The sequence below is a fragment of the Bacillus sp. TH13 genome, from assembly GCF_016651175.1.
GTDB lineage: Bacteria > Bacillota > Bacilli > Bacillales > Bacillaceae_G > Bacillus_A > Bacillus_A thuringiensis_S.
The window spans coordinates 1-113,117 of record NZ_JAEKEJ010000021.1; the positions used below are offsets into that span (position 1 = coordinate 1).

Here is a 113,117-nt window from a genome sequence, read left to right on the forward strand (position 1 = left end):
TCTATATAGCAATCTTCAAGTTCACTTTTAAATGTAAGCAATTGACTACTCTCTTCTTCAGAAAGTACATTAGCTAAAAAAGCAACATGAACACTTTCTCCTTCTAACAATGAATGAACTTCATACGGACATTGTTTAATAATATTTATAAATTCATCATGTGTTCTTAGCATGACTGGAACATCGAAATCAAATTCTTTTTTTATTTCAGATTGTATTCGGTCCTTTAGAAAGTTTATACCTTCCTCAGATTCGAACACAATATTACCACTTTGTATATATGTTTTCACTTGTTTTAAGCCTATTGATTCAAACACTCGTTTTAAATCAGCCATTTTGATTACTTTATGGCCACCGACATTGATTCCTCTTAGTAATGCAATATAAAGTGTCATATTATTCCCCCCACAGTAAAATGAACTTATCAATTGAATCGATTTTCCCACTCATATTTCTCGGATATTTGTTTTAATTCTTCTAACATATCATGAATAGATAATACCTCAAATAAAATAATAGATTCACTTGAAAAATGATGATGATAATGATTTGGTTTATAATCTTTCAAATCATTTTTATAACTCCAAAATTGCTTGTCTAATTCAGCAATAAGTTTAAAATGTTCCTCATCAATTTCATTACAACGGTTTCTTAATATAGCAATTATAGAATGAATTGTCCGTTGTAATATTTCTCTTTCACTTTGTGACCAGTCACAAGTCTCAATTGACACTCGAGCTAAATTATCTATATGGTAAATGATTTGCTGTAATATATGAAGTCGCTTCTGCATCGTTAAAAAGCTTCTCATTTCCTTTTTTGTATGTTGATGATATTTCCAATCTTTCTGCTCATATTGAACAAATTGTATTGCCTTATGCAATAATAAAGTCAATTTAGATAGATCCTGAGCTGTCTCCTTTTTCATACCTTTTCCTGTAAGTAATGCAGTAATCCATTCTTCCATAATATTTGCTGTTTTAGCAAATAGATCCTCTGTACATCCAAAAATCGTTTTAGTGTAGTGTGGTGGGAAAATGAAAAAATTCACTAAAGTAGATACTATAATACCAGTAGATGTAGTAGCTAAACGAATTAAAAATGCAGTAAAATAATGATCTGCCGTAATTGGAATCATAGCTACAGCAGTTAAAGTTGCTACTAATGTTCCCGCATGTAACCTTAGTTTTTGACATGTAACAATCGTAAACATCGCAGCTAATGCATAAGAAATTGCTTGATGTCCTAGGAAAAATGTGAAAGTCATGGCATATGCCGATCCAATTGTTGAGGCCGGAAAGCGAATAAGCCCTTTTTTTATTGAGTCTGTTGCAGTTGGTTCAATTGTAACAATTGCTGTTATTACAGCAAAAATAGTTGGGATGTTAAAAAATTCACAAACTAACACTGTAAGAAAAACTGCAATCCCAGTTTTAATCACTCTTCCCCCAACAATATTCCATTGTCTATCTTGATTCATTTTTTATATCCTTCATTTCTGTTTCATTTTATATACATATATTATATATTGTTAAAATAAAAAAACCTACTACATGAATATTCAAGAGTAAGTTTTCTATCTCATTATTTCATTATAGGTAAATGCATTATTATTTGTTGGCCCATTGGTCCCATTCTTCTAAAACCTTTATCTTGGAAGCTGACTTTTGCATACAAATTTTGTGCAGGAATATTTCTTTCATTCACAGCAAGTACAACTTCATTTTTTATTGGAAAATAACATTTTACAAACTCTTCTAATAATAACAATGACTTTTTAGCGTATCCCCTTTTTTGTCTATTGTGATTAATAGAAAATGATGTTAAAAGTAAAGCATTCTCATTATCCGTGAACTCCTTTACTCTATCTCCCGTTTGCAATGCGAAAAGACCCACCGGTACCCCATTGTAATCTAAAATAACAATCACATTTTTTGTACGATCACTTTTTGCTTTCTCCAGTAATGCGCTTGGATCTGATGTAAACTGAACTTGTTCACTTGGTAAAGTAAATGTTTGTATAGCTTCTTTATATTTCTCCTTATACGGAACTAATTGAATTTCCCCTGTGTGTATGTTCATGCTAAACTCTCCCATTTTTTTACTTATTAACTTATACCTTGCTGTGCTTTTGAATGCACTCTTCCATCTAAAAAGGTAATTTCAACAAATGAATTTGGAGCGTTTCCTTTCCAAGCAAAAATTTGTTTAATTTGTGTAGAATGCTCTACCCCTTCTTCTATAAGTAAATCCCCTTCAAAACCAATTAAATCTTTTACTTCTGTATAAGTCATTCCTTCATTTATGTTCGAGAAATGATTTATATTGATAGACGCTTTCTGTTGCTTTTCCATCACAGTAGAAGAAGTTGCTGTTTGATTTTTCACTTCTTTTCTTTGTTCACACGCTGTCATACTGAAACCTAAGCAAAAACTAAACAATATACATGCGCTTTTTTCATCATAACAGTTGTCCCTCCCATCATAATTAAACCATATATTCCCTTGAAAATAAACTGAATATTTAATATTATATTCAAAAACCTCGTACAATTAAGTACGAGGCTAATTTCATTTATTCAAATGATTATTTGATTGATCATCCTGTTCTTTTCTTAGCTTTTGTTCTTCATCTTTTGGTAATTGTTTATCATTATCTTTAATTGGATTCGTTTCTCTATTTTCAATCATATCATTTGGAACTTGTGGCATTACTCGGCCCACAATAGCCGCTAATTCATCTAGTATACCTTCACCTGTTTTTCCTTTTTTAATTTGCTTTCCAATTTGTTTGAGGCGTTCATACGTATCAACATCTGCTACAACGACTGCATTAGCACCGTCAGGATCATTTTTTAAACTTTCTGCAACAGAGTATTTAATTGATTCAACTCGAGTTCGATCAAGTTTTGCTTTTACGTCTATACCTACAATTGCATATTTGCCGACTACTACGGCTGTCGCATCATTCACACCTGGCACACTTGCAGCTAAAGATGCTAAATGATCTGCTGCTTTTTCATTTGGCTTATTTGATTTATTCGTATAATTAACATTTTTCATTGAAACATTTTTTTGTTCCGGCTTTTCGTTTGGATTGTCTTTTTTTCCAATACTGCATCCAGTTATAACGAAGCAAAGCATCAATATATATATTAGAGTTTTCATCATTTTCACCACTTCACTATTAAGGTTTAATCATAAATTTTTTCAACAGCTTGCATTTTCTTTACCTTTTCCTCGGCCCCGCTATTAGCATTAATGAATATTTGGTACGTATCTTTTCCTAAAGTGCCTACAAATTCATAGCAAAGTACTTCATTATGCAAATCATTGACTACTACAGCTTTACGTTCTTCCATGACTTTTACATCCGGATTGATTTTCTTTCTTGCTTCTGCTGCAGTTAGCTTTGCCGATGGAACTGTTCGCTTTTGATGTGACGCTAAATATTCTTTTGCGGAGAACCCAACGATAGAACCATCATCTAAAGCAATTTTCATTTGAATTGCTTCTGGATAAATTCGTACTCCATTTTCATTTACTACATACGTAAATACACCAACATTATCATATTGAGAACTATCATAAAGCTCCATATTATTAAACTTATGGTCCTTTAAAAATTTCAAACCTTTACTACCTGCATCGTTTAAACTAACTTTCTGTTCTTTAATTTCGCGGTTATTCATAACCCAAATCGGATATCCGCCTTTTCCGGTAATATCCATATAGAACTCATTGTTCGTTGCTTCATCTTTAATTTTCACACTATAGAAGGATTCTTTCGCACCTTTTCCGCTTTTCTCAACATCTACTTTTTCATTTCCTTTTAAATTCAAAAACGATTTTGCAATTTTCGCCGCTTCATCTTTAGAAATTGCCTTTCCTTTCGCTTCAAATCCACCTTTTTTATTTTTTTGCGCACTTGTAAAGGTCGGTCCGAAGTTTGTAGAAGAATATGATGTTACGTTTTTCTCTACAGTTTTCAATCCATCAATAATTGTGTTATCTGCTGGATCGCGATTTGATGCAAGTGCCATTTCTACATCCATCCAGCGTAAATTATTTTTCAAAACAAGATGTTGTACTTTTCTTAGTTCATCTTGTATATTTCCTGCATTTGAATATAAAGTTTGCAACGTTTTATATTCTTGCTCATTTAACGGCTCTTTTTCTAAATCACGAATGGCTGCACGGTAACTAAAATCACCGATATTCGCTAAAAATTCTTCCGTTTTATTAAATGGCATTAATGTTAAAGGAAGTTGCCCTACATCTGAGCGAGCTTCAGATGTTAAACGCCATACATCCGCTAATGCAGGTGATAAAGATGATCGTGAATTCATCGCAAGTGTTGTGCCAATTTTATCGTGTAATAAATCGACTTCGTATGCTAAATCATGGAATGCACGTTGATAGCTATTTTCCGCTCGAATTAAAACCGCATTTTTCTCTTGGTGCTCTTTATAGCCCCAGTATCCTGTTCCTACTACGCCAACTGTTAATAATACAATGATAATACCTCGTAACATTGTCCCACCTCCGCTCTATTTACAGAAAATATGTTTACCGATTTTTTTAATTTGTGGACGAGTCCATATCCATTTACTAGTCGCAGTATCTGGATTGAAATAATATAAAGCATTTCCTGTTGGATCCCATCCGTTAATCGCATCTAAAACTGCTTTTTTTGCTGTTTCATTTGGCGTTAAATATATTTGTCCATCGGCTACCGCTGTAAATGCTCTAGGCTCAAAGATTACACCTGAAACGGTATTTGGAAATGATGCACTTGTAACACGATTTAAAATAACAGCAGCTACTGCAACTTGTCCTAAATACGGTTCACCACGTGATTCCCCGTATACTGCGTTTGCCATGAGTTGAATGTCATTTTGCGAATAACCATTCGGAACATTTGTCCCTTTATTTTGAGATGGTTTATTTTTTTGTGCAGTACTACCACTATTTCCTTTATTGGCAGTGGACTTGTCATACTTCGTTGCCTTCACGAGCATTTGCTTCGTTTTAGCTCCAGCTAAACCATCAACGGGTAATCCGAATTTCTCTTGAAAATTCCGAAGTGCCCAATATGTACCCCATCCGAAAACACCATCCACTTTTCCCGTATAAAATCCGTTATATTTCAAACGAGATTGCAGTTCAATGACATCTTCGCCAGATGCTCCTCTTTGAATGACTTGATTAGAAAAAGCTTCTACATTCTTTAGTTGTATACTACTGACCATTAAAGACAGTCCTATGAACGCAAGTAAAACTGCTATTTTAAAAATAGCTTTTTGGCGCATAATTTTCCCTCCTTAATTACGGAAATGATTTCTTGGTTATGTTTTGTAAAAGCCTCGCTTTTATGTAAAGAAGACAAAAAAATCCAAACTAATATCGTTGAAAAAATATGTAAACAATATAAAAAAAGGATAAAAGGAGTTCATCATGAAGAAATTGTTAAAACGTGTCGCACTCGTCATTCTGTTCCTAACAACATGTTCAAATATATATACAGGCTCATCAATTGTTCATGCGCAGCCGCCGTATGCCAAATGGGGTAAACTTGCCGTAGAAAAGACGAAAGAACAATACCCAAAAGCAGAAATTATTGACTATCTACATATAGGTAGAAAACCCAAAACAGTTCAAATAACTGTTGAAAAATTTAAATTGTGGTTACGTGAAGATGGAAAAGAATATGGTGTTTTTGTTGATGTAGAATTTGAAACGAAGACGGAGAAATTTATAAAGTTGTCGTTTCAGAAGACGAGTAGATAAAGTGAAACTTTAATCAGTGGGGGTTTTGTTCATCTCCCACTGATTATTAGCCCTCACCAATCGGACTTTTACGGGATAAAGTGAACCCCACTGTTAAAAACAGAAACAGTGGGGGTTCTTGCATTTCTAAAATTCTTTCCTAAAATTTCGATTCCCTAAAAATCTTACCAATATACAAATAGCACCAATTACAACAGCTATCCCTATACTATATAAAAGGACTCTACCATATCCTCCTATTCTCGGATCTAAAAAAGGATATGGATACCAATTTACGATTGCACCACGTAATAAGCTATATACAACGTAAAAAAACGGGAATAAGAGCCAACTTGCAGCTTGTTTCCAGGTGATTTTCTTATTTGGTGGATTTAAAATCCAATCTAAAAGCATGGTAATTGGCATGATATAATGCAGCACCGTATTTACCCATGGTATTGCAGTTTGAAGTGATTCTTCTAATCCTCTTAATAGTAAAAAATAAATCAGTCCTGTCGTAAGTATATATACCGTTGCCGCACCACGAAGTATACTAAACTGCTCTGATCGACCAAATGTAGCTGTTCCGATACTGCTTAAAAGGAGAATACATGCAACTAAAATGTTACTTTCGATCGTAAAGAAACTAAAAAAGTTAACTGGATTGAACGGTTTCGCTTGTGCCCTGATTATGAATTGCGTAATAATGGCGCTACATGCTAGAAGACTTAAACATAATCTAAATAAAGATAAAGTTTTTTCATCCCTCATACATTCCCTCCTTTTCTTATATATAATTGGAATTTCCCTGTACATGCTCAATAAATAATTTTAATGGAACGAGCCCACGTTTTGGCATATGACTACTTATAACAGCTATTACTTCTAACTGAGGAATGATAACGATGTATTGTCCGCCGTATCCCATAGCGAAATATATACAATACGGTATGTGAAATCTTTCGTTATGTAATACCCACCAGTGATATCCATATGCGCCGACATGTTCATATGTTTCAAATTGCACCCTGCTTGACTCTTCTAACCATTTCGCTGATACAATTTCTTCCCCATTACAATATCCATTTTGTAAACATAATTTTCCTAATTTTAATAAATCGGTAGATTTCATTTTCATACCGAAGCCACCGACATATACACCCTGCGGATCTTGTTGCCATTCGTATTCGTTAATTTCTAATGGATCAAATAAATATTTCTTTGCAAACCGCTCTGTCGACATTCCAGTAGCTTCTTGAATAATATAGCTCAGTAAATGAGAAGAACCTGAATTATAATTCATTTTTGTAGCAGGTTTTTCAATTATTGGCTTTTCTAATATGTACTGTACCCAGTTCTCTGATTCTACAAATACATTTGGGAATACTACTCCATTCCCAAACTCTTTCCAATCCTCACCAGTAGTCATTGTTAATAAGTGATAAAGCGTCAAATCATGTTTTTCCCCAGGTACATTTTCAATCCACTCTGTAATCGGTGTATGTATATCATTTATATAGCCCTTATCAATTGCAATACCAATTAATAAAGATACGATACTTTTTGTAATCGAATTTATTTTATATAAGTTATTTGCACATTTAGGTGTTTTATAATACTCAGTTGTTAATTCCCCTTTTTGATAAACAAGAAATGTATTCACTTTTTTCTTTTCGAATTTATTTTCTAGTTGCTTGAAATCCAAAAACTTTACCTCCATTTAAATAGTTACTCCATTTATTATATCTTGTTACTTCATTTTAAACATAATTGTGCTCAAATAAAAATAAACCTGTCAGCCATAATGAACTGACAGGTTTATTTTTATAATTTCGTACGAATATTCCAAAGCTCTGGGAAGAATTGTTGATCAAGTACTCGTTTTAAATAAGAAACACCGGAGGATCCACCTGTCCCCATTTTATGTCCAATAATTCTTTCTACTGTTTTCATATGACGGAAACGCCATTGTTGTAGCCAGTCTTCAATATCAATCAATTTTTCAGCAAGCTGATATAAATTCCAATATTTTTTCACATCCGCATACACTTCTAACCACGCCGCTTCTACTGTTGCATCTTCTTCATAAGGCTGCGTAATATCACGGTTTAACACATCTTTATGAATAGGGAATCCTTCTTTTACTAATGCTTGAATCGCGACATCATATAGACTTGGTGCATGTAGCGCTTTATGAAGCCGTGCATGTAATTCTGGATCCTTTTCATAAATTTTTAATGCGTGCGGCGTTTTATAGCCAAGTGCATACTCAATCATACGATATTGATACGATTGAAAACCTGAAGCTTGACCGAGTGAATCACGAAACTCAATATATTCTGATGGTGTTAATGTCGCAAGAATATCCCAAGATTGAATAATTTGAGACTGAATTTTTGATACACGTGCTAACATTTTAAAAGCTGATTGTAATTTATCTTGTTTAATAGATTCAATCGCCGCATTTAGCTCATGTAAAATGAGCTTCATCCAAAGCTCACTTGCTTGGTGGATAACGATAAATAACATTTCATCATGATGGTCCGATAATCTTTTTTGAGAAGACAGTAAACTATCTAATTGTAAATACTCCCCATACGTCATATTCTCTTTAAAATCCGTATGAATCCCTTTTTCCATAATTACTTTTTCATTTTCTTTCATATTAGCCAAACGCCCCTTTTATATAATTCTACTTATATTGGTCTAATAACGGCTCGAACTGGACTTCCATCTGCATCAGTTAATGCAAGTGGTAATGCAATAAGTTCATAATCACCGTCTGCTACATGATCTAGTACGACATTTTCTAAAATATGAATTCCATGTTTAAATAATTGATGATGCGCTGCTAATTCTTTATCATCTAGCGGATCAACTGATGGTACATCTACTCCGATTAAACAAATACCTTTCTCTGAAAGAAACGACGCTATGTCTGCACGTAAATGAGGGATCACCTCTGGAAATTCTTCAGCTTTTCCATGTGAAGATGTACGTAATAATAATCGTTCTACACCTTCTAAATGAAAGCTTTCTAATTCCTTTTTCCCGATGCTTTCAAGATTAGAAACGTCAATAATCCGTGCTGGGCCAACATAAACTTGAACATCTAAATCCAATACTTTCTTTCCATCATTATCAAAATGAAATGGTGCATCAATATGAGTGCCTGTATGAATACTCATCGTTAACTTTCCGACATTTACTGAGCCACTTTCTTCTTTTGACCATGAAACTTCATACGAGAACGGTGTGTCTCCTGGCCACGTTGCAATATTATTATTTAGCGGTTGTGAAATATCAATCCACTCTGATGTTTTCATATCTATGCCACAACCTCTCGCTTATTTTCAAACTGCTTATACTCTTCATTTTTCATAATTTTCTTTAATATTTGTACAGATTTCCACACTTCTTCGTATGTGTTATATAAAGCGACCGGCGCAAGTCTCACCCCATTTGGCGCTCTAAAATCTGGAATTACTCCATTTGCTTTTAGTGCTTTACATATACGTGCTGCTTCTGCATGCTCTAAATAAATGTGCCCGCCTCGTTTTTCATCCTCTAATGGATTTCCAATTGTAAATTCGAAATCTTTTAATTCATGTCCAATTAAATTCAGCATGTATCTCGTAATATGTAAAGATTTCTCACGTAAACGTTCAATACCAGCATCTTTGAAAATTTCAAGTGAACCAATTAATGGTGCTGTACTTAATACGTGCGGTGTACCAATTTGATAAGCACCTGCATGATCAGCAGCTGTTAATGTATGCTCCATATCAAACTGTTTATCTTTTCTAGAACTAAACCATCCAGACAATCCTGGCAGTCTATTAAAATGTTTACTATTTACATAAAGGCCTGCAACACTACCCGGTCCTGCATTTAAATATTTATAATTGCACCAAACAGCAAAATCGACATCCCAATCTTTGAAATGATGCGGAATAGATCCTATTGAATGGCATAAATCAAATCCAATGTGAATGCCGCGTTTATGAGCTTCCGTTGTTAAAAGTTTCATATCAAGAATTTGACCACTTCTATATAAAACAGAAGGTAATAAAATTAAAGCAATATCATCTTCCATCGCATAAATAATATCTTCTTCAGAAAGTGTTCTACCATCTCGGCTTTTCACTCTTACTAAATGCTCCTCTGGATCTAATCCTTTTAAACGAATTTGACTTTGAAGTGCATAAATATCTGACGGGAAAGTTAATTCATCCGCAAGTATTTTTGTACGTATTCCTTTTGGTTCGTAAAACGTCGCAATAACTTGGTGTATATTTGTAGTTGTAGAACCGGTTACAATAGTTTCTTCCGGTAAAGCACCAATAAGAGGGGCTGTAAGTTTACCTAATTTCTCTGAAAGGAAAAACCACGGGTGCTCACCTTCTGTCCAGCCGTCAATGCCATACTCTTTCCACGAATCTAGCAACGTAAGTAATGATTTCTCTGCTCTTTTTGAAAGTAGTCCTAATGAGTTTCCATCTAAATATATCGTTCCTTCTTTTTTATAGAATTCAGTTTGAAAATCTTTCAGTTCATCATGTTTATCACATTCAAGCGCATATTCATAATTCGGTTGAAATGGTTCTTTATACATGGTGTCACCTTCTCTTAATTTTCTTTTTATTCTAACTAATTGAAATATATCACCTCAATTGATACGACGTCAATGATATTATGTCAGTTGACTTTATATATGAATTTCTTTTACAATACAGTTATATTTTCAGATATTTCAGTATAAAGAGGTGATTCTTTGAAAAACAGTACCCTTTCATCAAGAAAACACCGCTCCTTAGAAACGAAGAAAAAACTATTACACTCTGGTTACACTATTTTTATAAATAACGGATTTCAAAAAACGACAATTACACAAATTATTAAACATGCAGAAACCGGTTACGGAACAGCATATGTATACTTTAAAAACAAAGATGATCTCCTCACCGTTTTAATGGAAGATGTTATGAATCAATTTTATGATATTGCCAAGCGCTCCTTTTTGCCTCAAACGAAGGAAGAAGCACATAAAATGATTCAAAATCAAGTTAGAGCATTTCTACAACTAGCAAAGAAAGAACGAGCTATTTTACAAGTTGTAGAAGAAGCAACCGGATTATCAAAAGAGATACGTCAAAAATGGGACGAGATACGGGAACGCTTCATAAACAATATTACGCAGGATATTACATACTCTCAAGAAAGTGGATTAGCACAGCCTGAATTAAATAAAGAAATTGTAGCACGTGCTTGGTTCGCAATGAATGAGATGTTTCTTTGGGCAATTGTGAAAAATGATAAAAAATTTGAGTTAGAAGAGATAGTACATACATTGACGGAGATGTATACGACGGGGTTATATAAATAGCACACCTGCAATAAATACGGTGTGCTATTTTACAACTATAAAAATATTTTATCTGGGTATGGCAATGCTAAAAGAGGCTTTTCAGATAAAGGGAAATATTTTAGTTTTAACGATTCATCATCTATCGATTTCAACTCGCCACCGCTAATTTCACACTCAAATACAATAACAATATATTCTACTTTATCGCCATTTGCATATGTATAACGAAACTCTTCCCCTCCAAATACGCCTTTTTGTTTTTTCACTTGTACTTTCAATCCTGTTTCTTCCCATACTTCCCGAATTACTGCTTCTTCTGGAGTTTCCCCAAGTTCAATTGCTCCAGCTGGCAAACTCCAGTATTCTCCACCAGGATATTGAAATAAGATTTTCCCTTGCTCATTTTTAATAACAGCAGCTACACTCGGTATTAGAATTAGTTCATGGCCTAATTGCTCACGGATTTTTTTATAATATAGCGACATCGACATATAATTCTCTCCCACTCCAATAATAAACAACTGTATTTTCTGACACCTATTGTATAATAATACCAATAACAATTTCTATATAGAAAGGATAAGAAAATGACCCAAGTACAACTAGTAAATAGCTTTCTATCATTTTTAGGTACGACAAAACAGCCTACTAGCTTAAAGTTTTTAAATGAGCTTATTAAAGCTCATCAAGAAAAAATAAAATGGGAAACCCTTACTAAAATAATTGACTGGGAAAAGGGTAATGAAACAGGTAATTATTTTCCTTCCATTGAGACATACATAAACCGTATTACAACAAAAGGTCTCGGGGGTACTTGTTGGACGCACTCAATTGGATTTCATTGGTTATTATCAAATCTTGGTTTTAATGTTCATTATATGTATATGGATCCCGGACATTTATGCTTACGAGTTAACTTAGACCAACCTTATTATGTTGATGTTGGTTATTGTGCACCTTTATTTCAAGTTTATCCACTTTACGAATCATTTCAAGTAAGTAACGTAAGAGAAACTTTTACTTATCAAGTATCAAATAAGGAAATTCATATTACTAGAGATCCTGGTCCAACAAAAACCTTAATTACAGAACCGATACAATTAACAAGTATGAAAAAACAAATTATAAAATCTAATGATTGGCGTACATCTCCTGTATTAAAAAAGATTCAGATTTTCGGTTATGTTGACAGTGTCCCAACTTCCATTAATGGGAATGTATTAAAGCAATATTTCGCAGATGAGAAAATGGAACATATCCTTAGCACTTCTGAACTTACTTATTGGATAACAAAAAAGTTTTGTATTGATAAAGAAATATATGAAAGAGCTATTGAGATTTTCACTAAAAAATCTTCAAATATTGAAAGTGGTACCCAATAGATTGAGTACCACTTTTACTTTACATGCTTTTCATTAGCGTACTTTTTCTTCAGTCATCCTACTCACAATTCCAACAATAAATTTATATTCAACCCTTCTCTTCTTATCTTTCTTAAAACCCTCTTTCGTATCAAAAATAAAACAAGTTTTCCGAAACCAAATACGTACGTATAAAGACTCAAAATAAATAGGTTTTATAATACCTCGTTCTTCAAATTCAGTCCCATCTTTATTTTCAGTTTCCGTTCGAACAAACCACCTATTCCCGATTCCAATTTCAATGTACTTCACACACTAACCTCCATTAGGAAATTTCCCTTCTAACAATTCTATTATTTCCCCGGTAAGCGCACATTCCGACAGAACATGAGCCCACAAAGAAAAAGTAGATTGCAAAAATCTACTTTATAACTTATATTTTTGCATTCGTTTATAAAATGTACTACGGGGTACATTTAATAGTTTTGCAGCTAACGAAACATTTCCATTTGTCTTTTGTAATGCTTCAATCATGCTATCACGCTGTATTTTTTTACGAAAATTCAATGTATGTTCTGTTTTATTTTCAACTTGTAACTCAAGTTGTTGTTGATTTCCCCTCATTGTTTGCAGCAAAAAAGCGACTTGTTTTTCGCATATTTCCCGTCCTTGCGACAAAATGTAAATGCGTTCTAATACATTTACTAGTTCCCGAATATTTCCGGGCCATGTATGTTGTAAAAATTGATTGTATATACTCTTTGGAAATACAACATTCCAATTCTTCCGTTCGTAAAAGTGTTGTATAAAATATGGGATATCCTCTTTTCTTTCTATTAACGATGGAACATATAACGGATAAACGTGCAAACGATAATATAAATCTTGACGGAATTTCCCTTCTTCTACTAACCGTAGTAAATCTTTATGTGTGGCAGTAATAATACGAATATTTACTGGTACCAATTTTGAACTCCCAATTGGAGTTATTGTGCGTTCTTGTAAAACACGCAATAATGCTACTTGCATCTCTGGTGGTACTTCACCAATTTCATCTAAAAATAATGTTCCTCCGTTTGCTTGTTCAAATTTCCCTTTATATCCTTGACGTCGCGCACCTGTAAATGCACCTTCAGCATAACCGAACAATTCACTTTCCATTAATTCTTTAGGCAAAGAACCGCAGTTAACAGCTATAAAGGGCCCGTCTTTTCTTGGACTATTTTCATGAATCGCTCTCGCGACATATTCCTTTCCTACTCCTGTCTCACCACATACATACACACTAGCATCAGTCGGTGAAACAATCTTAATTTCTTCTAGTGTGTGTTGAAATGCTCTGCTTGTCCCGGTAACTCCTGGAAAAGTAATCCCTTTTATAAATGTGAGAGCAGAATATGTATTCATTTGTTTGTTTTCCTTTAAATACATACATTTCCCGATCATTCTTTCATTACTATATACTGGTATTTCTAATTTAGTTTCCAATCCATGGTGCATTAACTCTTCAAGTTTCATTCTTGACCAATTATTTATTCGTTCACGAACGCTCTTACTCGCAGAAACGATAACATCACGATGATTACAAATAACTACTTGTTCATCACTATCAATGACATCTAAAAAACGATGGATTAAGTGTAATTCATTTTGATGAACTCTTATGCTACATTCACGTTCAATCGCATGTGCCATTGAAGTTACCATACCGAGCATATATGGATGCGAAAATTCAATTGGACATGAGAAATTTAGAACACCAATTAATTTCCCGTCATCGTTATGAATGGGAGCGGCCGCACAACTCCAGCTATGAGATACCACGGAATAATGTTCAGTACCACTTATCATAATAGCTTCTTCAATTTCTAGCGCTGTTCCAATTGCATTTGTGCCAACAGCTGATTCCGTCCATTTTACACCTTCAATAAAATTAATATGTTTCGCTCGCTTTAACGTTTGTTTATTTCCACTTAACGATAGAACATAACCATCTGGATCGATTAATAATGCCATCATTTGTAGTTCATCAATGGTTTTTCTCATATTTTGTATTTGAGGTAATGCTATATCAAGAAAAATTTCACTCTTTTTCTTTTGTTCTTGAAAAACATTAGAAGACAAAATTTTCTGACCTTTATTCATATAAGGATTCACATTTGCTTGTCTACATCGATGCCATGACTCTGAAATTCTTTCGTTTATACGGTTCGAATCAAAGACTCCTTCATCAATAAACTTTTTCCATGTATGTAAGTAAAACGGTGAAGCTAACATTGTATCATCTCCCTTTTAATTGTTTTGGAGATTTATAAAACATACTTCTATTATAAAACTGAATAAAAGCGTTTTCAATACAACTAGAAAGATGACACAAATATGTTAATAATTTGAATATATTAATGCGCGTCTTTATTCTTTTTTAGTAGCACCATATTTTGTATAATGGACGCAAAGAAAATACATAACCAAAACCACTTTTGTGGATTACCATTTATAAAGAAAACAATCACGGCTATTACAAATAAAATAGCCGCTGATAAACTAATATATAATTTCGTTCTGACCTGCATTAGTCTTCGCTCCTATTATTTTACAGTACATACTAACTCTTCATTTTTCATCTCTACTATGTACTTCTGTAAAACATATTCTCTTCCGCCATGTTTTTCATACCAATCATGTATTCTTTTTACATGAATCTCGTCACTTCTAATTTTCGATTCAATTTCTTTATACCGTTCAAAACTATCATATTTCCATATGGCGAATACTTCAGACGTACCATTCTTATTACCTTTCATCCAGCGTCCTATTAGCCTAGAGCCATACTTTAATTGATTAGGTAAGTTCGTGTTATTGAAATGATCATTAAATACTTCTATGAATTCATTTCTCACTACATAGTACTTCCTTCTGTAAAACATTCCTCTTCACCTCTTTTATGAAAAGTATCAGTAGATCTTCCCATCACTACTGTATTATAATACTTTCCATCCGATAGTCTTTTGTCATTTTTCAAAATGCCTTCTACTTCAAAACCTAATTTTTTATAAAGATGAATAGCTTTCTCGTTTGTCTCTAATACTTGTAATGATATCTTTTTTACCTCATTTTCGTCAGCCCATTTAATAGATTGTTGTAATAGGCTCTTACCCATTCTATATCCCCAAAACTCTTTTAAAATACAAACGCCAAACTCCACTTTATGAGATAATCTCTTGAAATTTGATCCTTCACACCTTGAAAATCCAACGATTCGATTGTGCACTTCTACAACTAAAAAGAGATTTTTCGTCTCTTCACTATCTGTTTTTATTATTTTTTGAAATCCTATATCATCTATAAATCCCTCTCCAGCATCTCTATCCATATTTTCAGTTTCTCCATCAATCTGAACTCTAATTTTCGATAACTGCTCAGCATCTTTCTCAGCTGCAGAACGAATTGTATAAGTTAATCCATTTATATGAAACTCTTGCTCTTTTACAATCATGTCAAACTCCTTTCAAATGAATATAATGGCGCTATTACAACTTGTTTACCTTGTTTCTCAAAGTCCTGAACAGTTTCTTTACTAGCCTCTTCGTCAGTTATAATAATTTCAATTTCTTTTAGAGACTCTCCTCTTATAAAACAATCTATTCCAAGTTTATTATGCGGAACTAAACAAATATTTCTTCTAGCAATTTCACTTACTCTTTTACTAAAATAAGCAACTTCAGGTGTTGCAGTACTAATACCTTGTAATGAAATGCCTCCACCTGTAGAGAAATAAAGATCAATAGAAAATCTACTTATCAATTCAGAGGCAAGTGTATCAGTAATATTTCCTGAAGGTTTTACTTTTCCGCCAATTAAATACGTATCAATATTCTTATATTCTCGTAGATAACCAGCTATTTCTATAGAATTCGTAATAACCGTAAATGATACTTCCGGTAAATATTTCAGCATCGCATTATGAACGGAAGCCCCACCAATAAAAATTGAATTACCTTCTTGTATATAAGATACCGCAACTCTTGCAATTGTGTCCTCATATATTGAGCTATCACTATAACATTTAGCTGGTTCCGCAGCTAAGTTTCTCACTCGCGTAAGTTCAATTGCACCTCCGTGTGTTCTTTGTAATAAACCATCCTTTTCCATAATAGACAAATCTCTTCTTATAGAATCAATAGACATATCAAATCTTTCCGCAAGATCCTTTGCGATTACTCTTCCATCTGTACTAAGTAGTTCTAAAATTTTCTCTCGACGTTCTTCAGTAAACATGTTATCACCACCGTTATTGAAGATTCAGAAATTTGAACTTTATGTTAATTATATGCACGTTTCTTCCGTTTCACAATATTTTCAATCCTTTTTCTTCCGTCTTTATGCAGGTTTTCTCTCTTTTTCTATTTTGTTAACTTTACATAAAATAAATGCACATTTGCATATTCTACTAAAAGACTTCTATTTATTTCCTTATTCATGTAAAATTATTCCTATGTTTTACTTTTTAATACAGAAAGGGATTACTATGAAATCATTAATCAAAACGACATGTACAGCATTATTATTTACAGGAATATTAACAGGATGTAATAGCAATACTACACCAAAACAAGAAAAGAGCGCTCTCGAAAAGAATGCAATGCACTATGGAGAAATAGTTAAAAACGAATACTATAGAGCGACAGTTGAAAATGCAAAGTTCGAAAAAATAGACGAAGAGCGGCGCCTTACTACTCGTGTTATGATTAATAATGTTCGAGACGATGGACAAACTATTGATCTTTCGGAAATAAAATATTTCATACAAGATGAAAAAACTGGTCAGAAATATGAAGGTGAAGCCCATCCGATAGGTGACGAGCACTATAAAAATGTTCCACACGAATTCTCTTTAACTACTGACGTTGTATTTGAACTGAAAACTTCACCAAAAGATTTAAATAATATGTATTTATACATAGATAGCAAAGCTGCGCCGTTAACAAATACATATTGGAAGCTTGATAATTTAGTATCTAAATAGAAAGACCAGTCTTATACGACTGGTCTTTTTACATTCATACATTTAACTTTCATTAACACTTATATTAATTTTCTAATAACAACTTGAATAACATCAGCTAAACCAGTGTGCCCTTTCCCTTCAACTCGCTCTTGTTCTCCATTAAAGAAATGAATTACCTTATGTTCTTCACACCAAGTAAGGATATCAATTGGATCATACAGCATATCAACATCTTTTGGTCCACCAGTACCATAGTTTATTTGTTTTTTTGAGTAAACTTCAAACATAATTAATCCACCAGGCTTTATCGTTTGTATCATTTTATCTAATATCATTTTTTTATGATCATCATGAAAATGTCCAAATACCATAATTGCTGCATCATATTCATTTTCTGGCAAACTATCAGCTAATAAATCTACTTTTTTTGTATGCACGTTTACGTTATGCTTCTCTGCCAATTTTTTTGTCTTTTCTAATCCATCTTCTGAATAATCAATAGCTGTTACTTCGTTCCCTTGTCTTGCTAGAAATACAGCATTTCTACCTTCTCCCTCTGCGAAAGCTATTACTTTATTGTGATTTACTAAACGAAATCCTTGTTCTTTAATAAATGTATTAGGTTCTTCCCCGTAAAAATATTCATCTAATTTATATCGATCATTCCAAAAGTTATTCATCATCTTCTCTCCTTCTTCATATTATTTTCTAACTACAATTAAAGACATTAAAGAGTCTTTTTATCCTTAATTAATTTAAAAATAAAAGCAGATTAAAAATCCACTTTTATTTTTTTCGCAAGATCTACGATTTTTTGATTTCTTAACTCTTCTTCCATTTTCTCTTCTGCTGCGAGCATTGCCTCATTAATTAAACATCCAGGTTTGTCATGTAAACAACAGTCAAACAATGATGTTTTACCTTCAATTGCATGTATAATATTTAAAAATGAAATATCTTCCCAATTCTTACTAAGCGAGTAACCGCCCTTTGGACCAGATGATGAATGTATCATCCCTTCCTTCGTCAACTTAGTTAGTATTTTAGACAAGTACGTTGGTGAAACATTTTGCATTTCTGCTAATTGGTGAACACTAACTAACTTATTTGGTGTAGCCTTTGCCAGAAAAAGCATTGTATGAAGAGCATAATTTGTAGCTTTAGAATATTTCATAGTACAGCCCCTATTGTAGACTTCATGTATCTACAATAACTTTATTTTTTTATTATGTCAAACGTTTATAATACTCCATACAACATTATTTCTTCACAAATAATACATCTGCTGCGCAAATCGTCACTTCTCTAAATGGACAGTCAAATAAAACACCTAGTTCAAAACCATCTTCAGTAAGAGCTATTTCATGATATAGCCACCAAGCACTTTCAAAGTTTTCCGGCATAGAACACTTTGTTACTCCTATAAAGTGAAACTTTAATCAGTGGGGGTTTTGTTCATCTCCCACTGATTATTAGTTGAACCAATCGGGCTTTTACGGGCAGTTGATCCCCACCTAACTTCTTTGCTTTCGCTGCATTTTGAGGTGGGTGTCTTACTGCCCGTTAATGCGGGATAAAAGTTACTTCAAGTTTATCAAATTCACTAAAAGTACCACTGCAATCTAATACAATAGACAAAGTATCTTCTGATTTTCTCTTTACTACTTTAATCACACTATCATGTAGTGATGTCTCATGTAGCTGAGCGACATTTGACGGAAGTTTTTTCTCAATGGAATTAAAATATTCTACGTATGATTGATCTAATTGTGCCATTCTTTTCTCATAATCTATTGTCCACTCTTGCATAAGTTTTTTCAGTTCACCTGAGGGGTATTCTGAATTAATTGTGATGTTTTGTATAATTGAGTATATCGATTCAGGAAGGAATTTTAATAAATCTATTTTCCTTTCCTCTATTTCTTCCCTTAAACTTTGTATATCTATTTCCGACCATTCTTTTATAGACCCTATAAAACTTACAAATTCTAAAACTTGCATTTTTTTATACCAATCTCTTGTGAAATATTCCAATAACACCTCTCCTAAAATATCTTTACATCCAGTAAAAACAATACATCCACTTATTATATCATTCCAATAACCATTTTTTCTAAAGAAATAATGTAAAACTATAAATATTCTGCCTATTTTTTCTAAAACTTCAGAATATTTACAAAAATATAAAATTAGAATACATTTTAGCTGTACAAGATTCACCTGTACAAAAATTCAAACAAAAAGGGATGGTTATATGTTGAAGAAATTAGTAGCAGGGACATTAGTAGCGGGTTTTGCATTAACTGGAGGACTAGGTGCGGTAAGTGCTGAGGAAAAAAGTAACACAATTAAGTCATTTGATTATTTAAAAGTGGATGAACAAAATGTTAATTCATTTGCAAAATTAAGTGATCATGATAAGAAAGATATCCAAATTACTATGGTATTACCTAAGCAAAATGAAAATGGAGATTGGCTAGCTTATGGTTTTACTAGCCGCGAAACATTGGATGCGTATATTGCAAAGGATAAAAAAGCAATTAAAAATAATATTAATCCTTTAGGTAGCGGTGCTGGTAGTACTGATTTTTATGAACATAAAGATAAAGGTGGTCAATATATTTACTGGAGCAGTGGCTTTAAAAACTTACCATCTAGCTGGAATGACAGAATTTCTTCTGTAAGTACAGCGTCGCCTTCTGCAAGTTATTCAACAACACTTTGGGAACACACTTCAACATAAGGATATGGAAAAGGCGTTTTATTTAAACACGCTGATTGGTACGGTAAAACTGCTAATTTAGCTGCTGATTGGAACGATATTACTTCAGCGATTGAAGTTAAAAAATAATAATATATTCCATTGCTAATAAAAAATCAAACCACTATTCTCTTATTTATTTAGAGAATAGTGGTTTATTATATTTCCATCTAAGCATGTACAGCATATCCTACCGCTTGCATTAACGCTTCATGAATAGCCTCAGATAAAGTTGGATGCGCCGCAATATAATCTCTCATTATATCCGCGGTAACTTCTGTATGAATCATTACGGTTCCTTGACCAATAAGTTCAGTTGCATGAGGACCGATAATAGAAATCCCTACAATTTCTTGGTATTTAGGTTCCACAATGACTTTTACTTTACCCGCTTGTTCTCCTAAAATAAGAGCTTTTCCATTCGCTGTAAAAGGGAATTCTCCGATGAGAATATCACCATATTGTTCTCTTGCACCTTTTTCACTTAACCCGACACTAGCTATTTCTGGAGTTGTGTATATACAATGGGGCACAGCATGATAATTTACTTTCACGTCTTCTCCGCTTGCGTGTAATGCTGCTGTCGTTCCTTCATGGAAGGCAACGTGAGCAAGCTGAATTCCACCTATCACATCACCAGCTGCGTAAATATGCGATACGTTCGTTTGCATATGTTCATTCACAGCGATCCCTTTATTTGAAAACTGAACTCCTGCCTTTTCTAATCCTAATTGTTGTACTCGTGGTTTTCTTCCTACAGAAACAAGAACAAATTCTGGAGTTACTTCGTGAGTAATTCCCTCGTATTCAAATGAAGCTTGCTTCTTATAGTTATTTAATCCTTTTAAAACTGCTCCCGTAAAAATTTCCACACCATCTTTTTCTAATTTTCCTCTTAAAATATTCGCGATATCTTCATCTTCACCAGGTAGTAATTGCGGTGCCATCTCAACTATCGATACTTTTGTGCCAAGTCTACTATAAATACTTGCAAACTCGCATCCTATTACACCACCGCCAACGATTAACAATGAAGATGGTACACTCTCAAGAGACATTGCATGGCTACTAAGTTTTTAAAAGAGACCAAAAAAGAAGCCGTCACTCCTTAGGAGCTTCAGCCTCTTCTTCCTTATCTTTTATTGCGTTTTCTCTGACTATACTTATGAGCACCTTCGCAAAGGTCTCGCAATCTAGAGTCCCTACAGTTTCCACGATCATTCGAATAACCCCATCTCATGTTGAACTTTAAAGTCGGTGACAAACTCCCAAGCTTTGCGATTTTTAATATCGCTGACTATGCTTCTGCGGACACCATACAAGTTTCCTATCTCCTCTTGAGTCATATCTGAAGCCCAAGCTAAATAGAAAATATTCTCAACCTCAATAGGTTTAAGCTTCACATTCCCTAAGCCGTGAATCTGAGCATGTCGTTGGTTCTCCTCTTTAGTCACCCATTCAAGATTCCATACGGAGTTATTCTTCTTGTTACCATCTCGGTGATTTACTTCAGGTTTATTCTCTAAGTTAGGGAGAAACACGGAAGCTATTAATCTATGAAGATACAACGTTACAGCATGTCCATCAGAGTCTCTCTTGAGCTTAATCTTCATGTATCCTGTGTAAGGATGCTGCGTAGCTTTTAAGTACTTCTTAGATCGCTTACTCCAGACTCTCCCGCTAGATGAGACTATATAGCTTGAGAAATCTCCAAGGGTGCTCCACTTTTCAAATTTATTCCTTGAGAGACCTAAAGAGTTGTTCTCCTTGAAAGTTTTGGCTTCTTTGAAGTGCTTATGGAGGGCCTTTCCTGCTGCTTCGGGTGTAACGCTATTCATATTAGCATCCCTCTCTTTCGAAGAACTCTTCAGTTCGGCTTTCTTGTTCTTTCCAGCGTAACTCTTGAGCTTCCATCAAAGTATTTGGGCATTCAGCCACTTTTATGTTGTTGATATACAGTAAAGCTTTCTTGATAGGTCTGTAATTCGCTTTAGGGTATATGTCCTTGTTAGGCATCTCTATACGGTTGACTATTCCCTTCTTAGGAGTTAATTTACCTTTAATCATTTTCCACCCTACAGAGTTCCAGCTCACCAGCTTATCCCACGTCCATAAAGATTTATGAATCTCTCGGACTCTCTCAATAGTTGGCGTTGGGGCCTTGTCCTCTTTCCAGAATGACTTCTGCTGAGAAACCTCTTTTAAGTATCTTCCCTTTTGAGAGTGTCTATTACGTAATACTTGACGGTATCTTATTTTTCTTACCATAATGAAAATCCTCCTCAAATGTTTTGCCTTACGTGGGTATATACATTTGAGTTTTGGAATCTCCACATTTTCTCTTAAAAGAATTATCAAAGAAGCCGTCAGCTTCAAAGAAGTAAACCTTCAGAGTTCTAATCTAAATAGTGTATAATTACGGTTGAGATTAGGAGCTTCAGAGGTTGGATGCTTCAGAGGTTGAGCCGCAAGTTGTTTTCTGGAAAAATTTCTGGAAAGAATCGCCTTCGGGTGTAGAGGAAAATACTTATAAGTTGGTTCCCCACCAGCCTTGGTCTGATTTTTAAAGGTGCCCCCACTCCTTCGAGCCCTTGTCAAGAAAATTTGTGATGAATCGCACATTCAGTAGACATAATAAAGGTTATAGGAAGTCATCAAAGATAAATCCCTTTGCATCAAGGCTCCGTTGACTTCTTTGTTGTTTCTCAATCTCATAAGCGAATGCATAAACGCTATTGTCGGGTCAATCATCAAAGATATGGGCTCATGAGCGACTCTCTTATGCATCACCGTGAATACTGTATGCACAATAGCCCTCACTCTCTTATGTATAGATACTTATATGTCTCACTCACTGGTACTCTACAGAGGTTAATCTCAAGAGCTAAGAGCCACCCTCTCAGCTTTCTACATCTCCCAGATTTAGCCTCTAGGCCTAGCATCTAAGCTTATCTACTAGGATTTAGCCCTCAGATTTAGCCTCTCAATCTAGCATATTCTACTAGGCTTTAGTTCCACACTTTTAGGGTATTACTTTAGAGATGTAGCATTCTAATCTACAAAAGATTAACCATACTAGGGTACTGATTTCTAGGCTGTATCTCCTGTGATAAATACCGTAGCTACTAGGCTTCATAGGTGAAATAAATGAATCAGCCTAGCATTCTCACTCCTAAGCTTCTGATACTCCTGTGACAAATGACACCGTAGATTCTACATCTTCAAAGTGGATAGCTTTAAGAGTAGGGATATCACTGGAAAATAATGTATATACTTTAAGTGTGATTCTTCTAAGAGTAAAACAAAAAGAGCCAAGCTTCTGAGCCTGACTCTCTGTAGTCAATCTATTAAGTTATAATCTTAAGGGCAATTACTCTATCATGCCTTGCTTCTGACAGATAGATACTTTCTTCTGAAGCTTTAAATATTCTTCCGAGTTCTTTCTATTGTTATTACCTTCATTGATCGCTTTAGTCATCATCTTGTTTTCAGCATCTACAGTATCACAATCCTCTTGAGTTAAAGCTTTCACGGTAGAACCTTGAGAGGCAGCATTTAAGTCTTTATCCATTGATTTTACTCTATTGTTAGAAGCTTGACGTTCTTTAAGGTTTTCCATAGTTTGACGGTCTTTCTCCTCTTTAGCTTTCCGTTTCTCTTCTCTTTCGACTTCCTTATTAGCGTCTCTTTCAGCTTTCTCTTTTTGCTTCTCAACCTGACGAGCTTCAGCCTTTTCACGGTTATGGTCCATTAAAGCCGTACATCCTTTAAAAGCTGAAAAGATTATCAGTAAGATTATACCTAAATTGATTAAAGCTTTATGCCTCTTGAAGAAGCTTTTATCTTTAATGTTGTTACCATCTTTAATGTCGTTGCCGTCCTTGCCTAGATTTACGCTCACTTGATCACTCCTAGTTTATTTTATCTTTTTAGATTTATTCTTCTAGCTTTCTATGTATTCTTTCCCTTTAATGAGTCAAACTGAAAAGACTTTCATACTAGAATTGTAATATATAAGAAGAATGCACACAAGAGCATGTCTATATAGAAAAAGAGCCCTATTTTAGGCTCCCGATTATATCGAAGTTAAGATTGAGTTTTTTAATAATATCATAGCAATCTCCGCATATGAACACTCTGGGAGAATCTTTCAATTTAGAAAGATCACCTTCACAGTTTAAACATAACATATCAGCGTCTCTCCTTATTGTTATTTGTGAACCATGACACATTAGTTATTCTTGTTAGCTCATATCTACATTGTAGACATACATGAGGCTGTTTACCTACGTGACAACTTCTCCAACACCCTAGGCAGGTCACACTCACTATTTTCCCTCCAATAGCTCTAATCTCTCTAGATGCTTTTCAAGTAATTCGTCATAATTGACTATATCGAAAGAGACAACATCTTCTAAATTGACTTTAGTATCTTCAAAGTACATTACTAGCTCTTCTTCAATTTCGTTCATTAATCTATTAGCAAGAGCATCTGGGTTTATCTTAAACTGACTAATTCGAACATCCTTAGAATTACCATCTCTAAAGTGTAAATTAATTTCGGCTATATCTTTTTTTGAAATGCATATTAGTTTTCCTCCTTAGATTTCACAAACGGTGCTAGTATGCAAATACCTACGAAGCAGATCGCTACAACTCCTATGACATGAAGGATATACTTCATTACCAAAAGGAAGATCAATACAGCTAAGCTCCCTACAATAGGAGACAACAAGATTGCTTTCCAAGGTTTCATATCAGCTTCCCTCCCCAGCTCTACTCATAAGCTTACTTCCAAGCATCTTCCCTGTAGAGCTGATCTCTTTGCTCCATCGAGGATTAAACTCCTGAGCTAGAGCCGACATGCTTACAATAAACTCACCGTAGGCTATCTCACCTTTTTCGTAAGCTTTAATGAGTTTCTTTCTATCCCTAAAGTACTCTCTTTTGTTCATGAAGTTACCTCCTCAGTTCTTATTTATCCCTTCAATGAAACCAATTGTTTTCCCTAAAAAGAAGAAGATGAGAGCTACTAAGATGTAGCTCATAGTTTCAACTCCTCTACTTTGACAACCTTATCCATAGGTAAAGCTACATCGTTAAAGATTACCCATTTAAAGTGACCATTCGTGTTCATAAAATCCATAAAGCTTTTATAACCTGAAATGTTTTTAACTACTACAGGTTCACCACTGTTGGTATGAAACTTTAAGTTTAATGTCTTCATAGGCCCAACTCCTCTCTGATTTCTCCTTCGTTGTAACCTCTTACTATCCGTCCAGACTCAAACTCGAAAGTCGGAGTGGACATGCTATTAAGATGTGCTTCTAAGTAATACGTAGGGTCATGGATAACTCCTTTAAAGTCTTTGAACACATAAGAGTCATCTTCAATGTTAATCTCCTCAATGTCTACATCTACTGGCAAGAAGGATAGTTGCTGTTTAGCAATCTTACAAGTTGGACATACCGTTTTGGTGAACATTTTTACCTTGATCGTCATTTTAAGAAATCCACCTTTCCGGTTTTAACTCTTAAGTCATGATTTTCCTCTAAAATAAGTGCAACCTGTTCAGTTAATTGGTTTAATGTCAAGAAACTCTTTTCGGTTACTTCTTTAATGACTTCTCCTTCATGACTGATAAATCTCACCGTATACTCAGTAGGTTTAAGTTGCGCCATTCTCATTTTAGCCATCCTACTGAACCTCCTTAATTTCTAGCTTGCCTAGTGGCGAGTTTTCCTCAATAGCTTTTAAAACTGATAAAATTAACTCTTTCTCGTAATCTGTTTCATTCTTAATAGTGATAATCATTTTAGTTTTCCTCCTTATAAGCTAAATATAATAAGATTAAAGCTATTGGAGACTGGATCACCAAATCTCCCCAAGTAATTCCGTGTAAGAAAGTTAATACTCCCATTGCAAACAATAGAACATTCCAAGGCATATCACATTTCCTCCTCTGTAGTTTCCCATAATCCTGATTCGTCACATAATTTATAGAGCCCAATACCCATTAGAGCTAGCAAGTTAGAAAACAACACTGAGAAGAGTAGCTCACTAGGTGTGTCTATAAAGTAGATCGTTGCTCCAAAGCTAACCGCTAGCATTAATGAGTAGATAAGTCTCATCAGTTTAACTCCTTAGTTTCTACATTGTTTTCGATATCTTGAATGATTAACTCGTAAGCTCTCCCTGAAGAGAGCTCTCCGACCTCGACTTGTTCTAAGACATCCATAATGAAGTTGGTCACATCAATTCAACTCCTCCGTATTTGGATTTATAAAGCTTATAAATTGCCCGTCAAAGATGTATTCTTGATTTTCCTTATTTCTTACAAGGAAAAGACCATGCCTCCAAGCATTCTTATAGGATACATAACTCGGAGGCAGCCAACAAAGTACTTCCACCGGTTCTCCCTCCTCGAAAGACATACTGTCAAGTTCTCCTCCGTCTCTATCGAATTCTTGAATGTGTAAGTACTCGTAAGTGATCCAAGCTTTTAAATTAGTATCTTTCATGAGTTTATCGCTCCCTTTTCATCGTATCTATCAAGCATATAATCTACTTCTGAGGTAATCTCATTAGCCTCTTTCTCGGAGTAAGGAGAGGCTTTTAAGTTCATCACCACTCCGAGAATTCCAGCGATCAAGTAATCTTTCTGATTGGCTTCTAAGTTGCTTATTCGTATTAATCTCTCTGTATCGACACTACTCACCGTAGACCATCTCCTTTGCTTTCTCTTCTGAAAATCCATCAACAATGAGACCTTTGACGGTTACTTCAAGTTGCTTCTCATAAGCTAATTTGTCTAGTTGACTGTACACCTTATGAGTGAGTTCTACATGCTTTCGAGCTTTCTCTTCTGAGATGTTTCCTTTGTAGATGCTCAATCTGTTACCTCTTCATAAGAGACTTTTACTAAGCATGTATGACTATCTAGTTCACCTTCGAGATCCTTGAAGTGTACTCTCATTAGGTTCCCTACTTTTGTGAACTTGAATTCACCTTCATGTTTATCTTCAATGGTTACACGGCTACCCTCACGTAACTCCTTTAAAGTTTTCTTAAGCTCATAATCAGTATAGAAGTAAGTCACACTAAAGGGTGCTTTATCTACTCCGACATACTCTAAAGTATCCTCTTTATAATGTTTACTGTAACCGATACGTATTTCACCTTTAGGCTTCACCTCTGGAGCTCTATCCTTCTTCTGAGCTGAAGCTTCAGTGCTAAATCCCTCAGGGAACCGTTTCTCAAGCTTCTCTCTATTGTGCTTTGCAATATCTTCTAAGGTAAATCCAAACTCTTGAGCCATTGCTGATACGTAGAAGAGAACATCTGAGAGTTCATCCTTAACATCACCAGTGTCAATCTCACCGTTATCAGGGATAGCAAAATCAGGAGTGAATCCTCTTCCGTGGTATACTCCTTTCTTGATCAGATCAGCAACCTCACCAGCTTCACCTGTTAAGCCAAGAGCAGCATTTGAGACAGCATCTTTGAAGTCTTGTTTCTTCCAAGTACGGTTAACTGATAAGTCGAAATCATCAAAGGTAAAGATCGGCTTTGGAGCTACTCCCATCTGTTTCAGTCTACTCTCATGAGAGTCTTCCATCTCCTTAATAGCATGAGCGTTAATGATTCCCTGTACAGCTACATGCGCGAAGTTTGCAGACTCTTGTTGCACAGATAACTCTTGAGCGGCTGAGAGGTTTTGCTCTTTAGGTTCATGCACTACGACGTCGACAACTCTGTGTAGTATATCTGTAGGGATATACCCTTTAGCTTCTTCTTCACTATAATAACGTCCCCAATAACAGTAGAGATTTTCACCTTCAGTGTGAGTATATACACCCCATTTTTCTTTTCCGTCCACAAATGAGATGTAACTAATAAGCTGGCCGTAAGGCTTTGTAGGTAACAACTTTTTAGGTTTACTCTCTTTAGGCTCCCAATCGAATCCGATCTTTAAAGAATCTGTTTTGTTTTTCATTTTAGCTTCCTCCTTAGTTTTTAATTCCTTTAAAGTTTCTTCTCTACAGTCACCGCAATAGGTGTAACTTATATGTCCACCATCTATATGAGTAACTTCACATCCACAAGGCTTACACTCTATTAAACTCATCAGCCCCACAACCCTTTCTCGTCCATCTTTTTAGCTATTCCTTTTGAGATAAACAGTAGAGCCAATCCGCATGGCACTAGATACATTAAGGTTTCAGCTATTACGTTCATCGTGTTTCCCTCCCGAGTTTACTTTGTGGGCTTTCCCTTCAACTACAACTATCATGTCAGCCTGATCTTCTAGGAGCATCTCCATAGCTAGATCTTGAGAGTACTGACCTCCGTAGGCTTGTAGTACTGAAATGGCTGACTCTAGAGACACATAGACTTTACTCATTTTGAAGCCTCCTTTAAGTTGTGCATGTAAGTCTCTAAAGTGAACTCCATCGACTGTTCTTCAGTGAATCCCTCCTCGATGAAAGCAGTTTTAAGCAGCATCATCATTTCAGCCGTTTGCTTAAAAGCAAAAATCATTTCGTTTAACTTTTTCTGATTGATATCGTTTAGTAAATCCTCGAATGGATTGCTCATATTATTTATCCTCCTTAGATAGCTGACAAAAACACTCAGGCTCATAATTCTCACATCCGCAAAACTTACATCTAGGTACGTCATTTAAGATATCCTCGGATGAATACTCTTCAGTCAAACACCACGTACCAGCTCGACCATCCTTCGGGCAAACCCACCGAGCGTGATCTACTAAGCCGTCTCTCTTCAGCTCTGTCATGATCCTACTGATTTCTAGACTAGGCATGGTCTCTAAGTGAATCTCATAGAGTTCCTTTACCTTGACAGGTTGCCCTTGATTCTCTAAAGACGTTAAGACCCATGTTTTGGCATATGAGAGGGAGCTTCTGTACCTCCACTTAAGGTCTATATCTGTGTCAGCTTTGAATCTTCGAAGAATCTCGAAGTGTGGCTTATGGAATCTATTACCTTTCGTGTATGAGACAAATCCATGAAAGTCTAATACGTCGAACTTATTTCTTACGGAGGCAACATTTCTAGGATGCATATCTAACTCACTAGCAATCTCTTCGGCTGTAAGCTCTCCTTTGTCTCCGACAAGCTTCTGAATAGCCGCAAAGACTAGTGCTGTATGAATGCTTCCTGTGATTTTTACTACTTCAGTGCTAAACTCAATGGTTTTAGAATCTTTCAAGCTATATTTCATTAGGGTTTCCTCCTATAATCTTCTTCGCTTCGCTTCGATATCGTTAAGGCAGTCTAGTAAGTTATCAATCTGGGATTGTAAATCTTCTAAGCTTCCGTCATTGTAGACATCGAAGTCAGCTTTTACTTCGTAAGGTATATCCTGGTTGTCAGGATTTTCACCTTTAGCAAGTTGAGCTTTACGGCGTTCCTCTTCAGGGCGATGGACTCTTACAATGTGAAAACCATTCTCTTGACACCATTTCTCCTCGTGAGGTTGTCTCAAATCAGTTATGACGAAGTTATCTATGACGTCTATATCCTCTAAAAGTGTCATCTCATGTTCTACCCAATCAATCCAGATTCGATTGTATAAACTAACAAGCGGCTGAGAGAAAGCTATCATGTCCTCTCTATCTTTAGAGAGATATTTCTTTTCAGGAAACTTCTTAAAATATGCTTCTTTCATGCGGTCCCCAAATGCTAATCTATGGAAATCTCCTCCAAGCATTGAAGCTACAGTGTCTTTACCTGATCGAGGTTCTCCGCAAAGTGCTATTTTCATCTATCTAGACCTCCTAAGTATCTAAGTCTTTTAATGTTTCTCATCACACATCCTAATAAGTATTTCTTTCCATCTTGGCGATAGACTAGACAGCTTCTCTTCTCATATGACCAGAATATTTTCCTTAAAGGTGCAATTCTCACTTGCTCACCTCCAGAAGGATGTCTACGAAGTATCTGTCGAGTCCGAACATTACGGTTACGTTGGCTTCTCCTCCAAAGTCTTCCTCTAACGTGCAAGACCAATCTGGGTAACTCTCCCCGTTATACGCTTGAGGGTATCCATCCTCTCCGATTATGATTACTCTATATTCTTTATCCTTCTCTACAGGAAACATTAAAAATCCTTTTGACATAGTTCCGTTCTCGGTAGCTTTACTTTCTTCACCAAGTACTTTCTTTAAAGCTGTTTTCAGCCCACGTTCTGTCTTATAAGTTTTTGCCACTTAAGTTCCTCCTCAGTGATTTGTTTTGCCTTACGTGGGTATATACAAAGGGAATCCGGAAGCTCCACACTTTTATGAAAAAAAAATAAAAAAAAAGAAACCGCCAGAGGATTATTCCCCTATCGGTTTCTTTTTGCTTCTTTGATTAACTTGTAAGCGACCCTGAAAGGGTAAGTGATTAAATCTACAATGAATGCGAACACAATCGCGACTAATGTAAAGATTATCATCCCTAAAGGTATCAAAATAGGTGATAGTACCACCACTAAAAAGATAATTGCCAGTATGATTAATACGTTTAACATTTAAAATCAATCCCTTCTTTTTTGAAATGCGTAATGATTACCGCTGTAGAGTCACACTCATTATCGTTGTACATGATACGGTCAACACCTTTGAGTTTCTTTTTCACACTGGAGTAATATATTGGATTGAACATTGAGATAATCTCATCAATGACAGGTTTCTTTCTAAGGTATTTGCTCCAAGTGTCCGTACCTTTAATGGTCTTGTCCACTCCTCCGTATCCCGTGACTTCTTTCTTTATAGTTGACGGCGGATAAGCATAAATCTCTAAAGGCTCTTTTCCCCACCATGATTGACAGCACTCTTCGACAACCCCAGTAGCTTTACTTACAAGGGAAACGGAGCGGAACTTATCCATATCAGCTCCCTGGCCTTCCTTGATAAACACCTGAGGGTTAAACTTGTCGAGGATTTCATATAGAGAATATCTAATAATCTTTAAGCGCTCGCCGTCTGTAAAGGTAATCTTTTTAGCTCCCGTACCTTGAGAGGCGACCGTCTTGATATGCCCTACCCATACAAGAGAAAGACGACCTGTGAAGTCGTCCCTGTCAAGTACGGTCACTCCAGTTTCTGAAGCGGAGATATCTAAGCCTATATAGCGTGTACTCACTCCACGGTCACCCACTTGACAGTCACTACTTCACGCTTCTCCACTTTATAGACATCGAACTCTTGGTAGTCAGATTCATACCCGTAATCCTCATAGCCGTAACGGATAAGTGTAATGAATACCATGATGTGATTCCCTTTACTGTCTTTTAAGTAGTACGTTAAATTCTTAAAGTTATCATCCATGTCCTCCTCTTCTTCTACAAGTGAGAAGGTTGTCCCGCCAAGCTCAATCTCTTCGTTCGTATATAAACTATAATGTTCTTCTTTAGTTAACTTTCTCATCTATTTCCCCTCCTAAGATATCTTTATACAATCCTTTATGCTCAATCATGTAAGCCTCAATCTCATCATAAGACTCTCGAGCTGACTTCTTCTCGAAAGCAGAGTACTTACCGTTTTCAATAGATAGAAGCTGATTAGTTAAATACGCGAAATCTTCTCTAGTCATATCACCTAAGATTGTTCTCTTATAAGAGTTGAAGTTCCACTTTAATAGATTCAACTTAGGCTTCTCTTCTGAGTTTTGTAGCTCCCATAAATACTTTAAGTACTTAACATGTTCGGCTTTCTCTTCAGGGGAAATATAAATCCCAAAGATTCGTAAATCAGGATATTTCTGTTTATCCTCTTCAGTCATGTTCCAACCCTTCTTAGCGCAATTCTGATAAACAAATAAGTAATAATCTAAGTCGTACATCAGAGCATAAGTCTTAGCTTGTCGGACATGCTTAGGATCTTCACCTTTCATAGAGTAGCCGCCTGTCGAGGCATAGCTTGTCTGTTTGGATTTAACTTCGAAGCCTATATCTGGACGGAGAATTCCGTTAGGGTGCCTATAAGTCAAGATCCCATCACAAGTACCATGTACAGGAACGCCTTCAATAATCTTAGTAGCGCGAGTGAATTCTTCGAAGGCAGGGTAATGCTTTACATCTCTAGTGAATCCATAACTTCTCTCCAAACGCTTGAAGTGAAAGTCAAAATCAAAAGCTCCCTTTCGAGAATGCCACTCAGCAGATAGTACTTGCTTTTGCCACATATCTCCTACGACTGTCCCGATAGCTTGCCATCTCGTGTGGCGGTCATCTTGACGGGGTTTCCCCTTTAATGAGTCCTCATCAGATTCATGACCGTTAAGCTGGTACCATAAAGCTAACTCATCAGAGCCGATCATGGAAGGACGGAGCCATTTACCTTCAGGCGGTTCCTCTACAGCATTATTCTTTAAGATGTCATAGAAGCATTCATGCCAATAAAGCATAGTCTCGTCAGACTCTTCTAAGTTAAGAGACTGGAAATATCTCATTTGAGATTCAAACTTAGAAGCTAACTGACGGGCGAAGGCTCGCTCTGAAGCGTAATCTTCCCCGTCTTTTTGATGTAATGAAGCTGACCCTTTGATGATTGTCATTCAGTTTCCTCCAACTCTAAGGTTAATATGTTAGATACTACATAAGTAACAGACGATTTACCGTTAGGACTGGTTATTACAAAGTTCTCATCTCTAAGTATGCAATCCCGTAAGTTAATGTAATTCGTATTAGAAATTCCCCTCTGAGCGCCACCCACGAAAGTAATCTTTACAGTGTCGTTATTCACTTAAATTCCTCCCTTAAGTTTTTCTCTTACATGGGTATATACAACTGAAATGCTTGATCTCCACATCTTCAGAGTTTATTTATTTATTTATTTATTTATTTATTCCAGTTTCTTTCATTCCAAAGTTTTACATACTCTTCAGGACTCTCAATAAAGCCTGATCCTTTAGCGCTTGTCTTGAACGGGATCATATCCTTCCAGTTCTTCCCGATGGCAATATCTGTCTTGACTTCTACATTCACAAGAGTCACCGTCTGAGTCATAATCTTCTCAATCATGTCGTGTTCCTCTTGAGTGATATCCTCGGGGACGTAGAATAGAATCTCATCATGTATTAAACTAAGTAGATAAAACTCTCTTCCTTGAGACCTTTTATGTTTACACCATTTGTCCATCTCTATCATGACTAATTTACTCTGTTCAGCAGCGCCTCCTTGAATGACAGCATTTACGGCTCTACGGTGAATACTTGAGATGATGCTTGTACGATTCCAATCTGGTAAGGCAGCGAACGGAGTATCCACGCCATTAAAGTTTAAAACCTTCGGGAGCGGTAATCTTCTTTTGTTGCCGAACAGAGTTTCCACGTAGCCTTTCTCAATAGCATGTCTCTGAGTTTTCTTCATCCAAGGTTCAATAGCAGGGAAACGACTTAAGAAGTCCCGAATAGCTTTATTCCCTACTGACGTAGCGTATTTCTTATAAGCTTTATCATCTAAGCCTTGAGCTTTAGGATCATCTGTTGAGTTGATAATCATGATGCCAAGCTCAATAGGTGAGATCCCGTAAGTAACGGCTAATACGATTACTTTTGCGATGCTTCTCCAGACTGATCCATCAAGACATTCCTCATAAGGAACATTAAAGGTCATAGATCCTACTAAGCTATAGAAGTCAATCCCTTTGTTCCACCCATCTATCATGACTTGGTCTTGACAGATATGACCTAGTATGCGGTTCTCTTGACCTGAGAAGTCAGCACCTAAGATGAGCATTCCTTCCGGCGCTTCAAACATCTGACGAGCATTAGGCTCTATCTGTTGAGCATTGAAATTCTTTGAAGAGAATCTACCTGTCACGGTTCCTCTTTGGAAGAAATTCGAATGCCATCTTCCAGTGATTTCTTTTCGCAGCTTCGGTAACGCAGAGATAAAATCTTTGTAGAGTTTGTGCTTCTTCCTCCAAGCTAAAAAATCTTTAATGATAGGCTCATAGACTGATAAAGTCTTTAGAGTCTTTTTGTCAGTCCCGTAAGCTGTCCAGGGTTTACTTCCTAAATGTTTATGGAAGCCTAAATCTCTATAGAAAACTTCACAGAGTTGCTTTGGAGATGAGAAGTTTAGCTCATTACCGAACACCTCACGGAGTTTTTCTTCAAGCTCGGTGATTTCTTTAAGGAGAGATTCACTTTGCTTTTTAGAGTTGTCTTCATTGATGATAAAACCTAAGCGTTCCATATCATTGATGATGGTTATCAAAGGTTGTTCCATACGGTCGTAATTCTTCTTGATCTTCTTCGTAGATGCGTCTCTCTCGAAGCACATCTCTTGGAAGTCGTAAAGCTCGACTGTTATCTTAGGGTCGTTACATCCGTAATAGCGAGCATACTTTAAAGGTGTTCCCTCGAAGCCGCCTTTTCCAAAGAGCTCATCGTACTTATCAGACGGTTTCTTGAGCCACTTTGTAGCTAAATCTTTTAACTTGAAAGATGGTTCATTCTCATTAAGCATGTGCATACGAATCATTGTGTCGTGCCATACTCCGGTGATTGGGAGCTTATCGTTCTTACTCATGTGAATATCGAAGCCTGCGTTGTGGGCTATCTTGACGTGTACTTTCTCTAAGATTTCATCTATTACAGGAAGTACGATTTCCTCATATACTTGCTCAGGGATGTGCTCACCTGTCTCCTTATTTACGTGGCGGATAGGGATATAATACGATTCATCAGCCATAGGGAAGTAGATACAGAAGCCGACAATCTTGTCTTTGTAGACATCTACCCCAGTAGTCTCTGTGTCATACCCTATACGAGTCTCTTTCTTCGCTAACTCGCAAATCCTATTGAGTAAGATCTCATTCTCCTGAGTTATCATAATGTAATTATCTGGACAGTTAGCTTCGAGCTCGTCCAATCTATTTTGTCTTTCAACTTCTAAGATTGATTTATAAAGTCTCATTGCTTCAGCTTTTGTGAATGTCTTCTCATAAGTCTCACGACCTAAAGTGCCATTCTCCATGTGCTTGTAGACAGCATCCAGCTTCTCGAGATCAGCCTTAGAGTTTTTCATTTGATAGATTTTCTCCCAAGCTAACTCCATAGGGAGAATCTCTTTAGCTTTCTTAGCCTTAGCGATTTTATTACGCACCATTTCTTCACGTTTCTGGTCAGCTAGTGCTCCCGTGTATAATTGCATTCCTGATTGTTCACCTAGTTTCAATCCCATAAGTTAACTCCTCCTTTGTCAGGCTTCTTTCGCCTTCGAGGGTATATACAATAAGAATCTCTAAGTTCCACATTGAGGGAATAAAAAAAAAGAGACCCCGTCAAGGACTCCTTAAAAGTTGTTTATTATTTCTCTCATCTCTTCAGTTGTAAGACCGTAAGAATATGCTTTCTCTACGGCATCCATGAAGTCATCTCTGAGGTTATTCTTTCGTCTCGCTATCTCCTTTGTTAGTTCCTCTATAGAGTACTGACTTAAGTGTTTAGCTTCTTTATCATTCATTAGTGGTCCCCTCCTTTCAGGTTAAAGGCTTTTAAGTTACATATCCCCCAAGTCATAATTACTGAATTGATTCAATTGAGCTTTCACTTCTTCGATCTGTGGTTCTCTCACATATCCAATAGCTGGCAAGTACACACCTTCGAAGGTTGTATCTTCTCCACCTTGACGTCCTTTGTTTAGAGAAATTTGGAAGCGACCGTCGCAGGTGTCCAACCCAATGAGTAAGAAAGCATCTTCGAGGAGAGCTGTCGTCTTTTTAACTTCGGAGCGTTCCGGAACTCGAAGATATCTATCTCCTTCATCATTCTTGTCGTCTCTGACTTCATCAGCTTGTGTAATTGCAAATATAATTGTGTCGGTGCTACCAGCAACTCTATTGAGCTTTTGACTTGTAGCTGTAGCGGCTCCTCCTGTCGTATTATCTTTGTTGCGTTCGTAGTCAAGGAGATAGAATGGGTCAACAATAACAATATCAGCGTTCGTGTTGAGAATATCCGACTCAAGCGCATCAACTGTACGGTCAGTGAAATCTCGGTCTGTTTTACCACGTATGATAATTCTTCCTGTAATGTGTTCGTTGAGAGTTCGAAGGAAATCTCTGAAGCTCTCTTCATCGTCTTCGGATAGTTTACCGTTGATAAGCTCGTTACTTTTGAAACCAGCAAGATATTCAGCTCCTTGGATTTTCTGATTTATAAGTTTTTCATTAGCTGAGATGATTGAATACGCTCGAGCAAGCCACTCAAATTTACTCATCTCCATAGACCAAACTAGTAAGGTAGCTCCTTCAAACTGAGCCATATGGATTCCCTCTTTAGTGGTAATAAAAGATTTCCCTCTACCTGATCGAGCATACCAAGTGTACATATTTCCTGTGATGTAATTCCCGATAGCTTTCTTCATAGACTCAAAGGAACTCCCAAAAGATCGGTTACTCTTTCCAGCTTTTCTCTCATCGTACTCGGCAAGGAAATCATCGAAGTCAGCTACCAAGTCTGTCCCAACTTTTGTGCTGTAACTATTTTCAGAGACTAATCTTTTGAGCTTCTCTGTTGTGCTATTAATCCACTCTTCAGGAGCTACTTTCCCCCAATCAGGTAGCGCTTCTTTAGTTAAGTAATTCTCAGCGTCAGCTTGGAGCTTCTTCTCTTTCAGTCGCTTAGAGATATAATCAAAAGAGTCGGTCACATCCGTATGGAAGTTAAACTCAGGGATACTACTAATGACGGCTGTAAAGCTTGGAGCTTCTCCGTATTCTAAATTGTAAGAAGTTATAAAGTCGTAAGCTTTCTGTTCCGTTTCAGTTTGAAAATCTGTACGTTTGATGCTGTGTTTCTTTAAAGCTTCCACGTTATTTTCTTCGATGATCTTACTTAAAAGAACCTCTCCACTGATTATGCTCATTGTTTTATCCTCCTAATAGCTATATCTGAAACCCATGTCTTACCTCGCCATATAGATGAGATAGCTCCTCCACTTACTCCGTATCTTCCTCCTACTTCCCTAGTAGATAACCCCTTACCTTTAAGAAGATAAATCTCGTAAGCTGTATCTCCTGTAAGTTTGGCGTGAGGGTTATCAGCTCCTATTTTTAAAGGTGGAGAATTTAACCCTAGGCGGTAAGCATGGGCTAGGTTCTCCGATATGGTATTCCATTCCAAATTATCAACACAGTTATTTAATTTATCTCCATCTATGTGATTTACTTGAGGTTTATTTTCAGGATTAGGGATAAACGCTTTAGCGACTAACCTATGTACTGACTCTTGTTTGTAAACCCTCTTACCTTGAGTAAGTGTGACGAACTTATACCCATTGCTCATAGAAGATTGTTTTAAGAATCGCTTTCGTTTTGTATCGTAGACCTCTCCATTTCGGTTTACTTTGTATCTAGGACATTGTTCCACGTTTACTAGTTCCGTAAAATTCGTATTCAACACAAAACCTCCTAGTTCTATCAAAGATTCTTCTTCCGTATACTCCTTCAAGAGAATCAATTGGTATATTTGAAGTATAAATGCTAGTTAAATTTTCAACTGTCCTATAGTTAATTAATTCGTAGATATCCCCACCAAACGCCTCAGAGATATCTCTTAGCCCCATTTCATCGAAAACCACTAATCTAGATTTCTTGGCTAGCCTAATCATCCTGTAATACTCCCTAGCGGCAGCCTCAGCTTCCTCTCTTGGGACGTTGCCTCTATTGAATTTTAAATACAGATGGTGTAGTTTAGGCATTTCCAGGAAGAACACTGGAGTGACGAATCCTGAAGGATCATCTTTTAAGATTGATCGGATATAACTGTAAGCCAAGAACTCATTCAAGATTGCGCTTGCGGTTTCAGTCTTTCCCGTTCCAGTCTCTAGGCTCCAGAAGTATAAATCCTTCAAGCGTGTTTCCTTTGTGTTACGAATCTCGTTGTAAGCTTTCTTGAAAGTTTTGATATAGCTTTTGAGATCCCCATAGACGTGAGGCTGAGAAGTCTCTGATCTTGAAGTGTTTAACATTGTAGCTCTATACTCTGAAGGGACGAGAGCATCTCCTTGTTTGCCTCCTCTTCCGTTTAATCCTTGAACTTGAATGAATGCCGGACAAGCTGACTTGCAAGTTGCAGCTTTTGAGCATCCACCTCTTAAGATGCAGTGATTCATTCTGAAGAGCCTCCTTTGAATACTGTTAAACGGAAATCACAATGTAAATCCACGCAGATAATCAATTGAGAGTTCTCAACCGTGAACATTGTTACAGAGTCCTTACACTTAGGACATTTACTTGACAGCATTTTAGGCTCACTTACGTTTACTGTTACATCTTTAAAGTTCATTAGAATAGCCCCACTTTCGTTTCGAATTTATCTGAATCCTTCTCTAAAGCTTGTCTCTTTAAAGCCTCTTCTCGTTCTTTCTTCTCGGCTATCTCCTTCAGTATTGGCGGAAGGGTTCTTTCTTTGAGATACGTAACCATAAAGCCAAACGATAGAGTCGGATACTCTTTAGTTGCTTTGTATTGGGTAAAACATCTATGGATGAAAATCTTTAGCACTTCCACCCCGTAAGTTTTCTTGAACTGACTAATCATGCCGTTCTCTACTTGCATGCTATTGCACGTGTAAGGAACTTTAAATTTAATTAGGCTCAGCTCATTCATGTAAGAGCGAGCTGTTGTGCTGTTCCACTTCTCAAGAGGGCACTTCCTCCAATCCTTTCGGATTTCAGTCTTCCCTTTAGTGGTTAAACTCTTAAACTCTTCCAAAGATATTTCACACATTTCAGTAACCTCCTTGACGGCTATTTAGCGACCTTAGTCGCAAGATCTTATATCTCTTAAATAGCTTTAAAGATTAAAAGACTTTAAAGAATAAATCTTGTACTCACTATCGTTCGTACTAATAGCTTTTAATCTTTTATGTTTTTAATCTCTAAAGGAATATACAAACCTAAACGACTTTCTCCACAGATTACTTCAAAATAATTTTAAAAAGATTCACCTGAGCAAGTTCCTTCCTTATATGGCAGCTATCAAAAACTTTATCTCTAATAAAACTATTAAGTTTCTCATCTAATCCTGTGGAGATTACCTTTGGTAACTGTATATACCCATGTAAGGCAAACGAGATGGACAGTCACTTGCTAGTTTAACTAGAGTGCTCAACTTCCCTTACGAGATTAAAACTGAAAAGGATGATTATTAATGGCAATCGTTAAAGGTACTGACGCGTTAAAACCTGTGGAGAAAGACAACAATGAGGATAATACAGAGGATCGAATTTTACGATATATCAAAGCTGATGAAGAGATTAAAGTTCGTTTATTAGGTGATCAAGAATTCGCTCGAGTTACTGCTTATGACATATACCCTTTAACTGGAACTATCGGAATCCCCGAAGTCAAAGACCATTTCGAAGAAGGGAAGAAAATCTTATTCAAAGAAGCTGACAGACTTAAGAAAGAACTGGGCGTAGATAACAAACGCAAAGAAATGAACGACATCCAATTTAAAGCTGCTAAGAAATCAGAACTTAAACCTTGGGTTGACGCTCTGACAGAAGCTTATCGTTTAGAGAAGGGAATCAAATTCTTATTCGCCTTCATTGATGCAGAATCAGGTAAGCCCTTCTTAATGCAAGCTTCCGAGAATGCTGCTCCAGTCATTCAAAAGACTATTGCAGAGTCTCAAGAACAGAAGGACATCATGTTGTTCAAGCTTACTAAGTCCAAAGGAGGATTTACGGTAGCACCTGACATGACTTCTTTCGGTAAGCTGACTCCTGAGCAAACAGCGATCATTGAAGATACTAAAGACTTCGAAGCCCCTATTGAGTTATTCGGAGAGGCTCACATTAAGCCCACTGAAAAATATCAACTAGAAGTTCTAAAAAAGATGAACGAATCTGAGGGGAAATCTAAAGGGCTATTCACAGAGTACTTAGCTGCTAACACAATCGCTGGAGATACTACTTCAACGACAGAAAACTATACTAATGTCCGTGAGCCGTTAGACATTCAAGACGAGGATCTTCCTTTCTAGGGAGGTTCTCGGTAGATAAAAACTTTGAGGAGGAAAACTAATATGTTAACAACATTGACAGAAAACCAAGTAGTAGATTTTGAGGGTAATCTTCATGTAGTCGTTAAGGATTTACCTCAACGCCAGTTAGTCCTGAAGCCAATCTCTGAAGAATATGAGTGGGGTGATGTCTTCGAAGATTCTAATGGATATAAAGTGTTTATCGCTCAATACGCTTTCGGAGTAGGGAACTATTTCTCATTAACTACCGGCAACAGACACCTTGAGGGTAACCAAGGCTCTAAAGAAGAAGTCGTCCAGACTTTACTCCGTCAAGGTTACACAAAAGTAGGTCACTTACGTGATTTATATAAGCCTTTAAGTATCTAGTGAGTAACTTTAAGCTTTCCTCCTCGGAGGTTGCTGTTGAAGACAGGTTAAAATTCTGAGGAGGAATCTATTATGAGTGAAACAGTAAAGTACCAGCAAATGAGTTACAAACAATTAAGTATCTATGACTTTCTACCAGAAGAAAAGTCCCAAGAGGTTCAGCCTTCCGAGTCTGTTCCCCAAGTGGATGAAGCCCAAGATGAGAGTATCTATTACGTGTTAGATAGCAAAGGAAACACTAGAGAGTTCTCACCAAGTAGTGACCTAGATACTAGAGCTTCCAACACTCTAGACATTGAAACTTATGAGACTATCGTAGAAGAGTGCGAAGAAGCATTTCAATCTACGGAGGATACTGACAAGACATTAGGCTCACGCCAGTGCGAGACTCTGTTCTCTGTAGGTGATTTAATAACAGTTAGAAAAGCTGAAGATGTTTACCCGAAAGGTGTAAGCTATGAAGGTTATGGAGTTTGTACTCCTGAGGATTACTACCACTTGAAAGAATTCGAAACCCAACAAGGGTTAGTAACTTTTTATGATGGTAAATCTTATAAATGTAAAATGTTTAAAAGTAACAAGCTTGTAGGGTTTTACCCTAACGAGTTAAAATAACTAGTTTGTTTTCGTTGACACAGAGGAAAGACTCTGAAGTATTACCTACGGGGTGCGACGAATCATAAGGAGTCGGTAAATGATGCTAACACAATCGAAACATAACAGCCCTAATCTTAAAACTATTTAGCCGAGAGGCAAATATGATACTGAACGATCTAGAAAGAGTAAGCAAGAAAGCTACCTCTAAGGGTAGCCTTGAACGGTTCTCGCATTACAAACAGCTAAGGAGTTCTAAAACTAAGCAGTGACGTTAAGTCACATAAAGTATTCTACATCGACTCGGCCACACACTGAGTGAATACTGTTTCAGAATGACTGAAGGAATAGACTTCCGTCTTATGTAAGCTATGACGTGATAAGCTTACGATGTCGAGAGGAAACTCAAATAAACCCGCTCGTAAGGTGAGAGCGTATTTCCTGCAAGCCGAATCTACTATAGTGAGGTGAACGGGAAAGCCTTCTTTCAATCTAGAGCTTGATAGAGTAGGAACTTGATAGCTCGACTTTTTTTAATACTGACAGCCGGAAAGACGGCACACAAGACTATATGTTTTGACCCTTTGGAGTTGATCACTCTGGAGGGTCTTTTTTTTACGCTTAAAAGTTTATCAGCTCAAAGTTTTTTTATATTTTTTAAAAAACTTTGAGCACATTGTGGAGATTCTGAAAGTGGTTTGTATATACCCACAAGAAGGAAAAACTAAGGAGCTGAAATTTATGAAAACTGTTAAGAGAGATTTCTTCAAAGCTAAACCTAGAGGGGTGAATCAGGTTAGATTCCTGAGAGAGTATTCCCTTACGCAGTTAATTAAAAGATGTCAAGCAATGGAGAGTCATTACGACTACGCAGAACCTATCTATAAAGTTTTACCCATCTTCCCTGCCGGAGATGTCGTGCAAGATCAAATCTATTACGAATGCAAGATGGTCTTCCGAGGTGACCTCTCATGACTCTCGTTTGGGTAAGAGATCAAAAGCTTGACATTGACTTAACAGGAGAACTTTCAGGATTCACCTTTGAGCAAGAACGCTGGACCGAGGACAAACTTACATGCGCCTCCCCTTTCAGATACGACCAGCATCCGAGCTTCTTTGTCAACTTAGAGAACTTACCCGAAAAAGAGATTGCGGGAACTTGGAAGGATTCAGGCTCAGGAGAAACTGGCAGCTTTCTAAAGCTATTAAGCCACCTTCGAGGAGAAGATCCTGAGGAGACTTTCTATTACTTAATGGAGATGTACGCTCCTAAGGCCTACTCCGAAGCAATTGATCTTACGAGATTCTTAGAAATCAAGAAAGAGTTCAAGCCTCTTGAGTGCAGCTTAGAAGCCGAGTATTCCTATCTCTTAAGTCGTAGTATCTCTAAGGCAACTCAAGACTTACTAGATGTCAGAGGCTCTGGAGATAAGGTTGCTTTCTTGTGGAAGAACCCTCGAGGGGAGATTCAAGCCATTAAGTATAGGTTAACTAACTCAAAAGTCTTCTATTACGAGAAAAACGGACAAAGACTTAACACATTACTTTATGGAATCGACCAAGTTTACAATCATAAATGTCGAACGATTGCCATCACAGAGGCTGAGATTGACGCTCTGTCTTGGTGGGAACACGGTCGAGGGGCTGTAGCACTCGGTGGATCTTCCATCTCAAAAAGACAAGTAGACCTCTTAAAGCAGAGTGGTGTCGAGAACATAATTATTTCGACAGATTCAGACAAGACAGGACAAAAACTGGCAAGGATTATTACAAAAATGTTACACCCCTATTTCAATCTTTTTAAGGTGAGATGGGCTGGAAAAATCAAGGACGTAAATGAGTACATCCGAGAGTTTTCTAGGACTCCTCCCTAATTAAAATATCAAGATTTTGAAATAACCTGAAAAGAATTACTTTTTAGAATCATTACAATTTAGTTACTCTAAAGACTTAACATATGTCTCATGTTAAGTTTATGTCAGGCAAACAAAGCACCACATTCTTCCAAGATGTACGGACAAGCTTTAAAGCCTATAAAACTATTGAAAAGGTGGAAACTAAAATGACTAAAACTATGAAAACTAATGTTAAGGAAATCAACGTAGCTGAAGCATCTTGCACTGAGAAAGAAATCTGGGTAGATATTAAAGGCTACGAAGGTTTATATCAAGTAAGCAGCATTGGAAGAGTTAAGAGCCTTGAGAGAGTTACCGTGATTAATGGGAAAGATTACACCGTTACAGAAAAGATTCTTAAAATAAAGGAAACAAATACTGGCGGATACATAGTGACTCTTTCTAAGGATAGTACCCTAAAATCATTCACTCTTAAACAACTAATCTCTCAAGCTTTTCTAGGTAATAAAACTACCTTCCGTGCGAGCCTTGATATGCGTGACAATAGTATTAACAATCTTAAAATCAAAAATGATAACCCGAAAGGTCTTAAAGGAAAGAAAATCACGAAAGATATGTTAAGTGAATTAAGTTTACAGGATTACATCGGTGAGGCAGTACTAATCACGGTAGATGTCGTAGCTAAGCAGCATAGAATGGACCGCATGTTTAACTTAGATGACCTTAGAAGCGCTCTAGTGGTACAAGCTATGGAGATTGTTCAAAAGTTCGACCCTGAAAAGTGTGTAGACGGATGGGCTACTTTAGGGCAGTACCTTTACAGAGTTCTCCAAGGTCGTGCTATTAACTTTAAGAAGGCGGCTTTTAAGCTCAACGGGCATACTGCGGTGCTCGATCATCTCGCTGAAGATACAATCTACAACGGGGATGAGAACCCTGTGGATAACGCATCCTTAAAGTATCAAGGTTCTGAAGATTCGGGATACTCTGAAGTATTGGGTACTGATATGATGACCGTTTTATCTGATGAGCTCTCCCCTTTCCAGTTGGATATTCTTAAGGGCCGTCTTGAGGGGCAATCAGACTCTGAGATTGGTAGAGCTTTAGGGGTTCACTCTATGAAAGTTTACCGTGAGATGAAGAAGGTTCAGGCTATTGCGATTGAGCTAGGATTCTTAAATTAGAATAAACAGATTAACTTATAGGTATTATCAAATTTGAATTTTGTTAAGAAACGAGGTGTTAAACTTGCCGTTTGAAGTTTGGAGTACACTGGAAGAAGAGAACAAGGGTGAACCTCATTTAGAAGCTATCGTTGAAACCAAAGAAGAAGCTGATGAGTTATCACACGACCTAATGTACGAACATTGTTGCGCTGATACATCGTGGGTAGTAGAGAAAAGCAAACAAAAGCGTTATTTTAATAGAAAACTAGAGGAGGAATATCTATGAACGTTCAGATCAATGAAGATTATTGCCTAATCAGCGACAAGCACAATGTAATCCTACAGGAGAAATACGAGAAAGTTGACAACGAGACTAAAGAAAAGACTGGCAAGTATGACTTTAAAGATGTCGGCTACTACCCAACTCTCGAGATGGCTCTAAAAGGTTTTGTCAAGAAGGCAACCCTAAACAGTAAAGCAACCAACTTGAGAGAGTTATTAGAGGAAATTAAAAGTGTTAAACAACTAATCAGTGAACTATCTGGAAACTAAAGGAGGGATACCTATGAAGTGTGAAGCCTTGGACAAAAACTTTAAGGAATGTACCGAAGAAGCTATAACCACTGGGGTTGTATTCACAATGAACGGACCCATTACAGTTAACGCATGCGAAGAGCATTCCAAGAGAATTGGATTCTTTGAAGATAAAGCTGAGGAGGAACTATCGTGAAATTCACTACAAAGGAAATCACCGTAGAAATCATCGAGGATATATCCGCTCACAGGGTTTACAAAGTGAAGCTAAACGGAGAGGAATTCTTCATAGGTTACGACATTTATAAATTCTTACAAGGATATGCTAAGGAGGAGAAGGGTGATGAATAAACTTATTTGTGGAAATTGTAAACATGATTTGTTTGACCCGTTAAACCCAGAGGAGAGTCGCTGTCAAAAGTGCGGAAAGATACATGAGAGACTTAGTGACTATGGTCAAGTAAGTATTACTGAGGAGGAAAACTAAATGACAATCTCTAAAGATTCAATACCGTTAGAAAACTTAACAGCTTCACAAAACTTAACATTCATCTTAGAAGGTAAACATTACTTACAAGGTAAATTCATCAAAGGCCCTCAACTTGAGAGCTATCTCCTCTCCGGAGGAAAGGTCTTACACGCTAATAAGATTGCACGCTACAAAGTATCCCCTGACGGAGCCTTGAAGCTGATTCATCACTTAGAAGGTTTAAGCCAAGATGCTTTCCGCTCATTAGATGATATCATGGAAGATGGGGCTTACAAGTTAATCCCTGCATCTCAATAGATAAAAAAGAAACTCTCAGGCAAATAGCTTGAGAGTTTTTCTAATTGGAGTTTTCTATATGGAGTTAATCTAAATAGTTTTAAATCTTAGGAGTTTTTAAAACTGCCAAGGTTCCTCACTTTGAGTGTAGAAGTACTTGATCCCTTTAGCATCCATCTGAGCCGTTAACTTATCAAGTTCATTGCCTTGACGGTGTTCTGTCTCTACGTGGATTAAACCATCCGTACCTGTGAAGCGTAACTCTGAGGCATATCCTAATCCGTTAAGGATATCACATAAGTCTTTCGCTAAGGCAATACCAAACTGATAAGTTACAACTTTATTGTGTTTATTCACAATGATTTCCACCTTTCCGGCATAATCTTTTGAGTCTGAATCTTTTAAGTTTCCTTTCTTACGAGCTACCGCCTTCTCAAGTTCACCCTTAAACCAATTGACACGACCCTCATCTAGCATTCTATGAGGACAATACTTCCCGTTTCGTTCTTGATGAGTTTTAACTTTAGAGATTGGAATCCCGAAGCGAATCATTAAGTTACTGATGTGATCAATCGCATTGAGTTCAGCTTTACGGTAGCGCTCTCCTCCGCTCATAGAGTAGCAAATCTCCACTCCGATAGAGTTACGGTTCCCTCTCCCGTTTCCATCACCAGCATGCCATGCGTTTCTATCATAAGGGATACAATGTCGTACTTCCTTGTCGTCTACTGCATCGTGGAAACTTACAGCTAAATCATTTCCTACCATGTATTTAGCTTCATTGATTGCCGGAGCATCATTGTAAGTATTATGGAGGGTAATCTCTGTAGGGGTCATTTTATAAGGGGCTTTAAGGGGATACTTCGAAGGTGAAACTAAGTGATCTATTACGTTTACCATATTAGTTGTCTCCTTTGTGATTTTCTTTTAGGCTGTTACCTCTCAAGTTCTTTATCTCATGAGCACGGACATTAACAGCCAAGTAAAGACTTGCAAGCGTAGTAACTGCTGAGGCGATATCATTGATCTGCTCATCTCCTATCGTTTGGATTCCGACAAGGTTTAGTACAGAGTTTACGACTGCAAAGATTAATACGACATACTTCGTGAGTAATACTTTGTCTCGTAAGATTTCTTTGAACTTCATAGCGTCATCTCCTTTAGTTGAAAATCTTAACTGTAAGTGAAGAAATGTTTAACATTCGGGAAAGCAACTCCTAAGTAGTAGTTCGTATGGATAAGCTCGCTATCTACTTTTGAGATTCGTTTCCCTTGAGATTGAACCGTTGAAGCTAAATTTGAAACATCCAAGGCTTTCATTTCTTCTCGGACAGCTTCAAGTTCTGCTCTTAAGGCTTGTACATCTGCTTTGTAATCCTCTGAAGAGTAAGGCTCCTTAGGCACTTGAGGTATCCACTTGCCAGCTTCAACTGAGAAGCGAGGATCTGTAGAGAGGTCTGAGGGGTATTCTGTAGTGGAATTCTCGGGGATGATTTGTACTCCATTGTCGTCAAACTCTAGAGGTGCCATAGCCATGTGAGTATACTTTCCTTCTTCGTCATAGAAATAAACTGAAATGTTCATATGTTTTCCTCCTTAGTCGACTACGTAGGTTGCTACAAAATTAAATAACTTACCAGCTGTAAAAACTCGAACTTCTCCATTTGCCTGAATGACCATTTTTATAACCGTACTATCATCAGCAATAACAGCGTGTGTTAGATTGTCTATAGGTCTCATGTCTACTGGTAAGGTTGTAACCAAGGAGCTCGCTGATCCAGCGTTTCTACTTATAGCCATTCTTAAAGTTGCTGAGTTACCTCTTCTCGTCACTATAGGTGGATATCCTGCATCTGTGTTAGTAGCATCAGATGTCAAAGTTAAAGAAGCTCGTCCATCTTTCAATTTAGTTACGACATTTGAGGCAGAACCTACTCTGACATTTAAATCTTTGACGTCAAACACTCCAGTTGTACCATTAAGAGAGAACTGATTTGCCCAAGTTGCTGATCCTGTATCATCTATAGGGGCTACCGCATAGAAGTTATTTGTTGTATTGACCGTATGACGGAAACCTTTCTGGTATGCTCCTGACACTTGAGGTCGCATATCGAAGGTAGCTCCAACTCCTCGAACGGTGAATGGTGAGTCAAAGTTAATCGGGCCAGTTACTGTGTCACCTGTTTTGCGGACAACCTGATTAGCGTTAACCATATCTCGAATGGCTTGAGCCTCTACCATTGCCGACTTGTTTGAAGCTACTAAGTCATCAATTACCGACACGTAATGCTGTTGTATATCAGGAGCGCACACATTCTGGACATCCTCATCATTCAAGACACGGAATCTCTCAGTAGTAATCCTTGCCCCTCCTTGCTCAAAAGTAAAGTAAGCAATGTAAGCATTACCTTCAAAGCTCTGAGCATTCGGGTGCATTCTATATGAGAACACTCCCTTCAGAGGTTCTATAACCATAAATCTCGATTGTTCCTTATCTATGATAATCTTATTGTTATCTGTCCGGAGTTCGAACCCTAAAGTCATTCCCGCTAAGTTGTAAGGAACTCCTTTGTTAAATACCTGTACGAGGATGTCTGTTGAGGTTTTCTCTCCAAGTCGTTGAACAATCTTGGTTTGCTCTGAAGGGTAAGTTAAGTCGAATTTCATATCAGGTTGTCTTTGAGTTGACATGTAACACGCTCCTCTTCTATTTATTGCTGCTTCTATTGTTATCGTTTAGTCGGTTATTTACTTTATCGTAGAACCTATCGAGGTTGTCCTCCATGCGTTCTATCCTCTCATGCTGCTTGTCTTGCGTCTTAGCGATATCTTGGACAGCGCTTGTCAGGTCAGCCAGTACGCCTTGCTGCTTGAGAATGAAACTATGGAGCATCCCCTTGTCTTTCCATTGGAGAATGAAACTTATAAGGAAAAGACCGAAGAAGGCTGTCTCCTTCGTAAGCAACATCGTAATAGCTTTCTCTATTAATAAATCCATATGTCATCTCCTTTAAGGGCAATTAAGCCTCTATCAATCTAACGGAACGACTGAGTAGCTCTTGATCTTTATTGAGTTGTATTTATCTGTCAATGGATTGTAATCCGTTTCGGAAACCCTTGCGTATATGCGAAGCTGGAGAGGCTCATGTATAATCACTACAGGATCTCCTAGACGTAATTTCTGTAAAGCTGGCTTATGGATTGCTTCAGAGGTTTCCCATAAAGGTAAGAAGTCAATCTCTGCAGTAGCTTCACCGAATTGAATGTTAGCTCTACGGAGATACTCAGGAGCGTTCTTCTCTAGTTCAAACTGTGCGGCAGTAAATCCTCCGCTGAAGTATGTACCATCTGATTGTCTATATTGCTTAACTTTCTGCTTGATTGCCTCGATGTCTACATACTCAGTGATGTCTTTACGGATGCCTTTGAACATATAGTTTGGCCACTTGTCGCGAGGAACTAAAATGTAGTTACCTGAAGAGTGAGCAGGGAAGGGAAAGACTGTTCCTCTAAAGTTTACTTCCATGCGACACGTTACAGTTTTGTCAACCATCTTACGGACTTCAACCTCTTTGGATTCCCCACCCCCTTTAGGGGTTTGCCACTCGGTAGTAATTTCTTCAGTCCTAAAAGTGTACTCGTCTTCAACGATAAAGTAAGGGAACACTGCAGGGAGAATATCGCTCATATCAATATCAACTTTAATGTTCTTCATATCTCTTCCGTATCGAATCTCGTAAGCATCGTCCCAAGACTTCATAGTCCGTCTATCTGTCAATACCACTCCCCACCGATCACGGAGCACCTCAAAGTTATATACTTTACGCATAGACTTTTCGTCGTTTCCTAGAAGGATATCTCCAAAGTTACGGTGCGTGAGTTCGAACGTCTTAGGTGTCCAATTGTCAGGACGTCTGTCATTCCAAGGGTCAAGCTCAGAGTATTGTTTTATATCTTGATAGAGAGTAGTTGCTCCTAAGGTTACACTTCCTTTAGTTACATCTGCGGTGGCTGTAGCCCCATTGTGGTCTAAGAAGGTAACCCCTGAATAGACATCTTGATAGTATGAATCTATTAAAGAGAATCTTGACCATGCATCTCCAAGTATCTGGAAAGGTCTTTTGATTCCGTACATGATTTGATTCTCTTTGGGAATCTTATCTGAACGAATCAGTGAGTAGTAAAGCTCCCCTATACGGTAAGTGTAATGAACACCTCTAACGATAAATATCCCTGAGACATCGTACTCAATATCGTTTATATAAAAGGGTTGATATTCCCATCCAAGTTTATGGTAGAAGGCTCCTTCCCATAGACCGTTATTGCCAGGCTCTTTAAAGTTTTGACTCTCCCATTTGGTCATATCTTGACGGGTACGAACTTTAATGACACGGCCTATCTTGATCTCTTTAGCGAGTTTACCATCTTCAGGGTATTGCATTTCAAACTGGAATACGCCTTCAAGGTCTTCAGTGACCTTAATGTCAAGGACATCTTTCAAGACTCCTATTCCTAAAGAGTTCCAATAATCTTGTCTGCTGTAACCACTAGGGATTACGTATTCCATCAATACAGGTAAATCTCCCATGCATTTCTCCTTTCAAGAACTCCACAGGGATTATATCCTGCGAGTTCTCCAATCAATTTCCACCTTAGAGGCATTCTCTACGGTGATATTATTCTTTCCTACCTTCATAGTTGGGAATCGTGGAGCTATCGTCCATGACGTCCAAGGTACTGACAATGAAGGATTATTCTCTTGGTAGCGAACTACATCTTTGAAGTCACAATCTACTTCAATGTGCTGCCCTGCTGCGACGTTATTAAGGTTACGAACTTCTACGACTTCCTTATAAGGGGTACCATTGTAGTTCGTACCTGTGAAGGTGATCTTACAAGTATTGGCTCCGTCTTGTTTCCATATCTTTAAGAAAGGAAAAGCATCAGCGGTACCGTCATTGTAGATGTCCTTAGAAGATGCTGGCTGTACGTCCATCCCTAAAGAGAGACTAGCCTTGTTTGTATATGCCCACTTACCGTTCTGACCTGTGTAGTCCCAGTCGAAGTTACCATTTGAGAAGATACAATAGATAGCCCATAGGTTTCCATTACGGTAAAGTAATCTATCTACAAAGGCGATAGCTTCAGAGTGTTCAAACGTCTGAGTTCCAGGATCTCCTTGAACAACCTTCTCTGTTAACTTGTTGAATTGGTTTGTAGCTGTATTGTACTGATGTAACTCGAATGTAGACTTAGTGTTGTGGCCGCACCAACCATTGAAGATGCCTCGAATGTTCCTAGACTTTAGAGTTGTCTTCATTTGAGATTCCGTCATAGATTTCGTAAGCATGTTAGGCTCAAGATTTGCTACTAAGTCGAACACATTGAAGGCAACTATTAAGCCAGCACCTGTAGAGTTTCTAGCGGGATAATATTGAGTGTTTCCGTTTGAGTAGACATGTAAGCGAGGGCTATCGATGAAGGTCGGATTCACTGTAGGGTATATAAGGAACTCGACAGTGTGTACTCCAGCGTTTACAGCTTTGAATACAATCGTTGTCTGATTCGTATTCCTTGCAACTTCGACACCTGAAGCATTTCTAACTATCAAAGTAATACCTTTAGTGTCCCCTGAAGCCATTGCATCAAAGTAATACATATTCCCTGCAACGAGCTGATCCACTGTGGTAAACTTAATAGATAATTGCTGTCCGGTTGATAGGTTGTGGAATTGACATCTAAGTGAATTGATCACCTTGAAGGATGCTCCTGAAGGTATCACCGTGCTATACTTATTAGAATAGAAATCGTCTATAAAGTTTCGGTAACTACCCGAAGTGTATTTCATCTGTAAAGAGAATAAGCTTTGTCCGTCTAAGTCTCTAATGTAATCCTTTTGAGCTCCTAGAATATTTGGCTCACTTAATACCCTATCGTATCCAAACTTAGCGAGGTCGGTAATGTTCTGGATGTTCTGCTCAGTACGAGCTTGATAGGTTGAGAACTGTCCGAACTTGAATTCCCTTGGAGGCATTGGGACTGGATTAGATGTAACCCCTACGACTTCATGATAGGAGTCAGAATACTTGAACGGGTCACACGTAAACGTAAGCATTGTCGTAAGCTCTCCCGTGGAAGGATTGTAATCCCAAGTGTAGGGCTTGATTGTTTTTACTTTGAAGTTCCACTGAGGATACTCCGAGAAGGTTATCTCATTCTGGACAACGTCCCACCCTACTCTTATCCATTCATTTAAAGTATTCAAGGTATCTTGATAGCCTACTGGCCCTCTGTAGGTTCTTACTCCTACAACGATATCCAAGTCCTCGTATGTTCCATCTGTGATGGTGTAACTTGAATCCCTACCCTTGACTGGTACACTTTCTACACGCATCTCGGGAGACGGGATAGAAGGCTTAGAAGTAAGATACACTTTCATGTCAAGTGAGTTCTTACCTTTAAAGTCAAAGTTAGGGAGATTATTTACAGCGTTTAAAACTACCATGTATTATCTCCCTTCCTAGAAGTGTTCACTACTATTAAAAGTGTTTCGATCCACCTCTACCTAGATTTTTTCTTGCTCTCAAGTTGTTCATCTCAAGAGTATTCACTTCAGCTTGAGCACGAGCGAGCTCTTTACCGTCAATGTGTAATGGAACCTCTACGACGAATGTCCCTCCATTGGTAGCAGTGTTTCCTGAAGGTGCTACCGTTCTAGAGTAATTACCTCCAGAGGCACTAGCTGCTGAGATACTATTTAGACTCTGTAATGATGACCCCATTTCGTCTAACACTTTAGAGAGTCCGGTCATTCCTGTAGCGGAATACCCTACCAAGCTAGGAGCTCCTGAGCCTCCAGCCATCATAGGTGCGTAGTTACCATCAGGGGATTGCATCTGTCCGCCACCAGTGTTGTAAGGAGAGTCTGCTGAGCGGAACCACTTAAGAGGATTAAGCATTGAACCTACATCAGAAACGGTAGAGCTTAGCCAACGGGTCATTCCCGTGATGCCATCTATCAAGGTTTGAATCAAGTTGCGTCCGATTTTACTCCATGATATCTTTTCAAGCATCTCCTTAGCAGTATCTATTGGATGGAGGACAACCTTTCCGATCTTCTTCATGATTCTCTCAGCGTCATCTATGAAGCCATTCCATCCACGACCTCCAACTTTAACGATATCATCTATGTACTTACCGATGTCTTTACCAAGAGTCTTGAAGACGTCACCGCCCCATTTAAGTAAATCTTTCCCTAGTTTAAGAGGAGCTTGAAGAAGTTTCCCGAAACCTACTTCGATGATCCCCCAGATAACATCTAAGGCACCTCCGCAGATATCCTTGATACCTTCCCAGACTTTCTCCCAGTCGCCATTCATGATTCCGCCGACTACTTTGATGATACCCATGATGATGTCTAGAGCTCCTGAGATAATATCCTTGATACCTTCCCAGACAGACTCTGTGAAGAATTTAATAACTCCCCAGACAAGATTCCATGTAGATTCTATCTCTTTCCCGTTTTCATCTATGAATTTCTTAACCTTGGTGATCTGTTCTCCAATGAAACTAGCGATGTCGTCCCATACAGGTTTAACAACTTCCCAGAGTTGCTTCATGATTCCTTGAACCCATTCGATCTTCTTACCAAGTTCCTCTTGCTTTTGTTGCTCTTGCTCTACAGCTTTACCTAGATTGAGGGAGAACTGTTCAGCCTCCTTCTTCTTCTGGTTGTACTGTTCTTGAGTTAAGTCCCCTGCCTGAAGTTGCGCATCTAATTCAGCAAGTTTCTGCTTATGGATTCCTGCGGAGGTTGTATTCTCTAGGAAGAGTCTTTCCGTTTCAGCCATGCGCTCATTGTAGACTTCTTGAGAGATAATACCGTCATCTAAGTTTTTCTTGATAGCTGCTTCTGACTGAGCACGTTTCATCTGCTCAGTTTGTAATAGCTTAGTAGCCTCTACCATATTGTTCATAGGGTCAATCGATTTAGATAAGCTCTCCATGAAACCTATAGAGCCATTCGTTGCAGCTACCAAGCCACCTTCAATACGGCTGAAGAGGATAAGCCCTAAGTTTTCTAAGGCAGATGATGCGTTGTCGACTGCACCACTTAAGTTGTTGGCCATGATGCCAGCCATAGCTTCAGCAGCGCCTCCTGACTCATCTAGAAGGGTATGCATACGGTCAAATTCTGGGAGGCCATTCTTTAACACCATGATCCAACCTGCATAAGCTTCCTCACCGAAGATAGCCTTTGCAGCAGCAATCTGTTGTTGGTTCGTTAAAGCATTGAACTTAGGAGATAGCTCCCCGATGATATCTCGTAAACCTTTCATGGTTCCGTCGGCATTCTTTGTGGAGACCCCTAAAGCATCTAAAGCTTTTGCGGCTGGCTTTGGAGGTTCAGCCAATCGAGATAAACCTGCACGTAATGCAGTACCAGCCATAGAAGCTTTAATCCCTCCGTTAGCGAACTGCATCGCTATTACAGTAGTATCTTCCAAGCTTGCTCCGAAGGTTGCGGCGATTGGAGCTGCATACTTCATTGTCTCTCCGAGCATCTCAACGTTTAAGTTGGCCTTCGACTGAGCTACTGCAAAGACGTCAGCTACTCGTCCAGCTTCTGCTGCTTTCAACCCGAAAGGAGTCATCGTATCAGTTACGATATCTGCAGCTTTACCTAGATCAAGCGCTCCGGCTGTCGCCAAGTTCAGTAAAGGTAGTGAGGCGTCAAGCATCTGATTAGAGTTCCATCCAGCCATTGCCATATACTCATAAGCTTCAGCTACGTTGGTAGCACTCCACCGAGTATCAGCTCCTAGCTTTCGAGCATTACTCCCCAGCTCTGCCATCTGTACAGAAGTAGAACCTGAGATGGCCTCTACCTTAGACATCTGGAAAGTGTAATCTTTACCTGTCTTGATTGCACCTGCAAAGGCTCCTGCAATAGCTGCCGTACCAGCGACAAGTCCTGCTTTCGCAAGAGCAGCACCTGCTGAGGCAAAGGCTCCAGCAAGGGATTTACCCATACCGTCACCAGCCCCGCCAAGCCCTCTAGTTTGTTGCTCAGCGTTCCGCATATCCTGCATGACTCTCCGCATTCCTGCTTGGAAGCCTCTATCATTTAGGATAACGTCAATACCAAAACGTTCATTCTGTACTGCCATGTTATCAATCCTTTCTATAAAGTTATTGACTCCTTAGAGGGCACCAGCTACTCCGCCACCACTAGAGTCAATCTGTGCAAGTGTCTTCACGTAATCTCTGACAGTTTTATAGACAACCATGTCCATGTAAGCTAGCAGATCCTGTTTGTCTATATCGCTGATAAGATGTCCTGCACTCATTTGAGATTCATAGAAGTTCATGATAAATTGTTGAGTCGATGATACGTCTACTCCTAAGTCTTTCACTAAGGCATTGTCTGATAGGAAATCCTTTTTCTTCGGAGTAGACGAGTTTAGTTTTTTACCGGTGCAAGCTTCTGTTGCATTAAGAACATCGGATAAGACAGAGCATCACGTACTACTGAGATTAGATCCTCTGCAGGTAACCCTTCCCAGAATTGCTCCTCAGTGAAATTGCCCCCGAAGATGTCATTTGTGATAAATGTCACAGCAGCCTCTACTACTGAGATATCAAAGTTCTCTTCCAGTTGAGTCGCATGAGCTACGGCTTGTTTGAATCGTAATGCTGGTAAGTTAGGCATCGGTTTAAACTTCTTAGCTTTTCCTTCAATCTTTAATGTTAATTCCATAATTGAAACCTCCAATGGTTATATTTATTAGGGAGGTCAGTGCCTCCCCTTTACAGTTTTTAATTACGCTGCTGGGTTCTCTGTAGGCAATAGAACCTTCTCAAAGAACTTTGTAGCCCATTTATCAGGAGCCTCAGGAGTTGCCTTGTCAGCATCGATGCTCATCTCATAAACTTGGTCACTTAAACGTGGCGCAAACACTAAGCCTAGCTCTGCAGATTGGAATTCTACTTGATCTTCTTTAGTGTTTGTTTCCTCGTTTGGTAAAGTAAAACGACCACGATAGAATACTTTGTAGCGGTAACCTCCGTCGGCTCTCATACGGCGATATAAGAAAGCACCCTGAGGAGCTACGTCATCTGCAGCTTTGATTACTCGGCGATCTGCTGTGATATACTTGTGGCCTAAGATACGTGCTTCAATCTCAGGAGTTAATCCTGTGAAGTTAACCGTAGCCTCAATTGTACCCATCGCTGAAGCTGTCTCGATAGCAATGTTGTCCCCGTATTGAGAAGACGTATTAGTTTGCGGCTCTACAGATAGGGACTGGATTGGGTCTAATCGGAAAGGTGCTTCATACGTCTCAGCAATCTCATCTAAGAATGGAGCGAAGTATGCTTTGTCGATACCGATAATCGTTGTGCCTGAACGTTTTTGTGGTGCTGCCATGTTATCAATCCTTTGCAGTTTATTCCTCGTCAGTTACTTCTACGAGGTACATATAAAAAGTCATATGCACGATTCCCTCAACTTCAGAGAAACGGGCTGACTTGATAGTTTTGTTTATCTCGCCAAACTTTAAGCTTTTCATCATCATCAAAGTATCGTAGGCCCAGAAGAATCCCTTCTCAGTTACAACTCCGATGTCAACCATTACAGTTCTACGTTGGACGCTATCACTAGCATGCTGTGCCATCATAGGCTTAGCTGTTGCGATTACACACTCTGGAGGGATCTGCCCTACCATCGTTTGGGAGTAAACTTTCTGTCCTTCAGGGAACACTCGTAGGATTTCAGCCACTAGAGCATCCTCAAAGGCTTGTGATACGGATTCAGTCCAGAAGGATTGTCCGCCTAGTGTTGAAGTATCCATCTAGTCACCCTCTCAAGAATTTCTGTATTGCTTTCTTCACTTGCTTTTTAGCCATCTCTTCGGTGTATAAGTACCCGACCTCCATGAAGTGTTTACCTGGGTGGAATTTACCTGTACGCTTATCGACCCACCCAAAATTCTGCGGAGCTCCATACTTGATGTTGACAGTGAAGCCGCCCTCAATCCCTTGAGATGTTCTCTTCAAAGGTGTTAACTGGATAGATCTTTTAAGGTTACCTTCGTCATGAGGAGCTGACTGGATAGCTTTACGCATTCCACTGACAGATGACTTCTTGACGATATCCTCGCCCTCAGCGGAGTGAGCTAAACCTCGTTGGAGTTCTTGTAAGCGTCTCATCAATTGAGCGTTGGACGATGAAGGTCTAAATGTTGCCATCTCTGTATTCCCCCGATGCTACTGATTCTTGTCTGCAAACAACTTCCTGGTGAGTTTCATACACGATAGGGTCACCACAGATTGTCTTGTAGTTTCTACCGTACTGAGTGAAGTCTAGTTTGTCTCCTTTGTGGATAATATGCTCAGGAGCACAGTACACTCTGAAGTCTCCCGTCTCTGGCTGTACGCTTCTACGTCGGTCAAACTCTTCAGCTCTATGAACGTAGATTCCACAAAGGGCATTCTCGATTACCTTTACAGGTCCCGTCTTTACTGATCCATTGGGCTGTGTAACTTCTTGTTGTCTAATAACATTAAAAGTAGCGTCGTAGGTTCCTTCTATGAAGTTTCTAGGAGTCTTGTAAGCCATTCATTATCACCTCAGATCGTTCTCATTCGACGGAATCTATTAAGATACTTTGCATAGTCTTGCATGATTTGGGTTCCTCGAGGGATTGAAGTAGCGCTCTGTTTAGTCTCAAACTCTTGAGTGAAACCTCCACGTTGTACCTTCTTAACTGCACCCTCAGAGCGTTCACTTGAGAGACCATCTTTGTACTCACTTAGTTGACGGGCACCCATCTCAGCAACTGTCAAGAATAAAGCTTTAGGGAGAATTAAATCATTAATGTAAATAAGTACTTTGTAGATCGTACTCTCGATAGTAATCTCATCTATAGGGTTAACCTCTCCAGAGATTTGCTGCATCATGGGAGTGATCTTAGCTACAAGGTCAGCTACATAAGCTTCATCTATGTCTTCATCGGTGACGTACCCTTTAGTTTCGATCATTCGTTTCACCTCACAAAGGATAAAGCTGGGGAGAATTATTCCCCGCCAGCTTCCTTAATGATTTCCTCTAAAGTAGGAGCCTGTAATGACTCCTCTTTTGGAGTTGTAACCTTAGAGGTCGTTACTCCCCCGAAGGTGGCGCTGCTTGCTTGAACTTAACAGCTTGAGCCATTCGAGCATTCTTGACGTATGTAACATAATGGATGTCTGCTCCGATTACGTTAGAGCGTGTTTTCATTAAGCGCTCAGTCTCAACGATTACTTGACGCTTTAAAGAGATACCAATGCCGCCAGCTTTTAAGAGGAAGCCTTCTCCTTTTTCTAAGCGGTCAGTAACTACGATGTTTAAGCCCATTACGTGACCTACGTGACCTTGCATGAATTGTTGGCCTTGAACGACTGCAACGAATTCCTTCATAGCTAAAACTTCACCGTAGTCGGCTGAAGAGATTAATAGAACAGCATTGTCTAAGTCTTCACCAAAGGCAACACGTAACTTAGCAAGTCCAGCTTGAGTGAATTCAATATCCTTTTGAGTGATGATTTGAATCTTACCTTTTGAAGGATCAGGAGCTACTTCGTCACGAGCTTCACGGAGAGAAACTAATAAGTCTTGATCGACTTTAGAGGCGATTGAAACAGCTAACTGGCCCTCTGTCTCTGCTACGATCTTTCCATTTGTAGCCAATACAGACTCATCAGTCATAGCGATATCTTTTGCAGCCTTTTTAACTGTGCGAGGAGTACTTACTGCGGAGATTGTTTCACGGTCTACTTCGCCGCCTTCTGCAACGTCTTTAGCGTCGCCAATATATTGCCATGTTGGGAAGACTACTGTCATACCGGGCTGAGCTTGTAGGGTAAAGTCCATTTCTGCTAAAGGTGTAAACTTGATGTATTTCGTTAACTTGTCAGCGATACCGTCAGCAATTACTTCAGGTACGATTGCTTTCACGTTCGATACGTGAGTTGTTCCTACTGTCATAGAATTATCATCCTTTTCTGTGAGGGGGTTAGTGGGGCTTGCCTAAGGAGTATCACCAAAGGCAAGAATTGAGGGGTTAACTTGTGGGGATTAACCTTGTTGCTTAATGCGGTTATACTCCGTAGGGTTGCTTTGATATAAAGCTGTTCGCTCTTCATAAGACATCTCAGAGAATTTCTTCTCTCCAGCGTTTTGTTGGTTATGAGCATCTTGATTGTGAGGAGCCTTGTAAGTTCCGCCTCCAAGTTTAGCCTCGACAGCTAACTGGACAGCACTCTTGAACTCTGTCTCATATTTGTTCATCTTCTCTCGAGTCTCTGTATCCGTCTTACCTACGAAGTGATCAATCAGTCCTGTAGGAAGATTTTTCTCAGAAGCTAGACTTAACGCTGTCGCCTTCTGTTGAGCAAAGATAGCGTCATCTTTAAATTTCTGCATCTCAAGCTCCATAGATCTGATGCGCTTCTGCTCTGGAGTGTCATCCGGATTAGCTTTCGCTAGAGCATCGTCGATTTCACGTTGAAGGTTATTTGCCTTCCAAGTATTAATCCCTTGAGATACTGCTTTGTCTTTGATTGGTTGAATAAGCTTAGAACCTTCATCAGTACTTAAGAAGGTCTGTACTCTCTCAGGTTGGAAGAAGTTTGGAGCTAATGTCTCTAAAGCTTCAGGTGTATTTTGGATAAACTCTTGGACTTGATCTAAAGTGATTTGTTCTGACATAATTGTTTTCCCCTTTCGGAGTCCTCTTTTGAGTCCTCGCTAAGTTGATTTTGTTCCAGTCCCTAAATTTCTTCACCGTCTACTTCGACTGGGAGTAAGTAGCAACGGCAATGTGGATGTCTTGGAAGCGGTGGAGTATAGCTTGGAGAGTATTTCTTCCCATGTAATGAGGCGCATACGGTGCAAGTCCTTTTCTCTAGTGAAGATTGCCACTGAACTTTTGTGACTCCATATTCTTTAAAGGAGCGCTTTGCTGCTTCAGTTGATACCCTAGAGGTTTCAGTCCTTGCAATTCGTTTAGCCTCATATGAAGTAAACTCTGCTGTTTTCTTAATGGCTTTTACATACTGACGAGTGTCCCACCCTTTAGCTAAACCTTCTTGGAGAACCTCATTGAGTTTCTGGCCTAATCGGATTCCGCTTTTATTGATGGAACTTTGAAAGTCGTAATTCTCATATTTAATCCCACTTACTAGCTCAATCTGACGAGTCGGTAATGAGTTGAAAACCAATGGAGATAACTGATTCTTTTCTTTGAGGAGTTTCTCAAGGATCTTGTTGTGTTCTTCGAAGGAAAACTTGTCAAACTGTTTAAGTTTTTCTTTCATCCCGTCAGAGAACTCAATGCCTAGCTCATTAGCTCGAGCTTGAACTTGATAGATTAAAGTGTTGTACCTTGCACGAAACACCGCCTCAGAGACTTGTCCACGTTCGTAAGCATCGAACATAGTGTGAAACTCTGAGACTAGCGTGTCAGCTACGTGCTTGTAACCTTTGTCGACCCTTGTCAGCCAAGACTCTAAGTTGTCGTCAATGGAAAGATGAACTCTCTCAAGTTCACTTATTAGCCATTTCTGCTTTTTAGTTGTCATAGGCTATCACTCCTTGGGAGGTTCATTCTTTGGAGGTTCTGTAGGGTTTCCACCTTCTGGAGGGTTATCTCCGTTGTTAGGAGGATTCATGAAAGGGTTAGCTCCCATTTCAGATTCTAGTTGTTTCTCCTTCTCAGCTTCGATACGCTTCTTCTCAATCTCTTCGTTGTAAGCGAATGGGAATTGCTCTCGGAGGGTTTCATTAGAGAATAATCCTGGAGGAATCTTAGCGGCTAACTCTGCAAGCTCGATGATGTTAGCTGGAATGTTTCGAGTCATTACAACTTGAATCTCTGCCGCATCGTTTGCCTTCTCTAGTAGACCTAAAGTAGACAAGATCAGCTTATGTCTTAATCGGAAACTCTTCTGGAATTTTCTTTCTTTGTTGGAGGTTTTATCTTCGAGGTCTTTCATTTTCCACTTAATAGCTGAGCCTGATAAGTTTGTAGCAAACTGCTCATCATGTAAGTTAGGAACTTGAGAGAATTTATGGATATCTTGGGTGAGGCGATCTTTGATGTTCTCAATATGTTTGTCGTTGGTTTGCTTATTAAGGAATGAAGCATCTCCTCCGTTACCATCTACAAGGAGAACTCGGTTGCGTCTCATCTTGGCAATGTCTGCCGAGGAGGTTCCTGACATCTCTTTAAGCATCAGGTAAGAATCTGCCCAGTACTCAACATCATTGATCGTGTCTGAGACGACTTTGTTGTAAGCATCAATTAAGTCAATAACGTCTTCAAAGGAAGATCGTCTCTCTTCATTGTTTAGAAACTCTACAGCCGGAACTCCTTTGAAAAGATGCGGTTCACTCTTTGTGACAACAGGCTTATTCGTCGTATTCTCCTTGAGAGAGAAATCAACATCATAGAAATTCTTTTCATCATAGATTCGAATCTTGTAGATCTTCTCTTTCGTGATTTCATTTTCTTCGATAATCCACGAGACGAAAGCTACAGGCTTTTCATCAATCTCTGGAGAATAAAACATCATAGCATTCTTAGGAGAAATGTACTTGAAGCGATGAAGCGTCTTCCCGTCTTCTTTCTCTCTCCAGTGAACTTCAAAAGCATGACCGTACAAGTTTGAAAGTCTATCAAGCTCCGAAGTAATATCATGAGCGTCATTGTAGTTGTAAACTTCTTGGACTGCATCTACTGTGGGGATATCTGTGGATTTAAGCTGAGGAGGATTCCCTGTAAAGTAAGACGTTGCCGTGTTGACAATGACTTTAGGGAAGTTATGGCTTAAGCGGTTGTTCGGCTTGGAGAGGTCTGTGTAGTATCTGTCTCTTATGTAGTGATAACCTTTGAAGTATTTCTCAAGCATCAAGTACTCTCCTTGTCGAGCTGAGAATGTTCTGATATACTCAACGATCCTTTCAAGGTCAAACTTTTCAAGATAATACTTTCGAGGTGCCGAGAATTCTGGACGCATAACATGATTGTTAAAAATCCTATTGTCAGAACTCAAGTCCGCGCCCTTCTCAGTTTCATGTAAGGCATTCTCATCAAAGACAAAACCCGTCTTGTTTTCTTCCATAGGCTCACTCCTTTCTGTTTAGATTCCCAATGCTGTTTTCTCCATAGTAGAAACTCTTCCTCGAGGCATTACATCTTCAAGGGCATATCTTAGAGCATCTAAAATGTGGTTAAACTTATCGATTGGTTTATTGATGTACTCGTTTGTCTTACGATCCTTCTCGTAAGTGTAGTTCTCAAGCTCCTCAATGATTGCCGTACACGAAGGGTGAATGACCATCTTGAATTGCTGTATGAACTGAATCCCGTGAAGAACGGAATCATTCCCCTTTCGGGAAGGTTTAATCTTAGAGACTCCTAATCTCTTAAGCTCTTCAATACTCTTAGGATCTGCTGAGTCTGCTATGATTCTCTGTCTGATATAACCTTTATTGACTACCATGTTGAAGACGTCTTTATTGGTCATCCCTTTCTCATAGTGCTCATCAAAGATGTAAAGAATCTTCCGCTGCATATCTGGAATGACAGACACTAAAGTCGTAGGATCTTCAGAGAATCCAAAGTCCATCCCAAAGTGAGCTTTTCTGCCTTCTTTGAAGTGAACATATGGATCGAACCAAGACTTCTCCCAGTTCGTGAAGATAAGCTTTGATAGAGTAGCGAACTTTCCAAGAGCATAGATCTTGTAGTACACAGGATTCGTATGCATCATATCTTCTAAAGCTTTTATATAAGAATCTGGTAGGAATTTATTATCTTTGTAAGTGGTGTGGACTACTTTACAGCTCTCAGGAAGTTTACCTTCATGGAACATCTTATAAACCCAGTTAGATTTACTTGTAGGGTTGTACATAAGGACAATCTGGTTGTTTCCCTTTCGAGAACGTAAACGAAGATTCAACTGCGAGTAGTCATCAACGGTTAACTCTGTAGCTTCTTCAATCAAGATGTCGTCGATCCCCGAGATAGACTTGATCTTCTCAGGATCATCCATCCCTTTAAAGATGAACTCTGAACCGTTTGGGAGTTTAATAGTGAAGTTTGACTCGGTGATTTTACAATGATCGTATAAACCGAATGAGGATAAAGCTTTCTTGAACTCTGCGAAGATGGATTCTCGGATAGTGTTTGTTACCTTACGAACTACCAATACCTTTCGTTTCTCTTTGAGGCATTTGAGGATTGTTCTCTGGACTCCAAACACGGACTTCCCAGAACCGGCTCCACCGTAGAGAACTAGAAGCCTTTCAGGTATTTTCAAGTAAGGTAGGAAACACTCATTGAAGAATCTCTTCTTAATTGTCAGTTTGATTTCTGGCATGAGTGGTTCTCCTTTGAAGATATTTCATTGGATCAAAACTAGGGAGGAAATGTCTTAAAAGTATGTGGTGCCTTGGAGGGGATCACAAGGGCTTTTGAGGGGAGGTTGGGAGGTGTCCTCCCTAGTTTTCATGCTATGAGGTTTTAATATCAGGAGGAGGGAAGCTGGCTAGGCTCCCCTTTGATGTCTTTTACAAACTTCTCGGATTCGTAAAAAGGTTCTCTTTTGTGGAACACTCGTAAGCCCCTTTAAAGCCCCTCGCCTTCTTTGTTTGTCGACTGGCTCATTCTGATTCATCAGTCCATGCGTTTAGGTTTGAAGGGCCTTAAAGGAAAGCACGAGTGTTCATCTCGCTTAATGGATTGGAGATGAACACCAAAGCTATTCCTCAGGAGGAAGTCAACCTCAGAGAGTTCTCTTCAGTTGATACTCATAGTATAACACGAAGGTAAACGTTAAGTATATAATCAAAAGATATTTTTATACACAGATTAGTATTTTTATGCACTAGAGGTTTCAAAATCCCCTAACGTCTCAGAAGCCCTAGAAGCCTGCATACAAGCAAGATAATAACTAAACCTCCTAAGACTCCCAAAACCTCACGAGAAGGCTCTGAGAGGCTGTCTGAGGCTTTAAAATACATCCCGTGAAGAATATCAAACTTCAATGTTGTCCTCTAATCCTTCGATGTCTACTACAATAGTTGTCTCCTGTTGAGTGATCTGTTTATCAACGAATAATCCGTGAGACTTACCGAGGAGCTCTAAGGCTTTTAAGGCGTCTCTGTTGTCCACCTTCTTGACTACTTTACTTCCCGAAGGGGTTACATGCTCATCGTACGTATCCTCTCGTGCAACGGCTGTGAGACGTGCCAGAACCTCTTGAGCTGAAGCGATCTGCCCTTCTCTGTCTCCACTTGAAAGCCATGACAGATAAGCTCGAGACTTCTCGTAGTTCGCAATCCGATAGATCGACTTAACGTGATAGCTGTACTTATTAGCCGTAGATTCATAGTTAAATTCACTAGCTACCAAGAATCTCAGAATCTCTCGATGCTTCTCTTTTAACTTTCGGAGATCTACTCCGTTATACTCTTTAGGGTCGTTGGGTCTTTTCTCAGTGTGGTCTACTTTTGGGGTTGCCATAAATGAATCTTCCTTTCTATTGAGGGGTTCTTGCGGAGTAACTTTAAAGGGGGTCGCCCGTTGAGGTTGGGCTTTGTGAGGTTGTTACTTTATAGATTTACTCTTAAGTATTCTTTACCGTTATGATTCATCTCTATAGATATATCTTTACTAACGGATATGCTTTTAAGAGTACATCAAGCTATTAGTACGAACGATAGTGAGGACAGAATCTTTAAAGTTAATACCTTGCGTTCACTTCATTCACGCTAATTTGTAAGATGAATCTTTAATGTATACTTTAAGGATTAATCTCTATAGAGAATTTAACATGAAAATTAACACTTGTCAAGAGAGATTCTTATGGATTTAGTTCCTGATAGTATCAAAAAACTTCTTGATTAACACTTATCAGCCTCGCCATACAGAATCCCTCGATTGACATACAGAAATGGCTTTCCGACATAAAAGCAAATCTGCCTATTAAGCTTCACTATTGAGTTTACTTCCCTACAAGTTTCTCAATTAAAGCGAATTGCTTCTTGATTAATTCACCTGAGTTTTCCGAGATGGATGCAACTTCTCCCCTTAAAGAAGATACCTCATCTTTTAATGAACTAATTATTTCTGTTAAAGAATTGATTTCATCTTTTAAGACGCTTATCTCTTCCTCTTTAGGCTGTGCTTGTTCAACTAATACATCATGATCCTTAACTAGTGTAGGTCCCTCATATTTAATCTCAGGCTTATGGTTGACAATAATTTCTTCAAAGGCCTCCACTTTCTTTTTCTGCTGATAGTCGTAAACTAAACGGTTAACATTAACTTCCTTATTAGTTATTATCTCTTCAGTATCTAGATTCAGGTACTTTAGCATGGTTTCTCCTTCGTCGAGGAATCTATTAAGGATTCTAATTCGCCCTCCTCCAGTCTCATGTTCAGCCCCAATGGCGTACTTCTTACTCTTTCTAAGTCTCTGTACAGGTTTCTTTCCCATTATTTTCATCCCTTTCAAGTATTTTACTTACATGTTTACCTTAACACATCGAAATACTCCTGTAAAGTTAACATTAAGTAAATGTTTAGTAGAATATTAAGTTAATCTAGTGAGTAATTTAATAAGTACAGACTCTAAAGTATGACAAAAACCAAAAAGAGACCACACTTAAGTAGCCTCTCCACATAAATTTAAAACTCTTTAGAATTTAAACATGCAAGAAATTTCTCGGTGTTAATCATCAACGGTAAATCTAACTGACTAGATTCCTCTAAAGTTTTAGGAGTTATTTAAACTCAATAACTATACGAGGCTTTACGTCTTTATCTTTATAATTATAAAGCACAATTCTATTTATAACACTTGAAAGTAATCTATTCAAGTCTTTATCTAACAATACTTCTCTGTTATCTAAGATATTCTTTAATGTTTTACTAACTTTTTCATACTCTTCAAGCTTATCGTCTACAGTTAACTCTTTAACTTCGGCAATCCTCTTGAATATGTGGTCTTTTTCCTTCACTTTTTGAGGTTTCATCTCCCCAAGCTCCTCCTCAGAGAGTAAATCATTCATAAACATGTAGTTAATACGTTTAAGTTGAGCTTCAATAGTCTTCAATTGAGATTCTAACGCTGCCAACTCTCTATCTTTAGAGTTTAGGTACATCGTTTTATCCTTTGTAAGTCTCTCAACTGTCTCATCTATAGAAGTTAAATACCTAGATAAATCCTTGAAGACATCTTCCATGACCTTCTTGTAAAGAATCCCGTGATTCTTGCAGAGAACTCCAGTAAGTAAGTCTCTCTTAGAACAGCCTTTGATTACTTTCCCTTTAGTAGGTCTCGTCTGAATAGCGTGAACTTTACCACAATAGCCGCAACGAACTAAACCTGAAAGAGAGTGAGTCCCCGCTTTGGCCCTATTAGGTTTCATTTTCTGAGATTCATATCTTCTCTGCACGGATTCAAAGAGTTCCTTTTCGACGATAGCTGGATAGATTCCCTCGTGACGGATATGTTCCTCTTCGGGACGCAACTTATATGTATTTCCATCCTTTATGAATTTCCTTAAAGTAGCATTCCCTAAGTAAATCTCGTTTGTTATGATGTCTCGGATAGATTTACCTCCAAAGGGCTTACCCATTGCTCCCCTGTAACCTCTTTTGTTCATCTCTAATGAAATGAAGTGAGTTCCTATTCCGTTAGCATACATGTGGAACATCTCACGAATTATAGGTGCTTTATCTTCGTCGATATCTAACATGCCTGTGTCTTTATTGTATACATAACCTAAAGGAACTCGTCCTGATGACCACCGCCCTTTACGTGCGGAAGCTTCTTTCCCTCTGATCATTCGCTTGGTTATCTGTTTATACTCATAGTTGGAGAAGATATCTTTAAAATCTGTCATGAGAGCATCGTTTTCGTCTCTAAGATTAGTTATCTTACCATCTGCGGTTACTATTTTCACGTCGTTATCTCGAAGTATTTTCATGATCAAAGAAGAATCATATCTATCCCTTGAGAGTCTGTCTACATCCATCACAAGAACAGCATCGTAGATATACTTATTAGTGACGCTGTCGAGCAATAATTTAAGCTGAGGTCTTTCAGATATACTCATAGATGACCCGATCTCTTCAAAGATTTCATACTTCCAAGAATTTCTCTCAGCTATCCCAGTTAAAACATTACGGTGATTCTCTAAAGATTCAGCATCTGTTAAGCCGTCTTCCGCACGGGATTTTCTTAAGTAGATTGCAACATTGTTGATCGTCATTTAACTTCCCCCTCTAAGCTCTATACTTAGAGGATATCACAGGTCTCTTATGGAAACAAGGCATGGCTACTATTTAAAATCCATTTTCCATCGAACGGAGCGAATGGTAATTCTGTAGGCTCGGAACCAGCTGCGATAATAAAGCTCTCTCCATCGATTACTTCTTCTTTATTTCCTTGTACAACTCGCACACGATGATCCGTTTCGAATTTCGCTTTTCCTTTTACAACTTTAATTTTATTTTTCTTCATTAAATATTGTATTCCTTGGACGAGTTGCATTACAATTTGTGATTTCCTCGCCTGTATTTGACCCCAATCAATTGAGATATTTTCTGTATTAATCGTAACTCCATAATCATTCGCTTTTCTCACAATGTCATGTACTTCAGCACTTTCTAACAGTGATTTCGTAGGCATACACCCAACATTTAAACATGTTCCGCCAAGGTCAGCTTCATCAATAAGAGTGACATCTTTGCCATTTTGAGCCGCGGTAATTGCTGCTACATAGCCAGCAGGTCCGCCCCCAATAACAACTAATTTACCCATTCTCTCACCTTCTCTTTATAAAAGAATTGTTATAGGTTCTTCTAAATAATGTTTAATTGTGCGTAAAAATGCAGCTGCTGGTGCACCATCTAATACACGATGATCAAATGTTAAACTTAAAGGTAGCATACTACCTTTTTTAAATTTTTTCCCTTTATATACAGGAACATGTTCAATTGCACCTACACCTAAAATACCAGTTTCAGGTGTATTTAATACCGGTGTAAAATATTCAATACCAAAGTTACCTAAATTACTAATTGTAAATGTCGTTCCGTGCATATCATCACTACTTAAGCTACCTGCTCGTGCCTTTTGTGCCACATTCTTAATCTCTTTAGACAACTCTACTAAAGATAAATTATTTGCAAAGCGAATAGCTGGAACGACTAATCCTTTTTCTAATGCGACTGCCATGCCTAAATGAACATGTTCAAATTGATGAATTGCATCATCTATATAAGCGCTATTCATTTCTTTATGCTCTCCAAGTGCTAATACAACAGCACGAGAGACGAAATCCGTAATGGTTAGTTTGTTATCATATCTTTTTTGTACAACTTCTGCTATTTCTTTATGTAAAGCAACTAAATCTGTTACATCTACTTTCATCGTTAACGTTAATTGTGCGCTATTTTGTAAGCTTGCGTGCATACGATTTGCGATTGCTTTACGCATACCAGTAACAGGAACCGCGTTATTTTCTTCTCGTTCGGATACTTCTGGAACGTTTTCTCTTACCTCAAGTGCTTTTAATACATCTGCCTTTGTAATCCTTCCCCCAGGACCTGTACCAACTACCACCTTGATATCCAGATTTTCAGACTTTGCAATTTTCTTCGCTACAGGTGAAATTTTGATTCGTTGCTTCGCCATTTCTTTCGCATAAGGTTCTGGATGTTGTACATTTTGCGCTTCTATATTAGATGTTTTTTCTTCTATAGCAGGTGTACTTTCCTTCATCTCTACTTTTTCATTCGGTTTACCGATGTAGCAAATTACAGTACCAGGCGGCACTCCTTCATCTTCACTTACAGCTATATCAAGTACCGTACCATCAGCTGGCGCTTCAATTTCCGTTTCAATTTTTTCTGAATTAATACTAGCGATCAGTTCTCCTTTTGCTACATTATCGCCTGCTTTAATATTCCAGCTCGTAATAATACCTTCTTTCATCGCCATACCTAACTTCGGCATTACAACTTCTACAGCCATGTGTCTCTCTCCCTTCTCATCGTTTTATTACACATGTAATAAAGATTGGTCTCCGATCATTTCTGATACAGTTTCAATTACTTTTTCTGGCGTTGGCAAATACAACTTTTCAAGTGGTGGTGAGAACGGAACAGGTGTATGTGGTGCTGTAATTCGTTTAATAGGTGCATCTAACAAATCAAAACCTTTATCCGCTACAATTGCCGCAATATCTGTTGCAATACTACATCTAGGATTCGCTTCGTCAATGACGATAAGACGATTTGTTTTTTCAACAGATGATAAAATAGTATCTTCATCAAGTGGTGATAAAGATCGCGGATCGATTACTTCTACTTCAAGCCCCTTTTTCGATAATTGCTTTGCAGCTGCAAGTGCTGTATGAACTTGCTTTCCGATTGCGACGATTGTTACATCAGAACCTTCACGTTTAATATCTGCTTTACCTAAAGGAATTGTATAATACCCTTCTGGCACTTCGCCTTTCATATTGTAAAGTGTTTTATCCTCAAAGAAGATTACTGGATCATCATCTTCAATTGCTGCTAATAATAAGCCTTTTGCATCATACGGTGTGGAAGGAACAACAACTTTAATACCTGGTATGCTCGTAAATAATGCGTACAAACTTTGTGAATGCTGAGCTGCTGCGCTAAAACCAGCGCCATGCATCGTACGTACTGTAACGGGTACTTTTGCTTTACCTCCAAACATATAACGGAATTTCGCACCTTGGTTTAATACTTGATCAAGACAACTACCGATAAAATCATTAAACATTAACTCAGCTATCGGACGTAATCCAGTTGCAGCAGCGGCCATCGCAGCTCCCATATAACCCGCTTCAGAAATTGGTGTATCCAATATACGATTTCGGCCAAACTCTTGTACAAGTCCTTTCGTAACGCCAAGCACACCGCCCCAAGCTTCATCATCTTGCAGGTGATCAACTTGTGCACCGCCTGCAACGTCTTCACCTATTAAAATTACATTTTCATCACGACGCATTGAGATTTTCATTGCTTCATTAATTGCGGTTGACATACTTACTGTTCTAGTCATAATTTTTCACCCTCCTCTTATTTGTAAGAAACGTATACATCTTTTAATAATTCTTCATCCTCTGGGTATGGACTATTTTCACTAAATTCAATGGATCTTTGTACTGCATCATCTACTGCTTTTTCCATATCAACAAGTTCAGATTCCGTTAATAAACCTTCATGAATTAAATGCTTACGAAAATTCACAATTGCATCTTTTTCATTTAAATGTTCTTCTTTTTCTTCTGATGTTTTATATGTTTGCGCTTCACCTTCGAAATGACCGTAATTACGATATGTCATACATTCAATAATTGTTGGACCATCACCATTACGCGCACGTTCCACTGCTTCTGCAGCAGCTTTATATACAGCTATAAGATTTTTCCCATCTACTTGAACACCTGGAATATTATAAGCTTTTGCACGATCGGCAATAGAATCACAACTTGAAGCATATTCAAATGTAGTTGCTTCACCATAACCGTTATTTTCTGCGATAAAAATAACCGGTAACTTCCAAATCGCCGCTAAATTAACCCCTTCATGAAATGTCCCTTCATTATTTGCTCCGTCACCGAAGAAGCAAACACTTACATCCTTTGTTCCTTTATATTTAGCTGTTAATGCTGAACCGCAAGCAAGTGGGAAACCGCCACCTACAATGCCATTTGCACCAAGCATTCCTTTATCTAAATCGGCAATATGCATGGAACCACCTTTGCCTTTACATAACCCTGTCGCTTTCCCGAAAAGCTCAGCCATCATACCATTTAAATCACAACCTTTTGCGATACAATGTCCATGACCCCTATGTGTACTTGTAATACTGTCACTATCCGTTAAGTGGGCACATACACCAACTGCTACCGCTTCTTCACCTGCGTATAAATGAACGAAACCTGGCAGAACGCCTTGCGCGAACAATTCATGCACCTTATCTTCAAATTTACGAATCTCTAACATTTTTTTATACATCCAACGAGCTTGTTCTTTCGTAATTTCATTCCCTTTACTTTCAGTTGTTTTTAACATGTTCAGCCCTCCTATTTTCTTGTTCGTCTGTTATATTGCAAGTACTATGCCAAATTCTAATCCTTGATTTAATAGGTTTTCTCTTTTCTTTCATAATAAAAAAGTGGACAAAATGAGACAGATGTCTCGTTTTGTCCACTTTTGTTCACCTAATTTGAGAACTATTATCTTATTCATTATCAAAGCTCTGCTGTAATTTTCGGATGTAAATAATTTGCCCAATATGATATGCATTATGAGTTGTTACATTCGCTAACACTTCCCACCACTTTGCAGAAACAGGAAATCCCACTACATCACTTTCAACCTTTTCTTCATTGATGAGATTTTGCCATTGTAACAGTTTTTCTAGTAGTTTTTCCCGTAATTCATCGAAAGTTTGATTATCTGAAAGCATAAAACTTTTGTTATTATCTCCTATAGCGGGTACTGCATTCACATTTGATTCTTTATACCTAGTTTGCCACGTAGAGTTCCAATACAGTAAATGTTGTACGATTTCAGCTATACTATTACTCTCTTCATTCGGTTTCCAGCAAGCTTCCCTCTCAGATAAATCCTTAACTGCATCGGAAAATGGCATATACCAACTAGGATCATTTGCATTCGCTAATAGCTGATCTGCTAATACATCTTTCACATGGACCATTTTTCTCCCTCCTGTTAAAAAGATTCATTTCATGACAAGACTCACTTCTCTAAATACGCTGAGTTTGTAAGATTTCCTCTTTTTAAACGCAATTCCAAACATATGCACATAAAAAAACCAAAAGCACCTAATCCATAAGCTGCTGTATAACCACTTTCTCCAATAATCAAGCCCGCAAGTCCTGGTCCAATCATTTGACCAACTGCATAGAAAACAGAAATAAAACTAATTGCCATTGATACATATTTCGGAGATACTTGCTTGGAAGCTGCAACTTGAATTAATAAAAGTATACCTCCGAGGCTAGAACCCCAAATCATTGCCGATACGATAAAACCAGTTATATTTCCAAATATAATTGGAACCATATCTCCTATAACAGCTAATAAAAGCGCAATACATAAACTCTTCTTTATACCAATCCGATCCGAAATAAATCCCCAGCCAGGTGCTCCTGCTATTGAACAAATACCAGCAATCGCATAAACAGTTCCCGAAATTGATGCTGAAATACCACTATCAATCATAAAACTAGTTTGATATAAATTTGGAATTAAATATACAACACCAACAATAAAATACATCCATGCAATGATATATAGTTCTTTCGTTTTCCATAAAAGCGATTTATTACTCCTTTTCCTCTCATCTTCAGTAACTTCTGGATTTTTCAAAACAACTGAAGCGGCGAATACAACGATACATGCAATAACGCCAAACAAAAACCATGCACCACGCCAACTATACTCAGGAAAGGTGCGCACGACATAAGGAACAATTATTCCACTAAATAGCATACCTATACCTGCACCGCTTAATAACAGCCCCATTACAGTTCCTCTTTTGTTTGGAAACCACCCTACCGTTATGGACATGAGTGGTGTATATACAAGAGCACTACCAGCTCCAGCACATAGCATACAAAAAGCAACTATCCAAAATGAAGAAACAAGCGCTAATCCCATTAAGCTTATCACGACCAGCCAACTGCCTATTAATAAAACGGATTTTGCACCAAAACGGATAGTAAATATTCCAGATGTTCCTACAGTTAATAAATAACCTAAAAAAAGTATAGTTCCTAGCATACCTGATTGAGCCGTAGACAAATGAAGTCCTTCCTGCATAAATGGCAGTATAACTCCATATGCCATACGGGCGAAACCAGTTGTTGTTATAATAAGAAAGATTCCTATTAATACAAATATCCAAAAATGACTTTCATTCCGCTCTTTCATTTAAATTCCTCCATAAAAGTTATTTCCAATTGGATGTTGATTGTAATTATAATGATTATGACAAAATACAACTACCAAATGGCGGAGGAGTTTACGGTATAACGGATTTTTAATACATACGCAAAATTTCAGAAGGTTTCATTCCATATTTCTTTTTAAATGACTCTGAAAAATGACTAATATTATTGTATCCAACAGCAACTGCCGTTTCGGTCACATTACTAGTTCCCGAACGCAATAAAAGCATTGCTCTTTCCATTCGCTGTTCTCTTAAATAGGAAAATGTGGACGTGCCAAATAATTCTTTAAAACCAATTTTTAATTTATAATCATTTAATCCTACTATTTTAGCCAATTCTAATAATGATGGGGGTGACTCCATTCTTTGAAGTAAAATTTCTTCAGCTTGTTTTATTTTATTCAAATCCTTTTTGGATAATTGACTCCTTTTATTTGCGTCACGATCATTAAGTAATACTTTCCCAAAGTATATAGAAAGCAATTCGAGCGCTTTACTTTCTATTTCGAGTTGATTAATACGATCCTTTTGGGGATTCTCTAACATTCTCTTAATAAGATTAGATGTTAGGGCATCAATAGGGGTTTGAAACTTTTTAAAAGATTGATTTCCTATTATAGTATGAAACTCATGACTTTTTTCAATAGCACAATTTAGCATAAAATGATTAAACAACTGTACAGGAATTCCAATTGCTAATGAATATAGTGGCGTTTCTTTTTCATATTCAAATAGAACTTCAAAGTCATTCATAAAATATAAATAGCTATTTCCAGCCATTAATTTATTTGTAGAGTGACCAACTTGTACTTCCCCGGATCCTTGTAAACAAAAATTAAGTTCCACCATTGCTGCATCCGATGCAAATTGAATACGATGTTTTTTATGAAACTGATAATTTGATAGCACTATTTCCATTCCAGAAAACGAGCTCCACCTTCGCACTTCACCCTTACCGATTGTTTTTGGCACATACATATATCTTTCTTCTACAACTTGTAACCCATGAAAATATTTATTAAAAATATCATGAAAACTGTTAGTCTCCATGAAATCCACACCCCTTTTATATACAAATTAAATTAATTGATAATCATTTTCAATTATAACAAATATCTTTATACAATAAATAGCTTTTACCTTTATATCTCGTTATGATAAAAGAAAAAGAAAGCGAGCCAACAATGAATAAAAAAATTGCAATTATTACTGGGGCTTCAAGTGGATTCGGCCTATTAACATCGCTTGAACTTGCGAAAAAAGACTATTTAGTCATCGCTACAATGCGAAACCTAGAAAAACAAGGAACCTTACTATCTCAAGTTACTAAACTCAACTTACAGCAAAATATAAAAGTTCAACAATTAGATGTAACAGATCAAAATTCTATACATAGTTTCCAATTGTTTTTAAAAGAAATTAATAGAATAGATCTCCTTATAAATAATGCAGGATATGCAAATGGGGGCTTTGTAGAAGAAATCCCAGTAGACGAATATCGAAAGCAATTTGAAACAAACCTTTTTGGAGCTATATCAATCACTCAGCTTGTTTTACCATATATGAGAGAACAAAGAAGCGGAAAAATCATTAATATAAGCAGCATTAGCGGCCAAATTGGATTCCCTGGTTTATCTCCTTATGTATCTTCAAAATATGCATTAGAAGGCTGGAGTGAATCGCTTCGGTTAGAAGTAAAACTTTTCGGAATAGACGTCGCTTTAATTGAACCTGGTTCTTACAACACAAATATATGGGCGGTTGGTAAACAACTAGCTGAAAACCAATCTGATACAACATCTCCTTACAAAGAATATATGGATAAAATACAAAAACATATTAATAGCGGTAGTGATACATTTGATAATCCGATAGATGTTGCTAATAAAATTGTAGAAATTGCTGAATCTAAGCGTACAAATTTACGATATCCAATCGGTAAAGGTGTAAAATTTATGATCTTTATGAAGAAGATTCTTCCTTGGAGATTGTGGGAACACCTTGTTTTGAGAAGCTTTAAGAAAATGTAATAAACTTTTTGAAAGAGGTGCTAATTAAATGTTAGGTTTACCGTATGGGAAAGTGTTTTTAGTGCCGTGGACTGAAGAATGGGAAATTGAGTTTATGAAAGAGAAACAAATCATTGAGGAACAAATTGGCGAACATATTTTGGCGATACACCATATTGGTAGTACTTCTATTCCACATTTAAGTGCAAAACCTATTATTGATATTGCAATTGAACTAGTAGATTATAAAGATGGTTTAAAGTGTATCAAAAAGTTAGAACTACTAAACTATAAATATAGAAAAGATGTACTGCCTGAACGATACTATTTTAATAAAGGAGAGCCACGAACTCATCAAATTCATATGTATGAACAAGGAAATAAATATTTAATAGAACAATTACAATTTCGAGATTACTTAATAGACAATAAAGCATCTCGTATACAGTATGAACAATTAAAAATTCAACTTTCACAAGCTAATCCTACTGATAAACATAAGTATGCAGAGGATAAAACAAATTTCATTACATTCATACTAGCTAAAATAAATGATTGAATGAAGAAGACAGAATTTCATACACAGAATAAGAAACCATTTATTCCTAAGTAAATGGTTTCTTATTCGTTAGTCATCTCGTTATTTATACTATCAATTTTTTTATTATATAGCAGGTGGAAAGAAGTAAAATAGTATCGAAGTCATAAAAATAAACGTAAATACCCCAATTACCGAAAATATATATTCTTTCGATTCTTTATCATACTTCCATTCCATCAATGCTCTTAAAATTAACGTCCCACCTAAATAAGTAAAAATGACATAAGCAATATTAACACTTTCAAATTTAAAGATAAATATAAAGCTAGTTATTAAATAAATAAAAAGTAGTCCTATTTCCAATTTTTTATGTAGACTATTTACATGTTTCTTATATCCCCAAAAACCACCCTTGGGCATATTCAATTTTTTTCTTAAAAACTTATCGAGAAAATAGACAGCTATACAAAAAACAATAGTTATAATCCAAAAAGTAGAAGCTCCCATTTTCACTCCTCCTATTATTTCATTTAATTATTTGAAATAAATTGGACTATATTACGGTTATCCTCTTCTAAATAACTTATAATTCCTTCAGGATATGTCGGCTTCTCCTGTAATTCCTCTAGACTTTTCCAAATTAATATAATATCCTCATGCTCTTTATGCCTTATTTCATTTGTAATGATTTTTTCAACAGTCCCCCAATGTATCCATGTACAATGATGACCTTTTTCGTTGTCCCACTCAAAAATGTGTTCATTTACAATTGCTAACTCTTGAACATCAACTTTCAAATCGTATTCTTCTATTAACTCTCGAATTATTGCTTCTTTTGACGTTTCACCAAATTCAATAGAGCCACCTGGAAAACGATAAAATGATTCATTTTCATCGCATTGTACAAGTACTTTAGAATGATCTTCATTTAAAATCATTACTTCAGCCCGTAAACGTGGTCTTATCATTTTCTCACCCTTTATTTGTATGACCATTCATCACCAATACGTATTATAGAATGTATTCAAAATAATACCTGTAATTATTAATAACGGAACAATTCCAAACGAAATAATATATTCTTTTGCTTTCCTATCATATTTCCACTGCATATATCCTTGAAAAATGTACAACGTCATAAAAAAGAAAATTGGTATATAAGTCATGTATATTGGATTCCACATTGAACCTATCATCATAAGTACTACATAAGAAATAATGATAATCCATTGTCCCCATTTATGTGATTGGCTGACATATTTACTATTCCATCCTGTTTGTCTCGGTATATTTAACTTCTTCCTCACGATTTTTTCTAAAAAAATTAAAATTATAATCCATAACAATAAGACAATTAGTTTCAAAAGAAACAGAAAGGCCTCCTCCTTTACCTTTTATCAGGTTGATCACTAGGATACGTGGCATTCTCTTTATTTTCAACGTCCCAACTAATTATAGTCGCACTATCACGTCCGAATTGATGATGAACGTGCTCTAATACATGATGAACACTTTCTTCAAGCTTTTTATTATTTCTGTTCATATTATTATATAGATTTAATGGTGTTTCATATCGGCGTTCCCCGCATTCTAATACTCCATCTGTCACCATTACAATTTGGTTCTTTCCAGTACGTAATTCACGAATACCTGATGAATAGCAAGGAACAGGTAAATCAAATGTGTTTACATTTCCAATCCATTCGTAAAAATGACGTTGATTTAATGCATATTGTCCTAGCTTATGTAACTCTTCATGAAATACATACACTAAACAATCACCAATAGAAAGCCACCATATATAATTTTCTTTCCTTACACATAGTAAGCAAGCTGTTTCACCTTTAATTTTTTTGCACTTTTCCTTAAATGAAGATGACTGAAAAATTGTCAGTATATGATTTTCAACAGATTGGAACACTGTATTAATTGGTTCATTCAAAATTACTTTTATATTTTCATATTCTTTTTCGATTGTATTTACTACTAAATCAACACTTTCTGCACTATTATGTCCATCTAATATAGCTGCAAATTCCCATTCTCCATTTGACCAAACTAATGCACCATCTTCATTCTTTTTAGCTCCAGCACTTATATTCCCGCCATATTTACCAAGTACAATATCACCATATTGCTTAACTGAAATTTTTCCTAAGCACATTTCTGTATTTCCAATCCTTGAATAATGTGTATTATTTGTTGTATGCATACTCATTTACCATATACTTACGTATCCTTTCGCATAGTTTTTTTATTTTCTCTTCGTCACCATATGGTGCATCAGTCCATTTCGCTATCTCGGTTGGTGACCAAAACTCTTTTGGTGTATTCGGATAACGCGGAATAATGTGCATATGCATATGTGGTACACCATTTCCTGAAACAAAAGTGTAAATATGCTCTGCACCTTCGCTTTCTTTTAGCGCTTTACTTACTCTACTTGTTATAAGTCCGAACGCTTTCGCTTCTTCATCTGTTAGTTCAGCGAGGCCAGGTACATGTCTTTTTATATCTATCATTACATAACCTAGGTATGATTCTTCACTATCCCAGTAGACATGTCCAACGTAAACGAGTTCATCTTCGTAAATAGCTCCACCTGGAACTATAATATTTCCTTTATGTTTTTCGCAAATGAAGCAGTTTTGTTCTACTTGATTGTTTGTTGACATATCCATCACCATCCTTTTCATATATAATATCACAAAAAAGGAAAAACAGGTTTAACATTCCGAATATTCATTCTTTTGATACTGCAATTTTGAAATGAATTTACACCTCATTATTTCTTCAAAAACGCAATCCCAATTATAATCCCAATCACAATTCCGATTACTAAATTATTTGTAAAGTGCCCTTGAAATACACCGATTACAACCCCTATACCGACACCTATTGCCAAAGCATCATTTCTTTTTTTATTTTTAGCCAAAATTGCATCTCCTCCCATCATTTCTCCCTAAACAACATGCACTCACTTAAATGTATTAATATACGCACTATCTCGCTTGAATCTTTTCAAAAAATGCACTTTAACTTCACATATAATATTTTCCATTTTCTGTACATACTCCTTTTATAATGAAAAAATTTCAAGTAACCATTAAATATATATAGGCATTTACTATAAGAAAGATCCGTAATTTATTGAAGGAGGAAAGATTCAAATGCATCCTCATTGGAATCCAAATATAAATCAACAGTATGTTTATTCCCCCATCCTGTAAGGACTACATTGCATCATGATTCACAATATATGATGCAGCGCATCGCTAGCCTTGAAAGTCAGTTAGCTAAATTAATCTCATTAATCGAAGAAAATAATCAATTAATTAAATCCATGGAACAACAGCAAAATCAAGTTTGTGCACCAGCTGGAGGTTTTGTTATCGTTCGTAAGTAAACTGGATGCAATAAAAAACACACTTTGTATTATAAAAGTGTGTTTTTTGGTCATTATTTTCTTTTCGTATGGAACCCTTGTGTAATTCGGTCTAATATAATTGCGATTACTACGATAGCTAATCCAGCTTCAAATCCCATTCCGATATTAACTTGTGTTACCGAGCGATATACATCAACTCCAAGCCCAGGAGCTCCTACAAGTGACGCTGTTACAACCATTGATAACGAAAGCATAATGCTTTGGTTCACACCAGCCATAATCGTTCCGGTTGCAAGTGGTAATTGTACTTTAAATAGTTTTTGTGATGCTGTGGATCCAAATGCATTCGCTGCTTCAATTAAATCTTCTGGAACTTGTCTAATTCCTAAGTCAGTAAAACGAATTGTAGGTGGCATTGCAAAGATTACCGATGCAATAATTCCAGGTACTACACCAACTCCGAAAAATGTAATCGCTGGAATGAGGTATACGAATGCCGGCATTGTTTGCATAAAATCTAATGTTGGTTTTAAAAATTTTGAAAAACGTTCATTTTGAGATGCTAATATTCCAATTGGAATTCCGACAATAATTGAAATAATAACAGACGTAAGTACGAGTGCTAATGTTTGCATCGTTTGTGCCCAGTAGTTAATATTTAAAATAAACAATAAGCCGATTAGTGTAAAAATAATTAATGATACTTTTCTCGTTGTGTACCAAATGAGGAAACAAAGGATAATAATCATCAATATGGCCGGTATTATTGTTAAAAAATTAGTGAGTAAATCAACGAATCCGCCGATAATATAAGAGAACCCTCGGAATATGCCTTCAAGGTGCTCATATAAACTTGCAACAAATGAGTCGACCCATTCTCCTAAAGGAATACGTGGTATATTATTCATCGTCTTTCACCTCTTCCTCAATGTTTCCTGCAAGAGCTTGAATGACACTTTCACGTTTAATAATTCCTCTTAGCCTTTTCTTCTCATCGATTACTGGTAACGGATATTTCATCTCCGCCATTTTTGCATATGTCTCTTCCAGTAAAGTATCTAAATACACATGCGGAATATCATTAAGTAATAAATCAGCAATCGGCCATTGTTTTTGAACTGCTTTACTCGCATCATCCGCGGTTAATATACCTAAAAACTCATACTTTTTATTGACAACATATACAGTTGAAACACCTGCATTCCTCATAATTTGAAGGGCTACACGTGGTCCACGATCAATTAATAAAGTTTCTGGTCGTTTTAATATAGATTCCGCTGTAATTACTTTTCCTAAATTCACATCCGCAACAAACTTTTCTACGAATTCATTAGCGGGGCTCATCATAATTTCTTCTGGCGTTCCAATTTGGACAATTTCTCCATCTTTCATTAATGCGATACGATCCCCAATTCGAAGCGCTTCATCTAAATCATGTGTAATAAATATAATCGTTTTTTCCATTTTATCTTGTAACTCTAACAATTCATCTTGCATTTCTTTTCGAATAAGTGGATCTAATGCACTGAATGACTCGTCCATTAGTAATACATCTGGATTATTCGTTAGTGCTCTTGCGATTCCAACGCGCTGCTGCATACCACCACTAAGTTGACTTGGATAATTATCTTTATGATGATCGAGTCCTACTAACTGTAGCGATTCTAACGCTTTTTTCTCTCGCTCTTCTACCGAAACCCCTTGTATTTCTAAACCATATGCAACATTTTGTATAACCGTACGATGCGGAAATAGAGCGAACTTCTGAAATACCATACTCATTTTCGTTCTTCTTACTCTCCGTAACTCTTCTTTTCCCATCGTTGCGATGTCTTCACCATCTATGTATATATGACCTGCAGTTGGTTTAATCAATTGATTTAACATACGAACTAGCGTAGATTTCCCGCTACCAGACAAACCCATAATAACGAAAATTTCTCCAGAGTATACCTCAAACGTTGCTTTTTTTACACCAACGTTCATTCCTGTCTCTTTTAAAATTTCCGATTTGCTTTTCCCCTCTTTTAATAAAGAAAGGGCTCTTTGCGGATGTTTCCCGAATACTTTTGTTACGTTTTCAACACGCACCTTTGTATTATCCATGTCACTACTCCTTTTCTACCCATCTATTCACATAGTGTTGCGATTTTGCAAAGAAATATTACATAAAAATGACATTCATAAGATTTCTTTAAAATTCTCGTTTCCGTTCATAATAAGAATGCTTACTTATACATTTATTTTATAAGGCAAACACTACTTAGGAGGTTTTCGATGCGAAAGAAAATTTGGTTTATATGCCTTGCATTATTTATTACTATGATTTTCACTTCATGTAATGCAACAAATGCAAATTCGAAAGGAAAAATTAAACTTGGTGTAACAAGTTGGAAAGAAAATATTGCAACTGCAAACATGTGGAAAGTTTTATTAGAAGAAAAAGGCTACAAAGTTGAGCTCATGTATTTAGAAAAAGCCGCAATTTGGACTGGTGTCGCTCGTGGTGATGTTGATGCGAATTTAGAAGTATGGCTACCCGTTACGGATAAGCCGCTAAACGATCGTTATAAAGATGATATTGTCTTAAAATCAAAATGGTACGAAGGTACTGGACTTGGTCTAGTCGTACCTTCCTATGTGAAAAATATTAACAGTATTGAAGACTTAAATGCTCATAAAGATGAATTAGATAATAAAATTGTCGGTATCGAACCTGGTAGTAGTCTTATGAATTTAACGAATAAAGCAATGAAAGAATATGATATAAAACTAAAACTTGTCCAATCCTCAGAAGCTGCGATGATGAGTGAATTAAAGAAAGCATATACGAAAAAGAAACCAATCGCTGTTACGCTTTGGAATCCGCATTGGGGTTTTTCAGAATTTGACTTAAAATATTTAAAAGACCCTAAGAAAGTATATGGTGAAAAAGATGACATTTATTACTCCGTTCGTAAAGGTTTTGAAAAAGATCACCCAGATGTTATAAAATACTTTGATAAATGGAAAATGACCGATGAACAACTTGGTACGTTAATGGTCACGTTAAATAAAACAAAAGATCCTGAAGAAGCTGCGCGAAAATGGATTAAAAAAAATCAAGCATTAGTTGATGAATGGGTAAAAGATTAATAAAAAGGCTAGAGAATTAACATATCCTCTAGCCTTTTTCATCTTATTTTTTCGTAACAACATCATCTACAATTCCATATTCCTTAGCTTCTTCTGCGGTCATAAAATAATCTCTTTCTGTATCATGCGCTACTCTTTCAATCGGTTGGCCTGTTTTTTCTGCAATCATTTTATTAATATCATGCTTTAACTTTAATATCCTTTTTGCTGTTATTTCAATTTCTGTTGCTTGCCCCTGTGCACCACCAAGCGGCTGATGAATCATAATTTCACTGTTAGGGAGCGCAAACCGTTTTCCTTTTGCTCCTGATAATAATAACAATGCACCAAATGATGCCGCAAAGCCCATGCATAGCGTTTGTACATCTGGTTTAATTAAATTCATCGTATCTAATATTGCAAAACCTGCTGTCGTTGAACCTCCTGGGCTATTGATGTATAAATATATATCTTTTTCTGCATCTTCTGCTTCTAAAAATAATAGTTGAGCTACGACACTACTCGCTACTTGATCATTAATTTCTGAACCGATAATAATAATGCGGTCTTTTAATAGCCTTGAATATATATCATAGGAACGTTCTCCTAATTTTGTTTGTTCTACTACATATGGAATTGCATTCATTTTAAATCCCTCCAATACTTGTTATGCAACGCAAAGCATACAACTGTAGGAAGAAGGTTCTTTCACACTAAATAATAAGACTGGCTGTTTAGATGGTAACTTAGTAAAATCTATTGTCGGAAGAAGTTTCGTTAACAATTCCGGTCTTTCCTCACGAATAGACGTTACAACAACTTCAATATCCTCTGTGAATTCGACTATCTCGATCCCTTCTTCACTTACAGTTTTCAGCCTATTTCTACTCCGAAATAAAGAAGCTTTCACTGCACCTTCTGATACAGAACACAATTTAGCAATATCAGCGATACTATATTGAAAAACATCTTTTAATAATAAAATTGCGGATTGCTGTACATTTAATGAAGACAATACTTTCCCTACCATTTCATGCAAATCTGCAATGTTCTCATGTGGTTCTTCAAAAGTGATTTGTTCTCTTATTTTTTCATGAACAGACTTAGACTTCATCTGATCTAACCAACGATTTCTAGCTATTTTATAGACGAGTGTCATACAAATATCTTTATTTCTATATTTTTGAAGCACTTTACACACTGTTTCTTGGGCGAGATCTTCTCCATCCCATTTGTTTTTCGTTAAAAAAGTACAGTATCTTTTAGCTCTCCATATTGTTCAATTAAAAAATTTATATTTGAATGATTCATATCGATATGGTTCTTTAAAACATGAGTTACTTTTGTGCACAAAATAACCACTCCTTTTCAGCGCTTACTTAATAAACGATTCTACATTTAAAAAAGTTACGGGGATATAAAAAAATAATGTTTATGTTCAAGAATTCGCGGTCATAAATATGTTATGTACAATTTTACGTGAGGAGGAACAAATTTGCCAAAATTAACAATTGAAGGTGCGGGAACTTTTGATGTGAAAGAAGGAACAAAGTTAGTACTAGCAATTGAAGATAGCGGTGTCAACATTCTCCATCGTTGCGGCGGGAATGCACGTTGCACAACTTGTAGAGTAGAAATACTAGCAGGTGATTTCTGTGAAGCGAGTGCGAATGAGAAACATGCAATGACGGAAAAAGGGATTGAAGATCATTTACGATTATCTTGTCAAATGCGTGTACATAAAGATATAGTCGTTCGTCCGGTACTTACAGTTGAAAATTCAAGTCTTGATGCTGGGCCACGTCCGGCGGAGTAAAGCGATGAATTTAAAACAACTCGCTGGCGAATATGCTGCTAACTTTGTAAATGATGGCATGAAGATTGGGCTTGGTACAGGTTCTACTGTATATTGGACAATACAAAAATTAGGTGAGCGTGTAAAAGAAGGATTATCATTTCAAGCTGTACCGACATCAAAGGAAACTGAAGCATTAGCACAGCAACTAAATATCCCCCTAATTTCGTTAAACGACGTACAAAGTCTTGATCTTACAATTGATGGAGCGGATGAAATTGGTTCAAATTTACAACTTATAAAAGGCGGTGGTGGTGCATTACTTCGTGAAAAAATCGTTGCCTCTTCCTCTAAAGAACTAATTATCATTGCTGATGAATCGAAACTTGTAACACATTTAGGTAATTTTCCATTACCTGTTGAAATCATCCCTTTTTCATGGAAACAAACCGAAAATAAAATTCAGTCTTTAGGGTGTCAAACAACATTACGTTTGAAAAATAATGAAACCTATATAACCGATAACAATAACATGATTATCGATTGTATATTCTCTAATCATATTTCTAATCCTGCCCATTTACACACCCAATTAAAAATGATTACTGGTGTAGTTGAAACAGGATTGTTTATAAGTATGACGAGTAAAGCAATTATCGGCACTAAAAATGGGATAAAGGAATTGTAATAAAAGCTGACTTTTTAAAGTTGGCTTTTTAGTATGTTCTTCTTCTCTTAATAGCACTTTATTATGATATACTATGAAAACACAAGCTAATTACACTAGAAAGGACTGAACATTTTGCAATCCAAACTTATAACAGAACTTGCTGATTTAGAAACTGCCTTTCACATTCGAAAAGAAGTATTTGTAAAAGAACAAGGTGTCCCTCTTGCAGATGAATTCGATACATTCGATGAAATCGGAGAGCAATGTAAACATATTTTAGTTTATTATCATGAGTTTCCTGTAGGCACAGGGCGTATACGATTTGTTGAGGGCGCAGGAAAATTAGAACGTATTTGTATTTTAAAAGATTATCGTACATACGGATTAGGTAAAGTCATCATTCAAACCTTAGAAGAACTTGCTCGTAACGAACAAGTTACAAAAGTGAAGCTACACGGTCAAACACAAGCTGAAGGATTTTATAAAAAATTAGACTATGAAACTTCTTCTGATATATTTATGGAAGATGGCATTCCGCACATACTTATGACGAAAGTGTTATCATAATAAAAAGGGTAGTATATGAATCTTATGTATTCATACACTACCCTTTTTATTAATAGAAAAGTGAATTCTCAAGATTCCCTTTTGCATCAAAGCCCATCATCTCTTAGTTCATACCTAGGTAAAGCTTACACTGTTTTCCATAATGATAATGCATAAATCCAGTTTGGATCACCATTTCCTTGATAACTCTGGACTGCTTCATATACTTTTCCTTCGTGTAGAACTCTATCTCCCTTTTTATATGCTTTTTTTGCATCCCACGCTTCATGTGAAGCGCTTTCAGTTTTTGTAGTAATTGTGAATATATCACTCTGTACGGATTCATTTCCAGCTACATCAACAGCTTTCACTACATATTTATAAGTAGTATTAGCAATCAGATTTTTATCCATATAAGAAGTTGTATTGGATGTTGCAATCTTTTTCATTGATCCTTCTATTTCTCTATAAATATCATAATGGTCTACACCAATGTTATCGTCAGATGGACTCCACATTAAATCCACACTTGACGCTGTCGTTCCCATACTATGTAATCCTTTTGGTTGTGTTGGTCCTTCTGTATCAGGAGTCTCAACTGTTGTTTTTACTGTAAGCGCTGTACTTTCTTTCGATACATTTCCAGCTGCGTCAATTGCTTTTACAGTATAAGAGTATTTTGTGCTTGGTTGTAATTTCTTATCAATAAAATGAGTGCCTAGTACTGTATCGATCATCTCTCCGTTACGGAAGATTTGATATCCTTTTACCCCTACATTATCCGTAGAAGAGTTCCATGTTAGTTCTACACTATTCGCTGTTACTTTTTTCGTCTGAAGTCCATTTGGAATACTTGGCGCTTCTATGTCTGGTTTCACATCATTAATAAGATTAACATCAATTACATTATAGAATGCATTTGCTGTATCAGCTACATCCCATACTGCTAAAATCACATGATATCCACTACGATCAGTAGGTACATTGATTTTATGAGTTAAATTATTTGAAGCTGCAGAACCATCATGTTGTACAGTTCCAATTGGTTCAAAATCTGCTCTTGTTAGCGCTTTATTTGAATTCCATCCTTTTTTAGTAATATAGTAATGCCACTTGCTCGTTAAGTGAGGCGCAGTATACTTCCAAGTAAATGTATTCTCCCCACCAGTGATTGTATTTTTAAACCAACGATTTGCTGTTTGTTGATCTAAAATACCGCCAAATTTTCCGCCTGCAGAAGCGATTTGTCCATCAACTGGACCACCTTGTGGGAACCCTTTTGGAGCTTCTAAGCTTTGCGGTTCATACATAACACTTCCGCAGTTTACATTTAGTGCACCATAAGTTGGACTACATAAAGCGGATCGACTACCAGGCTTTTCAACAAAACCGTGCGCATAAGCATTTTGCGGAATAAGGGTCGTACTAATAATTCCAGCTGTTAATGCTACAGCTCCTAGACTTTTTTTGTTCATTTTCATGTTTTGTAGTTGTTTTAAAAATCGATTATTCATATTCATGTCTCCTTCTTGTTATACTTTGTAGTAGAATGTGGGCTTTGATGTAAAAGAATAACAAGAGACAAACTTGTACCGATGTATGTGTTAATTATGCATACACCGCAGTGAAAATATATTTTTTCTTGTGAAATATTTCACTTTATGAATATATCATGACATAGAAATCACCTAAGCATGTGCAGAAGTTGTGCAGAAACAGTGAAATTATTACTAACACGTAAAACTAAGTCATAACATTTTAAAATAAAAACTGAATATATTTATCTATCATCTTTACTTCATAATTGACAATACATTTAACTGGTTAACTTTTATTCTTGCACTTATATCTCTCAGTGCCTTAGTTTTAACCATACTAGATATTAAAAATAAGAATTATACAGTTAAATAAAAATTTTGCCCCCACTTGAAAAAATGGTGTAGCTGTCATATCTTCAAAATTCACATTTAGTATTTTCATTCTTTCCATATTATCAATTCCTCGCTTCATATAACAGAAAAGTATCTATATAATCTAATATAGATACTTTTCTAATGTATAATTTCATTTTTTATTGACCTACAAATGTAAAAATTTCATCAACAGCTTGCTTATATCCACCTGATTTTCGGAATGATTCCTTCAAATTCAAAGCAGCTTCTTTATATGAAGGGCTATTTAATACTAGTTCCACATTTTCACGTAGTTGATCCTCGGTTATATCTTTCATATGTAACTGAACTCCTATTCCAAGACTCTCCACTTGTTTTGCGATTACTGGCTGATCTGCACTTTGCGGTATTACAACGAGCGGAACCCCGTTATACAGTCCTTCATGCGTACTGTTCATCCCGCCGTGTGTAATAAATAGTTTCGTATATGTAAGCAGTTCAGTTTGAGGCACATAATTTTTCACAATGAAGTTTTTAGGAATTTCACCTAGATCACTTATTTTCGTTTTATTACCAATAGACATGACAATTGTATGCTCACTATTCTCAAAGGCCTTCATACAAAGTTTATAAAAATCAAGCGCTTCATTAAAAACAGTACCTAATGAAATATAAATCGGGCTTTTTTCTTCAATTGAAATAAAATCAACGTCTTTGTTTTTTACTTCTGCAGAGATAGATGGTCCTACAAATTTATATGTTTCATCAAACGTATCACCAAAAGGCTGGAACTCCTTAATTGTATACACAATAGTAAGGGGTGCAGGATTACAGAAAACTTCATACGGTGATTTTATTTCAACACCATATTTTTCAGCAATCCCTTTTGCTAAGCTTTGAAAATCATTATGGATTCTATCCTGAGCTTCCAGCGGGATATTTTTCGAAAGATAACTTAACGTTTGTTCAAAAGATTTTTCATCCTGCGCAAAAGACGTACATGAATTTATGGCTGGCAGTTTAAGAATTTGAGCAATTAAGTGCCCACAGCCAAACATAGAATCATGAATTATGTAATCAAAATGCTCACCTTCAATTTGTTCTAGAACACTAGGTATAACAACATCCGCTGTATGTAGAAGGCCGTTTATTCTTTCCTGTAAATAATTTCTGCCTCCAGATAGAAACGCTTTTATAAATTTTTGATCATCAATCGTTCGTACAGTAGCACCTGTCTTCTCGATCCGCTCCCTGAAAGCTTCTATTGAAAAATAAACAACCTCTTCACCGCGAGAAATCAATTCTTCTACAACTGGCAAAGTTGGATTTATATGTCCTTCTGATCCAGCGTTAATAAATAAAACACGCGCCATTATAAACACTCCTTACGTTAAATCATTCCTATGTTGGCAAGAGTATGGATCCCCTTCGTATCATATTCCTGCTAAATTGACCTAGCAAGTCTAAAACCGAGATCATCTATATGAAATGTAGGATGGCTTCGACGACGACAAGTAGCGCCGCAACCTCTCGCTGCCTCCGCCCAACTACCTCCACGAAAAATGCGGTATGATCCGTACACTTTTTCATCATACAAATCATAGCACCATTCCCAAACGTTCCCTAGCATATCATAAAGTCCCCATGCATTCGGTTCCTTTTGGCCAACGTCATGAATTTGTCCATTTGAATTTTCATTATACCACGCTATATCATGAAGTTTCCCGTATGTATATCCGGTTGTACCTGCTTTACATGCATATTGCCACTCTGCCTCAAATGGTAATCGGTAGCCATTTGAGTCTAAATTATATCTAACAGTTTGACCACCATCACTAATAGAATAATATTCTTTTAATCCCGCTTTTTTTGAAAGTACATTACAAAAAGCAATTGCATCGTTCCATGATATATTTACAACTGGTTTATAATTATTTTCAATATTATTTGAGGTACTATTTGTAATAGCATCATATAGTTCCGTTGTTACAGCATACTTTGCAAGAAGAAATGGTTGAATTTGTACTAGCCATTCTTTTTTTAGTCGATCATCTCTTAATACTACCTCTCCAGCTGGAATATTGACCATTAATGAATCGATTATTTGAATTAAATCATTAGTCATTTTCTATTCCTCCAAACGTTCATTTTATATGAACTTATAGTCATATACTCATTACAAAATACAATTTTCAAAAAGCGTTAAATTTTTCATAATAAAAAACGATTAGTTTTATTAAACTAATCGGTAAGATCCACAAAGAATTGTTGTGTCACATTCTATTATTATATGTGCTCTAAAAATTTCCGAACCTCATTTGGAGATTTTAAAACAATAACCTTTTTCTCTTCGGACAATTGCTCTAACCCTTTTAAAATTGTAGGTCGTTTAGCATTAGGATATTCCCATATCCATTTAAAAAATTGCAAATCAAATCTTTCTTCACATCCCACTCCCATATCCGGTCTAGTTTTATTTCGATATTTTACAATTCTTTTAAAAGCCCTATAAACACAAATTGTTCTATGAATATCAAGGAAGATAATTGTATCAGCTGCATTCAGTCTTATACCCATCGTCCCGCCGTAATTCCCATCAATAATCCATTTCTCATCTTTAATTAAGTTATTTTGAACTGTTATTTGTTCTTCTCTCGGAACACCTTCCCAATTCGGTTTCCAAAATAATGCATCAAGATGATGCACCTTAATATTTAATTTATTCCCTAACTGCCTTGCTAATGTAGATTTTCCTGAACCACCAGAACCAATTAATATTATTTTTTTCATACCTTTACGATACCTTCTATAACTTCTTCAATATCTTCCTTATTAGCAAAAATCCAGAAGAACATTTCTTCATTTAACTTTAATAAATCTGGTAACTGTACAAAATAAGCAATAAAGATAATTTGAATTGAAAGCATAACATACCAAATGGCTTTTAGTTCTTCTTTCGTTGAATCATTTTGTTTATAATAACCTTCAAAGACTTTGCTAACGATATGTAACCATTTCCCTCTTAATCTTTCATCACTAAATAGCCCGCTTAATATACTTGTACAGCAATAACATAAATCAAATGTTTTTACATTATTTTCTAAATTTTCGAAATCTATAAACCCTTCCAGTTTATCATCTTTAAAGATTACATTTGATAGATGCATATCACGATGAATAATTTGTCTCGGTAATGGATGGACCGTTTCCTTAAAAGCTGTGTGCATTCGCTCCATCTTTTGAATTACCTCTCGATGAACATGCTCATTCTTTTCTAAAATCGGTATAGCCCATTCAAATACCGTCTTATATAAATCTCTTTTTATTAACTCATGGTCACTATTCACCGAATGTAATGCTTTGTGCAGATTAGCTATTTCTTCTCCAATTGTACTTGCTAGCCCTTCCAGCTTATTCGTATCTTTTATTTCTAAAACACTTCCGGCAATATACTCATATAAGCAATAATATTTTTCTTTATATAATACATATCGTTCATCATTTTCTGTCTTTACTACTCTCTGTACTTTAATTCCCTTTTCATACAGTTGCTCCAAAACATCGAATTCAACTAGAAGTTGCTTTATCGATCCCGTTCTCTTTAAAATATACTCTTTATTCTTGCATATAACCTTCGCTGCTTTTGGTTGAATTACAGTAACTGTGACATGTTCATTTTGAAACCAAAACTTTGCAATTTCCAGTGTTTGTTCCATTTACAAATACCCCTTTTACCATTCTTATTTCTTCCGAAAAATAACCTCACACAGTATCCCCACTCCAACACCAATTGTATAAGCCACTAAATCACTCCACAAAAAACCGTATCCCAACACGAGTCCGCCCAAAGTCGTTGCACGAATGTTATCTATCCATTCCGCATGATACAATTGGCTCACTTCAATCCCGTAGCAAAACATTAAACTAATAAAAGCCAACTTCTTCGTTTCTGTTTTAGGAAACAAAAATCCAAAGCCAGTGAAAATCATTAATGCCCATAAAGCATCACCTAAGTAATCATTTAATAGATGTGGTAGTGCAAAAGCAAACTTTCTTGAGCTAAGACCTAAAATAATAACAACTATAGTAAATAGTGCATATAATACTCTATTTCGTTTCTTATTCATTTTAAAGTCTCCTAATATATAATGTAAAACTGTAAATAGCTAGTAAAACAAAGTTATTTTACTAGCTATTTATTAATTGCTTTTATGATAAGAAAATGTGGATTCATATTTAAATAATGATATGATTTTTCGCTTACTTCTTTCATTTTTTCAATTGCCTTCGGTTCCACTATCTCTTCTAATACAAAATAATTTGTAGTTTCATTTATTATGTCTTGTAATGACCTTCTGAAAAACTTGACTTCAATAGTAATATTCGGTTTAACCCAAGTATCTATTAATAACTGTTTTTCAAAATAATTTTCACATGGAAACTTTGTGAAATCCATAAAAGGATGATGAGTAGAATAAATAAGTTCTCCACCTGGCTTCAATACACGACGAAATTCTTGAAATACTTGATTCCAATTTTCTAAGTAATGAAGAGTTAACGAACTTACAATCACATCATACGTACTATCTTCAAATGGCAATGTTTCTTGCAGATCATGACAAAGGAACGTTGCTTTGTCCCCTATACTTTCTTTCGCGGCTTTTACCATTTCAGGACTTACATCAATTGCTGTAACATTTGCTCCTCTTCCTATGAATTGAGAAGTATACCATCCAGCTGCACATCCAGCATCTAGTATCTTTTTTCCTTCTAGTTCCTTTGGAATAAGCTCCATCATCGCCGGTCTTTCATAATAACTGTTATATGGATTTGCGAAATCTAGATTTTCTTTATATGTACTCGCTAATTTATCATACGTATCTTTAATCGAATCTTTCATTACACACACTCCTAATACATATTAATCCATTAACTCCTGCTGCTTTTTCTTTGAAAATGATTGTAGTACTAAATCATACGACCAATCAATCATTTTATTTATTTGCTCCTGTTCTATACCCTTATGAATATAAACGGTATTCCAATGTTTTTTATTCATATGATACCCTGGAATAATTGTTTCTGGATAATCTTCTCTTATTCTTAATGCGACTTCTGGATTACACTTCAATGTAATCGCAGCTTTTTCACCTTCTTCATGATTTACTATCGCAAATATTTTATTATTAAGCCTCATACATGTTGCACTCCAACCATCTGGAGAATCTTCTGTCGCTTTTCTTTTCGATAAACAGTACGCTCTTGTTGCATTCATTTTAATTGGCACCTCTTTATTCTTTCCCTATTTGATTACGGTGCATCACAATTTGCTTCGTCGCTTCAAATTGCTGCTCACCGTAAAACTTTATTAGCTTCTCTCCGCAAAATAGACTAACAATATCAATATGAGATATTTCTCGAAGTAATATTGTAAGCACCTTCTCTCCAATACCTTTACTTCTTACACTCTCATGTACGACAACATCTTCAATGTACGCTCGAAAAACACCATCAGAAACGACTCTAGCAAATCCAACTAATTCATTTTCTTCCCATACTCCAATGGCTATGCTATTCATTAACATTTTTTCAATATCGACTTCTTTTCTTTCTGGCCACCAACCGACAGAATCATAAAGTTTTTTTATTTTTTCTGCACAGATTGGTTGTTCTTGTTGCAATTTATACGTGTACATATGCTTTCTCCCATCAACCAGTATACATAATATTATTATCCCGCTATTTGCCGGGCAGTAAGACCCCACCTCAAAATCCAGCGAAAGTAAAGAAGTTAGATGGGGGATCGGGCTGTCCGTAAAACCCCCACTGATTAAAGTTTCACTTTATAATCTCTTTTCAAAAAAGTACTGACTATGACCTTTCGGGTGATCTTCAACGATACCATACTCCCTATAACCGTGCTTTTTATAGAATTCTGGTGCTTGGAAACTAAATGAATCTAGCAATATTAATCTACACCCTTTTTCCTTCGCAATACCTTCAATTTTATGTAACAGTTGACTGCCATAACCGTCATAACGAACTGATTCATCAACCCATAAAAAGTCGATATGAAGGTGATAAAAATACATCGTACCTGTTACGCCACCAAAAATTTTTCCTTCTTCATTTTTTACTACAAGACTTACTTCTTCCATCGTCTGTCTTGCCTCACCTGTTAAGATGGACATATTATATTGAATAACTTTATTTTTAATATATTCTCCTTCAGTACGTGTACCGTTCTCTATATGTTTCATATACATTGCTTCCTTTCAGCTTAGTAAGCTACATTTTATTCTTTCTCTTTAAAATACTAATACATACGAATCCACCATATGTAACAAAGCATGAAAAGCCAATTATCCCTGGTACAGAGACATAGCCTATCCTTATGTAACTTATAACTGCAAAACAAGCGATAGACAATAAAATAGATGACCAAAATATAAGAGTTGCTTTTCTTCGTCCTTGTTTTGATTTACTTTCTTTCTCTTCAGAAACACGTGTGCCAAAAAGCAATACAATACAAATAAGGATCGCTGCAAAGTAAATTGTATCTAATGACAGATTATGATCGTAAATCGCGATTCCAACTTCCATAGCGATAATCGTTAAAATTAAAATGATAATCGTTGAAGTTTTTAAGTTTCTCTTCAATTGTTCACCTCTAGCATGCTTTCACTATATTCTTTGTATATGTACTTTAAAACTACTGCAAAAGCTTCATCTACCTCTCTATTTTCACGGCGATTCGGTAAATCTTTTCCCCCAATCACATAAAGAAGCGGAAATTCGTTAAACATTCCTATTATGCCAATATTTATTGTAGCTGTGAGCAATCCACCTGTCATATGAGCTAAATGATAATATGGGATTTCTTCATACTCTCCTTGTTGTCTTACCATGCCACTAATAATTGGTTCCCATAATTCTGGTTCTGATTTATAACCTTGAAAGATTTGTATGAAAAGGGCAAGAACTTCATTTAATTCTCCAACATTTTTCTCATCTCTAGCATTCTCTTGTATATGAATTTTTGAAAAGTACGTTTGTGCATACATTTTCACAGCATCCCATCCACCACAGTGCATTACAACTGACTGTGCAACGTAACTATCATGACAAGCTATCATTACCTCTACCGCTTGACTAAGTGTTAAAGAAGTTCTTCCTTGTAAATGCGGATATAACTGCGCACTATCTTCATGCGGATTAAATTTAATGTGATGAAGTATATCATTCCAATTATGTTTATTTTCCTTCACCATTTGCGTTACTACAAATCCAATGACTAATTTTGCTGCTGATGCTAACGGAATATTTAATTCACTATTATATGAAGCAACTATACGATTGTTTTTTGTAGAATAAATTGCCATTCCCACATAATTAGATTGTACCTCTTTTATTTTATTTATGACAGTTTCCATTTCCACCCCTCTTTTCATATCGTTATATTAACTTCTAATAATTCAATATTGAATATAAAAAACCTTTTCATCAGCTATTAAAATAAGAAAAAGGTAGCATGAATTTTTTCTTGCTACCGAAAAATATTTATCCTTCTATAGGATTTTCAGGACCGTTAAGCTCCAGCTCGATAAAAAGCTAAATCTAGCCATTTATTAAACTTATAACCAGCTTTTTTATTGTCCCTGCATGAACAAACCCATAGTTTTGATGCAAGGCAATACTTTTCTCATTCTCTGCATCAATTCCAGCAATTAAGGTCATATACTCTCTTTCCTTCGCAATTTTGATTAATTCTTTCATGAATGAAGACCCAATGCCATTTTTTCTATATGTCTTATCTACATACACAGAATGTTCAACTGAATATTTATAAGCGGGCCACGCTCTAAATGGGCCGAATGTCGCAAATCCTACTACTTTATTATCTAATTCGTATATGAAAATTGGATACCCTTCGGCCTTTTTTTGTTCATACCAATCTACTCTATTTTCAAGGGTTACAGGTTTATACGCATATACAGCTGTTGTATAAAGTATCGCATCGTTATAAATATCTAAAATGTATGCTAAATCTCTTTTCGTTGCTTCCCTTATCATTGTTTTCTTCCTTTCATCATGTTCATCTTATTTCACTATCTTTTTAATAGTTTTATTTTACAGAAATTTCCGATTTTTATCTACGTACGAATACTAGCTTTTTGGAAACCATCAAATATATTTATTGCAGCAGATAACGTATAGAAGAAAATTCCTCCCCCAATGAGCCACGTTTTAAACTCCTCTGGGGAAATAGTAAATACATTTGCCAAATACGTAATAAATCCTGCGTTAAATAAATGTGGATTTACTACAATTACAATGAATACTATTGTTCCAGCTATTTGGAGTATAGCATTTCCAATCGCCAATCTTTGCGTCCATTGTCCCTGTACTAACTTATAAAGAGATATACCTATTTCAAAAACAATCACAATAGCAACGATTGGCCAATACTGAAGTAATACATCTTGATTAAACGTCGGCGCAACAAACTTCAATCCATTTTCCGTACCATTGTATACGCCAACGAGATGATTCGCATAAAAGTAAAGTGTAGCCCATATTGCCGTCCACATTAGACCTCCAAACACTTCAAACTTTGAGATCGCCTTTTTCTTCGGGATATACGAAATATTTTTCAAATCATCTGGCGTCCATTTTTTTAAACTTGTTGTTAATGGTTGTGGGTCCTTTTCTTTATCCGTTCTTTCTATAACAGCAAACACAATTGTCAGCCAGAAAAATACTTGGAAACCTACTTCAAATGTTCTTCCAATGCCTTCACCTATCAATTTTAAAATAACATTTAATACAGCCTGATCACCACTATAACTAATAAAATTTTCTGCAACCATTGAAATAAGCGCAATTACAACTGCGATTGGTAAGATCATTTTTAATAATGTCATATATACATCAAAATAACGTGGTCCAATTAAATGCATTGGTCTATCCAAGTACCCATTAGCTAATGAAACTGGACTTCCCAATTTTTCAAGAACTCTTTTTTCATCATCTTCATTATAATCATCCGGTAACATATCCTCGATTGTTGACCGTAGTTCAAGAATAATATCTTCACGATTTTTTTCAGGTAATCTCTTCGCTACTTCCTCGACATAAATATCAATTAAATTCATTCTTGTCCTCCTTCTTTAATAAGTTATAAAGTTCCTTCGAATCCTTTATCCATTCCTTTTTTAACTGCAAAAATATCTCTAATCCGTATTCACTCAAAACGTAATACTTACGAGGTCTACTCTCCGTTTTATCCCAACTACTCGTCACTAGCTCTTGCTTTTCTAATCGGCGAAGTAGTGGATATAAAGTACTTTGATCGATTGTGATCCCTGATTTCTCCAATAATTGGACAAGTGAATACCCATACTGCGGTGTTCTTAACTGGCTTAAAACCGCTAATGTTAATGTCCCTCTTCTTAGTTCAGTAATTAACGAATTTAATAAAGCATCCATTCACTCACCTCTTTTCCATTACTATATGTCATACAGTATATGTTTTATACTATGTATCGTACAGTATTAGTGTGATAAAAACAATGCGTATTTACAAAAAATAGATAATAAAAAAGCACAAACTATATAATTTGTGCTTTTCTTGTTAATTTGAACGGCTATTACAACCTTAATTTTGTACCTCTTGTAATAGAAACTCTCCTTTTTCTTTAGTAAATGGGATAACGCCTACAATTGCCTCAATATTAATTACTCCATATACATGCGGATATTCTTGACCGTTAGAAGCAAGTTCATATTTTATTTCTGCTTTTATTAAGGATGGATCGATTGTCAGTAATAAAACATCTTCTTCATGATTAAAATATTTTTCAGCAACTTTTAAAGCTTGCTGTAAAAATGAACAATGAATAAATCCCTCTTCTTTAAGTGAAGCTTCATTAACTTCTCCATCTACCTTTGCGATTTCCCAATTTCTTTTTGTTATTACTTTTGTTATCATAGTTATCCTCTCTCCATGTCTTTATATAGAAAAACAAGAGGTTCTTCTTTTTGTTACTAGAAAATCCTCTTGTATGTAATATTTATTTTAATCCATTAATTAAAGGTGATATTTCTCCGCTATGGAAAATCCATAAATCATGGAGTGACCTTGTACATCCGACATAAAGTAACTTCGCATCATGTTTCGTATTTTTATAATGTTCTTCATCAACATCGATTAATAGAACAGCATCAAATTCTAGCCCTTTTGCCAAGTATACAGGTACTACTGAAATACCACCTTCATATTTACTTTGATCTGCTTCAATAACGTTTACAGCCAATCCTGCTTTTGTTAATTTCTCATATATATCGCGGCATTCATCGTCTGTTCTTCCTATTACCGCAATGGTTTTCACATCTTCGTTTTGTAGATGTTTTAACGTCTTCATAATCTCATTAAATTGATCTTCTGCATGGATTACCTTAACATCTTCACCACTGCGAAAAACTGGTGTTGCGAGCCCAACTGGAATCTCTGCATTTTTAATTATTTCGTTCGCAAATTCTATAATTTCTTTTGTAGAACGATAACTTCTCGTCAGTTCATAATAACCTGTTTCTTGGAATACTTCTTTAAAAGCACTCCAATCTTCAATTCCTTGATAATCATAAATTGCTTGAGATAAATCACCTAATATAGTAAAAGAATTACCTAGTGTAATTTCTTTTAATACATAAACTTGGAATGGTGAAAAATCTTGCGCTTCATCAATAACGACGTGATGGAATTTCTGTCCGATTTCAATACCTGTTATGCGGTGATGTATGTAAATTAAAGCTGGTAAATCTTCTACATACACTTCTTTTTTACGACAACTCTTTTCAGTTTCTTTCACAAGTTCTTCAGGCAATACTTCGAGTATTTCTTTACTTTTCAATATTGAACTATATAGTGAAAGTGGGCTCATTTTCGGCCAAAACTTCATATAAGTGTTCAATCTCTTTGTCGCTTCTTTTTTTAATAATTTCTTCTCGTTTTTTTCTCCATACTTTTTCAGTTCAATTTCAATCCAGCGCTTCATTCGGCCGACTAATCTTTCTCTTCTTTTCTTTAATGGATAATGTTTATATTCAACTTGCATCCATTTTTTTATGTCTTCTACTGGAATAATAGCTTTGTCCCATGCCTCAAAATCACTTGTTGGTATTAATTCATTTTCAAATTGAATCATTCTCTCTTCAATAAAGGACTTAAATTCCAGTGTACCTTTCAATTTACCGAGCATAACCTTTTCTTCATCACGATTAATAGAAAATGCTTCTTTCAATTTTTCTTCTGTCTGCTTTAGTTTCACTGAATCATCTAACGTACGTAATGCCCAATCCGGAAACGTTGTTTGACTAATATTCCCCACACCTAATTCAGGAAGTACACTCGAAATATAGTCTAAAAACAGACTATTCGGCGCAAATACAATCATTCTTTCTGCTTCTAGTTGTTCACGGTATTCATAAATTAAAAAAGCAAGGCGATGTAACGCAATTGTTGTCTTCCCGCTCCCTGCAACCCCTTGAATTAATAATGGCAAGTTTCTTTCCGCACGAATAATATCATTTTGTTCCGATTGAATCGTTGAAACAATATCCTTTAGCTTATTATCTTTATTCTCACCTAATCGATATAGAAGAAAATCATCGGCATGTGATACATCTTCATTTCCTTTTACATATGTATCAACAACACGTTCAAGTTCTCTTTTTCGAATAGAAATGTTTCGTTTTAAATACACATCACCTTCTACTAACCCATCTGGTGATTGGTAAAATGCTAATTCTTCTCCACCGGTAAATGAATAAAACATACTTGCGACAGGTGCTCTCCAATCAATAATGATTGGTTTCATCGTGTCCATATCCGAAACCCCTACTTTTCCAATATAAATCGGCATAACTTCTTCTTTACCATCTTCCTGAAAATCTAACCTTCCAAAGTACGGCTCTTGCACACCAATACGTAAATTTTGTCTATTAGACTCTCTCATACTTTCAAGAATTTGCTCTTTAAAATCTTCCCCATAATAAACCGGGGTTTTTTCAAGCTTATCCAATTGCTCATCCATCATATGTAAAGTATCCTTCATTTTTTGTAACTCATCTTCAAATATGTTGCTCATTTCGACGATTCCCTCCTGTCCGTTCTAATTTTTCAGTCGAAGTATCATTGTATTAAAAATCCAATCATAAAGTCAATAGTTTCCATTTAAATTTTCCGAAAAAACTTACTTTTCATCTTTCTAATTTAAAAAGAATATGCAACATTTAAATCACACAACTACACATATATTAAATTGATGTATACAAAAACGACAATTATTCACACAATAAAAGTAAAAAGAGTAAGGATTTAATCCCTACTCTTTTTTACTTTAATTCGATATGATAAACATTCATTTAAAGATGATTGCTCTTTATATTTCCCAGCTTCAAAATCATACGCTCCTCCTGGGAAAATCCCAACTATACTTAAATGAGCCTCGGCACATAAATTACTAATCTCATCTACAGCATAGCAGCGTAAAGATTGTGTCACGATATCATTTGAAGAGTCTATTTCCCACCAATGGTCTAGCATTCTTGCATTTTCACTATCATATTCATACTTTCGCATTGCAGAACCAATGAGCATTTCTTGTCCATTTGCTTTTTCCAAATATAATGGTGGGTAAATATCAATAAATGCACACCCATCATCTTTCATCCAATTTTTAATTCGTTTTAATAGAATCAATTGTTCCTCATCTGTTCCTACACCAAATCCGTCTAAATAACTAACAACATCAAACTTTTCCTCAAAGTTAATTTTATAAAAATCAGCACAATGAATCGCAATGTCATTAATAGCATGTCCTCTAGCAAACATAACTAACTCTGGTACAATCTCAACAGTAGTCATTTTTACATCCAACTTAGACATCGCCCTTGCAAATCCGCCATTTCCAGCTCCTAGTTCTAACATCGTCTGAATTGGATATCCAACTTGTTCTTGCACTTCTTTAGCAACTTCCTGTAACCAATTTTCATTATTTATATCATAGCTTATTAGTTCAAATTGTTTTTTATAAAATTCTTTTACATTTAATTCGTTCATTATTATTCTCCTCCTGCAAATTATTTTTCTGCTACAGGTGAGAAACTAAATTTCTAATTCCCATGAAAAATCCTCCTTTTTATTTCCTTATATTTACAATTTATCAAAATAATAAGAATTTTGAAAGTGAAAGTATAAAAAATAGATAATGGATTATTCCACTATCTACTCTTTAGCTACTCTTATTTTTCTTTTTGATACTCCACCCAGTCACCAGAATCAATAACTTTCAATATCATCTTTTTATCTTGAGCGATATACACATATGCTTCTATTTCCCTATCAGCAATATATACTGTTTGCGTGATTCGATCATATAAATCGGTCTCCGCATTACCTGTATATTCTTCTAGTTCATCTAACTTACACAATATCTCATCATTTACTACATAAACTTCTCCATACACCTTTTCTTCAATCGAATAAGTCATGGCCGGATATCCTTCGTTCGTATCAAATAATTTTCCATATGTCCAAGCTCTGTCAGCGATGCATATTGCACCTAGCATATAATGAGCATTCGTTTGTCCTCTTCTTAACGTGCCATAAACGAAAACATGATACATAAAATCTTATCCCCTTTATATGTCTCTACTTTCTTATTTGTAAATAAGCACGAATCATAAAGTAACTCACTTCATTCGGAAGCTGTTCTTTAATAGATTTCAGACCACCCTCAGCATTTTGAACGGCAGTTTCAATAAGAGATTCATACTCTGCTGGAACAAAACTTTGCCACTCTACTTCCATTCCATCCTCGTAGCAGCGAATTAAATGGTTTTCGATTGTTTGTCTTGATAAGTTACGTTCTTTTGCAATCTCATTCAAATCAATACCTTGTTTATACATTTCATACGTTTCTAAATGAGAATTTGCGGACGCTTTTCCTGACTTTTTACGCTCTGCAACTACTTCTGTCTTAATCGTTTCAGCGTAATTTGGATTTTCCTCAATAAAATGCTGAACTGCTTGTAAGAAGTGTGAGCCATATTTCACAAGTTTGTGTTCTCCGATACCTTTTACCGTCAACAATTCGGAATCACTTTGCGGCATCTTCACGCACATATCTTTCAATGTTTGGTCAGAGAAAATAACGAACGGAGGTACACCTTCTCCTTGTGCAATTTCTTTACGTACTTCACGAAGCACTTCAAATAAAGGATGGTCTTGTACAATTTGTCTTGTCTCTACTCGTTCTTTTCGTAAAACATTCTCTTTACCAAGTAATACTTCTTTCCCTTTTTCTGTTACTTTTAATGTCGGATAAGTGCCATGTTCAACTGCAATTAACTCATCTGAAATTAAAAACTCAATAAACTCACTGACCTCTTTTACACTACGGTTCGATAAAAGCCCATACGTTGGTAAAGTATGAAAATTAAATTCAATAACTTTCTTATTTTTCGACCCCGTTAATACTTGCGCTATCATTTGCTTCCCAAAGCGTTGGTTCGTTCTAATCATGCATGATAAAACCATTTGTGATTCCCTTGTCACATCAATGCTCTCGCGATCGTCTGTACAATTACCACAGCGTCCACAATCTTCTTTCGGTTCTTCTCCAAAGTATTGCAAAATGAATGATTGTAAACATTGTTCTGTATGACAGTAATCTGTCATATTTTGCAATTTTTCAAGTTCATTTGAAAAACGTGATTCTCCAGTTGATTGATCAATTAAAAAACGCTGTACTTGTACATCTTGAGAAGAATATAACAATATACATGTACTATCTAATCCGTCACGACCAGCACGTCCCGCTTCTTGATAGTAACTTTCCATATTTTTTGGAAGCTGATAATGAATTACGTAACGAATATTCGATTTATCAATACCCATCCCGAATGCAGATGTTGCTACCATTACACTTACTTCATCTCGTAAAAAGAGTTCTTGTTGCTCATTTCGATCACTATCACTCATACCAGCATGATATTTTGATACAGAAACTCCTGCCTTCATTAAATCTTCATATAACTGATCGACCACTTTTCTAGTAGCTGCATATATAATCCCAGATTCCTTTTGATTTTGACGAATATAATCCGCCAAATATGCATTTCGATCTTGCCCTTTAATGACAGAAAACGATAAGTTCTCACGCTCAAACGTTGTCATAATTGTATTTTCTTGATTAATTTCAAGTGTGTTACAAATGTCCTCACGTACTTGCGGTGTTGCTGTTGCTGTTAATGCTAATACGAGCGGTTTTTCTGGAAGATAATCTAATATGCGATGTATATGTAAATAACTTGGACGGAAATCATGTCCCCACTGTGAAATACAGTGTGCTTCATCAATCGCAATCATAGGGATTTTCATATCGATAAGTTGGTCAACAAACTCCATCGAATCAAGACGCTCAGGCGCGACATAAAGTAATTTGTAATGTCCTTGTTTCGCTAATTGAATTCGCTGATTTGCTTCGGCAATAGAAATAGAACTATTAATATATGTAGCTGAAATGCCATTCTGTACCAATGTATCTACTTGATCCTTCATAAGTGATATTAAAGGCGATATAACCAACGTCGTTCCTTCAAATACTAATGCCGGAATTTGATAACAAATCGACTTACCGCCACCCGTTGGCATAATACATACTGTATCTTTCCCATCTAGTACATTTTTAATTGTTTCATCTTGTCCTCTTCGAAACGAAGAATAACCAAAGTAGGACGCTAAAAGTTCTTGTGCTTTAGTAAACAAAAAAGAGTCACCTGCTTTTCTTTATCTTTCATCTACTTCTATTATATCAATCACTTATGCGACTTGAAAGGGATGAATAGATGCTTATTGTTTTTTCATTATTCTATGTTTCTCCACCTATTTAATATGAATTAGCATCCGTGTTTTATATGTTTTACAACATTTATAACGTAAATCCAGTAAACATGAAGAAAGAGTTTCAATTTAAATATTCATTTTATTTCCCTTTCTTGAATACTACTAATCGTATACGTATAAATTCAGGAGGTTTCTATATGAAACATCATAATATGAGTTCCATCACGGCAAAAAAGAAAACAACACAACTCCAATTCTCTAATAATGATGCGTGGAAATATGAATCATACTATAAGTACCAGCCATTATTCTCTTATAAAAAGCTTTTTAATTTTCTTTCTCAACTTTTTAGACGTTAATATATGCGCAAAAAATATATCATTTGCAGAATTTTTCTCAATATTAAATGTATAGACTTACTACAATTCAGTTGTTACCATATATAATAATCTGTTGGATAAACCCCTTAAGTTGACCTGCTTATATTAGCAGGTCTTTTTCATGATTACTTACTTCTACACCTCAATCTCACTTCCAAGTCTTTTTTCCATTTTATAACCATATTTAAATCCCAACAATTAATGATAATCATAAATTGTTGGGATTTAAATTGTTCACATATAATTATGCAATTCTTCTTTCTCAATACACAAAACACATTTTACTTGTTACTATGAAAGTACTCCAGATGAGTTTTTGCTCATCGACATTATCTAGTTAATGGGGCCTGCCGCGGGAAGCAGGTCTCTTTGACTTTATTAAGGTCCCAATTTCATTTGGACACATTTACCAGGTTTTTTCAAAAGAATTTTATGATAACATTACGTAGTCGAGTCCGACATCTCGGCAATACCCTTTTGAGGGTCTGTAACTTCCCTTGCAGACCCTCTTTTACTTTATATTCAATTTATTCATATATACCACAAGATCATTCACCTAATTTCTCCAATTCAAATTCCCTAAAAATAATCTAGGACACGTAACTAAACATAAATCTATATCATACTTTGAGTTATACATGTTCAAAGGAGTGTTACTATTTATGTATTCTTATTGGCAATCGTATTACTCCCCCTACCATAACCCTTATGTAAACTATGATTTATCCGTACGTAACTACCGAATTAGTAAAAACGAGAATTTTTTAAAAGGGTATATGCGTTCTTTATGGGAACAACACGTCGCTTGGACGAGATTGGCTATTATAAGTATTGTATTTAATTTACCCGATGTTAACGTTACTGTTGGACGACTTCTACAAAACGCAACACATATGGGACTATCACTTGAACCATTTTACGGTGAAGATGCAGTAAAAAAATATAGTGCATTAATTAAAGATCACTTAGTCATTGCAGCAGATCTTGTTAAAGCCGCAAAAGCTGGTGATCAAAATGCAGCTGCCGCTATAGAGAAAAAATGGTACGCTAATGGTGATGAAATCGTTGAGTTTCTTAATAACATCAACCCATATATAGGAAAAGAAGAATTCCGAAAAATGTTTTATGAACATTTAGCACTAACGAAAGCAGAAGCACTTACCTTCCTAAATAAAGATTATGAAGCAGGAGTACAACTTTACGATAAAATTGAAAAAGAAGCATTAGAAATGGCCGACATGATAACAAACGCAATCGTAAAACAATTCCCACAAGTATTTCAATAAAGTGAAATGTTAATCAGAGTAGGTATTACTACTAAGTAATACTTGATAAAATAAGTCGATTTCCCAACATAAATCGGCTTATTTAACTTTCTCTCCATGATATTTCACCTCTCCTCTTTACATTTAGCTTATATCGATATATTTTATTAATATCCGTTTTTTATAGGAGGAAATAGTTTGATTAACGCGATTGGGCTCGTTTTTATACTTACAAATAAACACGAGAAAAAAAGAAAGTTTACCTAAATGAAAAATTTGCACTAATAGATATTATTGATTCTAAAGAAGTATTTGATGATGAAGGGAATCCTTTAGTAGAACTAACATGTAAATACAGTATATATTTAGATGAAAAATATTACTGTAAATCTCTCGATGATTATACTGGACAAGTCTTTCCTTTCTTAAGTGCAAAAATAGGAAAAGGTCTTCTAAGAAACTTAAACTACTACTTTTCTTACGTTGATGCCTATGATAAGAAACCACCAGTTAAAGAAATAAGACCGCTGATGAAACAAGTAACTAACAGATAGCGAAATATACAAAAAGGAAAGCATCTAGCTCTGGATGTTTTCTTTTTTATTAAAAACTCATTAATTCTCATCCTCTTCTAAAAGTATGTATCCAAGCATATTTTAAATTAAAAACATTGGAGGATTAGACTGAATGAAATACTCAGAAACAATTATAAGTAAACGACTTCGAATGCTTAAAATGACGGGTATGTTTTTCATGCTAGTATTAATAGCATGGATTGGATATACAAAATTACTTTATGAAAACGGATTTCTTCAAGAAAAAAAGAATTCAGTAGAAGTAATGAATACTAGCATTACAGGAGAAATAGAGCAGCTTTTTCATATAAACTTGCAAGGTTATCGAAAAACAAGCCTTGATGCTGTTATAGAAGCAAGTAAAACCGATCCAAGCGAACTATCCCTAATTGAACTGGTCAACAAATCCTGTTCGCGAGATTGCATAGGTGAGCCAGTAACATATGTAAACTTAAACAATGGATATATCTTTTATAAGGAATCTAATGGAACTAATGTAGCTATAACGGTTAAAAAGAAAGACACATGGGTAATTGTAAAGAAATCTGTTCAAGATGGAATATAACCACCCCAAAAAAGAGTACGTATCTTACTCTTTTTTATTATTAATACCCTTCATCTTCATCTCTACAATGGCATTTCGGTTTTGTTTTACAATGACATTTTTCACACTCACATTTCGGTTTCTCTTTGCAACAACATTCGTGAAAATCACTGCGTTTACATCTACATCTCCCAAACATTAAATTATCCCAAAATTTATTACAATTTCGGGAATGCCCACAATGACAAGTATTCCCCATGAATATGCTTCCTCCTTAATAGAATTCATCATATTCTATGTTTGAAAGTATACAAAGGCTTGTTTATTAGTCTATTTTCTCCATATTATAACTAGAGTTAGAAGATTACATAAAAATAAAAAGCCGTCACATGACGGCTTTTTATTTAGCAAACTACTCTTTTGTATAAAAAAATTTAATTCCTTTCGTATCTAACCAAGCCGTTGCTTTGTCCAGTTCGTTCCCTTGACGATAATCTGTCTCGAAATACACAAGTCCTTGGTTATTTCCGGGAGATATTATTCTAGAAGTATATCCAAGCTTATCCATCATTTGAATCATGTCAGGAATTAAATTTACACCAAATTCATAAGTAACTACTTTGTTATATTTATTCACTATAATTCCAACCCCTTCTTGTTTCTTTATTGGCTCAACAGTTTGATTTGTAAACCAAGCTAACGGTTTATTTCCAATTAGCTCATTTAAATCACACTTTCCGATACCAGCTACATTCCCTGTTTCTGTGTATTGCCAAATATCACATGGATACGCCGGTTTGTTACCACCATAACGAGGAATCCATACAAAATCAGAATTGACATTTGCCATTCCAAATGGAGCATACATATGATGAGCAATATATAAACCGACCTTCTTAGCTCCTAATCTACGTAATTCATCAATAAATGCTTGTGCACCCGCTCTCATATCGTTCATTGTTTTTACTTCTACGTCAGCTACCCAAACTGTGGCATTTTTTTCACCACGGTTCCAAAAGTCTCTTGCTTCTATCCGTGCATCCTCTACTGAAACGAAACGACAGAACGCATAATTACCAAACGGAATATTTCTTACTTTCATTGCTTGTACATAATTATTATATAAAGGATCAACATAAGTTGAACCATCTTGCACACGTGCAATTACGAAATCTAATTGTGGGGCTGCGATATCCCAGTTAATATTGCCATTCCATTTTGAAATATCTACAATGTAACCCATTATTCATCATCTCCTTTTTTATTATTATATTCAGAGAATGTATTTTTGACTCTTATCCCTTAAACAATCAAGTCAGTTTTTTAATTAGCAGTAGAGATTTTGTATTCATTGATAATGATTTTAAATTTAACTTATGTATCGAAAAATAGAATATTATTATAGATTTAAAAGATGATTATTCAAAAAAACTAAAGTACATAATTAAAACCACCTTTTTGATAGTTGGTTTTAATTATATATACATTGTCCATATTTGTGGTTACATAGTATATTATCGTGAGCCATTAAAATAATAAAAGCCAACTTGTATTTTTAACCCACTGATTAAAGTTTCACTTTATCTCACATACTCATAGTACCACTTACGCGCATCTAACCAAGCTGTAAATTTATCGATATTTCCAGCCGGATAGCCATTCGTTATAGCATAACCAATGCCATCTTTCTGAACGACAATTTGTCCGTCAATACCCGCATCAACCATCGCTTGAGCCAAAGCTTGTAAATTACTAAATGCTACACCGCCAGTTTTTACTTTGAGCAAATCCACTGTACCTCCTCCAGTTTGTCCTGTAAGAGCAAACACAATAGAATTAGCGATTTTATCAACATTCCATTTTGCCATGTCGGATTCATTATCAATAAATCCTAATTCTATAAGAATAGCAGGTGCTTTCGTCCCATTTAATACCGCTAAATCTGTACGCTGTTTTGCACCTCGATCACGCCATCCAATATCTTTTGCTAGTTGAGCTGAGATTTTAGCCGCCAAGTCTTTCTGATCATAATACAGAACCTCAACACCCTGTCCATTTCCATCGCTTGCATTAAGATGAAAAGAAATAACTAAATCCACAGCATGGGAATTGCTTTTACGAATGATATTATTTAAATTTTGTGATTGAGTTGTCCCTACCTCGTCCGTATCGTCATAAACCGTGTGTCCTAAGGCTCTTAACTTAGCCGCCACGGCATCTTTAACTTGCCTATCCAGAACGTGTTCTTTCCGATTCCCGAAATTAGCACCTTGAACAATACTATTGTGTCCTCCGTGCAAACTATATCTAGCCATTATTCATCAACATCTCCTTTCTTAATATTCTATTCAAAACTTGTCTTATTGCTATTCCCACTTATAATCTTAACTGTACCCATACACCCTACATTTTCTAAAATTGACGGCAATTCGTTTTCGATATAAAAAAGGGATGTCACTTCACAAATCGGATTCTTTGTTCTCTAAATTGCATTAACTTGAATGGCGGCACGAACAAAAAAGCATCACCCTTTCGGCGATGCCTAAGCTCCCTAAATAAATAGAGTTTAAAATCAATGAAACTTCACCTATATTTCCTCCCCTTCCTTCACAGCTTCTTTCAACCTCTGCAGCATATACCCAATCCCTTTACACCCCTCTAGCGGATATGTAATCATTTCTTCTGGATATAACTTTGTCACTACTTTTTTATGCTTTTTTCCTGCTAGTAAGACGATTTCGTCAAGCTGTAGTAAACTTTTATCTACCATCTGTTTTTGTAATTGCTCTATACTTATTACCTCATCGCTTTTTGAATCAAATGCAAGATCATAGTTTTCTAATACAATATCATTTGGTCTTAAAAACCCATGTTTCGCTGATAATATAACCCATTTTTCAAAAAACATGGATGCGTACGCCTGACATGCTTTTCCGAACGGACTAATATATACATCTTTTGCTTCCATCGGTCCGTAGTTTGAATGCTTATCCCAAATTTTCTTTTTTCCACATGGAATTATACATAGCCTTTTCATATATATTTCTCCTCCCTTTACTTCTGTAAATAAAATTCGCTATTTTGTACATTTTCTCTCGAAATACTATATAATAATTCTGAAAGTTAAAATTACATATTTTACCATATACGTACTATGAATCACTCTCATTGCAAATATTATAATACCATAAAAATTTTTGCATTTTTTCTTCAAAACAATAAAAATAAATCTTTATATTACAATGTATAAATAAAATTAAGAAGGAGGTTCCTAAAAATGAAAAATATTATCCCTGCACTATTAGTCTATTTTATCGTTTGCGTTATTTCCGTTATCATCCCAGCATCTGAAGGCTATAATTATGTCGAGCTGGAAGTTATTTGTTGGGCAAGTGTATGCGATACCTATTTTCTTCATTACTGCGATAATCACATTTTATATAAACAAGAAAAAATCTTACGAATAAACGATTATAAGGATAGCTAAAGCTATCCTATTCAGGCTGTGGAGAAAGTCTTCTCCACAGCCTGTTTTTGTGTCTGAACCTCTTTTTATGTGTCAACACTGATAAAAAGAGGTAAAGGAGAGATTTTTTATGATGGGTGCTTTAAAAAATCATCGTGATGAACGTGTATCTGTTTCTGTAGAAGAGTTGGTTCCACAAGATCATTTCCTTCGTGCGATCGAAGCGACAATTAGTTTTGATTTTATTGAAGAGAAGTTACGCCCTTATTACTGTGAAAACAATGGACGTCCGTCAATCCATCCTATCGTTTTATTTAAAATGATGTTTATTGGATATTTTTACGGTATTCGTTCGGAGCGTCAATTGGAAAAAGAGATTAAAACGAATATCGCCTACCGTTGGTTTTTAGGGTTTTCTCTATCAGATACTATTCCGGATCATTCTACAATCAGTTGGAATCGTCGTACTCGCTTTATTCATACAAATATTTTCGAAGAAATTTTTGATGAGATCGTGAGGCAAGCGACAGAGCACCGGATGGTGGGAGGACGTGCGCTGATGACAGATTCTACGCACATTAAGGCCAATGCTAATAAAAATAAGTTTGTACATAAATATAAAAAAGAAAAGGCAAAGTTTTATATAGATGAACTAGAAGCTGCGGTAATTGAAGATCGTGAGGTACACGAAAAAAAGAATTAAAACCCAGAAAGGAAAGTGATACTCCCACTAAAAAAACTCGTATAAGTACTACGGATCCAGATAGTGGATTTTTAATGAGAGATGGAAAACCGAACGGTTTTCATTTCTTAGACCATCGTACGACTGATGCGAAGTACAATATTATTACAGATACTTATGTAACGGCTGGAAATATGGCAGATTCCGAGCCATATTTAGCGCGTCTACAAGCTCAAATTGATAAATTCGGATTTAAAGTGGAAGCTGTAGCTCTTGATGCAGGCTATTTTACAGGGTATATCTGTAAGAAATTATCGGAGAGAAATATATTTATGGTGATGGGGTATCGCCGATTTGGAAAACGAAATAAAGAAGTACCAAAAAGCCAATTTAAATATGTAGAAGAAATGAATGCATTTGCTTGTCCGATGGGGTGTATTTTAGAGTATGCGACAACGGATCGTGAAGGATATCGTCACTATAAATCCAACCCAGAAGACTGCGCTGTTTGTCCGCTACGTGAGGTATGTTTTTCAAAGAAACAAAAACAAAAAGTTATCACTCATCATATATGGGAGAAATATAAGGATATCGCTAGAAAAAACAAACTAACAGTTACAGGGAAAAAGTTGTACAAAGTACGCTGTTCAACTATAGAGCGAAGCTTTGCGGACGCCAAAGAACTACATGGCTATCGATATGCTCGATTTCGGGGGCTGAAGTCTGTCCAAATGCAGGCTTATCTCACCGCAACTTGTCAAAACATGAAAAAAATAGCCCTCCATCTGACCAAAAAAGGTCTGGTGGAGGGCTATTTTTTTGAAACTCTATTATTTTATGTTGTTTTTATTCGCTAAAATCAAAATGATTCCAGAGTGTGGGGAACCCTAAAGGGTTTCCCAACACTCTTGTATAAGGATAGCTAAAGCTATCCTTATTTTAATTCGTTAATCAAATCTAAAATAGCCCTTGCAGTACTTTGTATCCTTTCTTCCGAAAAGTCAAACGCAACACCTGTATTTATATATATTTCCTGTATAGGTAAATTCCAATCTGAACTCGCTCCCTCTTCAAAGAAAGCAATCGCTTGTTCCGGATTCTCTCGATAAATTTGAAACAATTGCATCGCTCCTATTTGTGCAATTGCATATTCAATTTTATAAAAAGGAAACTGAACAAAGTGAAATGACTCGAACCAACTCGAACCAATTTCATTCTCTACTCCTGCAATATCAACTGATGAATATTGATACCTTTTACATAGTTCAATATATTTTTCATCTCGCTCTTCTGGTGAATGGTTTGGATTTGTATAAAGCCAGTGCTGGAATACATCTCCTGAAACTGACGATATTAATAACGATAAAGTACGATATAATTGAGCTCGCTGTACTTCTTTATAATCATCCTCTTGCGTATAAAAAATATTAAGCTTATCCATTAATAGTAATTCAAGACTAAGGGAATAAAGTTCCGCCACCTCTTCACGAAGGTATCTTTCCTGCATACTACTTTCATTGTTAAATTGTTTATAAAAGTGAAATGCATGCCCCAATTCATGTATTAATGCATTAATTGCATAAAATGAAGAACTAAAATTAGAATAAACAAAAACGTCTTTACTATGAGATAAGGTAAAGCAAGCAGCTCCTGGTGCTTTATTTTTCCGTTCTTGTACGTCAATTAATCCCGCTTTCCTTATATGAGTAAATTTCTCATGAAAACATGAATCTGTCTTCCGCAACATTTCTTCAATTCCATCCAATAAATCAATGTAATTTTCAAATGGAGATTTTTGCAAATTACAAGGAGCAAGATCCCAGGGACGATACGTTTTTACATCAAGATTCTTTTTAAAAAGACTTCCTAACTGTTTCCAAATTGGTACAACACACTTTTCTATCGACTCATGAAACTTAAAACAATCTTCAATACTGTAATCTCTATTTTTTTGTTTAAAGGCATACTCACTATAATTATTAAACCCTGCATTTAAAGCCATCTGATTCCGTAATTGTACGAGTTCCTTCATAATACAATCTATTTCTATTTTCACTATACTTCTTGCTTCGCACAAAGCATACCAAGCTTTTTCTCGTATAGCTCTATTCGGGTTATCTATCTTTGCTTTTACGTATGCATACGTCTTTTGCTCGCCTTCCCAATTAATAGATATGTTAGACATTATTTCTCTATATTTCGTAATAAGTTCTTGCTCTTTAACGGAAAGCGCAATGTTTTTTTCATTAAACATCTTACTCTTCAAAAATCTTACTTTTTTCATAAATCCATATTTCTGCTCATCTAATAAATCAGAAAACAGACAATCTCTAAATTTCTGGTCAAATTTTGCATTGTATCTTTTTAAAAGTGGCTGAATTGTATTTTGGTTATACATATGTATATCACGTATATTACTATCTTTTGTATCTCTATACATAGCGATTAAATTGATCGTTAACTCCTCTTCTATTTCTGCGTTTAAACGCAGCTCTTCCGAAAGCCAGCTCTCTAATTCTGAAACCGACGTAATATTTCGCTCTAAAAGTGACTGTAATTTACTCTCCAAATCATTAAACATACACAACCCTCCCGTTTTTAATTTTCTGTTTTTTAGAGATAAAAAAGGACAAGTAGCCAATCTGACTACTTGTCCTTGCTGTTTATGTGTACTCAATAAAATTAAGCTTGGAATGCTTCTGTTAATACTGGTACGATTTGTTTTTTACGAGATACAACACCTTTTAATGTAGCTGTGTTGTTTTCTAGTGATACGTTGTATGCTTTCTCGACTACGTTTGCTGCTTTACCGATCGCAAGACCGACAGAATCGTTAGTTAAGATATCAGTTACAACGAATAAGAATAGGTCTAAACCTTTTTCTTCTACTACTGCAGAGATTACTTTTTCAAGTTCCGCTTGGTGTACAAGAACGTCGTTTGTATCAACAGCGTTTACTTGTGCGATTTCAACTTTCGCATTACCCATTTGGAATTCTTTAGCATCAAGAGAGATTAATTGCTCCATTGTTTTTCCGCTTAAGTCAGCACCAGCTTTTAACATTTCTAAGCCGTAGCTATCAGCATCTACACCAGCGATTTCCGCTAATTCACGAGCAGCTGCTACGTCTTGTTCTGTGCAAGTTGGAGATTTGAATAGTAAAGAATCTGAAATGATTGCAGATAACATTAAACCTGCAACTTCTTTACGAATTGTAACGCCATTTTCTTTGTACATTTTGTTTAAGATTGTAGCTGTACATCCAACTGGCTCACAACGATAGTATATAGGATCGCTTGTTTCAAAGTTAGCAATACGGTGATGGTCAATAACTTCTAACACACGAACTGATTCGATATCGTTAGCACTTTGTTGACGCTCGTTATGGTCAACTAAAATAACGTTGTCCACTTCGCTTGCTACTGTCTCAACAAAACGCGGTCCTTCTACTTTAAAATAGTCTAACGCAAATTGAGTTTCACCGCTGATTTCGCCTAAACGTACAGGCTCAGCATTCATTCCTAATTCTTTTTTCAATTCTGCATAAGCAATTGCAGAACAAATTGCATCTGTATCTGGGTTTTTATGCCCGAAAACTAGTACTTTTTCCATGTTTTCCACCTCTTCATGAAAAGGATATCTTAAAGAAGCAAATATGACAATATTTAAAGCATATTTTTTTATAAATAATTGCACTTTCTTCTA

General features: G+C 36.4%; 135 protein-coding genes and 11 pseudogenes. 28 read left to right on the top strand and 118 right to left on the bottom strand.

The window, feature by feature from the left end:
* From JFU02_RS06370 to sleB, 7 genes are all read right to left on the bottom strand, one after another.
* The coding region (locus tag JFU02_RS06370) for a DUF1697 domain-containing protein (RefSeq protein WP_201070276.1) at positions 1-395 on the bottom strand (395 nt) is incomplete at its 3' end.
* 29 nt (positions 396-424) lie between these two features.
* Entirely contained in the window at positions 425-1,480 is a 1,056-nt protein-coding gene (locus JFU02_RS06375; RefSeq protein ID WP_086406262.1) for an aromatic acid exporter family protein, read from the bottom strand.
* 104 nt (positions 1,481-1,584) lie between these two features.
* On the bottom strand, positions 1,585-2,097 hold the full coding sequence (locus JFU02_RS06380) for a GNAT family N-acetyltransferase (protein ID WP_140337749.1): 513 nt from the start codon (positions 2,095-2,097) through the stop codon (positions 1,585-1,587).
* An 11-nt stretch (positions 2,098-2,108) separates the two neighbouring features.
* Positions 2,109-2,414: a hypothetical protein gene (locus JFU02_RS06385; RefSeq protein WP_201070278.1), complete on the bottom strand. Its 306-nt coding sequence runs from the start codon at positions 2,412-2,414 to the stop codon at positions 2,109-2,111.
* A 156-nt stretch (positions 2,415-2,570) separates the two neighbouring features.
* Positions 2,571-3,167, bottom strand: coding sequence for a YhcN/YlaJ family sporulation lipoprotein (locus JFU02_RS06390; RefSeq protein ID WP_000854055.1), 597 nt, complete (start codon positions 3,165-3,167; stop codon positions 2,571-2,573).
* A gap of 26 nt (positions 3,168-3,193) precedes the next feature.
* On the bottom strand, positions 3,194-4,534 hold the full coding sequence (gene ypeB / locus JFU02_RS06395; protein ID WP_000943735.1) for a germination protein YpeB: 1,341 nt from the start codon (positions 4,532-4,534) through the stop codon (positions 3,194-3,196).
* A 15-nt stretch (positions 4,535-4,549) separates the two neighbouring features.
* On the bottom strand, positions 4,550-5,311 hold the full coding sequence (sleB, locus tag JFU02_RS06400; protein WP_001249046.1) for a spore cortex-lytic enzyme: 762 nt from the start codon (positions 5,309-5,311) through the stop codon (positions 4,550-4,552).
* A 145-nt stretch (positions 5,312-5,456) separates the two neighbouring features.
* Between sleB and JFU02_RS06405 the strand changes: the two genes are divergently transcribed.
* Positions 5,457-5,789, top strand: coding sequence for a DUF3889 domain-containing protein (locus JFU02_RS06405; protein ID WP_000734901.1), 333 nt, complete (start codon positions 5,457-5,459; stop codon positions 5,787-5,789).
* A gap of 126 nt (positions 5,790-5,915) precedes the next feature.
* Here the strand turns inward: JFU02_RS06405 and JFU02_RS06410 are convergent, their stop codons facing one another.
* From JFU02_RS06410 to kynU, 5 genes are all read right to left on the bottom strand, one after another.
* On the bottom strand, positions 5,916-6,539 hold the full coding sequence (locus JFU02_RS06410) for a Pr6Pr family membrane protein (protein WP_086790410.1): 624 nt from the start codon (positions 6,537-6,539) through the stop codon (positions 5,916-5,918).
* A gap of 16 nt (positions 6,540-6,555) precedes the next feature.
* Positions 6,556-7,473: a serine hydrolase domain-containing protein gene (locus tag JFU02_RS06415; protein ID WP_201070280.1), complete on the bottom strand. Its 918-nt coding sequence runs from the start codon at positions 7,471-7,473 to the stop codon at positions 6,556-6,558.
* Positions 7,474-7,592: 119 nt separating this feature from the next.
* Positions 7,593-8,432, bottom strand: a complete 840-nt coding sequence (kynA, locus tag JFU02_RS06420) for a tryptophan 2,3-dioxygenase (RefSeq protein ID WP_201070290.1) — start codon at positions 8,430-8,432, stop codon at positions 7,593-7,595.
* 32 nt (positions 8,433-8,464) lie between these two features.
* Complete coding sequence (gene kynB / locus JFU02_RS06425) at positions 8,465-9,094, bottom strand: arylformamidase (RefSeq protein ID WP_000858072.1); 630 nt, start codon at positions 9,092-9,094, stop codon at positions 8,465-8,467.
* 2 nt (positions 9,095-9,096) lie between these two features.
* Positions 9,097-10,383 (bottom strand): kynureninase, encoded by a 1,287-nt coding sequence (gene kynU, locus JFU02_RS06430; protein ID WP_061666101.1) that lies wholly within the window; start codon positions 10,381-10,383, stop codon positions 9,097-9,099.
* Between the two features lie 159 nt (positions 10,384-10,542).
* Between kynU and JFU02_RS06435 the strand changes: the two genes are divergently transcribed.
* On the top strand, positions 10,543-11,154 hold the full coding sequence (locus tag JFU02_RS06435; RefSeq protein ID WP_098838498.1) for a TetR/AcrR family transcriptional regulator: 612 nt from the start codon (positions 10,543-10,545) through the stop codon (positions 11,152-11,154).
* Between the two features lie 35 nt (positions 11,155-11,189).
* Here the strand turns inward: JFU02_RS06435 and JFU02_RS06440 are convergent, their stop codons facing one another.
* Positions 11,190-11,627, bottom strand: coding sequence for an NUDIX hydrolase (locus tag JFU02_RS06440; RefSeq protein WP_086406266.1), 438 nt, complete (start codon positions 11,625-11,627; stop codon positions 11,190-11,192).
* Positions 11,628-11,723: 96 nt separating this feature from the next.
* Between JFU02_RS06440 and JFU02_RS06445 the strand changes: the two genes are divergently transcribed.
* Positions 11,724-12,518 carry an arylamine N-acetyltransferase gene (locus JFU02_RS06445; protein WP_098838497.1) on the top strand — a complete coding sequence of 265 codons (795 nt, stop codon included), beginning with the start codon at positions 11,724-11,726 and terminating at the stop codon, positions 12,516-12,518.
* A 33-nt stretch (positions 12,519-12,551) separates the two neighbouring features.
* On the opposite strand, the gene JFU02_RS06450 is transcribed toward JFU02_RS06445, so the two are convergent.
* From JFU02_RS06450 to JFU02_RS06475, 6 genes are all read right to left on the bottom strand, one after another.
* Positions 12,552-12,809, bottom strand: coding sequence for a DUF3977 family protein (locus tag JFU02_RS06450; RefSeq protein WP_061666099.1), 258 nt, complete (start codon positions 12,807-12,809; stop codon positions 12,552-12,554).
* A gap of 114 nt (positions 12,810-12,923) precedes the next feature.
* A complete protein-coding gene (locus tag JFU02_RS06455) occupies positions 12,924-14,774 on the bottom strand; it encodes a sigma-54-dependent Fis family transcriptional regulator (protein WP_201070293.1) in 1,851 nt (616 codons plus the stop codon).
* Positions 14,775-14,896: 122 nt separating this feature from the next.
* Positions 14,897-15,070, bottom strand: coding sequence for a hypothetical protein (locus JFU02_RS06460; RefSeq protein ID WP_201070297.1), 174 nt, complete (start codon positions 15,068-15,070; stop codon positions 14,897-14,899).
* 15 nt (positions 15,071-15,085) lie between these two features.
* Entirely contained in the window at positions 15,086-15,424 is a 339-nt protein-coding gene (locus JFU02_RS06465) for an NIPSNAP family protein (RefSeq protein ID WP_201070305.1), read from the bottom strand.
* Positions 15,397-15,993: a GNAT family N-acetyltransferase gene (locus tag JFU02_RS06470; protein WP_061666096.1), complete on the bottom strand. Its 597-nt coding sequence runs from the start codon at positions 15,991-15,993 to the stop codon at positions 15,397-15,399. Before JFU02_RS06470 ends, JFU02_RS06465 begins: the two co-directional genes overlap by 28 nt.
* Positions 15,990-16,775, bottom strand: a complete 786-nt coding sequence (locus JFU02_RS06475) for a DeoR/GlpR family DNA-binding transcription regulator (RefSeq protein ID WP_086406269.1) — start codon at positions 16,773-16,775, stop codon at positions 15,990-15,992. The genes JFU02_RS06470 and JFU02_RS06475 overlap by 4 nt, the downstream gene beginning before the upstream one ends.
* A gap of 250 nt (positions 16,776-17,025) precedes the next feature.
* Between JFU02_RS06475 and JFU02_RS06480 the strand changes: the two genes are divergently transcribed.
* Positions 17,026-17,523 (top strand): hypothetical protein, encoded by a 498-nt coding sequence (locus JFU02_RS06480; protein WP_000838461.1) that lies wholly within the window; start codon positions 17,026-17,028, stop codon positions 17,521-17,523.
* Between the two features lie 59 nt (positions 17,524-17,582).
* Here JFU02_RS06480 and JFU02_RS06485 read toward each other — a convergent pair whose 3' ends face one another.
* The 4 genes and pseudogenes from JFU02_RS06485 to JFU02_RS06500 all read right to left on the bottom strand — a co-directional run.
* The gene (locus JFU02_RS06485; protein ID WP_061666094.1) at positions 17,583-18,188 is read right to left on the bottom strand and encodes a class I SAM-dependent methyltransferase; all 606 of its coding nucleotides are present in this window, start codon (positions 18,186-18,188) and stop codon (positions 17,583-17,585) included.
* 89 nt (positions 18,189-18,277) lie between these two features.
* Entirely contained in the window at positions 18,278-18,679 is a 402-nt protein-coding gene (locus tag JFU02_RS06490) for an Rrf2 family transcriptional regulator (RefSeq protein WP_098838495.1), read from the bottom strand.
* An 85-nt stretch (positions 18,680-18,764) separates the two neighbouring features.
* Positions 18,765-18,932 (bottom strand): annotated as a pseudogene (locus JFU02_RS06495) (DUF4085 family protein); the annotation flags it as partial.
* A 151-nt stretch (positions 18,933-19,083) separates the two neighbouring features.
* Positions 19,084-19,539: pseudogene (locus JFU02_RS06500) on the bottom strand (DUF4085 family protein); the annotation flags it as partial.
* 220 nt (positions 19,540-19,759) lie between these two features.
* Here JFU02_RS06500 and JFU02_RS06505 point away from each other — a divergent pair.
* Positions 19,760-20,356: pseudogene (locus tag JFU02_RS06505) on the top strand (hypothetical protein).
* 80 nt (positions 20,357-20,436) lie between these two features.
* Here JFU02_RS06505 and JFU02_RS06510 read toward each other — a convergent pair.
* The 3 genes and pseudogenes from JFU02_RS06510 to JFU02_RS06520 all read right to left on the bottom strand — a co-directional run.
* Positions 20,437-21,336: pseudogene (locus JFU02_RS06510) on the bottom strand (dihydrolipoyl dehydrogenase family protein); the annotation flags it as partial.
* 147 nt (positions 21,337-21,483) lie between these two features.
* On the bottom strand, positions 21,484-22,104 hold the full coding sequence (locus JFU02_RS32055) for an HNH endonuclease signature motif containing protein (protein ID WP_242488065.1): 621 nt from the start codon (positions 22,102-22,104) through the stop codon (positions 21,484-21,486).
* 1 nt (position 22,105) lies between these two features.
* The gene (locus tag JFU02_RS06520; protein ID WP_201070308.1) at positions 22,106-22,534 is read right to left on the bottom strand and encodes a hypothetical protein; all 429 of its coding nucleotides are present in this window, start codon (positions 22,532-22,534) and stop codon (positions 22,106-22,108) included.
* A gap of 176 nt (positions 22,535-22,710) precedes the next feature.
* Here JFU02_RS06520 and JFU02_RS32425 point away from each other — a divergent pair, with 176 nt between their 5' ends.
* Positions 22,711-22,833: a hypothetical protein gene (locus JFU02_RS32425; RefSeq protein WP_276571044.1), complete on the top strand. Its 123-nt coding sequence runs from the start codon at positions 22,711-22,713 to the stop codon at positions 22,831-22,833.
* A gap of 803 nt (positions 22,834-23,636) precedes the next feature.
* Here JFU02_RS32425 and JFU02_RS06525 read toward each other — a convergent pair.
* From JFU02_RS06525 to JFU02_RS06640, 25 genes are all read right to left on the bottom strand, one after another.
* Positions 23,637-24,167, bottom strand: coding sequence for a hypothetical protein (locus JFU02_RS06525; RefSeq protein ID WP_201070311.1), 531 nt, complete (start codon positions 24,165-24,167; stop codon positions 23,637-23,639).
* An 856-nt stretch (positions 24,168-25,023) separates the two neighbouring features.
* Positions 25,024-25,221, bottom strand: a complete 198-nt coding sequence (locus JFU02_RS06530) for a hypothetical protein (RefSeq protein WP_201070316.1) — start codon at positions 25,219-25,221, stop codon at positions 25,024-25,026.
* 89 nt (positions 25,222-25,310) lie between these two features.
* Positions 25,311-25,493 carry a hypothetical protein gene (locus tag JFU02_RS06535; RefSeq protein ID WP_201070319.1) on the bottom strand — a complete coding sequence of 61 codons (183 nt, stop codon included), beginning with the start codon at positions 25,491-25,493 and terminating at the stop codon, positions 25,311-25,313.
* Entirely contained in the window at positions 25,490-25,768 is a 279-nt protein-coding gene (locus JFU02_RS06540) for a glutaredoxin family protein (protein WP_207193692.1), read from the bottom strand. Before JFU02_RS06540 ends, JFU02_RS06535 begins: the two co-directional genes overlap by 4 nt.
* Entirely contained in the window at positions 25,765-25,962 is a 198-nt protein-coding gene (locus JFU02_RS06545; RefSeq protein ID WP_201070321.1) for a hypothetical protein, read from the bottom strand. The genes JFU02_RS06540 and JFU02_RS06545 overlap by 4 nt, the downstream gene beginning before the upstream one ends.
* Positions 25,963-26,081: 119 nt before the next feature.
* Positions 26,082-26,213, bottom strand: a complete 132-nt coding sequence (locus JFU02_RS32430) for a hypothetical protein (protein WP_276571045.1) — start codon at positions 26,211-26,213, stop codon at positions 26,082-26,084.
* A gap of 1 nt (position 26,214) precedes the next feature.
* Positions 26,215-26,397 (bottom strand): hypothetical protein, encoded by a 183-nt coding sequence (locus JFU02_RS06550; protein WP_201070324.1) that lies wholly within the window; start codon positions 26,395-26,397, stop codon positions 26,215-26,217.
* A gap of 123 nt (positions 26,398-26,520) precedes the next feature.
* Entirely contained in the window at positions 26,521-26,787 is a 267-nt protein-coding gene (locus JFU02_RS06555) for a hypothetical protein (RefSeq protein WP_201070327.1), read from the bottom strand.
* Entirely contained in the window at positions 26,784-26,984 is a 201-nt protein-coding gene (locus JFU02_RS06560; protein ID WP_201070330.1) for a hypothetical protein, read from the bottom strand. The genes JFU02_RS06555 and JFU02_RS06560 overlap by 4 nt, the downstream gene beginning before the upstream one ends.
* Complete coding sequence (locus JFU02_RS06565) at positions 26,977-27,159, bottom strand: hypothetical protein (RefSeq protein WP_201070333.1); 183 nt, start codon at positions 27,157-27,159, stop codon at positions 26,977-26,979. Before JFU02_RS06565 ends, JFU02_RS06560 begins: the two co-directional genes overlap by 8 nt.
* Positions 27,156-28,262, bottom strand: coding sequence for a nucleoside triphosphate pyrophosphohydrolase family protein (locus JFU02_RS06570; protein ID WP_201070336.1), 1,107 nt, complete (start codon positions 28,260-28,262; stop codon positions 27,156-27,158). The genes JFU02_RS06565 and JFU02_RS06570 overlap by 4 nt, the downstream gene beginning before the upstream one ends.
* 225 nt (positions 28,263-28,487) lie before the next feature.
* Positions 28,488-28,670, bottom strand: coding sequence for a hypothetical protein (locus JFU02_RS06575; protein WP_201070339.1), 183 nt, complete (start codon positions 28,668-28,670; stop codon positions 28,488-28,490).
* A complete protein-coding gene (locus JFU02_RS06580) occupies positions 28,667-28,864 on the bottom strand; it encodes a hypothetical protein (protein WP_201070342.1) in 198 nt (65 codons plus the stop codon). The genes JFU02_RS06575 and JFU02_RS06580 overlap by 4 nt, the downstream gene beginning before the upstream one ends.
* 1 nt (position 28,865) lies before the next feature.
* Positions 28,866-29,510, bottom strand: a complete 645-nt coding sequence (locus JFU02_RS06585) for a hypothetical protein (RefSeq protein WP_201070345.1) — start codon at positions 29,508-29,510, stop codon at positions 28,866-28,868.
* A 12-nt stretch (positions 29,511-29,522) separates the two neighbouring features.
* On the bottom strand, positions 29,523-30,053 hold the full coding sequence (locus tag JFU02_RS06590; protein ID WP_201070349.1) for a deoxynucleotide monophosphate kinase family protein: 531 nt from the start codon (positions 30,051-30,053) through the stop codon (positions 29,523-29,525).
* A 139-nt stretch (positions 30,054-30,192) separates the two neighbouring features.
* Positions 30,193-30,498 carry a hypothetical protein gene (locus JFU02_RS06595; RefSeq protein ID WP_201070352.1) on the bottom strand — a complete coding sequence of 102 codons (306 nt, stop codon included), beginning with the start codon at positions 30,496-30,498 and terminating at the stop codon, positions 30,193-30,195.
* Between the two features lie 298 nt (positions 30,499-30,796).
* Positions 30,797-31,417, bottom strand: a complete 621-nt coding sequence (locus JFU02_RS06600; protein WP_201070355.1) for a RuvC family protein — start codon at positions 31,415-31,417, stop codon at positions 30,797-30,799.
* The gene (locus tag JFU02_RS06605; RefSeq protein WP_201070358.1) at positions 31,414-31,701 is read right to left on the bottom strand and encodes a hypothetical protein; all 288 of its coding nucleotides are present in this window, start codon (positions 31,699-31,701) and stop codon (positions 31,414-31,416) included. The genes JFU02_RS06600 and JFU02_RS06605 overlap by 4 nt, the downstream gene beginning before the upstream one ends.
* Positions 31,685-32,830 carry a hypothetical protein gene (locus JFU02_RS06610; protein ID WP_201070360.1) on the bottom strand — a complete coding sequence of 382 codons (1,146 nt, stop codon included), beginning with the start codon at positions 32,828-32,830 and terminating at the stop codon, positions 31,685-31,687. The genes JFU02_RS06605 and JFU02_RS06610 overlap by 17 nt, the downstream gene beginning before the upstream one ends.
* Before the next feature lie 283 nt (positions 32,831-33,113).
* On the bottom strand, positions 33,114-35,465 hold the full coding sequence (locus tag JFU02_RS06615) for a DNA polymerase (protein ID WP_201070363.1): 2,352 nt from the start codon (positions 35,463-35,465) through the stop codon (positions 33,114-33,116).
* 111 nt (positions 35,466-35,576) lie between these two features.
* Positions 35,577-35,747 carry a hypothetical protein gene (locus tag JFU02_RS06620; RefSeq protein WP_201070366.1) on the bottom strand — a complete coding sequence of 57 codons (171 nt, stop codon included), beginning with the start codon at positions 35,745-35,747 and terminating at the stop codon, positions 35,577-35,579.
* A gap of 36 nt (positions 35,748-35,783) precedes the next feature.
* Complete coding sequence (locus JFU02_RS06625; protein ID WP_201070369.1) at positions 35,784-37,151, bottom strand: AAA family ATPase; 1,368 nt, start codon at positions 37,149-37,151, stop codon at positions 35,784-35,786.
* Complete coding sequence (locus JFU02_RS06630) at positions 37,148-37,684, bottom strand: HNH endonuclease (RefSeq protein WP_242488066.1); 537 nt, start codon at positions 37,682-37,684, stop codon at positions 37,148-37,150. The genes JFU02_RS06625 and JFU02_RS06630 overlap by 4 nt, the downstream gene beginning before the upstream one ends.
* Positions 37,638-38,399, bottom strand: a complete 762-nt coding sequence (locus JFU02_RS06635) for a P-loop NTPase family protein (protein ID WP_201070371.1) — start codon at positions 38,397-38,399, stop codon at positions 37,638-37,640. Before JFU02_RS06635 ends, JFU02_RS06630 begins: the two co-directional genes overlap by 47 nt.
* 172 nt (positions 38,400-38,571) lie before the next feature.
* Complete coding sequence (locus tag JFU02_RS06640; protein ID WP_201070374.1) at positions 38,572-39,015, bottom strand: hypothetical protein; 444 nt, start codon at positions 39,013-39,015, stop codon at positions 38,572-38,574.
* Positions 39,016-39,438: 423 nt separating this feature from the next.
* Between JFU02_RS06640 and JFU02_RS06645 the strand changes: the two genes are divergently transcribed.
* From JFU02_RS06645 to JFU02_RS06690, 10 genes are all read left to right on the top strand, one after another.
* A complete protein-coding gene (locus tag JFU02_RS06645) occupies positions 39,439-40,275 on the top strand; it encodes a hypothetical protein (protein WP_201070377.1) in 837 nt (278 codons plus the stop codon).
* A 42-nt stretch (positions 40,276-40,317) separates the two neighbouring features.
* Positions 40,318-40,644 (top strand): hypothetical protein, encoded by a 327-nt coding sequence (locus JFU02_RS06650; RefSeq protein WP_201070380.1) that lies wholly within the window; start codon positions 40,318-40,320, stop codon positions 40,642-40,644.
* Positions 40,645-40,716: 72 nt separating this feature from the next.
* Entirely contained in the window at positions 40,717-41,259 is a 543-nt protein-coding gene (locus tag JFU02_RS06655; protein ID WP_201070382.1) for a hypothetical protein, read from the top strand.
* A gap of 950 nt (positions 41,260-42,209) precedes the next feature.
* Positions 42,210-43,112 (top strand): toprim domain-containing protein, encoded by a 903-nt coding sequence (locus tag JFU02_RS06660; protein ID WP_201070385.1) that lies wholly within the window; start codon positions 42,210-42,212, stop codon positions 43,110-43,112.
* A 188-nt stretch (positions 43,113-43,300) separates the two neighbouring features.
* The gene (locus JFU02_RS06665; RefSeq protein ID WP_201070387.1) at positions 43,301-44,278 is read left to right on the top strand and encodes an NUMOD4 domain-containing protein; all 978 of its coding nucleotides are present in this window, start codon (positions 43,301-43,303) and stop codon (positions 44,276-44,278) included.
* Between the two features lie 64 nt (positions 44,279-44,342).
* Complete coding sequence (locus JFU02_RS06670; RefSeq protein ID WP_201070389.1) at positions 44,343-44,546, top strand: hypothetical protein; 204 nt, start codon at positions 44,343-44,345, stop codon at positions 44,544-44,546.
* Positions 44,543-44,812 carry a hypothetical protein gene (locus JFU02_RS06675; protein ID WP_201070391.1) on the top strand — a complete coding sequence of 90 codons (270 nt, stop codon included), beginning with the start codon at positions 44,543-44,545 and terminating at the stop codon, positions 44,810-44,812. Before JFU02_RS06670 ends, JFU02_RS06675 begins: the two co-directional genes overlap by 4 nt.
* A gap of 13 nt (positions 44,813-44,825) precedes the next feature.
* A complete protein-coding gene (locus tag JFU02_RS06680; RefSeq protein WP_201070393.1) occupies positions 44,826-44,990 on the top strand; it encodes a hypothetical protein in 165 nt (54 codons plus the stop codon).
* Positions 44,987-45,145 (top strand): hypothetical protein, encoded by a 159-nt coding sequence (locus tag JFU02_RS06685; RefSeq protein ID WP_201070396.1) that lies wholly within the window; start codon positions 44,987-44,989, stop codon positions 45,143-45,145. The genes JFU02_RS06680 and JFU02_RS06685 overlap by 4 nt, the downstream gene beginning before the upstream one ends.
* 136 nt (positions 45,146-45,281) lie before the next feature.
* The gene (locus JFU02_RS06690) at positions 45,282-45,581 is read left to right on the top strand and encodes a hypothetical protein (RefSeq protein ID WP_201070398.1); all 300 of its coding nucleotides are present in this window, start codon (positions 45,282-45,284) and stop codon (positions 45,579-45,581) included.
* Positions 45,582-45,677: 96 nt separating this feature from the next.
* Here JFU02_RS06690 and JFU02_RS06695 read toward each other — a convergent pair whose 3' ends face one another.
* The 29 genes and pseudogenes from JFU02_RS06695 to JFU02_RS06835 all read right to left on the bottom strand — a co-directional run bounded on the left by JFU02_RS06695 (position 45,678) and on the right by JFU02_RS06835 (position 73,685).
* The gene (locus JFU02_RS06695; RefSeq protein WP_201070405.1) at positions 45,678-46,460 is read right to left on the bottom strand and encodes an N-acetylmuramoyl-L-alanine amidase; all 783 of its coding nucleotides are present in this window, start codon (positions 46,458-46,460) and stop codon (positions 45,678-45,680) included.
* 1 nt (position 46,461) lies between these two features.
* Complete coding sequence (locus JFU02_RS06700; protein ID WP_201070407.1) at positions 46,462-46,707, bottom strand: phage holin; 246 nt, start codon at positions 46,705-46,707, stop codon at positions 46,462-46,464.
* A gap of 26 nt (positions 46,708-46,733) precedes the next feature.
* Positions 46,734-47,144 (bottom strand): hypothetical protein, encoded by a 411-nt coding sequence (locus JFU02_RS06705; protein ID WP_201070410.1) that lies wholly within the window; start codon positions 47,142-47,144, stop codon positions 46,734-46,736.
* 12 nt (positions 47,145-47,156) lie between these two features.
* Positions 47,157-48,251 (bottom strand): BppU family phage baseplate upper protein, encoded by a 1,095-nt coding sequence (locus tag JFU02_RS06710; protein ID WP_201070412.1) that lies wholly within the window; start codon positions 48,249-48,251, stop codon positions 47,157-47,159.
* 16 nt (positions 48,252-48,267) lie between these two features.
* Complete coding sequence (locus tag JFU02_RS06715) at positions 48,268-48,558, bottom strand: hypothetical protein (RefSeq protein ID WP_098366290.1); 291 nt, start codon at positions 48,556-48,558, stop codon at positions 48,268-48,270.
* 33 nt (positions 48,559-48,591) lie between these two features.
* A complete protein-coding gene (locus tag JFU02_RS06720) occupies positions 48,592-50,148 on the bottom strand; it encodes a phage tail spike protein (protein ID WP_201070414.1) in 1,557 nt (518 codons plus the stop codon).
* A gap of 30 nt (positions 50,149-50,178) precedes the next feature.
* A complete protein-coding gene (locus JFU02_RS06725) occupies positions 50,179-52,065 on the bottom strand; it encodes a phage tail domain-containing protein (RefSeq protein WP_201070417.1) in 1,887 nt (628 codons plus the stop codon).
* Positions 52,066-52,099: 34 nt separating this feature from the next.
* Positions 52,100-54,730 (bottom strand): phage tail tape measure protein, encoded by a 2,631-nt coding sequence (locus tag JFU02_RS06730; RefSeq protein ID WP_201070420.1) that lies wholly within the window; start codon positions 54,728-54,730, stop codon positions 52,100-52,102.
* A 293-nt stretch (positions 54,731-55,023) separates the two neighbouring features.
* Entirely contained in the window at positions 55,024-55,320 is a 297-nt protein-coding gene (gpG, locus tag JFU02_RS06735) for a phage tail assembly chaperone G (protein WP_201070422.1), read from the bottom strand.
* Between the two features lie 63 nt (positions 55,321-55,383).
* The gene (locus tag JFU02_RS06740; protein WP_098366295.1) at positions 55,384-55,989 is read right to left on the bottom strand and encodes a major tail protein; all 606 of its coding nucleotides are present in this window, start codon (positions 55,987-55,989) and stop codon (positions 55,384-55,386) included.
* 19 nt (positions 55,990-56,008) lie between these two features.
* Entirely contained in the window at positions 56,009-56,413 is a 405-nt protein-coding gene (locus JFU02_RS06745; protein WP_201070424.1) for a hypothetical protein, read from the bottom strand.
* 4 nt (positions 56,414-56,417) lie between these two features.
* Entirely contained in the window at positions 56,418-56,810 is a 393-nt protein-coding gene (locus JFU02_RS06750; protein ID WP_098366296.1) for an HK97 gp10 family phage protein, read from the bottom strand.
* Positions 56,797-57,180, bottom strand: coding sequence for a hypothetical protein (locus JFU02_RS06755; RefSeq protein ID WP_201070426.1), 384 nt, complete (start codon positions 57,178-57,180; stop codon positions 56,797-56,799). Before JFU02_RS06755 ends, JFU02_RS06750 begins: the two co-directional genes overlap by 14 nt.
* A gap of 11 nt (positions 57,181-57,191) precedes the next feature.
* Positions 57,192-57,602, bottom strand: coding sequence for a head-tail connector protein (locus JFU02_RS06760; protein WP_098366298.1), 411 nt, complete (start codon positions 57,600-57,602; stop codon positions 57,192-57,194).
* A 121-nt stretch (positions 57,603-57,723) separates the two neighbouring features.
* Positions 57,724-58,587: a phage major capsid protein gene (locus JFU02_RS06765; RefSeq protein ID WP_098850486.1), complete on the bottom strand. Its 864-nt coding sequence runs from the start codon at positions 58,585-58,587 to the stop codon at positions 57,724-57,726.
* Positions 58,588-58,677: 90 nt separating this feature from the next.
* Positions 58,678-59,310 carry a DUF4355 domain-containing protein gene (locus JFU02_RS06770; RefSeq protein ID WP_201070428.1) on the bottom strand — a complete coding sequence of 211 codons (633 nt, stop codon included), beginning with the start codon at positions 59,308-59,310 and terminating at the stop codon, positions 58,678-58,680.
* A gap of 62 nt (positions 59,311-59,372) precedes the next feature.
* Entirely contained in the window at positions 59,373-60,182 is an 810-nt protein-coding gene (locus JFU02_RS06775) for a minor capsid protein (RefSeq protein ID WP_201070430.1), read from the bottom strand.
* Between the two features lie 6 nt (positions 60,183-60,188).
* On the bottom strand, positions 60,189-61,724 hold the full coding sequence (locus JFU02_RS06780; protein ID WP_201070432.1) for a phage portal protein: 1,536 nt from the start codon (positions 61,722-61,724) through the stop codon (positions 60,189-60,191).
* An 18-nt stretch (positions 61,725-61,742) separates the two neighbouring features.
* The gene (locus tag JFU02_RS06785) at positions 61,743-62,984 is read right to left on the bottom strand and encodes a PBSX family phage terminase large subunit (RefSeq protein WP_201070435.1); all 1,242 of its coding nucleotides are present in this window, start codon (positions 62,982-62,984) and stop codon (positions 61,743-61,745) included.
* Between the two features lie 656 nt (positions 62,985-63,640).
* On the bottom strand, positions 63,641-64,129 hold the full coding sequence (locus tag JFU02_RS06790; protein WP_201070438.1) for a terminase small subunit: 489 nt from the start codon (positions 64,127-64,129) through the stop codon (positions 63,641-63,643).
* A 481-nt stretch (positions 64,130-64,610) separates the two neighbouring features.
* Positions 64,611-65,105: a hypothetical protein gene (locus JFU02_RS06795; protein ID WP_098850480.1), complete on the bottom strand. Its 495-nt coding sequence runs from the start codon at positions 65,103-65,105 to the stop codon at positions 64,611-64,613.
* Positions 65,106-65,391: 286 nt separating this feature from the next.
* A complete protein-coding gene (locus JFU02_RS06800) occupies positions 65,392-66,885 on the bottom strand; it encodes a recombinase family protein (RefSeq protein WP_201070441.1) in 1,494 nt (497 codons plus the stop codon).
* A 56-nt stretch (positions 66,886-66,941) separates the two neighbouring features.
* Positions 66,942-67,436 (bottom strand): annotated as a pseudogene (locus JFU02_RS06805) (FAD-dependent oxidoreductase); the annotation flags it as partial.
* A 15-nt stretch (positions 67,437-67,451) separates the two neighbouring features.
* Positions 67,452-68,651: a dihydrolipoamide acetyltransferase family protein gene (locus JFU02_RS06810; RefSeq protein ID WP_000257759.1), complete on the bottom strand. Its 1,200-nt coding sequence runs from the start codon at positions 68,649-68,651 to the stop codon at positions 67,452-67,454.
* A 27-nt stretch (positions 68,652-68,678) separates the two neighbouring features.
* On the bottom strand, positions 68,679-69,713 hold the full coding sequence (gene acoB, locus JFU02_RS06815) for an acetoin:2,6-dichlorophenolindophenol oxidoreductase subunit beta (RefSeq protein WP_000198898.1): 1,035 nt from the start codon (positions 69,711-69,713) through the stop codon (positions 68,679-68,681).
* Between the two features lie 17 nt (positions 69,714-69,730).
* On the bottom strand, positions 69,731-70,729 hold the full coding sequence (gene acoA / locus JFU02_RS06820) for an acetoin:2,6-dichlorophenolindophenol oxidoreductase subunit alpha (RefSeq protein WP_098838572.1): 999 nt from the start codon (positions 70,727-70,729) through the stop codon (positions 69,731-69,733).
* Between the two features lie 169 nt (positions 70,730-70,898).
* The gene (locus JFU02_RS06825; RefSeq protein WP_000233788.1) at positions 70,899-71,378 is read right to left on the bottom strand and encodes a DinB family protein; all 480 of its coding nucleotides are present in this window, start codon (positions 71,376-71,378) and stop codon (positions 70,899-70,901) included.
* 41 nt (positions 71,379-71,419) lie between these two features.
* Complete coding sequence (locus JFU02_RS06830) at positions 71,420-72,616, bottom strand: MFS transporter (RefSeq protein WP_098838573.1); 1,197 nt, start codon at positions 72,614-72,616, stop codon at positions 71,420-71,422.
* Positions 72,617-72,725: 109 nt separating this feature from the next.
* Positions 72,726-73,685 carry a helix-turn-helix transcriptional regulator gene (locus JFU02_RS06835; protein ID WP_098316795.1) on the bottom strand — a complete coding sequence of 320 codons (960 nt, stop codon included), beginning with the start codon at positions 73,683-73,685 and terminating at the stop codon, positions 72,726-72,728.
* Positions 73,686-73,819: 134 nt separating this feature from the next.
* Here JFU02_RS06835 and JFU02_RS06840 point away from each other — a divergent pair, with 134 nt between their 5' ends.
* Entirely contained in the window at positions 73,820-74,665 is an 846-nt protein-coding gene (locus JFU02_RS06840) for an oxidoreductase (protein ID WP_061666090.1), read from the top strand.
* 28 nt (positions 74,666-74,693) lie between these two features.
* Positions 74,694-75,203, top strand: a complete 510-nt coding sequence (locus tag JFU02_RS06845; RefSeq protein ID WP_098838574.1) for a GrpB family protein — start codon at positions 74,694-74,696, stop codon at positions 75,201-75,203.
* A gap of 105 nt (positions 75,204-75,308) precedes the next feature.
* Here the strand turns inward: JFU02_RS06845 and JFU02_RS06850 are convergent, their stop codons facing one another.
* From JFU02_RS06850 to JFU02_RS06875, 6 genes are all read right to left on the bottom strand, one after another.
* Positions 75,309-75,692, bottom strand: a complete 384-nt coding sequence (locus tag JFU02_RS06850) for a DUF4181 domain-containing protein (protein WP_061666089.1) — start codon at positions 75,690-75,692, stop codon at positions 75,309-75,311.
* A gap of 23 nt (positions 75,693-75,715) precedes the next feature.
* Positions 75,716-76,153, bottom strand: a complete 438-nt coding sequence (locus tag JFU02_RS06855; protein WP_061666088.1) for an NUDIX domain-containing protein — start codon at positions 76,151-76,153, stop codon at positions 75,716-75,718.
* 30 nt (positions 76,154-76,183) lie between these two features.
* Complete coding sequence (locus tag JFU02_RS06860; RefSeq protein WP_042972512.1) at positions 76,184-76,549, bottom strand: DUF4181 domain-containing protein; 366 nt, start codon at positions 76,547-76,549, stop codon at positions 76,184-76,186.
* Between the two features lie 23 nt (positions 76,550-76,572).
* Positions 76,573-77,397 (bottom strand): PP2C family serine/threonine-protein phosphatase, encoded by an 825-nt coding sequence (locus JFU02_RS06865; protein WP_201070443.1) that lies wholly within the window; start codon positions 77,395-77,397, stop codon positions 76,573-76,575.
* Positions 77,381-77,860 (bottom strand): HIT family protein, encoded by a 480-nt coding sequence (locus JFU02_RS06870; protein ID WP_000106235.1) that lies wholly within the window; start codon positions 77,858-77,860, stop codon positions 77,381-77,383. Before JFU02_RS06870 ends, JFU02_RS06865 begins: the two co-directional genes overlap by 17 nt.
* A 110-nt stretch (positions 77,861-77,970) precedes the next feature.
* A complete protein-coding gene (locus tag JFU02_RS06875; RefSeq protein WP_000508401.1) occupies positions 77,971-78,138 on the bottom strand; it encodes a glycine zipper domain-containing protein in 168 nt (55 codons plus the stop codon).
* 217 nt (positions 78,139-78,355) lie between these two features.
* On the opposite strand from JFU02_RS06875, the pseudogene JFU02_RS06880 reads away from it, so the two are divergent.
* Positions 78,356-78,591, top strand: a pseudogene (locus JFU02_RS06880) (hypothetical protein).
* A gap of 53 nt (positions 78,592-78,644) precedes the next feature.
* Here JFU02_RS06880 and JFU02_RS06885 read toward each other — a convergent pair.
* A complete protein-coding gene (locus JFU02_RS06885) occupies positions 78,645-79,481 on the bottom strand; it encodes an ABC transporter permease (protein WP_001059837.1) in 837 nt (278 codons plus the stop codon).
* Positions 79,474-80,679 (bottom strand): quaternary amine ABC transporter ATP-binding protein, encoded by a 1,206-nt coding sequence (locus JFU02_RS06890; protein WP_000370608.1) that lies wholly within the window; start codon positions 80,677-80,679, stop codon positions 79,474-79,476. Before JFU02_RS06890 ends, JFU02_RS06885 begins: the two co-directional genes overlap by 8 nt.
* A gap of 171 nt (positions 80,680-80,850) precedes the next feature.
* On the opposite strand from JFU02_RS06890, the gene JFU02_RS06895 reads away from it, so the two are divergent.
* The gene (locus JFU02_RS06895) at positions 80,851-81,708 is read left to right on the top strand and encodes a glycine betaine ABC transporter substrate-binding protein (RefSeq protein ID WP_001227627.1); all 858 of its coding nucleotides are present in this window, start codon (positions 80,851-80,853) and stop codon (positions 81,706-81,708) included.
* A 43-nt stretch (positions 81,709-81,751) separates the two neighbouring features.
* Here the strand turns inward: JFU02_RS06895 and clpP are convergent, their stop codons facing one another.
* Together clpP and JFU02_RS06905 are read right to left on the bottom strand one after the other, a co-directional pair.
* A complete protein-coding gene (gene clpP, locus JFU02_RS06900; RefSeq protein WP_000991620.1) occupies positions 81,752-82,333 on the bottom strand; it encodes an ATP-dependent Clp endopeptidase proteolytic subunit ClpP in 582 nt (193 codons plus the stop codon).
* Between the two features lie 21 nt (positions 82,334-82,354).
* Positions 82,355-83,040 (bottom strand): annotated as a pseudogene (locus JFU02_RS06905) (RNA polymerase subunit sigma-70).
* Between the two features lie 142 nt (positions 83,041-83,182).
* On the opposite strand from JFU02_RS06905, the gene JFU02_RS06910 reads away from it, so the two are divergent.
* The 3 genes from JFU02_RS06910 to JFU02_RS06920 all read left to right on the top strand — a co-directional run bounded on the left by JFU02_RS06910 (position 83,183) and on the right by JFU02_RS06920 (position 84,719).
* Positions 83,183-83,503 (top strand): 2Fe-2S iron-sulfur cluster-binding protein, encoded by a 321-nt coding sequence (locus JFU02_RS06910; protein ID WP_001125391.1) that lies wholly within the window; start codon positions 83,183-83,185, stop codon positions 83,501-83,503.
* 4 nt (positions 83,504-83,507) lie between these two features.
* Complete coding sequence (rpiA, locus tag JFU02_RS06915) at positions 83,508-84,170, top strand: ribose 5-phosphate isomerase A (protein ID WP_001049993.1); 663 nt, start codon at positions 83,508-83,510, stop codon at positions 84,168-84,170.
* 114 nt (positions 84,171-84,284) lie between these two features.
* Positions 84,285-84,719 carry a GNAT family N-acetyltransferase gene (locus JFU02_RS06920; RefSeq protein ID WP_001190862.1) on the top strand — a complete coding sequence of 145 codons (435 nt, stop codon included), beginning with the start codon at positions 84,285-84,287 and terminating at the stop codon, positions 84,717-84,719.
* Between the two features lie 125 nt (positions 84,720-84,844).
* Here JFU02_RS06920 and JFU02_RS06925 read toward each other — a convergent pair whose 3' ends face one another.
* The 21 genes and pseudogenes from JFU02_RS06925 to recQ all read right to left on the bottom strand — a co-directional run bounded on the left by JFU02_RS06925 (position 84,845) and on the right by recQ (position 102,422).
* Positions 84,845-86,212, bottom strand: coding sequence for a lytic polysaccharide monooxygenase (locus JFU02_RS06925; protein ID WP_086406283.1), 1,368 nt, complete (start codon positions 86,210-86,212; stop codon positions 84,845-84,847).
* 400 nt (positions 86,213-86,612) lie between these two features.
* Positions 86,613-86,687, bottom strand: a pseudogene (locus JFU02_RS06930) (phosphatase); the annotation flags it as partial.
* A gap of 82 nt (positions 86,688-86,769) precedes the next feature.
* Positions 86,770-87,963 (bottom strand): macrolide family glycosyltransferase, encoded by a 1,194-nt coding sequence (locus tag JFU02_RS06935; RefSeq protein WP_000124874.1) that lies wholly within the window; start codon positions 87,961-87,963, stop codon positions 86,770-86,772.
* Between the two features lie 71 nt (positions 87,964-88,034).
* The gene (locus tag JFU02_RS06940) at positions 88,035-88,715 is read right to left on the bottom strand and encodes a formylglycine-generating enzyme family protein (protein ID WP_086406284.1); all 681 of its coding nucleotides are present in this window, start codon (positions 88,713-88,715) and stop codon (positions 88,035-88,037) included.
* Between the two features lie 161 nt (positions 88,716-88,876).
* Positions 88,877-89,380, bottom strand: coding sequence for a DNA topology modulation protein (locus JFU02_RS06945; RefSeq protein ID WP_000720564.1), 504 nt, complete (start codon positions 89,378-89,380; stop codon positions 88,877-88,879).
* Positions 89,377-90,306, bottom strand: coding sequence for a phosphotransferase enzyme family protein (locus tag JFU02_RS06950; protein WP_000438385.1), 930 nt, complete (start codon positions 90,304-90,306; stop codon positions 89,377-89,379). The genes JFU02_RS06945 and JFU02_RS06950 overlap by 4 nt, the downstream gene beginning before the upstream one ends.
* A gap of 24 nt (positions 90,307-90,330) precedes the next feature.
* The gene (locus JFU02_RS06955) at positions 90,331-90,717 is read right to left on the bottom strand and encodes a ribosomal maturation YjgA family protein (RefSeq protein ID WP_086406285.1); all 387 of its coding nucleotides are present in this window, start codon (positions 90,715-90,717) and stop codon (positions 90,331-90,333) included.
* Positions 90,718-90,782: 65 nt separating this feature from the next.
* Positions 90,783-91,490: a class I SAM-dependent methyltransferase gene (locus JFU02_RS06960; RefSeq protein WP_086406286.1), complete on the bottom strand. Its 708-nt coding sequence runs from the start codon at positions 91,488-91,490 to the stop codon at positions 90,783-90,785.
* Positions 91,491-91,511: 21 nt separating this feature from the next.
* Positions 91,512-91,865, bottom strand: coding sequence for an MmcQ/YjbR family DNA-binding protein (locus tag JFU02_RS06965; protein WP_000994626.1), 354 nt, complete (start codon positions 91,863-91,865; stop codon positions 91,512-91,514).
* A gap of 16 nt (positions 91,866-91,881) precedes the next feature.
* Positions 91,882-92,286 carry a GNAT family N-acetyltransferase gene (locus tag JFU02_RS06970; RefSeq protein WP_000288975.1) on the bottom strand — a complete coding sequence of 135 codons (405 nt, stop codon included), beginning with the start codon at positions 92,284-92,286 and terminating at the stop codon, positions 91,882-91,884.
* A 147-nt stretch (positions 92,287-92,433) separates the two neighbouring features.
* The gene (locus JFU02_RS06975; protein WP_098838577.1) at positions 92,434-92,850 is read right to left on the bottom strand and encodes a GNAT family N-acetyltransferase; all 417 of its coding nucleotides are present in this window, start codon (positions 92,848-92,850) and stop codon (positions 92,434-92,436) included.
* Positions 92,851-92,878: 28 nt separating this feature from the next.
* A complete protein-coding gene (locus JFU02_RS06980) occupies positions 92,879-93,250 on the bottom strand; it encodes a hypothetical protein (RefSeq protein WP_098838578.1) in 372 nt (123 codons plus the stop codon).
* The gene (locus JFU02_RS06985; RefSeq protein WP_098316790.1) at positions 93,247-94,023 is read right to left on the bottom strand and encodes a serine hydrolase; all 777 of its coding nucleotides are present in this window, start codon (positions 94,021-94,023) and stop codon (positions 93,247-93,249) included. Before JFU02_RS06985 ends, JFU02_RS06980 begins: the two co-directional genes overlap by 4 nt.
* 127 nt (positions 94,024-94,150) lie before the next feature.
* Positions 94,151-94,663 (bottom strand): annotated as a pseudogene (locus tag JFU02_RS06990) (N-acetyltransferase family protein).
* Positions 94,664-94,743: 80 nt separating this feature from the next.
* A complete protein-coding gene (locus JFU02_RS06995) occupies positions 94,744-95,745 on the bottom strand; it encodes an HAAS signaling domain-containing protein (RefSeq protein ID WP_201070445.1) in 1,002 nt (333 codons plus the stop codon).
* Positions 95,732-96,079, bottom strand: coding sequence for a PadR family transcriptional regulator (locus JFU02_RS07000; protein WP_098838579.1), 348 nt, complete (start codon positions 96,077-96,079; stop codon positions 95,732-95,734). The genes JFU02_RS06995 and JFU02_RS07000 overlap by 14 nt, the downstream gene beginning before the upstream one ends.
* A gap of 169 nt (positions 96,080-96,248) precedes the next feature.
* Positions 96,249-96,581: a DUF952 domain-containing protein gene (locus tag JFU02_RS07005; RefSeq protein ID WP_000629076.1), complete on the bottom strand. Its 333-nt coding sequence runs from the start codon at positions 96,579-96,581 to the stop codon at positions 96,249-96,251.
* Between the two features lie 82 nt (positions 96,582-96,663).
* Positions 96,664-98,739, bottom strand: a complete 2,076-nt coding sequence (locus JFU02_RS07010) for a HelD family protein (protein WP_086406290.1) — start codon at positions 98,737-98,739, stop codon at positions 96,664-96,666.
* A 230-nt stretch (positions 98,740-98,969) separates the two neighbouring features.
* Positions 98,970-99,713, bottom strand: a complete 744-nt coding sequence (locus JFU02_RS07015) for a class I SAM-dependent methyltransferase (RefSeq protein ID WP_097960202.1) — start codon at positions 99,711-99,713, stop codon at positions 98,970-98,972.
* Positions 99,714-99,895: 182 nt separating this feature from the next.
* Complete coding sequence (locus JFU02_RS07020; protein ID WP_098316788.1) at positions 99,896-100,279, bottom strand: gamma-glutamylcyclotransferase family protein; 384 nt, start codon at positions 100,277-100,279, stop codon at positions 99,896-99,898.
* A 25-nt stretch (positions 100,280-100,304) separates the two neighbouring features.
* Positions 100,305-102,422, bottom strand: coding sequence for a DNA helicase RecQ (gene recQ / locus JFU02_RS07025; RefSeq protein ID WP_000494275.1), 2,118 nt, complete (start codon positions 102,420-102,422; stop codon positions 100,305-100,307).
* 1,120 nt (positions 102,423-103,542) lie between these two features.
* Between recQ and JFU02_RS07030 the strand changes: the two genes are divergently transcribed.
* The 3 genes and pseudogenes from JFU02_RS07030 (at position 103,543) to JFU02_RS07040 (ending at position 105,285) form a co-directional block, all read left to right on the top strand.
* Positions 103,543-104,166, top strand: coding sequence for a hypothetical protein (locus tag JFU02_RS07030; protein WP_061666082.1), 624 nt, complete (start codon positions 103,543-103,545; stop codon positions 104,164-104,166).
* A 177-nt stretch (positions 104,167-104,343) separates the two neighbouring features.
* Positions 104,344-104,699 (top strand): annotated as a pseudogene (locus JFU02_RS07035) (cytoplasmic protein).
* Between the two features lie 133 nt (positions 104,700-104,832).
* Positions 104,833-105,285, top strand: a complete 453-nt coding sequence (locus tag JFU02_RS07040; RefSeq protein WP_000877577.1) for a hypothetical protein — start codon at positions 104,833-104,835, stop codon at positions 105,283-105,285.
* Between the two features lie 24 nt (positions 105,286-105,309).
* On the opposite strand, the gene JFU02_RS07045 is transcribed toward JFU02_RS07040, so the two are convergent.
* From JFU02_RS07045 to JFU02_RS07065, 5 genes are all read right to left on the bottom strand, one after another.
* Positions 105,310-105,459 carry a hypothetical protein gene (locus JFU02_RS07045; protein WP_000503005.1) on the bottom strand — a complete coding sequence of 50 codons (150 nt, stop codon included), beginning with the start codon at positions 105,457-105,459 and terminating at the stop codon, positions 105,310-105,312.
* 217 nt (positions 105,460-105,676) lie between these two features.
* A complete protein-coding gene (locus JFU02_RS07050; protein WP_000540627.1) occupies positions 105,677-106,507 on the bottom strand; it encodes a GH25 family lysozyme in 831 nt (276 codons plus the stop codon).
* A gap of 337 nt (positions 106,508-106,844) precedes the next feature.
* Positions 106,845-107,579 carry an N-acetylmuramoyl-L-alanine amidase gene (locus JFU02_RS07055; protein WP_000135285.1) on the bottom strand — a complete coding sequence of 245 codons (735 nt, stop codon included), beginning with the start codon at positions 107,577-107,579 and terminating at the stop codon, positions 106,845-106,847.
* 29 nt (positions 107,580-107,608) lie between these two features.
* Positions 107,609-107,722: a phage holin family protein gene (locus JFU02_RS07060; RefSeq protein ID WP_228596316.1), complete on the bottom strand. Its 114-nt coding sequence runs from the start codon at positions 107,720-107,722 to the stop codon at positions 107,609-107,611.
* A gap of 129 nt (positions 107,723-107,851) precedes the next feature.
* Entirely contained in the window at positions 107,852-108,301 is a 450-nt protein-coding gene (locus tag JFU02_RS07065; protein ID WP_086406296.1) for a DUF6884 domain-containing protein, read from the bottom strand.
* A gap of 240 nt (positions 108,302-108,541) precedes the next feature.
* On the opposite strand from JFU02_RS07065, the pseudogene JFU02_RS07070 reads away from it, so the two are divergent.
* Together JFU02_RS07070 and JFU02_RS07075 are read left to right on the top strand one after the other, a co-directional pair.
* Positions 108,542-108,731, top strand: a pseudogene (locus tag JFU02_RS07070) (DUF4017 family protein).
* A 129-nt stretch (positions 108,732-108,860) separates the two neighbouring features.
* A protein-coding gene (locus tag JFU02_RS07075; RefSeq protein WP_097821175.1) for an IS1182-like element ISBth7 family transposase occupies positions 108,861-110,269 on the top strand; the annotation gives its coding sequence in 2 pieces (ribosomal slippage) (positions 108,861-109,419 and positions 109,419-110,269; 1,410 coding nt in all).
* A 77-nt stretch (positions 110,270-110,346) separates the two neighbouring features.
* Here the strand turns inward: JFU02_RS07075 and JFU02_RS07080 are convergent.
* Together JFU02_RS07080 and ppaC are read right to left on the bottom strand one after the other, a co-directional pair.
* Positions 110,347-111,993 carry a M3 family oligoendopeptidase gene (locus tag JFU02_RS07080; protein ID WP_061667198.1) on the bottom strand — a complete coding sequence of 549 codons (1,647 nt, stop codon included), beginning with the start codon at positions 111,991-111,993 and terminating at the stop codon, positions 110,347-110,349.
* 101 nt (positions 111,994-112,094) lie between these two features.
* The gene (gene ppaC, locus JFU02_RS07085; protein ID WP_000416871.1) at positions 112,095-113,024 is read right to left on the bottom strand and encodes a manganese-dependent inorganic pyrophosphatase; all 930 of its coding nucleotides are present in this window, start codon (positions 113,022-113,024) and stop codon (positions 112,095-112,097) included.
* Between the last annotated feature and the right edge of the window lie 93 nt (positions 113,025-113,117).

What these genes read in the sequence shown, in the direction of transcription:
- gpG (WP_201070422.1), bottom strand. Translation starts at nt 55,320, where the DNA reads ATGGAATTAACATTAAAGATTGAAGGAAAAGCTAAGAAGTTTAAACCG.
- JFU02_RS06585 (WP_201070345.1), bottom strand. Translation starts at nt 29,510, where the DNA reads ATGAAATATAGCTTGAAAGATTCTAAAACCATTGAGTTTAGCACTGAA.
- JFU02_RS06490 (WP_098838495.1), bottom strand. Translation starts at nt 18,679, where the DNA reads ATGAAATATTCTAAAGCTACAAATTATGCTCTTCATACAATGCTTTTT.
- JFU02_RS06765 (WP_098850486.1), bottom strand. Translation starts at nt 58,587, where the DNA reads ATGACAGTAGGAACAACTCACGTATCGAACGTGAAAGCAATCGTACCT.
- JFU02_RS06690 (WP_201070398.1), top strand. Translation starts at nt 45,282, where the DNA reads ATGACAATCTCTAAAGATTCAATACCGTTAGAAAACTTAACAGCTTCA.
- JFU02_RS06535 (WP_201070319.1), bottom strand. Translation starts at nt 25,493, where the DNA reads ATGAAGACATTAAACTTAAAGTTTCATACCAACAGTGGTGAACCTGTA.
- kynU (WP_061666101.1), bottom strand. Translation starts at nt 10,383, where the DNA reads ATGTATAAAGAACCATTTCAACCGAATTATGAATATGCGCTTGAATGT.
- JFU02_RS06770 (WP_201070428.1), bottom strand. Translation starts at nt 59,310, where the DNA reads ATGTCAGAACAAATCACTTTAGATCAAGTCCAAGAGTTTATCCAAAAT.
- JFU02_RS06380 (WP_140337749.1), bottom strand. Translation starts at nt 2,097, where the DNA reads ATGGGAGAGTTTAGCATGAACATACACACAGGGGAAATTCAATTAGTT.
- JFU02_RS06665 (WP_201070387.1), top strand. Translation starts at nt 43,301, where the DNA reads ATGACTAAAACTATGAAAACTAATGTTAAGGAAATCAACGTAGCTGAA.
- JFU02_RS06570 (WP_201070336.1), bottom strand. Translation starts at nt 28,262, where the DNA reads ATGAAAAACAAAACAGATTCTTTAAAGATCGGATTCGATTGGGAGCCT.
- JFU02_RS06385 (WP_201070278.1), bottom strand. Translation starts at nt 2,414, where the DNA reads ATGACAGCGTGTGAACAAAGAAAAGAAGTGAAAAATCAAACAGCAACT.
- sleB (WP_001249046.1), bottom strand. Translation starts at nt 5,311, where the DNA reads ATGCGCCAAAAAGCTATTTTTAAAATAGCAGTTTTACTTGCGTTCATA.
- JFU02_RS32055 (WP_242488065.1), bottom strand. Translation starts at nt 22,104, where the DNA reads ATGAATAGCGTTACACCCGAAGCAGCAGGAAAGGCCCTCCATAAGCAC.
- JFU02_RS06410 (WP_086790410.1), bottom strand. Translation starts at nt 6,539, where the DNA reads ATGAGGGATGAAAAAACTTTATCTTTATTTAGATTATGTTTAAGTCTT.
- JFU02_RS06950 (WP_000438385.1), bottom strand. Translation starts at nt 90,306, where the DNA reads ATGGAACAAACACTGGAAATTGCAAAGTTTTGGTTTCAAAATGAACAT.
- JFU02_RS06775 (WP_201070430.1), bottom strand. Translation starts at nt 60,182, where the DNA reads ATGACAACTAAAAAGCAGAAATGGCTAATAAGTGAACTTGAGAGAGTT.
- JFU02_RS06460 (WP_201070297.1), bottom strand. Translation starts at nt 15,070, where the DNA reads ATGCAGGTCAGAACGAAATTATATATTAGTTTATCAGCGGCTATTTTA.
- JFU02_RS06755 (WP_201070426.1), bottom strand. Translation starts at nt 57,180, where the DNA reads ATGGCTTACAAGACTCCTAGAAACTTCATAGAAGGAACCTACGACGCT.
- JFU02_RS06480 (WP_000838461.1), top strand. Translation starts at nt 17,026, where the DNA reads ATGAAATCATTAATCAAAACGACATGTACAGCATTATTATTTACAGGA.
- JFU02_RS06620 (WP_201070366.1), bottom strand. Translation starts at nt 35,747, where the DNA reads ATGAATGATAAAGAAGCTAAACACTTAAGTCAGTACTCTATAGAGGAA.
- JFU02_RS06635 (WP_201070371.1), bottom strand. Translation starts at nt 38,399, where the DNA reads ATGAATCACTGCATCTTAAGAGGTGGATGCTCAAAAGCTGCAACTTGC.
- JFU02_RS06550 (WP_201070324.1), bottom strand. Translation starts at nt 26,397, where the DNA reads ATGAGACTTATCTACTCATTAATGCTAGCGGTTAGCTTTGGAGCAACG.
- JFU02_RS06925 (WP_086406283.1), bottom strand. Translation starts at nt 86,212, where the DNA reads ATGAATAATCGATTTTTAAAACAACTACAAAACATGAAAATGAACAAA.
- JFU02_RS06800 (WP_201070441.1), bottom strand. Translation starts at nt 66,885, where the DNA reads ATGACGATCAACAATGTTGCAATCTACTTAAGAAAATCCCGTGCGGAA.
- JFU02_RS06680 (WP_201070393.1), top strand. Translation starts at nt 44,826, where the DNA reads ATGAAGTGTGAAGCCTTGGACAAAAACTTTAAGGAATGTACCGAAGAA.
- JFU02_RS07000 (WP_098838579.1), bottom strand. Translation starts at nt 96,079, where the DNA reads ATGGATGCTTTATTAAATTCGTTAATTACTGAACTAAGAAGAGGGACA.
- JFU02_RS06955 (WP_086406285.1), bottom strand. Translation starts at nt 90,717, where the DNA reads ATGAATAAGAAACGAAATAGAGTATTATATGCACTATTTACTATAGTT.
- JFU02_RS06865 (WP_201070443.1), bottom strand. Translation starts at nt 77,397, where the DNA reads ATGCATACAACAAATAATACACATTATTCAAGGATTGGAAATACAGAA.
- JFU02_RS06390 (WP_000854055.1), bottom strand. Translation starts at nt 3,167, where the DNA reads ATGAAAACTCTAATATATATATTGATGCTTTGCTTCGTTATAACTGGA.
- JFU02_RS06655 (WP_201070382.1), top strand. Translation starts at nt 40,717, where the DNA reads ATGAGTGAAACAGTAAAGTACCAGCAAATGAGTTACAAACAATTAAGT.
- JFU02_RS06465 (WP_201070305.1), bottom strand. Translation starts at nt 15,424, where the DNA reads ATGTTTTACAGAAGGAAGTACTATGTAGTGAGAAATGAATTCATAGAA.
- JFU02_RS06455 (WP_201070293.1), bottom strand. Translation starts at nt 14,774, where the DNA reads ATGTTAGCTTCACCGTTTTACTTACATACATGGAAAAAGTTTATTGAT.
- JFU02_RS06520 (WP_201070308.1), bottom strand. Translation starts at nt 22,534, where the DNA reads ATGGTAAGAAAAATAAGATACCGTCAAGTATTACGTAATAGACACTCT.
- acoA (WP_098838572.1), bottom strand. Translation starts at nt 70,729, where the DNA reads ATGTTAAAAACAACTGAAAGTAAAGGGAATGAAATTACGAAAGAACAA.
- JFU02_RS06940 (WP_086406284.1), bottom strand. Translation starts at nt 88,715, where the DNA reads ATGACTAATGATTTAATTCAAATAATCGATTCATTAATGGTCAATATT.
- JFU02_RS07020 (WP_098316788.1), bottom strand. Translation starts at nt 100,279, where the DNA reads ATGTATCATGTTTTCGTTTATGGCACGTTAAGAAGAGGACAAACGAAT.
- JFU02_RS32430 (WP_276571045.1), bottom strand. Translation starts at nt 26,213, where the DNA reads ATGCCTTGGAATGTTCTATTGTTTGCAATGGGAGTATTAACTTTCTTA.
- JFU02_RS06605 (WP_201070358.1), bottom strand. Translation starts at nt 31,701, where the DNA reads ATGAGAAAGTTAACTAAAGAAGAACATTATAGTTTATATACGAACGAA.
- JFU02_RS06845 (WP_098838574.1), top strand. Translation starts at nt 74,694, where the DNA reads ATGTTAGGTTTACCGTATGGGAAAGTGTTTTTAGTGCCGTGGACTGAA.
- JFU02_RS06660 (WP_201070385.1), top strand. Translation starts at nt 42,210, where the DNA reads ATGACTCTCGTTTGGGTAAGAGATCAAAAGCTTGACATTGACTTAACA.
- JFU02_RS06895 (WP_001227627.1), top strand. Translation starts at nt 80,851, where the DNA reads ATGCGAAAGAAAATTTGGTTTATATGCCTTGCATTATTTATTACTATG.
- JFU02_RS06650 (WP_201070380.1), top strand. Translation starts at nt 40,318, where the DNA reads ATGTTAACAACATTGACAGAAAACCAAGTAGTAGATTTTGAGGGTAAT.
- JFU02_RS06475 (WP_086406269.1), bottom strand. Translation starts at nt 16,775, where the DNA reads ATGTTTACTGAAGAACGTCGAGAGAAAATTTTAGAACTACTTAGTACA.
- JFU02_RS06610 (WP_201070360.1), bottom strand. Translation starts at nt 32,830, where the DNA reads ATGACAATCATCAAAGGGTCAGCTTCATTACATCAAAAAGACGGGGAA.
- JFU02_RS06840 (WP_061666090.1), top strand. Translation starts at nt 73,820, where the DNA reads ATGAATAAAAAAATTGCAATTATTACTGGGGCTTCAAGTGGATTCGGC.
- JFU02_RS06830 (WP_098838573.1), bottom strand. Translation starts at nt 72,616, where the DNA reads ATGAAAGAGCGGAATGAAAGTCATTTTTGGATATTTGTATTAATAGGA.
- ppaC (WP_000416871.1), bottom strand. Translation starts at nt 113,024, where the DNA reads ATGGAAAAAGTACTAGTTTTCGGGCATAAAAACCCAGATACAGATGCA.
- JFU02_RS06405 (WP_000734901.1), top strand. Translation starts at nt 5,457, where the DNA reads ATGAAGAAATTGTTAAAACGTGTCGCACTCGTCATTCTGTTCCTAACA.
- JFU02_RS06985 (WP_098316790.1), bottom strand. Translation starts at nt 94,023, where the DNA reads ATGGAAACTGTCATAAATAAAATAAAAGAGGTACAATCTAATTATGTG.
- JFU02_RS06675 (WP_201070391.1), top strand. Translation starts at nt 44,543, where the DNA reads ATGAACGTTCAGATCAATGAAGATTATTGCCTAATCAGCGACAAGCAC.
- JFU02_RS06795 (WP_098850480.1), bottom strand. Translation starts at nt 65,105, where the DNA reads ATGGGAAAGAAACCTGTACAGAGACTTAGAAAGAGTAAGAAGTACGCC.
- JFU02_RS06890 (WP_000370608.1), bottom strand. Translation starts at nt 80,679, where the DNA reads ATGGATAATACAAAGGTGCGTGTTGAAAACGTAACAAAAGTATTCGGG.
- JFU02_RS07005 (WP_000629076.1), bottom strand. Translation starts at nt 96,581, where the DNA reads ATGATAACAAAAGTAATAACAAAAAGAAATTGGGAAATCGCAAAGGTA.
- JFU02_RS06695 (WP_201070405.1), bottom strand. Translation starts at nt 46,460, where the DNA reads ATGGTAAACGTAATAGATCACTTAGTTTCACCTTCGAAGTATCCCCTT.
- JFU02_RS06485 (WP_061666094.1), bottom strand. Translation starts at nt 18,188, where the DNA reads ATGATGAATAACTTTTGGAATGATCGATATAAATTAGATGAATATTTT.
- rpiA (WP_001049993.1), top strand. Translation starts at nt 83,508, where the DNA reads ATGAATTTAAAACAACTCGCTGGCGAATATGCTGCTAACTTTGTAAAT.
- JFU02_RS06440 (WP_086406266.1), bottom strand. Translation starts at nt 11,627, where the DNA reads ATGTCGATGTCGCTATATTATAAAAAAATCCGTGAGCAATTAGGCCAT.
- JFU02_RS06580 (WP_201070342.1), bottom strand. Translation starts at nt 28,864, where the DNA reads ATGAGCAATCCATTCGAGGATTTACTAAACGATATCAATCAGAAAAAG.
- JFU02_RS06935 (WP_000124874.1), bottom strand. Translation starts at nt 87,963, where the DNA reads ATGGCGCGTGTTTTATTTATTAACGCTGGATCAGAAGGACATATAAAT.
- acoB (WP_000198898.1), bottom strand. Translation starts at nt 69,713, where the DNA reads ATGACTAGAACAGTAAGTATGTCAACCGCAATTAATGAAGCAATGAAA.
- JFU02_RS06375 (WP_086406262.1), bottom strand. Translation starts at nt 1,480, where the DNA reads ATGAATCAAGATAGACAATGGAATATTGTTGGGGGAAGAGTGATTAAA.
- JFU02_RS07065 (WP_086406296.1), bottom strand. Translation starts at nt 108,301, where the DNA reads ATGAAAAGGCTATGTATAATTCCATGTGGAAAAAAGAAAATTTGGGAT.
- JFU02_RS06745 (WP_201070424.1), bottom strand. Translation starts at nt 56,413, where the DNA reads ATGGATACTTCAACACTAGGCGGACAATCCTTCTGGACTGAATCCGTA.
- JFU02_RS06740 (WP_098366295.1), bottom strand. Translation starts at nt 55,989, where the DNA reads ATGGCAGCACCACAAAAACGTTCAGGCACAACGATTATCGGTATCGAC.
- JFU02_RS07010 (WP_086406290.1), bottom strand. Translation starts at nt 98,739, where the DNA reads ATGAGCAACATATTTGAAGATGAGTTACAAAAAATGAAGGATACTTTA.
- JFU02_RS06835 (WP_098316795.1), bottom strand. Translation starts at nt 73,685, where the DNA reads ATGGAGACTAACAGTTTTCATGATATTTTTAATAAATATTTTCATGGG.
- JFU02_RS06975 (WP_098838577.1), bottom strand. Translation starts at nt 92,850, where the DNA reads ATGAAACATATAGAGAACGGTACACGTACTGAAGGAGAATATATTAAA.
- JFU02_RS06750 (WP_098366296.1), bottom strand. Translation starts at nt 56,810, where the DNA reads ATGGCAACATTTAGACCTTCATCGTCCAACGCTCAATTGATGAGACGC.
- JFU02_RS06780 (WP_201070432.1), bottom strand. Translation starts at nt 61,724, where the DNA reads ATGGAAGAAAACAAGACGGGTTTTGTCTTTGATGAGAATGCCTTACAT.
- kynA (WP_201070290.1), bottom strand. Translation starts at nt 8,432, where the DNA reads ATGAAAGAAAATGAAAAAGTAATTATGGAAAAAGGGATTCATACGGAT.
- JFU02_RS06970 (WP_000288975.1), bottom strand. Translation starts at nt 92,286, where the DNA reads ATGTACACGTATAAATTGCAACAAGAACAACCAATCTGTGCAGAAAAA.
- JFU02_RS06810 (WP_000257759.1), bottom strand. Translation starts at nt 68,651, where the DNA reads ATGGCTGTAGAAGTTGTAATGCCGAAGTTAGGTATGGCGATGAAAGAA.
- JFU02_RS06960 (WP_086406286.1), bottom strand. Translation starts at nt 91,490, where the DNA reads ATGAAAGATTCGATTAAAGATACGTATGATAAATTAGCGAGTACATAT.
- JFU02_RS07080 (WP_061667198.1), bottom strand. Translation starts at nt 111,993, where the DNA reads ATGTTTAATGATTTGGAGAGTAAATTACAGTCACTTTTAGAGCGAAAT.
- JFU02_RS06705 (WP_201070410.1), bottom strand. Translation starts at nt 47,144, where the DNA reads ATGAACATTTCAGTTTATTTCTATGACGAAGAAGGAAAGTATACTCAC.
- JFU02_RS06710 (WP_201070412.1), bottom strand. Translation starts at nt 48,251, where the DNA reads ATGTCAACTCAAAGACAACCTGATATGAAATTCGACTTAACTTACCCT.
- JFU02_RS06825 (WP_000233788.1), bottom strand. Translation starts at nt 71,378, where the DNA reads ATGGTCCATGTGAAAGATGTATTAGCAGATCAGCTATTAGCGAATGCA.
- JFU02_RS06870 (WP_000106235.1), bottom strand. Translation starts at nt 77,860, where the DNA reads ATGTCAACAAACAATCAAGTAGAACAAAACTGCTTCATTTGCGAAAAA.
- JFU02_RS06625 (WP_201070369.1), bottom strand. Translation starts at nt 37,151, where the DNA reads ATGAGCATAATCAGTGGAGAGGTTCTTTTAAGTAAGATCATCGAAGAA.
- clpP (WP_000991620.1), bottom strand. Translation starts at nt 82,333, where the DNA reads ATGAATGCAATTCCATATGTAGTAGAACAAACAAAATTAGGAGAACGT.
- JFU02_RS06855 (WP_061666088.1), bottom strand. Translation starts at nt 76,153, where the DNA reads ATGATAAGACCACGTTTACGGGCTGAAGTAATGATTTTAAATGAAGAT.
- kynB (WP_000858072.1), bottom strand. Translation starts at nt 9,094, where the DNA reads ATGAAAACATCAGAGTGGATTGATATTTCACAACCGCTAAATAATAAT.
- JFU02_RS06715 (WP_098366290.1), bottom strand. Translation starts at nt 48,558, where the DNA reads ATGGATTTATTAATAGAGAAAGCTATTACGATGTTGCTTACGAAGGAG.
- JFU02_RS06445 (WP_098838497.1), top strand. Translation starts at nt 11,724, where the DNA reads ATGACCCAAGTACAACTAGTAAATAGCTTTCTATCATTTTTAGGTACG.
- JFU02_RS07030 (WP_061666082.1), top strand. Translation starts at nt 103,543, where the DNA reads ATGTATTCTTATTGGCAATCGTATTACTCCCCCTACCATAACCCTTAT.
- JFU02_RS06995 (WP_201070445.1), bottom strand. Translation starts at nt 95,745, where the DNA reads ATGAATTTAATTGATATTTATGTCGAGGAAGTAGCGAAGAGATTACCT.
- JFU02_RS07015 (WP_097960202.1), bottom strand. Translation starts at nt 99,713, where the DNA reads ATGAACGAATTAAATGTAAAAGAATTTTATAAAAAACAATTTGAACTA.
- JFU02_RS06945 (WP_000720564.1), bottom strand. Translation starts at nt 89,380, where the DNA reads ATGAAAAAAATAATATTAATTGGTTCTGGTGGTTCAGGAAAATCTACA.
- ypeB (WP_000943735.1), bottom strand. Translation starts at nt 4,534, where the DNA reads ATGTTACGAGGTATTATCATTGTATTATTAACAGTTGGCGTAGTAGGA.
- JFU02_RS06885 (WP_001059837.1), bottom strand. Translation starts at nt 79,481, where the DNA reads ATGAATAATATACCACGTATTCCTTTAGGAGAATGGGTCGACTCATTT.
- JFU02_RS06470 (WP_061666096.1), bottom strand. Translation starts at nt 15,993, where the DNA reads ATGATTGTAAAAGAGCAAGAGTTTCATATAAATGGATTAACTTATACA.
- JFU02_RS06760 (WP_098366298.1), bottom strand. Translation starts at nt 57,602, where the DNA reads ATGATCGAAACTAAAGGGTACGTCACCGATGAAGACATAGATGAAGCT.
- JFU02_RS06540 (WP_207193692.1), bottom strand. Translation starts at nt 25,768, where the DNA reads ATGACGATCAAGGTAAAAATGTTCACCAAAACGGTATGTCCAACTTGT.
- JFU02_RS06790 (WP_201070438.1), bottom strand. Translation starts at nt 64,129, where the DNA reads ATGGCAACCCCAAAAGTAGACCACACTGAGAAAAGACCCAACGACCCT.
- JFU02_RS06720 (WP_201070414.1), bottom strand. Translation starts at nt 50,148, where the DNA reads ATGGGAGATTTACCTGTATTGATGGAATACGTAATCCCTAGTGGTTAC.
- JFU02_RS07055 (WP_000135285.1), bottom strand. Translation starts at nt 107,579, where the DNA reads ATGGCTAGATATAGTTTGCACGGAGGACACAATAGTATTGTTCAAGGT.
- JFU02_RS06725 (WP_201070417.1), bottom strand. Translation starts at nt 52,065, where the DNA reads ATGGTAGTTTTAAACGCTGTAAATAATCTCCCTAACTTTGACTTTAAA.
- JFU02_RS06700 (WP_201070407.1), bottom strand. Translation starts at nt 46,707, where the DNA reads ATGAAGTTCAAAGAAATCTTACGAGACAAAGTATTACTCACGAAGTAT.
- JFU02_RS06965 (WP_000994626.1), bottom strand. Translation starts at nt 91,865, where the DNA reads ATGAATGCAACAAGAGCGTACTGTTTATCGAAAAGAAAAGCGACAGAA.
- JFU02_RS06575 (WP_201070339.1), bottom strand. Translation starts at nt 28,670, where the DNA reads ATGAGTAAAGTCTATGTGTCTCTAGAGTCAGCCATTTCAGTACTACAA.
- JFU02_RS06590 (WP_201070349.1), bottom strand. Translation starts at nt 30,053, where the DNA reads ATGAAAATAGCACTTTGCGGAGAACCTCGATCAGGTAAAGACACTGTA.
- JFU02_RS06785 (WP_201070435.1), bottom strand. Translation starts at nt 62,984, where the DNA reads ATGCCAGAAATCAAACTGACAATTAAGAAGAGATTCTTCAATGAGTGT.
- JFU02_RS06730 (WP_201070420.1), bottom strand. Translation starts at nt 54,730, where the DNA reads ATGGCAGTACAGAATGAACGTTTTGGTATTGACGTTATCCTAAATGAT.
- JFU02_RS06640 (WP_201070374.1), bottom strand. Translation starts at nt 39,015, where the DNA reads ATGTGTGAAATATCTTTGGAAGAGTTTAAGAGTTTAACCACTAAAGGG.
- JFU02_RS06850 (WP_061666089.1), bottom strand. Translation starts at nt 75,692, where the DNA reads ATGGGAGCTTCTACTTTTTGGATTATAACTATTGTTTTTTGTATAGCT.
- JFU02_RS07040 (WP_000877577.1), top strand. Translation starts at nt 104,833, where the DNA reads ATGAAATACTCAGAAACAATTATAAGTAAACGACTTCGAATGCTTAAA.
- JFU02_RS07050 (WP_000540627.1), bottom strand. Translation starts at nt 106,507, where the DNA reads ATGGGTTACATTGTAGATATTTCAAAATGGAATGGCAATATTAACTGG.
- JFU02_RS06530 (WP_201070316.1), bottom strand. Translation starts at nt 25,221, where the DNA reads ATGAACAAAAGAGAGTACTTTAGGGATAGAAAGAAACTCATTAAAGCT.
- JFU02_RS06875 (WP_000508401.1), bottom strand. Translation starts at nt 78,138, where the DNA reads ATGGGAGGAGATGCAATTTTGGCTAAAAATAAAAAAAGAAATGATGCT.
- JFU02_RS06615 (WP_201070363.1), bottom strand. Translation starts at nt 35,465, where the DNA reads ATGGGATTGAAACTAGGTGAACAATCAGGAATGCAATTATACACGGGA.
- JFU02_RS06555 (WP_201070327.1), bottom strand. Translation starts at nt 26,787, where the DNA reads ATGAAAGATACTAATTTAAAAGCTTGGATCACTTACGAGTACTTACAC.
- JFU02_RS06645 (WP_201070377.1), top strand. Translation starts at nt 39,439, where the DNA reads ATGGCAATCGTTAAAGGTACTGACGCGTTAAAACCTGTGGAGAAAGAC.
- JFU02_RS06545 (WP_201070321.1), bottom strand. Translation starts at nt 25,962, where the DNA reads ATGGCTAAAATGAGAATGGCGCAACTTAAACCTACTGAGTATACGGTG.